This is a genomic window from Mesorhizobium sp. M0244 (genome assembly GCF_040321795.1).
In the GTDB taxonomy this organism is placed as follows: Bacteria; Pseudomonadota; Alphaproteobacteria; order Rhizobiales; family Rhizobiaceae; genus Mesorhizobium.
This window is the reverse complement of the sequence record NZ_JAMYSE010000012.1, coordinates 1-112,755: the sequence shown is the minus strand read 5'-3', so window position 1 is coordinate 112,755 and position 112,755 is coordinate 1. Positions and strand designations below refer to the sequence as shown.

Below are 112,755 nucleotides of genomic sequence, written 5' to 3'. Positions count from 1 at the left end.
GGGCGGCCTCGCGGGGGGGCCGCCGGGGGCGCGGGGGGGGGGGGGGCTGCCCCCCCCTCGGGGCGGGGCGGGGGGGGGTGGCCTTGGGGGGGGGGGGGCCACTTGCCGATCTGCGATTGTCCTGCCATCGAGCGAGACCAAGCGCTCCTACAGCAGCCCCGCCTGCTCGGCCTCTCGGCGCAAATTCTGCCTTGGCCTTGGGCCGATCTGCTGGATGACCAGCCCGGCGGCCAGCGAGCCGAGATCGCCGCACTGCTTCAGGCTGCGGCCTTGCGTGTAGCCGTAGAGGAAGCCAGCGGCGTAGAGGTCGCCGGCGCCGGTGGTGTCGACCAGCTCCCGGATCTTGGTCGCCTCGATGGTGACCGTCTCGTCGCCGCGCACGATCACCGAGCCCCTTTCCGAGCGGGTGACGGCGGCGATCTTGCAATCCTTGCGGATCCGGGCCAGCGCCTCGTCGAAGGACGCGGTCTGGTAGAGCGACTTGATCTCGTGGCTGTTGGCAAAGACGATGTCGACGGTGCCGGAGCGCATCAGGTCGAGGAACTCGTCGCGGTAGCGGTCGACGCAGAACGAATCCGACAATGTCATCGATACTTCGCGCCCCGCCGCATGGGCGAGCTTCGCCGTCTGCCGGATCGCCTCCTTGGCGCGCGGCGGGTCCCACAGATAACCCTCGAAATAGGTGACCGCCGCGCCCGAGGCCTTGTCGGCCTCGACGTCCTCCGGGCCGAGTTCGATGCAGGCGCCGAGATAGGTGTTCATCGAGCGCTCGCCGTCCGGCGTGACGAAGATCATCGAGCGCGCCGTCGGTGGTTCGCCGTCGAGCGGTTTTGTGTCGAAGGCGACGCCCTGCGCGTGGATGTCGTGCGCGTAAATCTCGCCGAGCGCGTCGTTGGAGACCTTGCCGAAGAAGGCGGCGCGACCGCCGAAGGAGGCGACGCCCGCCGCCGTGTTGCCGGCGCTGCCGCCCGAGGCTTCGATCGCCGGGCCCATGCGGCTGTAGAGCAGTTCGGCGCGCCTTGTGTCGATCAGGTTCATCGCGCCCTTGATGATGCCGTTGGTCTCCAGGAACGCCTCGTCGCACTGGGCGATGATGTCGACGATGGCATTTCCGATACAAAGCACGTCATAGTCCGGCATCAATTCATGTCTCCGCCAAAAACCCACCGGCTTTCTGCCACGCCGGGCGCGGGCGGGTCTAGCGGTTTGATGCGGCTTTGCCTAGACCGCGAGTTATAAATCCGGGCAGAACGCAGATGCTTCGCATTGTGCGGTTGCGCTTGCAGCCTGCGCTATCTCCGCCTATTCCGGGAGACATCAGCCACGGGCACGTTTGACATGGGATTGGAAACGCCGTGATCCTCGACGCTGCCCGCGCCGCCTTGAGCCGGCTGTTCTCGCCCGAATTCCGTTCCGTGTTCCTGAAGACGCTGGGGCTGACCTTGCTGGCGCTGGCGGCGCTGTGGTTCGGGATAAAGAGCCTGTTCGAATGGCTGGCCTGGCCGTGGATCGATGCATGGCTGCCCAGCCTGCCGTCGTGGGCCGGATGGCTGGGCGTCATTGTCGCCGGGATCGGCCTTGCGCTGGGCTTGGCGCTGCTCATCGCGCCGGTGACGGCGATCATCGCCGGCCTGTTCCTCGACGACGTCGCCGAGATGGTCGAGCGCACCGACTATCCCAACGATCCGCCCGGCCGCGCCGTGCCGGCGCTGCGCTCGCTGGTGCTGGCGATCCGGTTCTTCGGCGTCGTCATCCTCGGCAACATCCTGGCTCTGCTGCTTCTGCTGGTGCCAGGCATCAACATCGCCGCCTTCTTCATCGTCAACGGCTATCTGCTGGGGCGCGAGTTTTTCGAGTTCGCCGCCATGCGCTTTCGCCCGGAGGCCGAGGCCAAGGCGCTGCGCAGAAAGCACTCGGTCACCGTGTTCCTGGCCGGTCTGGTTGTCGCCGCTTTCCTCGCCGTGCCGCTGCTCAACCTTCTGACGCCGCTGTTCGCCGCCGCCATGATGGTGCATCTGCACAAGGCTATCTCGGCGCGGGAAGCGAGCTAGCGCAGCAGAAAGCCGCGCCCCAGTTCGTCGTCGTCCTCGACGATGAATTCGGCTCGCCCGCTATAAAAGGCGCGGCCGCCGACGCGGGCGATGATGGCGTCATGCGTCCCGGCTTTGGCCGTCCGCGCGACCGCGCCGGAAAAGCGCGAGCCGGCGATGCTCTCGAACAGCCGCGTCCGGCCAATCTCGATCTGGCCTTTGGCGTGCATTGCCGCCAGCCGCGCGGTAACGCCCGAGCCGGTCGGCGAGCGGTCGACCTCGGCCTCGGCGAAAACGCAGATGTTTTTGGTCGGCGTATCGGAGAACGCATCCTGTCCATCGGTCAGGATCGTGCCATAGAGGAAAGCAAGGTCGGCATGGTCGGGATGCGACAGCGGCAATTCCGCTTTCAGCTTCCCGGTCAGCGTCGTTGCCGCGTCGACGAAATCGCGCACGCGGTTCTTGCCGAACGCCAGCCCGAACTGGCGGCAATCGGCCAGCGCATAGAAGGCACCGCCATAGGCAACGTCGAAGCCGACCGCACCATAGCCCGGCAGCTCGATGTGCTGGTCGCCAGCAAACAGAAACGCCGGCACGCTTTCGAAGGACACCGCACCGGCCTTGCCGTCCTTTACCTCGACCGCAGCCGAGATCAGCCCGCATGGCGCCTCGATGTTGACCGTCGTTAGCGGCTCGCGTGCCGCAACCAGCCGCTCGTCGACGGCGTACCGGCCGAGCGCGACGATGGCGTGGCCGCACATCGTCGAATAGCCCTCATTGTGCATGAACAGCACCGCGAGGTCGGCGTCCGGCAGGTCGGGTTCCACCAGCAGCGCGCCATACATATCGTAATGGCCGCGCGGCTCGAACATCAGGATCTTTCTGAGGTGATCGAGATGGTCGCGCACATAGGCACGCTTTTCGAGGATCGTGCCCTTGGGAATATTGGGGTAGCCGCCGGTGACGATCCGCAGCGGCTCGCCGCCGGTGTGCATGTCGATGACGGTGAGCGTCATTCGCCGGGCTTGGCAAACAGGGCCTGCAGCTTGCCGAACGGCATGGCTGCGCGGGTGAAGCCGAAGGTGCCGTCCTGCTGGATCTCGCGCGCCGCGGTCTCCAGCATGCCGAAGGCGAAATTGGTGAGCCAAGGCCCAAGCGAGATGCGCTTTACCCCCGCCATGGCAAGATCGGCGATGGTGAAGCCGGGCCTGGCCATGACGTTGACCGGCTTGGTCAGCGCCGAGCAGACGGTTCGCACCATCTCGATGTCGCCGAGGCCCGGTGCATAGAGCACGTCGGCGCCGGCCTTCTCGAAGGCCTGCAGCCGCTTGATCGTGTCGTCGAGATCGGGCTTGCCCCACAGGAAATTCTCAGCCCGAGCGGTGAAGACGAAATCGCGCTTCAGTGCCCTGGCCGCTTCGGCCGCCGCCGCGACGCGCTCGACGGCATGCGAAAAATCGTAGATCGGCTTGTCGGGCTCGCCGGTATGGTCCTCGATCGAGCAGCCGGCGAGGCCCGCCGCCTCGGCGGCGAAGATGGTCTCGCCGGCACTTGTCGCGCTATCGCCCTTGCCCTTTTCGAGGTCGGCCGAAACCGGCAGTCCGGTCGCCGCCGACACTTCGCGGCAATGGTGGATCATTGCCTCGAACGTCACCGCGCCGTCCGGCAGGCCGCGCGAAAAGGCAAAGCCGGCGCTGGTCGTGGCCAGCGCCTTGAAGCCGAATGAGGCCAAGAGCTTGGTCGTGCCGACGTCCCAGGAATTGGCCATGACGAAGATCGATGCATGCAGGTCGCGAAAAATCTTTCCCTTATCCATGGATGCTCCCCTCCAGTGCGGACTATGAAGGAAATTCTAGCCCGGCGGCACGCGCCGGGCAAACAAATGCGGTTGGCTCAGAAGCGTTTGGCGTTCTCTCCTGCCAATCGGTCCAGCGCATCGGAATCCTTGACGTAGCGCGAAGCATTTTTGTCCCAATGGTAGGTGACGGAAATGTCGCGCGAAGACGCCTTTGGCGGCTGCTGGCCATCGCAGCTTTCATCGCCCGGCACCGTCGCGTCGGTCACCGTGACCTTGATGGCTGCATAGGGCTGGCCGTCGGCAATCGCCTGGAAGGCCGCATTCTGCGTCCTTCTGTTGGTGCAGAGGTTTTCGTCGAACGTATAGATCATGTCGATCAGCTCGAACCTGTCGTTGCGGACCATGACCAGCGGCGTGATCACATAGCCCTGGCTCGAATTGAAATGCGTGCTCGTATTGATGATGACGTCATCGCCGAGCCCGATCGATAGCCTGCCCGGATCGCGAAAATAGGTGCTGCGGTCGACGGCGACATTGACCGCGTCGAGCAACGCCGGCTTGCCGGCGATGTCGTAGAGTGCCAGCACGGCATAACCTTCGGCACTGTCAGGCGAGTCGCCGAGGTCGAACAGCATGGTCAGCCGGTCCTTGCCGCCGGCCTTGATGCCGAGCACGCCGGCGTTGGAAAGACCTGACGTCGCCGGCGGCGAGCCGCCGTAGTCCGGCCCAGCGATGTGGCGCATCTCGATCGGCATCGATCCCCGAAAAAAGCCGTCCTTGTCCGCGGCCAGATCGGGAATGACCATCCTGGCGAGATCGAGATAGGTGATATCGCCGTGGCGGGGGACGGCGCTGCCGAGCTCCGGGAAGCTGACGGCCTCAGCGCTGGCCGTCGTCCAGAGACAGGGCAGCAGCAGGCAGGCAAAGAGGAAACGAAGCCGGGGGAAGGTCATGCGCGCGCTCGTTATGTCGGGCGCGCACAAGCTAAATCATTTTGCGGCCAAGAGGAAACACCTGGCGTTGCGTCACTATGCTGGTTTGGCTTCGGTCGCCAGAGTCTGCTGGAACACCGGCACCAGCTGATCCATGGCGGCTGCGAGCCACGTGCCGAGTTCGTCGGGCAGAGTATCGTGGATCCAGACCAGGCGGCTCCGGCCCTCGCTCTCGGCGAAGACCTGCATAGAGGTATTATCGTGGGTGACCCCGTCGCCGAGCCATCCCCACACGATCCGCCGGTTCTGCTCGTCGCGGGCGATGAGCCGCTCTCGTACAACTTTGCCGTCGGCAAAAGTAAGAGCCCGCACGTCGCCCTCATCCACCCGGCAGTCGACGAAAACGCCTGGAGCTATCCGTTGGGCGCCGCCGGCGAAGTCGCCGACCGTCGCCCATACGCTTTCCGGTGAAGCATCTACGATGATTTCCCTGACTATCGAAGCCATTTTCGCTGTTCCTCTGTTAGCGGGTAGACCTGTCTGTCTGGTAGATGTATACAGACAGGTCTGCTATAGTCAAGGCATGTCCGCAGCCCGAACCAATGGTCGACCCGAAAGCCTTGCGCGCCGCCGCATCCTCGATACGGCGACCGCGCTGTTTTCTCTGGAGGGAGTCCGCGCAGTCGGCATCGACCGCATCATCGCCGAGGCCGGCGTTGCCAAAGCGACGTTCTATCACCACTTCGCGGCCAAGGACGATCTCGTCCGCGCCTATATCGAGGAGCTCAGCAAGGGAGGACGGGCCGCCATCGCGAGCCTTGGCCGACGGCCACCTCGCCAGATGATCCTTGCCATATTCGATCTCATCGCCGATGCGGCAGATCAGCCGGGCTACCGCGGCTGCCCGTTCCAGAATGCCGCTGCCGAATATCCCGATCCCAGCAGCTCGGTTCGCCAGGCGATCGATAAGCATCGTCACTGGAAGTGGGGCATCCTCAAGGACCTGCTGGTCACGGACGCAAATCCCGATCCGGACCGCACCGCAGACGCGCTAACAGTGGCGGCCGACGGCCTCCTTGTCGTCAGTCATCTCGACAGGCCGGCCAATCTGCGCACTCTCATACGCGACACGGTCGACCGAGTACTTGGGGCGCCGCGCCCGGTCTGAAATCGAGGGGGATTTGCGCGAGGCGACGAGAGCATTTGCTGGGACCGTCCCGTAAGGCGACACAGCGTTAAGGCACGTAGCCTCAACAAAGGCCCGATCAGTGGATCGGCACCAGCCCGGCCAATTCACGCATGTCGTCGAACAGGATGCCGCCGGCTTCGATCAGTCCGTCGCGGTCGGAAAGCGGGTCGCCGTGATAGGAATAGACGCGCATGCCGGCGGCGATGCCGGCCAAAGTCCCGGCGACGCTGTCCTCGATGACGATGCAGTCGGCAGGCGCGAAGCCCATCGTCGCTGCCGCATGCAGGAAGAGGTCGGGAAACGGCTTGCCATGGGAGACCATGGTCGAGCTGAACAGCGCGTGCTCAAACAGCGGCAGCAGCCCCGTCTGGCCAAGCGTGATGTGCATTTTCGATACCCGTGCCGACGAGGCGACGCAGGTGGCGATGCCGGCGGCGTGCACGGTTTCGATGAATTCGCGAACATAGGGGATGGCCTCGACGCCATGCGCGAACAGGTTCGGCAGGCCGGCGTTCCAGCGCTCGACGAAATCGGCGCCAAGACTGACGCCGGTCGCCTCGATTTCCTTCTGCACCGAGACCATGCTGCGGCCGGAAAAATTCTTGCGGCAATATTCGAAGCTGGCCGGAAAGCCGGCCGAGGTCAGCCATTCGGCGAGCCGCCGGTTGGCCAGGTTCTCGGTGTCGACCAGAACCCCGTCGCAATCGAAGATGACGAGCTTGGGTATTTTCATTAAGCGGTCCCGGTCGATCCGAAGCCGCCGGAGCCGCGCGCCGTGCCGCCGGCCAATGTGCGCTCCTCGACGGTCGCCTGCGTCACCGGGGCGAAGACGATCTGGGCGATCCGCATGCCGCGCGTCACCGCGAAATCCTCGTCGCCGAGATTGATCAGCAGCACCTTGACCTCGCCGCGATAATCGCTGTCGATGGTGCCCGGCGTGTTGAGGCAGGTGAGCCCGTGCTTGAAGGCGAGGCCGGAACGCGGCCGCACCTGGCCTTCCACGCCCTCCGGAATTTCCAGGATCAGCCCGGTAGGCACCAGCGCTCGCTTTCCCGGCAGGATCAAAAGCGGCCGGTCGTCCGGCACCGCGGCGCGCAGATCCATGCCGGCGGCGCCCGAGCTCTCATAGGCGGGGAGCGGCAATCCCTCGCCATGCGGCAGCCTGACGAAGCCGACGGCCGGACCGATGACGGAGGAGGGATAAAGTGCTGCGCGCATAAGGCTGATCCTATCGTCGCGAACGCCGATCCAGTCAACTCGGCGGCAATGCTATCAACGGCTTTCTTTCAGCACAGTTCCGCTTCAGCGCAGTTCCATCGGAACGACGGTGGTCTCCTTGATCTCCTCCATGACGAAGGAGGCCGAGACGTCCGACAGTGCCACCTTGGCGATCAGGCGCTGGTAGAGCCGGTCATAGGCCTTCACATCGGCGACGCGAGCGCGCAGCACATAGTCGAGGTCGCCGGACATGCGGTAGGCACCGGTGATCTCGGCAAAACCGGTGACCGCCGCGCGGAATCTTTGCAGCCAGTCGGGATCGTGGTTCGAGGTGCGGATCAGGATGAACACGGAAAGGCCGAGCCCGAGCTTGTCGGCATCGACCAGCGCCACCCGACCGGTGATGACGCCGTCTTCCTCCAGGCGCTTGACCCGACGCCAGCAGGCATTGCGCGACAGCGATATTCTTGCCGAGAGCTGGTCGACGGATAGCGTGCCGTCGCGTTGCAGCTCGGCCAGCAATCTTCGGTCTATTTCGTCGATATCCGGCATCCTGTGGGATGTTTGTCTCAAAATTTGGCCTGACACAAGGATAAATTGAGACGAATGAACCGAGCGCCCATGTCAGGATAGTCATTGTCGGCTCTTCATGCCGGCAGGAGGGATCGACATGACGGCACGGCTCGCAAGACTTTTCACCTCTCACCCGGCCACGGTCGGCGAGAGCTATTTCGGCCATATGGCTTTCGCGGCATGGTTCTCGTCGCGATTGTTCATGGCGGCTTTTGCCGCGCTCGTTCACGCTTTCTTGCCGTTCTTGTTCGCGTCTACGGCAAGCGGCATCATCCGCGAGCTCTACGAGCGGACGCACCACCGAGGACGTTAAGCCGTGGAGGTGCCGATCGCGGCAAGGCCGCGGGACAGCGCCGACCCCTCAACGGATCCCGGCAGCGCAATCCCGATCAAGCGCCGCCCGTCGTCGAAATGCTGAGCCAGGCTTGAAGCCGCGCCGCAATCCGCCATTTTGAGGAGCGCGGCGCGACAGCCCGGAGCACTCCCGATGGATATCGTCTTTTCCTCGACCACCAAACTGGCCTCCGCCATCCGCGACGGCAAGATTTCCGCGCTGGAAGCGATCGACGCGCATCTGGCGCAGGTCGACAGGCACAATGAGGCGGTCAACGCCGTCGTAACCCTCGACCGGGAAGGCGCGCGGCAACGCGCCGCAAAGGCCGACCAAGCGCGGACGCGCGGCGACGCACTCGGGCCGCTGCACGGCGTGCCGTTCACGCTGAAGGACATGCACGAGACCGCGGGCATGAAGACCACCGTCGGCTTCCCGCCCTTTGCCGACTATGTCGCGAGGCAAGACAGCCCGGTCGTTGCCCGGCTGAAAGCCGCAGGCGGCGTGCTGGTCGGCAAGACGAACGTGGCGACGATGCTGGGCGACTGGCAGTCGAACAATCCGCTGTTCGGCCGCACCGGCAATCCCTGGGATCTCCAGCGCACCGCCGGCGGCTCCAGCGGCGGTGCGGCGGCGGCGCTCACCACCGGTATGACGCCGTTTGAGGTCGGCACCGACATGCAGGATTCGATCCGGCTGCCTTCTGCCTTCTGCGGCGTCTATGGCCTCAAGCCGACCGAGCATCGCGTCTCGCTGGCCGGCGCGTTTCCCGATCCGGGCGGGGCATCGCGCAGCGTGCGGCTGATGTCCTGCCTCGGACCGCTGGCGCGCAGCGTCGAAGACCTGGCACTGATCTACGGCCTCATTGCCGGGCCGGATGGAAGCGACACCGACCTTGCGCCAGTACCGGTCGAAGACATGCCCGAGCTGGATCTCAAAAATTTGCGTATTGCCTTCGCGCCGTCCTTCCCAGGTTTTCCAGTGGCAGGCGAAATCAGTGCGGCGGTCGAAAGTCTGGCAAAGGAGCTTCAGTCGGCAGGCGCGATCGTCGAGGAGGCCAAATTGCCGAAGCTCGACCTGCACGACGATCTGGAGCAAGGCGGCGCGCTGATCGGCATGATGCTGGAGGCGGCGCAGCCCGAACCACCGGAGAAGCCGACGCCGGTCTCGCGCTGGTTCGAGGCGCTCGCCCGCCGCGACCGCTCCATCCTGGCATGGGATCGGTTCTTCGAAGACTGCGACGCCTTGCTGTGCCCCGTCGCCATTGTCACCGCCTTCCCGCATTGCGAGCCGGGAACGCCGATCGAGGTCGACGGCAAGAAGCAAAGCTACTGGATGCTGCCGGCCTATGGCGCGGTGTTCAACTATAGCGGCCATCCGGCATTGTCGCTGCCATGCGGGCAGGACAGCAATGGCCTGCCCATCGGCCTGCAACTGGTCGGCAAACGCTGGTCGGAGGCGCGGCTGCTCGGGATCGCCAGGGCAATCGAGCCGCTCACCGGCGGCTTTCGCAGGCCGCCCGGCTATTGAGAAAACCGCGTAAGGCCATAGGGCGCAAGCAGCGGATCGCGCTCGCCTTCGAGGATTTCACGGGCGGCGAACAGGCCGACTGCCGGCGCCAGCGTGATGCCGGAATGCATGACCGCGACGTAAACGCCGCTCCTGCCTTCCGCGCGCCCAATGATCGGAAAGCTGTCGATCGGCGTCGGCCGATAGCCGACGGTGTGGAAATCGAGTTCCAGCCCGTCCGCGCCGCGCAGCATGGTCTTCATCGCAGCAAACAGGTTGCGGGCGGTGGCTGCGGCATCCATGCCCGGATCGGCGCCGCCGAAATCCGAGCCGGCGATGATGCGTCCCTCCGCCGTCTGGCGCATGTGCAGGCGGTCGCCGATCACCAGGCCGTTGAGCAGCTTTTGGTACGGCCGCGAATGCACGATCAGGCCGGGTGGTGTCTCGATCGGCAGTTCTATCCCGGCTGTTGCCGCTATTGCCGGAGAGCCGGCTCCGGCCGCGATCACCACCTCGTCGGCGGCGATCCGCCCGCCGGATGTCTCGACGCCGGTTATCCAGCCGTTGGCCTGCACAAGCGCGGTCGCGGTAACTCCCATCAGCAGCCGCGCGCCGCGCCGTTCGGCCTCGGTCAGCAGTGCTTGCGTGGCAGCGACCGGCTCGGCGACACCTTCCTCGGCGACATAAAGGGCGAAATCGGGAAGCTCGGTCACATTGGGCTCGATGCGCGCTGCCCCGGCATGGTCGACACGCTCGATGCCGTAGCCCCATGAGGAGTGCTCGGCAGCATAGGTTTCAAGCTCGGCACGCTGCAGGTCCCAGCGGAGGCCACCGCACCATTGCAACGGGATGCCGGGCACCTCGTTCGCCAATCGCCTCCATTCGGCCATCGATCGGATGCGCAGCCGGAAGTACGGCTCTGGATTGCCCCAGCTGGCATTGATCCAGGCAAAGGAATTCGGCGTCGCGACGCCGCCGGCGCCGCTGTCGGCAATGACCGTCACCTTTGCCTCGGCCCTGGTCAGGTGCCAGGCGATGGAAGCGCCGACGATGCCGGTGCCGACGACGATCACTTCTTTCGCCGGTGTCATGCTTCACTCCTCGTTCCAACGCGACCACTCCGATGCCATTGCCGAGGGGTTCTGCCAAGAGAGCGCGGCATATATATGCTTCTTGATTTTAATACGTACGTACGTATTATGTTGCGATGGCTAGACATTCACTTCGCGAAAAACTCCTCGACGCTGGTTTCAAAACCATCTGGAATTCCGGCTACTCGTCCGCTGGCGTACGCGACATCGTCGCCGCGGCCGATGCCCGCCCGGGCTCCTTCACCAATCATTTTGCCTCCAAGGAGGCGTTCACCGGCGAGGTGCTGGACCGCTATTTCGCCTATGTGAGCGGTTTGGTGGAACAGGCCCTCGCCCGGGACGGCACGGCCCCGGTCGGGCGGTTGCGCCGCTATCTCGAAATCATCACTTCGAAACTGGAGGTACATGGCTGGGCACAGGGCTGCATGATCGGCAATCTCAGCCTTGAGACCGCGGCTCACAGTGAGGCGCTGAGGCTGCAACTCGTCGCCATCTTCGAACGCTGGCGTAAGCCCTTCGCCGAATGCATCGCCGAGGGCCAGGCGGCCGGCGAAATCACCAACGCGTTCGATGCCGAGGATCTCGCCGATTTCCTTTTGAGTTCCTGGCAAGGCGCAATGCTGCGCATGAAGGTGGAGCGCGGTCCCGAACCGCTCGAGCGTTTCAAGAACATCGTCTTCAAAACAGTCTTCGCAAAAAGGAGCTGATCCGATGAACCCGAAACTCGAAAAGCTGGAAGCCGCATAATGTTGCCGCGCTCGCAAGTCGCGGTACTCGATTCCACCATGTCCTATATCGAGGCAGGCGCGGCCGGTCCGACGGTGCTCTTCCTGCACGGCAACCCGACGTCGTCCTACATCTGGCGCGACATCATCCCGCATGTGGCGCCGTTCGGCCGCTGCATCGCGCCCGACCTGATCGGCTATGGCCAGTCCGGCAAGCCGGACATCGACTATCGCTTCTTCGACCACGTCCGTTACCTCGACGCTTTCATCGAGACGCTTGGCATCACCGACATGGTGGTCGTCGCGCAGGACTGGGGCACCGCACTCGCCTTCCATCTCGCGGCCCGGTGGCCGCAGCGGATTCTCGGCCTGGCCTTCATGGAATTCATCCGCCCCTTCGAGAGTTGGGACGATTTTCACCAGCGTCCGCAAGCGCGCGAATTGTTCAAGGCAATGCGCACGCCTGGCGTCGGTGAGAAGCTTGTTCTGGAAGATAACGTCTTCGTCGAAAAGGTGCTGCCGGCTGCTGTGCTGCGCACGATGAGCGATGGGGAAATGGCCGCCTACCGGGCGCCGTTCCCGACACCGCAATCGCGCAAGCCGATCCTGAGGCTGCCGCGGGACCTGCCGATAGAAGGCCAGCCCGCCGATGTCTCCGCCATCAGTGAGCACGACCATCGGGCGCTCCGGGCTTCCTCCTACCCAAAGCTGCTTTTCTGCGGCGATCCCGGCGCCCTCGTCTCGCCGCAGGCGGCACGGGAATTCGCAGCCGGGCTGAAGAACTGCCGCCTGATCGACCTCGGACCCGGTGCGCATTATCTGCAGGAGGACCATGCCGACAAGATCGGCGCCGCTATTGCCGAGTGGATTCCCGAGATAGCCACCGAGAGCTATGCCGCCGAACCGGCCTGACGCCGGAGTGTAAACCAGCAGCCGCGGCCGCCGGAGAGGTCGACAGCTTAGCTCTGCCGGTGCCGGGCGATGGAGGCGCCGATGATGCCGGCGTCGATGACGATGATGTTCTTGCTCACGGCAGTGCACCTTCAATCGCCAGGACTTTCTTGCCCTCATGCCATCGTGGTACATACTTGCCAAGAACGTTGCCGGGACCGCTCTCGAAGCGCGGTCGATGACGATCGCCTCACTGGAAACGTTCAGCTCAATCACATGAGGGTCATTTGCGCCGCTGGATAAAAGGGCTGGTTTTTGCTGCAGCCGGAGCCGCCATTGTCTATGCCGTCTTCTTCGGCCCGCTGCCGTTCGTTCGATCTTGGTGGCAGGACGACAACTGGCTGGATCCTTTGCATAAGCGCCATCGCATTGCTGACCGTTTGGTGCTGACCGCGGCGTTGGTTGGGAAATCGCGGGCAGAAGTTGTTGCCATGCTCGGCGAGCCGCCGAAGACGGACTATTTCGAGGACTGGAGTCTGGTTTATGTTCTTGGTTCGGAAAGGGGATTTTTTTCGATCGACTCTGAATGGCTGGTTATGCGCCTGGATGACGCTGGCTCGGTCACGCAGGCGGCTATCGTCAGAGACTGAACCTGCTGCCGGGATATCAGCGGTGTTTCCGTTCGACAGGCAGGGAAAGCGCTGCTAGAAGCCCGCGCCACAGACAGGATTCCTGAAATTGGCTGAAGACATCGAACAAGCGGTATCGCGCCGCCGCACTTTCGCGATCATCGCCCACCCCGACGCCGGCAAGACCACGCTGACCGAAAAGCTGCTTTTGTTCGGCGGCGCCATCCAGCTTGCCGGCGAGGTCAAGGCCAAGAAGGACCGCATCCAGACCCGGTCCGACTGGATGAAGATCGAACGCGAGCGCGGCATCTCGGTGGTCACCTCGGTGATGACCTTCGAATATGAGGACACTGTCTTCAACCTGCTCGACACGCCCGGCCACGAGGATTTCGCCGACGATACCTATCGCACGCTGTCGGCGGTCGACAGTGCGGTCATGGTCATCGATGCCGCCAAGGGTATCGAGCCGCGCACGCTGAAACTGTTCGAGGTATGCCGGCTGCGCGATATCCCGATCATCACCTTCGTCAACAAGATGGACCGCGAAAGCCGTGACCCGTTCGAGATCCTCGACGAGATCGAGCAGAAGCTGGCGCTGGACACGGCACCGATCACCTGGCCGATCGGCCGCGGCAAGACTTTTTCCGGCACCTACCATCTGGCGCTGAACGCGGTGCGCAAGGGCGACGCCGAGAAGGAGCGCACGCCGGTCAACGGCCCCGATTCCAACCGCGTCGCCGGCCTGCTGCCGGAGAACGAGCGGGAGGCCTTCATCGAGGAGCTGGAGCTGGCGCGCGAAGCCTGCCGCCCGCTCTACCTCGATGCCTTCCGCGAGGGCCATTTGACGCCGGTCTATTTCGGCTCGGCGCTGCGCAATTACGGCGTGCGCGATCTGATCGAGGCGCTCGGCGCCTATGGGCCGCCGCCGCGCGCGCAGGAGGCCGACAGCCGCAAGGTCGAGGCGACCGAGGACAAGATGACGTCCTTCGTCTTCAAGATCCAGGCCAATATGGACCCCAACCATCGCGACCGCATCGCCTTCGTCCGCGTCTGTTCTGGCAAGCTCGAGCGCGGCATGAAGGCCAAGCTGGTGCGCACGGGAAAGCCAATGAGCCTGTCGGCACCGCAATTCTTCTTCGCCCGCACCCGCGTCACCGCCGACGAGGCGTTTGCCGGCGACGTCGTCGGTATTCCCAACCACGGCACGCTGCGCATCGGCGACACGCTGACCGAAGGCGAGGAGATCCTGTTTCGCGGCGTGCCGAATTTCGCGCCAGAAATCCTGCGCCGCGTTCGCCTCGGCGATGCCATGAAAGCCAAGAAGCTCAAGGAGGCGCTGCACCAGATGGCCGAGGAAGGCGTCGTGCAATTGTTCTCGCCGGAGGACGGCTCGCCGGCCATCGTCGGCGTCGTCGGCGCCCTGCAGCTCGATGTCCTGAAAGAACGCCTGAACTTCGAATACACGCTGCCGGTCGATTTCGAGATGTCGCGTTTTTCCGTCTGCCGCTGGATATCGGCCGACGACAAGGCCGAACTCCAGCGCTTCATCGAGGCGCATCGCGGCGACATTGCCCGCGACCTCGACAACGATCCGGTGTTCCTCGCCCAGCACGCCTTCTCGCTAAACTACGAGGCCGAACGCTGGAAGGCGATCCGCTTCGCGGCGGTCAAGGATTACCAAGTCCGCGACAGAGCGGCTTGATGCGCCACCTTGCCTTCTCCCCTTGTGGGAGAAGGTGTCGCCGAAGGCGACGGATGAGGGGTGTTCCAGGAAACACCAACGCCTCGTTACGTCCAACACCCCTCAACCGTCTTGGCGCTCCGCGCCAATCCACTTTCTCCCACAGGGGGAGAAGGGGAAGAGCGCCATCGCTCACCCCCTGGCTGCCTCTTCGATCTTCGCGATATCGATCTTGCTCATCTGCATCATCGCCTGCATCACCCGGCCAGCCTTTTCCCTGTCGGGATCTTGCAGCAGCCTGGGCAGTTGCTCCGGCACGACCTGCCAGGAGAGGCCGAATTTGTCCTTCAGCCAGCTGCACTGGCTGGGCTCGCCGCCGCCCTCGATGAGCCTGTTCCAGAAATGGTCGACCTCTTCCTGCGTCTTGCAGTCGATGGAGAGCGACACTGCCTCGGTGAACTTGAATTGCGGCCCGCCGTTGAGCGCCTGGAACTGAACACCGTCGAGCTCGAACGAGACCACCAGCACCTTGCCCTCACGATCGCCGCTGCCCTTGGGCCAGCGCGTCACGCTCAGCACCTTCGAGTTCTTGAAGATGGAGACGTAGTGATTCATGGCCTCCTCGGCCTGGTCGTCGAACCACAGGAAGGTGGTGATCTTTTGCATTCTCTTGCTCCTCGGGCTGGTTTTGGCTTTGCTTTCACTCGTAAAACGGCCGGCTGGCGATCAATGCCCTGGTCCCCGCCGTTTGACCCAAGGACGCTCGAGCAAACCGCGATCCGACAGCACCTCTGACTTTTTTACTGGGTGGACCGGCTTGCCGCCTTTGGCCCGAGATCACGGCCGCTCGTTCCACCATGCAGCCAATATCTGGCGCAGCGTAAAATTGTGGCCAGACCAGAGCGTGGCGTCTATAAGGCCTGCGGCTCAATTCCGGTTTTCCGCGCCCCCGCTGGCGCGACGCAGACAGCAAGGACAGTTCAATGCCCGCCTACCGTTCCCGCACCACCACCCATGGCCGCAACATGGCCGGCGCACGCGGCCTGTGGCGCGCCACCGGGATGAAGGATTCGGATTTCGGCAAGCCGATCATCGCGGTGGTCAATTCCTTTACCCAATTCGTGCCCGGCCATGTCCATCTGAAGGATCTCGGCCAGCTGGTTGCCCGCGAGATCGAAAAGGCCGGCGGCGTCGCCAAGGAATTCAACACCATCGCCGTCGATGACGGCATCGCCATGGGCCATGACGGCATGCTCTATTCGCTGCCGTCGCGCGAATTGATCGCCGACTCGGTGGAATACATGGTCAACGCGCACTGCGCCGACGCCATGGTCTGCATCTCGAATTGCGACAAGATCACGCCGGGCATGCTAATGGCGTCGCTGCGCCTCGACATCCCCACCGTCTTCGTCTCCGGCGGCCCGATGGAGGCCGGTAAGGTGGTGCTCGCCGGCAAGACCCAGGCGCTTGACCTGGTCGACGCCATGGTTGCGGCCGCCGATGACAATATCTCCGACGAGGACGTCAAGATCATCGAGCGCTCGGCCTGTCCGACCTGCGGCTCCTGCTCCGGCATGTTCACCGCCAATTCGATGAACTGCCTGACCGAGGCGCTCGGCCTCTCGCTGCCCGGCAACGGCTCGACGCTGGCCACGCATGCCGACCGCAAGCGGCTGTTCGTCGAGGCCGGTCATCTGATCGTCGATCTCGCCCAGCGCTATTACGAGCAGGACGACGACACCGCGCTGCCGCGCAGCATCGCCTCGAAGGGCGCCTTCGAGAACGCAATGACGCTCGACATCGCCATGGGCGGCTCGACCAACACGGTGCTGCACATCCTCGCCGCAGCACACGAGGGCGAGGTCGACTTCACCATGGAGGACATCGACCGGCTGTCGCGGCGGGTTCCGGTGCTGTGCAAGGTGGCTCCGGCCAAGGCTGACGTCCACATGGAGGATGTCCATCGCGCCGGCGGCATCATGGCGATCCTCGGCCAGCTGGATAGCGCCGGGCTGATCAACCGCGACCTGCCGACGGTGCATACGGCAAGCCTCGGCGAAGCGCTCGACCATTGGGATATCTCGCGCACCACCAGCCAGAATGTCCGCGATTTCTTCCTGGCAGCACCCGGCGGCGTGCCAACGCAGGTCGCGTTCAGCCAAGACCGCCGCTGGGACGATCTCGATCTCGACCGCGAGAAAGGTGTTATCCGCTCGGCCGAACATCCTTTCTCCAGGGATGGCGGCCTTGCCGTGCTGAAAGGCAATCTCGCGCTCGACGGCTGCATCGTAAAGACCGCCGGCGTCGATGAATCGATCCTGAAATTCACCGGCCCGGCGAGGGTGTTCGAAAGCCAGGACGCCAGCGTCAAGGCGATCCTGTCGAACGAGATCAAGGCCGGCGATGTCGTCGTCATCCGCTATGAAGGGCCGCGCGGCGGCCCCGGCATGCAGGAAATGCTCTACCCGACCAGCTATCTCAAGTCGAAGGGACTCGGCAAAGCCTGCGCGCTGGTCACCGACGGCCGCTTTTCCGGCGGTACCTCCGGCCTGTCGATCGGCCATGCCTCTCCCGAGGCGGCGGAAGGCGGGCTGATCGGACTGGTGCATGAGGGCGACACGATCGAGATCGATATCCCGAACCGCACTATTAGGCTTGCTGTCGACGACGCGGAACTCGCCGCCCGCCGCGTGGCCATGGAGGCCAAGGGAACCGCTGCCTGGAAGCCCGAGGAAAAGCGCAAGCGCAAGGTGACGACAGCCTTGCGCGCCTATGCGGCAATGGCGACAAGTGCTGCCAAGGGGGCGGTGAGGTATGTGCCGGAATAGGTGTGATTCTTCAAAGGGATGACGGCAGATGGATTTCGACCTTGTGGTGCGTGGCGGCACGCTGCCCGACGGCAGGATTGCCGATATCGGCATCGTCGGCGAGACGATCGCGGCGATCGAGTCCGAACTCAACGTCACCGCCGGCACGGCGATCGACGCCCGTGGCAATCTGGTCTCGGCGCCCTTCGTCGATCCGCATTTCCATATGGACGCCACGCTTTCGCTCGGCATCCCGCGCATCAATGTCTCGGGCACGCTGCTGGAAGGCATTTCGCTGTGGGGCGAGCTGAAGCCGCTTCTGACCCACGAGGCGGTGCGCGACCGTGCGCTCGCCTATTGCGACTGGGCGGTGTCGATGGGCCTGCTCGCCATCCGCACCCATGTCGATGTCTGCGACGACCGCCTGCTGGCGGCGGAAGCGCTGCTCGACGTGAAGAAGACGGTTGCGCCGTATATCGACCTGCAATTGGTTGCCTTCCCGCAGGACGGGTTTTACCGCTCGCCGACGGCGCGCCAAAACACCATCCGCGCGCTCGACATGGGCGTCGATGTCGTCGGCGGTATTCCGCATTTCGAGCGCACAATGGCCGACGGCACGCGCTCTGTCACCGAGCTCTGCGAAATCGCGGCCAAGCGCGGCCTGATGGTCGACCTGCATTGCGACGAGACCGACGATCCGCTGTCGCGCCACATCGAGCAGCTTGCCTATGAGACGCAGCGCCTGGGATTGCAGGGCAGAGTGGCCGGCTCGCACCTGACCTCGATGCATTCGATGGATAATTACTACGTCTCGAAGCTGTTGCCGCTGATTGCCGAGGCCGGCGTTTCAGCGATCCCCAATCCGCTCATCAACATCATGCTGCAGGGCCGCCATGACACCTTCCCCAAGCGCCGCGGCCTGACGCGGGTCAAGGAGATGCTGGCGCAGGGCATCCGCGTCGGCTGGGGTCAGGATTGCGTGCTCGATCCCTGGTATTCGCTGGGCACGGCAGACATGCTCGACGTCGCCTTCATGGGCCTGCACGTCGCCCAGATGTCGAGCCCGGCCGAGATGGCGCGCTGTTTCGACATGGTCACCAACGTCAATGCCGCCATCATGGGCCTCGACCACCTTGGCCTGGCCGTCGGCAAGCGCGCCAGCCTGATCGTTCTCGATGCCGGCAGCCCGGTCGAGGCGCTGCGCCTGCGCCCCGAGCGTCTCTGCGTCATTGCCAGGGGCAAGGTGGTGGCCGAGCGCAGCCGGCAGGACACGCGGCTTTCGATCGCCGGAAGGCCGGGCACCGTGAACCGGCGCCACGCTTAGTCCAGCCGATTTCCGCCGCTGGTCTTACCGAATTCTCGATTTTCGCCTCGTCACGGCCGCTGCTAGCGACTACGACGCGGGTCACCGTATCCACGGCGAGGAACCGGTAACGGAATGGCGCAGCCCGCAGCCCAGAATTCGGCGATCAGGAACGTGCTGCTGGCCGGCATCCTGCTGATGCTCGCCGGCGATTTCCTGTTTGCGCTGAACGACGCGATGGGCAAGTGGCTGGTCGCCAGTTTTTCCGTCGGCCAGGTCGTGCTGATCCGCTCGATCGGCGCGTTTTTCATACTCGGGCCGATGATTGCACATCAGGGTGCGGCCAAGCTGTTTCGCATGGAGCGGCCGGAGCTGCAGCTGCTGCGCGTGGTGATGACGACGCTCGACACGGCGCTGTTCTATGCGGCAGTCGTCTATCTGCCGCTCGCCGATGTGATGAGCTTTTACATGGCCGGGCCGATCTACGTCGCGGCGCTGTCGCACTTTTTACTCGGCGAACGGGTCGGCTGGCGCCGCTGGGCGGCTATCCTGGTCGGTTTCTGCGGCGTGCTGATCATGCTGAGGCCGTCTTCGGCCGCGTTCTCGCTGTCGTCGATGTTCGCACTCGCCGGCAGCATTTCCTTTGCCTTCGCCATCATCCTCAACCGGCGGCTGCGCGGCACCAGCGACACGTCGCTGGTCACGTGGCAAACCATCGGCACGCTGCTGGTCGGCGCGGTGCTGACCATCGGCAGTTGGAAGGCGCCGTCCTCGCTCGATTTCGGCGCCATGCTGCTTCTCGGCATTGTCTCCTGCGGCGCGCATCTGATGATCACCAGGGCGTTGAAGCTTGCGCCTGCCTCGACCTTGGCGCCGCTGCATTACAGCCTGCTTTTGTGGGCAGTGGTCTTCGGCCTGGCCTTCTTCGGCGATGTGCCTGGGCCGCGCATCCTGGTCGGCTCGGCCATCGTCGTGCTGGCCGGCCTGTTCATCTTCCACCGCCAGAAGGTGGTCGACACCGTGCCGCCCGAAAACGTGCCGAAAGGTGTCAATTAATCCCGGCGCACCGCCGCGAGATGCCGCGAAAATTCCGGCGTCTCCATCAGCGCCTTGCAGCGCGCAAACCGGCCGTCGGCATAGGCGCGAAAGTCGTCCGCCGGATTTTTGTTGGCAAGCTGGATCAAGCCCCAGAGCGTCCACAGCAGATCGCACATCGCCTTGTAGATGACGATGCGGCCGCGCTCCGCCGGTGTCGGCTCACCGCCGAAATAGGCCAGCGTCATCTCCTCCTCCTGCGCGGTGTCGAATTGCCCTTCGACGCTGAGGTCGCCAAGGTCCCAGAGCGGATCGTTCATCCCGGAATATTCCCAATCGACGATCCACATCCTGTCGCCGGTATCGAGAAAGTTTTCGCAGAGGGGGTCGCAGTGGCAGGCGACGATCGGCAGAGGATGAGCGGTGAGTGCCGAGCGCACGCTTTCGGCCTCGCGGACCACGTCATGGTAGCCGGAAGGCAGCGCGACATCCTTGGTCGACAACACCTTCAGGTAGTCGTCGATCATGGCGAACAGCTCGAAGCGGAAGGGAAACACTGCGCCGGATGTGTGCAGTTTGCGAAAAGCCTTGCCGGCGCGTGCCGGGCTGCCGGAGCGGGTCTTGAACTTTTCCGGCGACATCGTCTTGGCGCCCGCAACGAACCGCGTCACCAGCACGCCGGTCCGGGCATCGACATGCAGCACTTCCGGACTGACGCCGGCCTTCGCCGCCTCCCGCGCCGCCACTGCCTCGTTGGCGCGGTTGATATATTCCTCGGTGCCCTTGCCGGGGATGCGCAGGCAGAAATCTCCCGCTCTGAAGACGAGATTGGTGAGGCCGCCAAGCCGTTCCAGCGGTCCCTCGTAGCCGGCCAGCACCGGAATGGCCGCAAGCGCCGCGCGTGCCTCGTCCACCATCACCTCTGCCTCCCTTTCACGGCTTTATTTATCGTGGAGACGGTTCCACAGTTTTCGCCGCTTGGCTATCATAGCGTGGCGTGCGATCCACTCCAGCGCGGCGCGTCCTTTCTGGATGCGCAAAGGACGCGGTAGCACATTGATTTTGCGGCGGACGGAACAGCAATGGCAAACAGCAAACATCAGAGCGCGCTCGCCGCAGCCTATGCGGCGAAGCGGCCGGAAGACGTCGCGGCGCTCTACGACAGTTGGGCCGGCACCTATGACGCCGACATGTCGGCGGCCGGCTATCGCCATCCGACCATCTGCCTTGCCTTGCTGGCCCGCCATTTGCCGCGCGGCGCCGCACCTCTCCTCGATGCCGGGGCAGGCACCGGGCTTATCGGCGAATGGCTTGCCATCACCGGTTATCCGCAGGTCGAGGCGCTCGACATCTCGGAAGGCATGCTGGCCCAGGCGGCGCGCAAGGGCGTCTATTCGGCGCTTCACTGCTTGGCGCTTGGCGGACCGCTGCCGTTCGTGGACGATGCCTATGCCGGGATCATCTCCGCCGGCGTCTTCACTTCGGGCCATGTCGGAGCCGAGGGGCTGGACGAGCTGATCCGCATCTGCCGGCCGGGTGGGGTGATCGTGCTGACGGTGAAGAACACGCTGTGGGATGCCGGGTTTGCCGCGCGGATCGCCGAGCTCGAGGTGCAAGGCATCGTCACCCGCGCCGAAGAAACGCCGCCCTATGTCTCCATGCCGGGCGAGTCGTATACCGTGCCGAGTCGGGGGCTGGTGCTCAGGGTGAGCTGAGGCGAAAACCGGAAGGCTCTACGCCTTCACCTTTGCCCCCGACGGGTCGTAAAGCGGCTCGAGATAGATCTTAGCCGGCGTCCGTTCCATTGCCACCACCAGCTCGTAGTCGCCGGAGGTGAGGAAATCATCGCTGACGCCGTCGGCATTGCGCACATAGCCATAGCCGATGTTCTTGCCCACTGTGTAGCCATAGCCGCCGCTCGTGAGATAACCGACCGCCTCGCCGTTGCGCAGGATGGTCTCACGCCCGAGCAGGACGACGTCCGGATCGTCGACCGTGAAGCCGGCAAAACGTTTCCTGGGCGCCGAACCATCGAGCTTTTCAAGCGCCCGCCGGCCGAGGAAATCGGTGTTTTTTCTGAGCTTCACCGCCCAGCCGAGGCCGGCCTCCTGCGGCGTGTCGTTGGGCGTGATGTCGGCGCCCCAGGCGCGGTAGCCCTTTTCCAGCCGCAGTGATTCCAGCGCCCGGTAGCCGACCGGGCGGATGTCGTAGGTCTCGCCCGCCGCCATCAGCGCATCGAAAACCTCGCCCGTCGCCGCGATCGGCGCATGCAATTCCCAGCCGAGCTCACCGACATAGGTGACGCGCAGTGCCCGCACGATGTGGCCGGCAATCGCGATCTCGCGAACATGGCCGAACGGGAAAGCTGTATTCGACACATCCGCGTCGGTCACATCGGACAGCACGTCGCGGGCGCGCGGCCCCATCAGCGACAATGTGCCAAAATCCTCGGTAACATCGGTCAGCTTCACGTCGAGCCGCTTGCCGATATGATCGGCAATCCAGGAGAAATCATGCGTGCGGAACCCGGTGCCGGTGACGATGTAGAATTTCTCCTCACCGAGCCGCGCCACGGTCAAATCGGCCTCGATGCCGCCGCGCGTGTTGAGGAGCTGCGTGTAGGTCAGCCGGCCGACCGGTTTGGCGACGTCATTGGCGCAGATCCAATCCAGCGCCTTCAGCGCGTCCACTCCCGTCATTTCGTATTTGGCGAAGGATGACTGGTCGAAGATGCCGATTTTTTCGCGCACGTGGCGGTGTTCGTCGCCGACCGGCGAAAACCAGTTCTGCCGGCCCATCGAATAGACGTCTTTCGGCTCGAACCCTTCCGGCGCGAACCAGTTCGGCCGCTCCCAGCCGAGCTTCGAGCCGAACACGGCGCGATGTTTTTTCAGCCGTTCATAGAGTGGAGAAACGATGCGCGGCCGGCCGCTGACATATTCCTCATGCGGAAAGCCGATCGTGTAGTGCTTGCCATAGGCTTCAAGCGTGCGGTCGCGGACCCATTGCCGGTCGCGGTGCAGATTGGAGAAGCGGCGGATGTCGACCACCCACAAATCGAGCGGCGCCTCGCCGTCGACCACCCATTGCGCCAGCACCCAGCCGGCGCCGCCGCCGGATGCAATGCCGAAGGCGTTGAAACCGGCGCCGACGAACATATTCGGGCATTCCGGCGCCACGCCGAGGATGAAATTGCCGTCCGGCGTGAAGCTCTCCGGCCCATTGATCATCTGCTTGACGCCGACATTGGCGAGCGCCGGGACACGCTCGATCGCCTGGCTCATATGCTGCTCGAAATGATCGTAATCATCGTCGAACAGCCGGAACTCCCAATCGTCCGGCACATCATCGCCGGGCAGACCGGTCGTCCAGGCCTGCGGGTTCGGCTCATAGCCTCCCATCACCAACCCGCCGACCTCCTCCTTGAAATAGGTGCGGCGGTCGGGGTCGCGGATCGTCGGCGCGTCACTCGCCAAGCCGTCGATCCTTTCGGTGATGATGTATTGGTGCTTCACGGGCTGCAGCGGCACGTTGATGCCGGCCAGCGCACCCACCTGCCGCGCCCATTGCCCGGCGCAGTTCACCACCTTGTCGCAGGCGATATCGCCCTTGTTGGTCCTTACCTTGACGATCCGGCCGTTCGTCATTTCGAAGCCGGTGACCCGCACCTCCTCGAACAATTTTGCGCCATGCATGCGCGCGCCCTTGGCCAGCGACTGGGTGATGTCGGAAGGGCTTGCCTGACCGTCGCTCGGCAGCCAGGAAGCGCCGACGAGGTCGCCGGTTTCCAGCAGCGGCCACATTTCCTTGACCTCGGCCGGCGACAGCAAATGCATATCCATGCCGAAGCTCTTTGCCGTCGTTGCCAGCCTCTTATACTCGGTCCAGCGGTCGGCATTGGTGGCGAGGCGCAGGCAGCCAGTCATCTTCCAGCCGGTGGCGAGGCCGGTTTCGGCTTCCAGCCCCTTGTAGAGATCGACCGAATATTTGAGCACCCGCGTGATCGACGCCGACGAGCGCAGCTGGCCAACCAGCCCGGCGGCATGCCAGGTCGAGCCCGAGGTCAGTTTGCCCTGTTCGAGCAGCACGATGTCGGCCTTGTGGTCGCGCGCCAGATGGTAGGCCGTCGAACAGCCGATGATGCCACCACCGATGACGACGATGCCGGCCTGCGCGGGCAAGGTCATGTTCGCATCCCGTATTTCGTCCTGTAATTTTCCAGGGCGGCTTCGAGCCGCTTCAGGTTTTCGTCGGCGTAGTCGGCGTAGTCGACGCCGGGCGCGTCGAGGTAAAGCTCGGAAACCATGCCCCACATCGCCTCGCGCAGCAGCGACGCGCATTGCATGGCGGCGTGCGATCGCCGTATCGCTTCGTCCGGCTCCTTCATGAAATAGGCGGTCAGGAAGGCGAAGGATTCCTCGTCGCTCATGCCGGCATTCGAGGCCGCACCGGCAAGGTCGAACATCGCCGTATTGAAGCCGGCATATTCGAAATCGATGAGCCACAGCCTGTGGCCGTCGTCGATTATGTTAGCCGGCAAGAGGTCATTATGGCCGAAGACGATCGGCAGCAGTTTTTGCGCGCGCTCGAGCTCGTCCGCCAGCGTCAAAAGGCGGGGCAATTCGCTTAGCTTGCGGCTGCCGCCTTCCTCCAGCGTGCGCGCATAGTCGCGGATGACGTGAAACACCCAGAACATGAAGCCGGCGCCGGAGACATGACTGGGCATCTCGCGGTGAAAGCCGCGCAGCAAGGCGGCAACGCGGCCGAGATCGGCGCGCACGTCTTGCGCAACATAGGCCTTGGCGCCGAGATACTCCGTCACCATGACGCCGGGTCCGGTGTGGTGGACGGCTGGAGCGAAGCCTGCCGCGTGCGCTGCCCGCGCGGTCATCATCTCGCGCTCGCGAAAGACATGGTGGAACGGATAGTCCTGGCCGAGCCGCACGACATGCCGTCCGGCCGCATCCTTGACCAGATAATTGGCGTTGCTCAGCCCGCCCGGCAACGGCGCAATGTCGATGTTGCCGGTCCAGCAAGGCAGCGCGCGGATGCGGTCTTCGACAGTCACGATCTCGTCCAACATTGGGTCAATTTTCCACGCATGTCATCGCTGGCCAGCGATGACAATCGGACGGAGGAATGGAGGCAACGCGAAGATCTCGTCGGTGCAGATTTCGGGATCGATATCCCGCACCGCACCGACGAGCCCCTTTGTGCCGGGTTCTTCGACCCCGGCATCCGCCCCCGCGGATCCTAAAATTTCGGTTCCCTTGCACCCGACAATTTCCCAGGCGTTCGGGCAGGTTCCCAGGCGTTCGGGCAGGCGATTTTTTGTCCGGCTCAGCCGTCGTCCTCCGTTCCGAGCCTGTCACAGCGATAATGTCGCGCCACGCTGGAGACGTTGTCAACGCGAAATTGTGGTGTTTTCTGCTTTTTTGCCCGAATTTTGCGAAATTTCTTGGAATTAGTGGCATTTATGCCGTAGAAACGGTCAATGATGCAACAATCCGACCGGATGGAACCCATGGTCCACTCGAAGCGGCATGGCGAAATCCTGCGCCTCCTCAAGGAGGAAGGCACCGTGACCATTGCCAGCCTGGCTGACCGGCTAGGCGTCTCGCTGGAGACAGTGCGCCGCGACGTCAAGCCACTGACCAGCGACGGTTCCATCCTCAAGATGCACGGTGCCGTCGGCCTGCCGTCGATTGCCGGCGAAGCGCCGTTCGAGCGGCGCATGCGCGAGAACGCGGATGCCAAGCGGGCAATTGCCCGCATGGTCGCCGCCACCATCCGCGACGGCGAATCGATCATGCTCGACACCGGCACCACCACCTCTTTCCTGGCCCGGGAACTGCTCGGCCACCGGCGGCTGACGGTCGTCACCAACTCTTCCGACATCGCCCGCACGCTGGCCACCGTCAACGGCAACAAGGTCTATATGGCCGGCGGCGAGCTGCGCAGCGATTCCGGTGCAGCTTTCGGCGTCTCGGCCATCGAATTCGTCAGCCGCTTCTCCGTCAGCCATGCGGTAATTTCGACCGGTGCCGTCGATGCCGTCACCGGCGTCATGGACTATGATCTGGAAGAGGCGGAGTTCGCCCGCATGGTGTTGTCGCGCGGCCAGCGTTCGCTTGTTATCACCGACCACAGCAAATTCGGCCGCCACGGCCTGGTTCAGGTCTGCGGCTTCGACGGCTTTTCCGAACTCGCCACCGACCGGCGGCCGCCGCACGACATCGCCGCCGCCCTCGCCGGGGCCGGCGCGCGGCTCAGCGTTGCCGATGGCGAAAGCGAGGGCTGAGCTCTATCGGGAGATCGGCACCAGCACCCACTTCCCAGCGCCGCCTCTGCCGTGTTTAGTCCGACCATGGCTTTCACCATCCGCCAATTGCAGTTCTTCATCGCCGTCGCCGAGCAAGGCACGGTGTCGGGCGCCGCCCAGAACCTGTCGATCTCGCAATCCTCGGTCACCGAGGCGATCAAGGAGCTGGAGCACGATCTCGGCGTCGAGCTGTTCGAGCGCCACCCGCGCGGCTTGAACATCACCCATAAGGGTCACCAGTTCCTGCGCCATGCGACGAAGATCCTTGCCGACGTTTCCGATGCACGCCGCGCCTTCTTCGGCGAACAGATCGCGGCAAGCGGCCGGCTGCAACTTGGCGTCACCTCGCTGGTCGCCGGCTATGTGCTGTCCGATCTTCTTGCCCGCTACCGCCGCGCTTTTCCGGGCGTCGAGGTCTCGGCAATCGAGGACAATGGCGACTATCTCGAGCATCTGCTGATCGGCGGCAAGCTCGACATTGCCGTCATGGTCACCTCGAACCTGCGCGACCGCACGGCGCTGCAGTCCGAAATCCTCGAAGTCTCGGCCTACCGGCTATGGCTGCCGCTCGGCCATCCCTTAGCCGGCGCCGACATCATCGGCATCGGCGACATCGCCTCGGAACCGCTGATCATGCTGACCGTCGACGAGATCGAGGAGAATACCGGAAAGCTGCTGACGGCGATTGGCGCCAAACCGCATGTCGCCTTCCGCACCCGCTCGGTCGAAGCGGTGCGCAGCCTCGTTGCCACCGGGGCCGGCGTGGCGCTGCTGCCCGACCTCGTCTACCGGCCGTGGTCGCTGGAAGGCGACCGCATCGAATCGCGCGATATTTCGGGGTCGTTGCCGGTCGTCCAGGTCGGCATGGTCTGGCGGCGCGGCTCCGGCCTGCCGCAGGCGGCGCGCGACTTCGTCGGGCTTGCCCAGTCGCAGCGCATGGTGCGCCAACGGCCCGAAAAGATCACCCGATAGCTATCGGAAAAATCGATATCGGCTTTCTGATAAATGAATTTGCGAAACCGGAAAATTCACAGCACTTTCCATCAGGGAACAAAGCTGCCGTTAGAGCGACGTGCGTCCAATTGGACGCACATAGTACGCTCTAAGACTTTTAGTTTTCGCATCGGGCTTTTCCGAAAATCGATTCCGATTTTCGGGCCGATGCGAGGAGCACGGCGCTTAGAGCCGCGCATCCAACGTTTTTGAACGGGCGCATGACCTTTCCGAAAACCGAAACCGATTTCGGGGTTACGCAAAAATGGGAGATCGACGATGAATTCATTGCTGAAATCATGCACTGCCTTGACGGTCGCGCTGACCTTCTCCGGCCAGGCCATCGCCCAGGTCAAGGAGCTCGGCAAGGGTGAAGGCGAGGTCAATATCGTCGCCTGGCCCGGCTATATCGAGCGCGGCGAAACCGACAAGGGCTACGACTGGGTCACCTCGTTCGAGAAGGAAACCGGCTGCAAGGTCAACGTCAAGACCGCCAACACCTCCGACGAGATGGTCTCGTTGATGAACGAAGGCGGTTTCGACCTTGTCACCGCCTCGGGCGACGCCTCGCTGCGCCTCGTCGCCGGCAAGCGCGTCCAGCCGATCAACACCGACCTCATCCCGAGCTGGAAGACGGTCGACGACCGGCTGAAGGATGCACCCTGGTTCACCGTCGGCGGCGTTCATTACGGCGTTCCCTACCAGTGGGGGCCGAACGTGCTGATGTACAACACCGAGGTGTTCAAGGAGGCGCCGAAGAGCTGGAACATCGTCTTCGAGGAAATGAACCTGCCCGACGGCAAGTCGAACAAGGGCCGCGTCCAGGCCTATGACGGGCCGATCCACATCGCCGACGCCGCCAATTACCTGATGTCCCACAAGCCGGAGCTCGGCATCAAGGATCCGTACGAGCTGACCGAGGACCAGTACAAGGCGGCGCTCGACCTGCTGCGCGTCCAGCGTACGCTGGTCGGACGCTATTGGCATGACGCCGCCATCCAGGTCGACGATTTCCAGAACGAAGGCGTCGTCGCCTCCGGTTCATGGCCCTATCAGGTCAACACGCTGATCGCCGCCAAGAAGCCGGTCGCCTCGACCATCCCCGAGGAGGGCGTCACCGGCTGGGCCGACACCACGATGATGGAAGCCGATGCGGCCCACCCGAACTGCGCCTACATGTGGATGGAGCATTCGCTGTCGCCGAAAGTGCAGGGCGACGTCTCCGCCTGGTTCGGCTCGCTGCCGGTGGTGCCCGCGGCCTGCAAGGGCAACGAACTGCTTGGCGAAGCGGGCTGCAAGACCAACGGCTACGACAATTTCGACAAGATCAAGTTCTGGAAGACGCCGGTCTCGAAATGCGCCACGCAGAACGACCAGTGCGTACCCTATTACCGCTGGGTGTCGGACTATATCGGGGTCATCGGCGGGCGGTGAGTTCCCTCACCCTTCCCCTTGTGGGGAGGGTCGACGCGTAGCGTCGGGGTGGGGGTTCGCCTCGACAAGTTCTTGCTTGTAAAATCACCCCCACCCGCGGCTGCGCCGCGACCTCCCCATCGAGGGGGAGGTGAAGTGCCGCGCCATCCGCTGCGTCCTTTGGGAGGCGGTGAGGGCGATCTCGATAAAGCTAACCGGCAACAGACTGACAGCCTATGACATCAGCCGTTTCGTTCCAAAAAGTCTCCCGCCATTTCGGCAACGTGCGTGCCGTCGACGCGGTCGATCTCGATATCGTGCCGGGCGAGTTCTTCGCCATGCTCGGGCCTTCCGGCTCGGGCAAGACGACCTGCCTGCGCCTCATCGCCGGCTTCGAGCAGCCGACGGCAGGCTCGATCTCGATCTTCGGCGAACGCGCCGAGGGCGTCCCGCCCTATCGCCGCAACGTCAACACCGTATTCCAGGACTATGCGCTGTTCCCGCATCTCAACGTGCTCGACAACGTCGCCTATGGGCTGATGGTCAAGGGCGTCCGCAGACCGGAGCGGCAGAAGGCGGCGGAAGAGGCGCTGTCGCTGGTGCGGCTTCCCGGCTACGGTGCCCGTCGTCCGGGCCAGCTTTCCGGCGGACAGCGCCAGCGCGTCGCGCTCGCCCGCGCGCTGGTCAACCAGCCCAAGGTGCTGCTGCTCGACGAGCCGCTCGGCGCGCTCGACCTCAAATTGCGCGAAAACATGCAGGAAGAGTTGAAGTCGCTGCAGAAGGCGCTCGGCATCACCTTCGTCTTCGTCACCCACGACCAGGGCGAGGCGCTGTCCATGGCCGACCGCGTCGCCGTCTTCAACGACGGCAAGATCATGCAGATCGGGACGCCGGAAGACATCTACCAGCGCCCGAAGACCCGCTTCGTCGCCGATTTCGTCGGCTCGTCCAACGTGCTGCCGCCGGATTTCGTCCAGCGTTATGCCGGCCAGCACCGCTGGGGCAGCCTGCGCCCTGAATCCATTCGCATCGGCCGGGCGGCCAAGGGCGACGGCGTTGCCGCCCGCCTGGTGTCGACCAATTATCTCGGCGCTACGACAAGGCTCGCGCTGGACGCTGAAGGGTTGCGACTGCATGCCATCGTGCCGGCGGGTGCTGCCTTGCCCCGGGAAGGCGAGGCGGTCGTGCTCACCTTCAACCGCGAGCATTTGCATCTGATGGACGAGTTGGGCTGATGGCGCTGAAGCTGGCTAATGGGCTGGAGGGGGGCGCGAAGGATCGCGGCCTCTCATATGCCCTCCGCCAAGACAGAGCAGTGTCGTGACCATCGCCGCGCTCAACTCCAATCACACGCCCGCCATCTTGCCGGGAAGCGGCGGCATGCGCGGCGCGCTGTCGGATATTTTTTGGCGCAAGCCGAAGCTGCTGCTGCTCCTGATGCTGCTGCCGCCGGTTCTGTGGCTCGGCATCGTCTATATCGGCTCGCTATTCGCGCTGTTGCTGCAGAGCTTCTTCTCGATCGACGAATTCTCCGGCTTGATCAACCGGGAGTTCACGCTGAAGACCTATGGCGACCTGTTGCAGGCCGCCAATCTCGACATCATCCTGCGCACTGTGACGATGGCGGCGCTGGTCACGCTCGCCTCGGCGATCATCGCCTTTCCCATCGCCTATTACGCGGCGCGCTATGCGCGCGGCCGCTGGAAGGCGCTGTTTTATCTCGGCGTCATGCTGCCGCTGTGGTCGAGCTACCTGGTCAAGATCTATGCCTGGAAGCTGATCCTCGCCAAGGAAGGCATCCTGACCTGGCTGCTCGCCAAGCTGCATCTTCTGTGGCTGCTCGAGGCCTGGCTGTCGCTGCCGGTCGTCGGCGGCAATTCGCTGTCGGTGTCGTCAACCGGCACCTTCATCGTCTTCGTCTATGTCTGGCTGCCCTTCATGATCCTGCCGGTGCAGGCAGCACTCGAGCGTGTGCCGGGCAACCTGGTCGAAGCCTCGTCCGATTTGGGAGCCTCGCCCGGCCAGACCTTCCGCAACGTGCTGTTTCCGCTGGCGCTGCCGGGCATCGTTGCCGGCTCGATCTTTACCTTCTCGCTGACGCTCGGCGACTACATCATCCCGCAGATCATCGGCACGTCGCGGCTGTTCATCGGCCAGGCCGTCTATTCGCAGCAAGGCACCGCCGGCAACATCCCGCTCGCCGCCGCCTTCACGGTGGTGCCCATCGTGATCATGGGCTTCTATCTCTGGGGCGCCAAGCGCATTGGGGCCTTCGATGCGCTCTGACCGCGGCCAGTCGGCTCCGCTCGGCCTGAAGATCGCCGCCACGGCTGGCCTGCTGTTCCTGCACCTGCCGATCCTGCTGATCTTCGTCTACGCCTTCACCACTGAGGAGAAGAGTTTCGTCTGGCCGCCGCCGGGCCTGACGACGCAATGGTTCGCCGTCACCTGGAACCGGCCCGACGTCTGGCAGGCGCTGTCGCTCTCGGTCCGGGTCGCCGCCATCTCGACTACTATCGCGCTGGTCCTCGGCACGCTCTGCGCCGCCGCCGTGTCCCGCACAAAATTCTTCGGCCGCGAAACCATCTCGCTACTGGTCATCCTGCCGATTGCGCTGCCCGGCATCATCACCAGCATTGCGCTGCGCTCGGCTTTCGCGCTCGCCGAGATCCCGTTCTCGTTCTGGACGATCGTGCTCGGCCACGCCACTTTCTGCGTGGTCGTCGTCTACAACAACGCCGTCGCCCGTTTCCGCCGCACTTCCGGCTCGATGATCGAGGCGTCGATGGATCTCGGCGCCGACGGTTTCCAGACCTTCCGGCACGTCGTGCTGCCCAACATCGCCACGGCGCTGCTGGCCGGCGGCATGCTTGCCTTCGCCCTGTCCTTCGATGAGGTTATCGTCACCACCTTCACCGCCGGCCAGCAGCAGACGGTGCCGATCTGGATGCTGGAGGAATTGATCCGCCCGCGTCAGCGTCCAGTCACCAATGTCGTGGCGATGGTCGTCGTGCTGGTGACGCTGCTTCCCATCCTCGCTGCCTATTATCTGACCCGCGACGGCGACCAGATCGCCGGTTCGGGCAAATGACCTCACACGTTCATAAGGGAGAGACTTCCATGGACACGCAGATGCTGATCGGCTCGAAGTTCGAAAGGGGCACCGAGACCGAGGAACCGATCCTCAATCCCAAGACCGGGGCGACCATTCTCAACCTGCCCGAAGCCAGCCCGGCGCAGATCGAGGCGGCGGTGCTTGCGGCCGAAAAAGCCTTCGTCACCTGGTCGCGCACCACGCCGGCGCAGCGCGCCGGCTATCTCCTGAAGATCGCCGATCGTATCGAGGCTGACGCGAAGGATTTCGCCGACCTCGAGGCGCTGAACTGCGGCAAGCCGATCAATGCCGTGCTCAATGACGAGACCCCGGCGATCGTCGACTGCTACCGCTTCTTTGCCGGAGCGGTCCGCTCGATGCCAGGTGTGGTCGCCGGCGAATATCTGCCCGGCCACACCTCGATGGTCCGGCGTGATGCCATCGGCATCGTCGCTTCCATCGCGCCGTGGAACTATCCGCTGATGATGATGGCGTGGAAGCTGGCGCCGGCCATCGCCGGCGGCAACACCGTCGTCTTCAAGCCGTCGGAGCAGACGCCGCTGACGGCGCTGAAGCTGGCTAAAATCCTTGCCGAGATCCTGCCGGAAGGCGTCGTCAATGTCGTGCTCGGCCGCGGCGACAGCGTCGGCAACACGCTGATAAACCATCCGAAGGTCAACATGATCTCGATCACCGGCGATGTCGCCACCGGCAAGAAGGTGCTGCAGGCCGCCGCCAAGTCGGTCAAGCGCACCCATCTCGAGCTCGGCGGCAAGGCGCCGGTCATCGTCTTCGACGACGCCGATCTCGGCGCGGTGGTCAACGGCCTGCGCGCCTTCGGCTACTACAATGCCGGCCAGGACTGCACCGCCGCCTGCCGCATCTATGCCGGCAAGAAGATCTACGACAAGCTCGTCGCCGACCTCTCCTCTGCCGTCTCGACCATCAAGTATAATCGTCCCGACGATACCGAGAACGAGATCGGGCCGCTGATCTCGCGCCGCCAGCGCGACCGCGTCTCGAGCTTCGTCGAGCGCGCCTCGGAGCTCAAGCACATCGAGATCACCACCGGTGGCAAGCCGGGCGAGGGCTCCGGCTTCTTCTATCAGCCGACCGTCGTCGCCGGTGCGCTGCAGGAAGACGAGATTGTGCGCCGCGAAGTGTTCGGTCCGGTGGTCTCGGTCACCCGCTTCTCCGAAGTCGACGAGGCCGTGAACTGGGCCAATGACAGCGACTACGGCCTGGCGTCATCGGTGTGGACCAAGGACGTTTCGCGCGCCATGGCGACGGCGGCCCGCCTGCAATATGGCTGCACCTGGATCAACACCCATTTCATGCTGACCAATGAGATGCCGCATGGCGGATTGAAACAGTCCGGCTACGGCAAGGACATGTCGCTCTACGCGCTGGAGGACTATACCGCCGTCCGCCACGTCATGGTTGCGCACGGGTAGGACCCGGACGCGGGAGAAGGCGGCCTGAAGGGCCGGAAGGGGCGGCGCGACTATTCTTGCGGCTCCTCCGCCTCCTCACCCGCCGCCGGCGCGATCAGAAGCACAGCGGCGCCGAGGATCGCGGCAATGAAAGAGCCGGCGAGGATGCCGACCTTGACCGCATCCTGCAGAGCGACGTCGCTGGCGAAGGCGAGCAGGCCGATGAACAGGCTCATGGTGAAGCCGATGCCGCAGAGCAGCGAAATGCCGATCATGTGCAGCCAGCCGGCATTGACCGGCAGATCGGCAAAGCCGAGCCGGATGGCGAGCGCGGAAGACCCGAACACGCCGACCAGCTTGCCGGCGACGAGACCCGCGGCGACGCCGAGCGTCAGCGGCTCGACCAGGGCGGCAGCGCTGAGACCGCTGAGCGAAACGCCGGCATTGGCAAAACCGAAGATCGGGATGACGAAAAAGGGTACGATTTTGTGCAGGCCGTGTTCGAGCCGGTGCAGCGGCGAATGGTCGAGATCGTGGCCGCTGCCCGGCGAGATCTTCAGCGGTATGGTGAGGGCCAGCGCGACGCCGGCGAGCGTGGCGTGGACCCCGGATTTCAGCACCAGCACCCACAGGACGACGCCGAGCACGATATAGGGCAGCAGCGTCAGCACCCGCATGCGGTTGAGCACCACCAGCAGCGCGATGACGGCGAAGGCGGCGCCGAGATAGGCGAGCGACAGCCCGCTGGTATAGAACACCGCGATGATGAGCACGGCGCCGAGATCGTCGATGATGGCGAGCGCGGTGAGGAATATCTTCAGCGAGCCCGGCACGCGGCTGCCGAGCAGCGACAGCACGCCGAGCGCAAAGGCGATATCGGTGGCGGTCGGGATCGCCCAGCCGGACAGAGCGGCCGGATTGTTGCGGTTGATGGCGACATAGACCAGTGCCGGAACCGCCATGCCGCCGGCGGCGGCGATGCCGGGCAGCACGCGGCGCGGCCAGGTGGAGAGCTGGCCGTCGAGCATCTCACGCTTGATCTCGAGGCCGACCAGCAGGAAGAACACCGCCATCAGGCCGTCATTGATCCAGTGCGAGACGCTGAGCGGTCCGAGATAGGCGTGAAGGGCGGAGAAATAAGCCTCGGCGAAAGGCGAATTGGCGACGATCAGGGCAAGTGCCGCTGCCGCCATCAGGATGAGGCCGCCGGCCGCCTCGCTGTCGAGGAATTCGCGAAGCATGGAGACCAGCCGCTTTTCGTCCTGCATGTTGTCTCCGTCCTGCGGCCGGCAGGGCCGGCGTCATTGCGCGATGATGCGCAAACACCGACAGCGGGGCAAGTCTGTTGTCGGACCCTTTAACGCGGCGCGCGCTTGGCGAGAATGCGTTGCAGCGTGCGGCGATGCATGTTCAGGCGGCGTGCGGTTTCCGAGACATTGCGGTCGCACATTTCGTAGACGCGCTGGATGTGCTCCCAGCGCACCCGGTCGGCCGACATCGGATTTTCGGGCGGCGCTGCGCGTTCGCCCGCCGTGCGGGTCAGGGCAGCAAAAATATCGTCGGCATCAGCCGGCTTCGACAGATAGTCGATGGCGCCGAGCTTTACCGCCGTCACCGCGGTGGCGATGTTGCCGTAGCCGGTGAGGATGATGGCGCGGGCGTCGTCGCGCTTCTCGCGAATGGCGGCAACGACGTCGAGGCCGTTGCCGTCGGTGAGCCGCATGTCGACCACCGCATAGGCCGGCGGATTGGCGCGCGCCTTGGCAACCGCCTCCTCGACACTCTCCGCCGTCTCGACCACAAAACCCCTGGTTTCCATGGCGCGGGCAAGCCGCGTCAGGAACGGCTTGTCGTCGTCGACGATCAGCAGCGAGGTGTCATCGCCTTCGACCATTGCGCCAATCGTTTCATCGCTACTCATCGTGCTGACAATCCTGCTGCCTGATTTTTACGCAGATATAGTTTCGCGACGCTATTGTCCAATTTACGCAGTATCGAACATGCTGGCCGAAGCCGATTCGGGGTTGAGAAAGACGCTGCGCGGCCACGATATCTGAACGATAGCCCCCTCGCCCGGCTCGCTCGAATTGCGAAAATCGAGCGTAGCGCCGGAGCGCTCGAGCAAGGTCTTGGCGATGAAAAGCCCGAGGCCGAGACCGCCGCCGGCTTCGGTGCCCTGGCGCGTCGACATATAGGGCTCGCCGATGCGGTCGATGATTTCCGGCGGAAAGCCCGGCCCGTCATCGATGATCGAGAAGCTTACAGCGGCCTCGCTCCAGCTCCAGCCCACCGTAACGCTCTTGCGGGCGAAGTCGACGGCGTTCTCGACCAGATTGCCGAGGCCGTAGATGACGCCGGGATTGCGCCGCCCCACCGGTTCGGGACCGATGCGCTGGCCAGGCCGAAGCTTGATCGAGATGCCGAAGTCGCGGTGCGGGGCCGTCACTTCCTCGACCAACGAGGTCAGCGGCAAGCGCGAGAGATGTGCCTCGCTCTCGGAGGACAGGCTGGTCAGGCGCTTCAGGATTTCACGGCAGCGTTCGCTCTGCGAGCGCAGCAGCTTCACGTCCTCGCCGTATTTGGGATCGGCGCCGAGCGCCTTCTCCATCTCCTTGGCGACAAGCGTGATGGTGGCGAGCGGCGTGCCGAGCTCGTGCGCGGCGGCCGCTGCGAGACCGTCGAGGGCCGAGAGATGCTGCTCGCGCTGCAGCACCAGTTCGGTGGCGGCGAGCGCGTTGGCGAGCAGGCGCGCTTCCTCGGCCACCCGGAAGGCATAGATCGCGGTGAAGGCAATGGAACAGAACACCGCCATCCACATGCCTGCGACATAGATGAACGGCATCGCCAGCGGCGCGTCCTCATGCCAGGGCAGCGGCAGGTGGTGGAAGACCAGCAGCGTCGCCGCCACCATGACAAGCGCGCCGAGGATGGCGGTCAGCCGCAGCGGCAGCGATGTCGCCGAGATGACGACGGGCACCGTCATCAGCAGTGAGAACGGATTGGTGAGGCCGCCGGTCATGTAGAGCAGGCCGGCAAGCTGCAGGCTGTCGAAGGTCAGGATGGCAAAGGCCGAGAACGGGGTAAGCCGATGCGCCGCCGGATAGCGGAAGGTCAGCAACAGGTTCATCCAGGCCGAACAGGCGATCAGCGCAAAACATATGCTGACCGGCAGCGGGAATTTTAGCCCATAGGCGACAACAAGGACGGTCAGGCTCTGGCCGACGATGGCAAGCCAGCGCAGCCTGATCAGCGTGTTGAGGCGCAGCCGCTGGCTTTGCTGGAAGTCGGGCGCGTGCAGAATGTTTATCATGGCCGGATTATAGAGCGGAAACCGCTGGAGGTCTTTTCCGAAAAACCGGGACCACTTTCCGCTGACGCGGACCTTCGGTTTGGGATCATGGTCTGGGAAGCATCAGGTACCACGTGGCTTGGCGCGGCTGGTGGCGGTGGCGAGAAGCGGGTTCTCCGGCCAGACATGCTTGGGATAACGGCCGCGCATGTCGGCCCGCACATCGGCCCAGGAGCCGCGCCAGAAGCCGGGCAGGTCGCGCGTCATCTGGATCGGCCGGTGCGCCGGCGACAGCAGTTCGAGCGTCAGCGGCACCTTGTCGTTGGCGATCGCGGGATGCCGGTCGAGGCCGAACAGCTCCTGGACGCGGATCGCCAGCACCGGCCATTCGCCGTCATAGATCGGCAACCGACTGCCCGACGGCGCGTCGAAATGGGTCGGCGCGAATGTGTCTATCTTGCGCTGCAATTCGTGCGGCACCAGCGTCATCAGGCCAGCTGAAAGCACGCCCGAGTCGATCCCCGCAAATGACGCCGCGCCGGAAAGGAACGGCAGGAGCCAGTCATCGAGGCGCTCGATGAGCGCGGCATCGGAGACATCGGGCCATGGCGCGCCGAGGCCGCGATGCAGCCAGCCGAGCCGCTGCCGCAATGTCTCCGCTTCCCTGCTCCACGGCAACAGCGACAACCCGTGTTCGCGCAAGGCGTCGAGAATGGCGCGATCCGCGTCGGCACCGCTCGGGGCCGGCAGCATGCGTTCGGACAGCGTGATGGCGCCAAGACGAACCGTTTCGCGCACCCGCACCGCACGCCTGTCGCGGTCGAAGCCTACGTCGCGGCGGGTCTCGATCTTTTCCGCGAGCGCGGATCGAATATCGGCCTCGTCGATTGCCGCCGCCGCGGTGATGCGGGCGTTCTGCGCCTTGCCCTGCAGGTCGGCGACGACGAGCCAGGTCTCGCCTGCCAGCGGATCGGCGGCGTCGAGCATGGCGCCCGAGCCATTGGCAAGCACGAAGCGGCCGCGCTCGCCGCGCGCCCTGGCAACGCGATCCGGCCAGGCATGGATGAGGAGAGCGCCGACGCTACCCTCCCCCTTGAGGGGGTCCGAAGGACGGACGAGACCCGTGGCTCGCGCCGGCACGTCGATCCGCGAAGCGGAGCGGCGTCGGGTCGGGTCGGGGACGCCATCGGCGACCCGTCTCCCTCGCGTCGGCTCGCTCGCCGACCCTCCACTCGAGGGAAAGGTTGAAGCCTGCTTTGCCAATCGCTCGGCAAGCTGCCGGGCGGCGGTGGCGCGCGGCGATCTTTCGGCGCGAAAGCGCATCAGCCGTCGTTCGAGGTCGGCGCCGTCGCCACCAAGGCCGCGCTCGGTCAATAGCACGGCGAGCATCGCCGCCTCGAGCGCCTGGCCGGTCCTTGTAGCCTCGGCGACCATGTGGGCGAGCCGCACCGGCAGAGCCAGCCTGCGCATCGCGGCACCTTGCTCCGTCAGGCGCCCTGCCGCATCGACGGCATCGAGCGCGCGCAGCAGCGCCCTTGCCTCGTTGAGCGCCGGGGCCGGCGGTGGGTCTAGGAAAGACAGGCTCGTCGGGTCGGCAACGCCGAAAGCCGCGCAATCGAGCGACAGGCCGGAAAGATCGGCTTCGAGGATTTCCGGCGGCGTGAAGGCTGGAAGTGCCGCCGTCTGCTCGGCTCGCCATAGCCGGATGGCGACACCCGGCTGCGTGCGCCCGGCACGGCCGGCGCGCTGGTCGGCGGAAGCGCGGGAAGCACGCACCGTCTCCAGCCGCGTCAGGCCGCTGGCCGGCTCGTAGCGCGGCAGCCGCGACAGGCCGGAATCGATGACGACGCGCACGCCGTCGATGGTGATGGAGGTTTCGGCGATCGACGTCGCCAGCACCACCTTGCGGCGGCCGGACGGCGCAGGCTTGATCGCCGCGTCCTGTGTCTTGTTGTCGAGCATGCCGTAGAGCGGCACGATGTCGGTGTCGGCACCGACCTTGCCGGCCAGCCGCTCGGCGGTGCGCTCGATCTCGCGCTGGCCGGGCAGGAAGGCAAGCACGCTGCCTTCCTCCCCGGCAAGCGCCGAGCGGATCGCCTTGGCCATGGCATCCTCGATGGCGATGCCGGCCTGCCGCTCGTCATAGCGAATGTCGACCGGGAAGGCCCGGCCTGCGCTCTCGATCACCGGCGCGCCGGAAAGCAATTTTGCGACGCGCGCGCCGTCGAGCGTCGCCGACATGACCAGCAGCCTGAGGTCGGGCCTCAGCGCACCCTGCACGTCGAGTGCCAGCGCCAGCCCGAAATCGCCATCGAGCGACCGCTCGTGGAACTCGTCGAACAGTACCGCCGAGACACCGGGCAGTTCGGGGTCGTCAAGGATCATGCGAGACAACACGCCTTCGGTGACGACGAGGACCCTGGTCTTGGCAGAAGCGCGGTTTTCCATGCGCATGGCATAGCCGACCGTTCCGCCCGGCTCCTCGCCGATGAGCTCGGCCATACGGCGGGCGGCAGCGCGAGCGGCGAGCCGGCGCGGCTCAAGCAGGATGATCTTTCCAGCGCCGAGCCATCCAGCGTCGAGCAGCGCCAGCGGAACCAGCGTCGTCTTGCCGGCGCCGGGCGGCGCCACCAGCACGGCGCTGTTGCCTTGGCCGAGCACTTCTTTGAGGGCCGGCAGGACAGTGGAGACCGGCAGGTCCGGCAAAGGTTTTGTGGTCATTGTCCTAGGATGTGTACCAGGTGGCAGCGATCGCATATCAGCGGTGCTGGTCGCCCCGCAACGTTGGCGCCAGCTCAAAGCCGGGTCCGCGAAAAAGGGTTCCAGCGCACCGTACCAAGCCGCACCTCCTCGCGCACCATCGTCAGCAGGCCGGAACCGCCGACCACGGCGAGCCCGACCAGCGACAGAAAATCGGGATATTCTCTGAAGAACACGGCGCCCAGGACCACCGCCCAGACGATCTGCGAATAATGCGTCGGCGCGATGCGGTTGGCCGGTGCGTATTTGACCGCCAGGAGATGCAGCAGCTGGCCGCCGGCGGTAAACGCGCCGGCCAGCACCAGCCAAGCCCATTGCCTTCCATCCGGCAGCGAGAACGCGGTAGCCGCCGCACCGACGCCGTTGAAGAGCAGGCCGTAGCCGATCAGCACGCCGAGCATCGTCGTGCGCTTCTCCTGCGCGGCGAGCGAACGCATCAGGATGACATTGGCGGCGGCCAGGAAGGCGATGATGAACGCAGCCAGATGACCGAGATGCAATTCGCGAAACCCCGGCCTGACAACCAGCATGACGCCGGCAAAGCCGGCGACCACCGCCAGCCACCGCCATGGGCCGACCTTCTCCTTGAGGACCAGCGTGGCCAGAATGGTGACGAACAGTGGCGCCAGGAAGATCAGCGCATAGACTTCCGCCAGCGGGATGGTGGTGAAGGCGTAGACGCTGAGCACGCCCGATGCGATGCCGGCCAAGGCGCGGGCCTGCACCGCCCAGGGCCGGTTGGTCCGCCAGAAATCACGCCAGCGCTCTCCAGTCGGCCTGGCAAAGAGCAGAAAGCAGCCGGCAAACAATGTCGAGAAGAAGCCGATCTCGAAGACGTTGAACTGCCCGCCCAGGCTTTTGACAACGGCGTCGCTGCACGAATAGCTTGCATATGCGATGAGGGCGAGCAGAATTCCGTTGGGCACGTTTTTCCATTTCCGGGAGAGATGAGAGTGAAGATATTGGCGCTTGGCGCGCATCCGGACGACATCGAGATCTTCATGTTCGGTACGATGGCCGCCTATGCCGCGCAAGGCGCAGAGCTCTTTTTTGCCATAGCCACCGACGGCGCCAGGGGCGGCTATGGCGATCCGGCTGCGCTGGCCCGCACGCGCCGCAAGGAGGCGACTGCGGCGGCCGGTCTGCTTGGCGTGACGCCGCGCTTCCTCGACTTTCCGGACGGCGCGCTGGTGGCGGATGCCGCGCTAATCGGGGCGCTGAAGGCACTGATCGGCGACATAGGGCCGGATCTGGCGATCACCCACGCGCCAAATGACTATCATGGCGACCACCGCACGCTGTCGGACGGCTTGCGCATCGCTGCGTCATTTTCGGTCCCGGTACTGCATGCCGACACGCTCGGCGGCACCGGGTTTTTGCCGACGCATTACGTCGACATCTCCCGGCATTTCGATCTCAAGGCGGAAGCGATCCGGGCGCACCAGTCGCAGGACCCCGAACGTTTCGTCGACACGGCACGCACACAGAACGCCTTTCGCGCGGGCCAGTGCAACGGTGCGTCCGGCGCCTTCGCCGAGGCCTTCCGCTTCGAGCCGGTTTTCCCCTTCGCCGACATCCGCGCCCTGCTGCCGCCGCCCCCGGTGATCCGTCCGGTGACGGTCAGCGACAAGATGGTCAAATGAGCCGGCACCCCGCGCGCCAAACAACCTGACAGAAGCCGCCTTTCCTGAACCAGCGCCCGGAGCCGACGCGCCATGCTGCGGTGCAGCGACGAATTCGCTTGCCTTGTTTAGTAAAAATTGCATCACTAAACAAATTACTAAACATCCGGCGCGTTGCCCCGCCGTTGTGTTTGGGCCCCCGAGGAGGGGTTAGCGGGCTCTTGAAACCGTCATCCGGACGCGTTTCGCAAATGGGAGGAAGGCATGAAATCGACCTTGAAACTGGCGTTGGGACTGGCCTCGACACTCTTTGCGTCGACAGCCGTTTCGAACGTCGCGCAGGCAGAAGATCTGACGCTTTGCTGGGCAGCCTGGGACCCGGCCAACGCGCTTGTGGAATTGTCCAAGGACTTCACCAAGGAGACCGGCATCGGCATGAAGTTCGAGTTCGTGCCGTGGACCAACTATGCCGACCGCTTTCTCAACGAGCTGAACTCGCACGGCAAGCTGTGCGACCTGATCATCGGCGACAGCCAGTGGATCGGCGGCGCTGCCGAGAACGGCCACTACGTCAAGCTGAACGACTTCTTCGACAAGGAGAAGATCAGCATGGACGATTTCGTGCCGGCGACCGTCGTCGGCTACTCGGAATGGCCGAAGAATTCGCCGAATTACTGGGCGCTGCCGGCCATGGGCGACGTCGTCGGCTGGACCTATCGCAAGGACTGGTTCTCCAAGCCTGAGCTACAGAAGGAATTCAAAGAGAAATACGGTTGGGATCTCGGCCCTCCGACGACCTTCGACCAGCTGAAGCAGATTGCCGAATTCTTCCAGAAGCGCGAGATCGACGGCAAGACCGTCTATGGCGCCTCGATCTATACCGAGCGGGGCTCCGAAGGCATCACCATGGGCGCCATGGACGTGCTCTACAGCTTCGGCTTCCAGTACGAGAACCCGAAAAAGCCCTACGAGATGGAAGGCTTCGTCAACTCCGAGAAATCGGTGAAGGGGCTGGAGTTCTACAAGGCGCTCTATGATTGCTGCACCCCTCCGGGCGCTTCGAACAGCTACATGGGTGAAGGCGTCGATGCCTTCAAATCCGGCCAGGTGGCGATGCATATGAACTTCGCCTTCACCTGGCCAGGCTTGCAGAAGGACGAGAATGTCGGCGGCGACAAGATCGGCTACTTCGTCAATCCCAAGGGTCCGGACGGCGACCAGTTCGCCCAGCTCGGCGGCCAGGGCATCTCGGTGGTCTCCTATTCCGACAAGCAGGAAGCCGCGCTCAAATACATCAAATGGTTCGCCAACAAGGACGTGCAGTCCAAATGGTGGTCGCTCGGCGGCTATTCCTGCCTGAATGCAGTCGTCAAGGACCCGGGCTTCCCGGCCAGCCAGCCCTACGCGCAGACCTTCCTCGACTCTATGGCCATCGTGAAGGACTTCTGGGCCGAGCCAAGCTATGCCCCGCTGTTGCAGGCATCGCAGAAGCGCTTCCACGACTATGTCGTTGCCGGCCAGGGCTCGGCCAAGGACGCGCTCGACGGCCTGGTCAAGGACTGGACCGAGGTGTTCCAGGACGACGGCAAAATGTAACCGGCTCCTCCCGAGCCCATGACCGAACCGTCCCGTGCCGCCCTTGGCACGGGACACAGTTCAGATAAATTCCATTGTCGAGACGATCGAAGTGACCGAAGCAGGACTGACCATGCTCAATCGGACTGCGGACAGCGTTGCCCGGGCTACGCCCGAGCCGTTGGCCCGCAAGGTCCGGGGCATCAGCGACAAGGGCCTCGCCTGGCTGTTCATCTCGCCGACGATCCTGTTGCTTTTAGCCATCAACATCTTCCCGCTGTTCTGGGCAATCTATCTGTCCTTCACCAATTTTCGCGCCAATCGTCCCAATGAGGTGGTGAAGAACCTCGGGCTGGCCAACTACAAGCGCATCCTCGCCGACCAGGATATCTGGATCGCCATGCAGACGACGGCGCATTTCGTGTTCTGGACCATCCTGCTGCAGACGCTGATCGGCTTTACGCTGGCCTGGCTGATCGACCGCAAGTTCCGCGGCCACGCGTTCTGGACGACCATCATCTTGGTGCCGATGATGCTATCGCCGGCGGTGGTCGGCAATTTCTGGCGCTTTCTCTACGAGCCGCAGATCGGGCTGTTCGCCTATGCCGTCTCGTTCGTCACCGGCATTCCGGCAACCGAGATCAGCATGCTCTCCAACGTGTCGCTCGCGCCATGGTCGATCATCATCGTCGATACCTGGATGTGGACGCCTTACGTGATGCTGATCTGCCTCGCCGGCCTGCGCTCGATCCCCGAATACATCTATGAGGCGGCCGAGGTCGACCGCGCCTCCAATTGGCGGCAGTTCTGGTCGATCACCCTGCCGATGGCGCTGCCCTTCATCATGCTGGCGGTGCTGTTTCGCGGCATCGAGAACTTCAAGATGTTTGACATGGTCAATCTGCTCACCGGCGGCGGGCCGGGATCGACCACCGAAGTGGCCTCGATCACGCTGAAGCGGCAGGCCTTCGAAAGCTGGCGGACGGGCTATTCCTCGGCCTTCGCTATCATCCTGTTCGTCGCGGTGTTCGGCCTTGCCAACATCTACGTCAAAGCGCTCAACAAGGTGAAGCAGAGATGAGCCTGACGTCAGCCCATTCTGTCGTAGCACCCTCGGCCACGTCGAAGCGCGTCGCCGGCACGATCATCGTGCTTTATGCGCTGATCTCGATCGTGCCCCTGCTGTGGATCTTCGCCACCAGCTTCAAGACGCCACCGGATTCGATCGCCTATCCACCAAAGATCCTGTTCCAGCCTAGCCTCGAAGGCTACTGCAACCTGTTCACGACGCGGACCAGGCAAACGCCGGAATACATCAACTCGCTGGGGCCGGCGACGGGCCTGTGCGACGAGACGGTGCGCAAGCGCAACATGGTGATCGCCGGCCCGTCGAACTTCATGCCGCGCTTCCTCAATTCGCTGATCATCGCCTTCGGCTCAACCTTCTGCGCGGTGTTCCTCGGCACGCTGTCGGCCTATGGTTTTTCGCGCTTCAAGGTGCCGCTTGCCGACGACCTTTTGTTCTTCATCCTGTCGACGCGCATGATGCCGCCGATCGCGGTCGCAATCCCGATCTACCTGATGTATCGCGAGCTTGGCCTGTCGGACACGGCGCTCGGCATGATCCTGCTCTATACGGCGGTCAACGTGTCGCTGGCAGTCTGGCTGTTGAAAGGCTTCATCGACGAGATCCCGCGCGAATATGAAGAGGCGGCGATGATCGACGGCTACACCAGGCTGCAGGCGTTCTGGCGCACCGTGCTGCCGCAGGCGACCACCGGCATTGCCGCGACCGCCATCTTCTGCCTGATCTTTGCCTGGAACGAATATGCCTTCGCCGCGCTGCTGACCTCGGGCACGGCGCAGACCGCGCCACCCTTCATCCCGACCATCATCGGCGAAGGCGGCCAGGACTGGCCGGCGGTCGCGGCCGGCACGACGATCTTCCTGGTGCCGATCCTGGTCTTCACCATCCTGCTTCGCAAGCAATTGCTGCGCGGCATCACCTTCGGCGCGGTACGCAAATGAGCCTGACCGCAAAACGCAAATCGCGCTGGCCTGTCTGGGCCAGGCGCGGGCTGATGGAAAACGTGGCCACGGCGATCATCGCCATCGGCTTCCTGATGCTGTTCCAACCCTTCGCGCTGGCGCTTTACACCTATTCCTTCATCACCATGCTGGCCGGCACGGCGATGTTCATCATCGTCTCGAAATTTCCGGAGTAGACGATGGCCGAGATCAGGGTTGAACATCTGAGGAAGGCATTCGGCGATTTCGTCGCCGTGCAGGATTCCAACTTCGTCGTCGAGGACGGCGAGTTCTTCGTAATGCTGGGCCCATCGGGCTGCGGCAAGACGACGACGTTGCGCATGATCGCCGGGCTCGAACTGCCGACCGGCGGCAAGATCCTGCTTGGCGGCGAAGACGTCACTATGCGGCGCGCCCGCGAGCGCGACATCGCCTTCGTATTCCAGCTGTTTGCGCTCTATCCGCACATGAATGTGAGGAAGAACATCGGTTTTCCGCTGCTGGCGCAAGGCATGCCGCGCGCCGAAATCCGGACCCGGGTGGGAGAGACGGCGAAGCTTTTGCGGATTGACCATCTGCTCAACAAATCCGTCTCCGGCCTTGCCGGCGGCGATCGCCAGCGCGTGGCACTCGGCCGCGCCATCGTGCGGCGGCCAAAATGCTTCCTGATGGACGAGCCGCTCGGCACGCTCGACACCGAATTCCGCGACCTGATGGTCCATGAGCTGCGCGAGCTGCACAACCGCATCCACGCGACCACCGTCTATGTCACGCATGACCAAATGGAAGCGATGTCGATGGCCGACAAGATCGCGGTGATGAACCATGGCGTCATCGAGCAGTTCGGCACGCCGCGTGAGATCTACGACCGGCCGGCAACGATGTTCGTCGCCGACTTCATCGGCTCGCCGCCGATGAATTTCCTCGGCTTCGGCGGCGGGCTTTCAAAGGGCGCCAAGGAGATCGTGGTGCAGGGCGCCAAGGTGGCTGTGCCGGAGGTGCGCGAGGATATCGCTCCGGCCGAGATGGCGCTTGGCATCCGGCCGGAGCACATCCGCTTCGATGATACTTCGAAGCTGCGTGGCGCCATTTATGGCACGGAATATCTCGGCACCACGCAGATCGTGGCGGTGGAGACGGCGGACGGCATCATCAAGGCCAGGGTGCCAGCCGAAATCCGGCTTAATCCGGGCGATCATGTCGGCTTGGCGCTGAGCAGCGCGCGGCTGTCGCTGTTCGAACAAGGATCCGGCCGTGCGGTGCGCACCGAAATCCATGACGCGGCCTCTCAGGGAAGAGCGCATCATGGCTGACGTTCACATCAAAGGCGTGACCAAGGCTTTTGGCGAGCATATCGCCGTCGACAATCTCGACCTGCATATTGCCGACGGGGAATTCGTCGTGCTGCTCGGGCCGACCGGCGCCGGCAAGACGACGACGCTCAGGCTGATCGCCGGGCTGGAGCGGCCGGAGGCGGGCTCGATCCATATTGCCGGGCACGACACGACGACGCTGTCGCCGGCCGAGCGCGACACCGCTTTCGTCTTCCAGCAATATTCGCTCTATCCGCATCTGTCGGTCTACGACAATCTCGCCTTTCCGCTGCGCTCGCCGGCGCGGAAAATGCCGGAGGACCAGATCCGCCGCCGCGTCGAGGACGTGGCCAAGATGGTGCGTATCCACCACAAGCTCTCCAATCGCTCGACCAAACTCTCCGGCGGCGAGATGCAGCGCGTCGCCATCGGCCGCGCGCTGGTGCGCAAACCTTCGATCTACCTAATGGACGAGCCGCTGTCGTCGCTCGACGCCAAGCTGCGTGCCGATCTCAGGCTCGAGCTGAAGCGCATCCAGGCCGAGCTCGGCGCCACAATGCTTTACGTCACGCACGACCAGATCGAAGCGATGACCATGGCCGACCGCATCGGCATCCTCGCCGACGGCGTGCTGGTGCAGATCGGTTCGCCGCGCACGATCTATTCTGAGCCGGCAAACCTTCATGTCGCTGCCAGGCTCGGCCAGCCGGCAATCAATTTGTTGCCGGTCGGGCTGCTGCCGGATGCGGGCGCGCCGGCGGGAACGGAGACCATCGGAGCGCGCACCGAACATCTCTCGATCGCGAAGGCCGCGAACGGCCATGCCGACGGTGTCGTCGACTGGGTCGAGCATCTCGGCGACCAGAACCATCTGCACGTGACGGTGGGGACCAGGAAGCTGGTGACGCTGACCGACCCCGACACCGATCTGGCGCAGGGCGACAAGATCATGATCCGCTATCGCTCGCCGCTGTATTTCGGCGCCGACGGGCGAAGGCTGACGTGAGCGGTTTTTCCTAGCATGCTTGCAATTCTGACTGACGATTTCGGGCACAGAACTGGACGAATTCGATGAAGCATTTTTTCAATCGCAGGGACACGATCGTCACCGAAGCCCTGGACGGTTTTCTCGGCACGATCGGCGCCGGTGATCTCGCTCGCCTCGACGGCTATCCCGAGATCAAAGTCGTTCTCCGTGCGGACTGGGACAAGAGCAGAGTGAGCATCGTCTCCGGCGGCGGGACCGGGCACGAACCCGCCCATGCCGGCTTTGTCGGCATGGGCATGCTGACGGCGGCGGTATTAGGCGAGATCTTTGCTTCGCCGAGCGTGGAAGCGGTGTTGGCGGCGATCCGCGCCGTGACCGGTCCCGCCGGGTGCCTGCTGATCGTCAAGAACTACACGGGCGATCGCCTCAACTTCGGGCTGGCCGCCGAGAAGGCGCGCGCCGAAGGCTTTCGCGTCGAGATGGTGATTGTCGCCGACGACATCGCCCTCCCGGACATTGCCCAGCCGCGCGGCGTTGCCGGCACCTTGCTCGTGCACAAGATCGCCGGCCATCTGTCGGAAGCAGGCATTGATCTGGCGGCGGTCGCAGCGGCGGCGCGGGCCGCGGCGGCGGATATCGTTTCCCTCGGCATATCGCTGTCATCCTGCTCGATCCCCGGTCAGAGCCATGAAGAAAGATTTGGCGCCGACGACGCCGAACTCGGCCTCGGCATTCATGGCGAACCGGGCGTTGAGCGGATTGCGGTGCAAAGTGCCGAAAGACTGGTCGCGATCATGTCGGAGCGCCTTGCCGCGCGGCTCGATCCCGCCAGCGACTACGCCTTGCTGATCAACAATCTCGGTTCGGTGCCACCGCTGGAAATGTTGCTTGTCGCCAATGCGGTGTTGGCTTCACCGCTGGCACGAAAGGTGACGCTGACGATCGGGCCCGGGCAGCTTATGACGGCGCTCAACATGAACGGTTTTTCCCTGTCGCTGATCCGGCTCGATGCGCCGCGCGAAGCGGCGTTGCGAGCGCCGGTCGGGCCTCACGCCTGGATGCCGGCAAGAGCCGTTCGCCCAGTGAGCATCGTCCCGGTGGCCAAAGCCGCCGGCCCGGGCAACGCGTCGAAAGCCAGCCAGGATGCGCGCAGCGAGCGGCTGATCATCGCGATCTGCGAACGGCTGATCTCGCTTGAAGGCACGTTGAACGGACTGGACGCCAAGGCGGGAGACGGCGACACTGGATCGACGGTGGCGGCCGGTGCGCGCAGCGTGCTTAGCCGCCTTGAGACACTGCCGCTCGCCGACCCTGCCGCAACCCTCGCCACCGTGGGCGACATCCTGAGCGCCAGCATGGGCGGCTCCAGCGGCGTGCTGCTGTCGATCTTCTTCACCGCCGCCGCGCAGGCGTTGGCGTCCGGCGCGACTCTTACCAAGGCGTTGCTCGCCGGCCTCGATCGGATGTCCTTCTATGGCGGAGCGAGGGTCGGCGATCGCACGATGATCGATGCCCTGGAACCCGCTTTGAAGGCGCTGGATAGCGGCAGTCTGGAGGACGCGGCGGTCGCGGCGCGAAGCGGCGCCGAGGCCACCGCTGCCATGCGCAAGGCCAAGGCTGGGCGGTCCGTCTATATCGGCAGTCATCTCGACGGCGTGGTCGACCCCGGCGCCTTTGCCGTCGCCGAGGTCTTCACTGCCCTCGCCGCGTTGCTAGAAACCGCCTGACGGAGCGGAGGATGCTTCAATTGCCGGATACGCAATTTTCTCGTACTGCCGTCAGCGCAGGGGCCAGGAGCATGGGTGACATGGCGGCAGCGGATCTTTCCAGGCTGATCAAGGCGGCGGCAAACACGATCGCCGCCCATGCCGAAGAGCTGACCAGGCTCGACCAGGCGATCGGCGACGGCGACCATGGGCTCAACATGAAACGCGGCTTCGAGGCAGTGCGGGCCGAGGCCGACGCGTTCGCGGCAAAGCCGTTGCCCGAGGCGCTGAAGGCGATCGGCACCAAACTGGTGATGACGGTCGGCGGAGCTTCCGGGCCCTTGTTCGGCACGCTGTTCATGGCGCTCGGCAAGGAGATTTCCGCCGTGCCGAATCGCGCCAATCTGGCCGCAGCCTTCGGCAAGGCAATCGAAGCGGTGGCCGCCAGAGGCAAGTCGCAGGCCGGGCAAAAGACCATGCTCGACGTGCTGCAGCCGGTGCATGAAGCCCTGCTGCGGGGAAAGACAGCAGGGGAAATCGTCGATATTGCTGACAATGCAGCCGAGGCGACCGTGCCGATGAAGGCCTTGCGCGGACGCGCCTCCTTCCTTGGCGACCGTTCGATCGGCCATATGGATGCCGGAGCACGCTCGACCGCACTTCTGGTGCGGGCCGTCGCCGAAGCAATCGAGGGGCGCGCATGAGCAATGTCGGCATCGTCATCGTATCGCATTCGCCGCTGGTCGCCGAAGGCACCGCAGACATGGTGCGGCAGATGGTCGGCGACGAAGTGCCGCTTGCATGGTGCGGCGGAAACGGCCATGGCGGGCTGGGAACCAATGTCGAGGCGATCATAGGCGCCATCGACAAGGCCTGGTCGGAGGCGGGTGTCGCAATCCTCGTCGACCTCGGCGGCGCCGAGACCAATAGCGAGATGGCGGTCGAAATGATCGGCGAACCACGCGCCCAGAAGATCATCGTCTGCAATGCGCCGATCGTCGAAGGCGCGGTGATGGCGGCGACCGAGGCTTCCGGCGGCGCCTCGCTCAGGGAAGTGGTGGCGACGGCGCACGAATTGTCGCCGTCGTGAACGAACGGGAATTTTGACAGCATGTCCGCAGCAGCCGAAGCCAGCGTCCTGATCACCCATGAGGTTGGACTGCATGCGCGCCCCTCGGTGAAATTCACCAAGCTTGCCAAGACGTTTTCGGCCGAGGTCGAAGTGGCGGTCGCCGCCAACGGGCCGTGGTTCGACGCCAAGAGCATCGTCAAGGTGATGGCAGCGAAGGCGCCGAAAGGTACTGTCCTGCATATCAGGGCCAAGGGCGACGGCGCCGGCGAGGCGGTCGGCGCGCTGGTCGAGCTGGTGCGGCGCGATTTCGACGAAGGCAAGGACCATGCCCGAACCGCTTAGGCTGCAGGGCATTTCGGCATCGGCCGGCTATGCCGAGGGGCCGCTGTTCGACCTGGATCAGGCTGCTGTGCGTTATGTCCGCAAGGCGAGTGCCGCGGACGAGAAGGCGGCGCTTGAGACCGCCATCGGCATTGCCGCAGGCCGGCTCGCCGCATTGATCGAAACCAGTGACGGCGAGGCGTCCGAGATCCTCGAATTCCAGCTCGCCATGCTGGAGGACGACGCGCTGACCGGTCCGGCCTTTTCGCACATTGCCGAGAGCACAGCCGCTGATAGGGCCTGGCGGCAAGCACTCGACGCCGAGATAGCCGGCTACGAAACATCCGATGAGGACTATTTCCGGGCTCGCGCCGCCGACATGCGCGATATACGCGACCAGGTGCTGCGCGCGCTGACCGGGGGCGGCGACATTGCCGCCCCGGCGGGTGCAATCTTCTACGGCGAGGATATCGCACCGACGCGCTTCCTCGAAACCGACTGGAGTGCCGGCGGCGGCATAGCGCTTAAAGCCGGAAGTGTCGCAAGCCATGTCGCCATGCTGGCGCGATCGCGCGGCGTACCCATGGTAGTGGGTCTTGGGCCGGCCGGGTTCGGTGCTTCGCCGGCTCACCTTGCCGAAATCGCGCTGCTCGACGCTGAGCATGGCGGCATTGTGTTGGCGCCGTCGAAAGCGGAGATCGATGCATTCCGGCGATCATCGTCGTCGTTCGCGGCGCATCGCGACAAAGCGGCAGCCTATCTGACGCGGCCGGCAGCAACGAAGACCGGCGTAGCGGTCCGGGTGCAGGTCAACATCGCCGATCCATCCGATGTCGACAGCATTGATGTCGCGACTTGCGACGGTGTCGGGCTGATGCGGACCGAATTCCTGTTCGGCAAGACGCTGCCGGACGAGGAGACGCAATATCGCGCCTACCGCAAGGTGCTGGAATGGGCAGGCGACAGACCCGTGACCATCCGCACAGTCGATGCGGGCGGCGACAAGCCTGTGCCGGGCCTCACCGTCGAGGAAACCAATCCCTTCCTCGGCCTGCGAGGGATCAGGCTGTCGCTGGCGCGTCCGGAGGTCTTTCGCGTGCAGATCCGCGCCTTGCTACGCGCCGCCGTGCACGGCAATCTGAAGGTGATGTTCCCGATGATCGCCGTCCCGGAAGAGTATGAGCGCGCCGCGACGCTGTTCGCGGAAGAGCAGGCCGGCCTTTCCGCACGCGGTATCGAGCAAAGGATGCCGCCGCTTGGTATCATGGTCGAGGTGCCTTCGGTGGCTATTGCGCCGGAGGCATTCGCCAGGGCCGCTTTCTTCTCGATCGGATCGAACGATTTGACCCAATATGTGATGGCCGCCGCTCGTGACAATGCGTCGGTCGCGCATCTGAATTCCGTCAGGCACCGTGCCGTTCTCCGGCTGATCGCCTCGGTTGCCGGCTTCGGCCGCGAGCACAAGATCCCGGTCAGCCTGTGTGGCGATGCCGGCGGCGACCCAGCCTCGATCCCGGCGCTGCTCGAAGCCGGCCTGCGTGATCTCTCCGTCGCTCCCGCCCAACTCGCCATGGCCAAGGCGGCCATCGCGGACATGTCGATCTAGGCGCCGGCATGGCAGACAAGGCGTCTCAATCCGGCCCCGAAGAGGCGATCCGCGCCTACAAGACAATCCTGTCGCAGGTGATCGACCAGCGCCCGTCCGGCATGCGCCAGCGCCTCGCCGACGCGCTGGGCAAGCATCGCAGTTTCGTCACGCAGATTTCCAGCCCGGCCTATTCGACGCCGATCCCGTCGAAGCATTTGCCGGCTATCTTCTCTGTCTGCCATTTCAGCCCGGCCGAACGCGATCATTTTCTTGCCGCCTACCATCTGGCGCATCCGGGAAGGATGTCGGTGGCGTCAGGCATGCGCAAGACACGGCATGTCTCGCTAATCGTTCCCGATTTCGGCGACGACAAGCAGAACGCGGCGCTCGACCGGGCGGTCAATGATTTCATCCAGAAGATCACCAGCATTGCCGGCAGGGGCAGCTGACGCTGGGCTATTTCGGGAGGACAGCCATGAAGAAATTTCTGAATTCGGTCGATACGGTGCTGACCGAGAGCCTCGACGGCTTCGTTGCCGCGCATGCCGATATCCTGGCGCTTGGCGACGAACACAAATTCGTCCGCCGCAAGCTGCTCAAGTCGGGCAAGGTGGCGCTGATCTCCGGCGGCGGCTCGGGTCACGAGCCGCTGCATGGCGGGTTCGTCGGACATGGCATGCTGGATGCCGCCTGCCCCGGCCAGGTGTTCACCTCGCCGACGCCGGACCAGATGATGGCGGCGGCTGAAGTCGTCAACACGGGCGCCGGCTGCCTGTTCATCGTCAAGAACTACGAGGGCGACGTGATGAATTTCGACATGGCCGCTGAAATCTCGGAGGGCGTCATGCAAATCGTGACCAATGACGATGTCGCGGTCGAAAACTCGTCCTACACCACCGGCCGGCGCGGCGTCGCCGGCACGCTGGTGGTGGAAAAGATTGTCGGCGCCGCGGCCGAGCAAGGCATGGCACTGGAGCCGTTGAAGGCGCTCGGCGAGCGCGTCAACGGCGCGACGCGCTCGATGGGCGTGGCGCTGACCAGCTGCACCGTGCCGGCGGCGGGCAAGCCGACCTTCGACATCGGCGACGGCGAGATGGAGTTCGGCGTCGGCATCCATGGCGAACCGGGAAGGCGGCGCGACACGTTGAAGAGCGCTGACGCCATCGCCGAGGAGATCTGCACCGCGATCCTCGGCGATCTGGGCGACAGCGCCAGGGGTCAGGCACTGCTCTTCGTCAACGGCTTCGGCGGCACGCCGCTGATGGAGCTCTATCTGATGTACAACAGCGCCCGCAAAATCTTCGAGAAGCACGGCGTGACGGTGGCCCGTTCGCTGGTCGGCTCCTATGTCACTTCACTCGACATGGCCGGCTGTTCGATCACGCTGAGCATGCTCGACGATGAGGCCGCTGCATTGTGGGATGCACCAGTGCATACGGCCGCGCTGCGTTGGGGTATGTAGCGCCATGGCGGGGATATCTCAGAAATAGTCGGTGACAAGATCGACATCGGCAACGCCGCGCATCGTCAGACAGTTGCCCTCCTCACCCAAGGTAAGATAAGGAATCGGCGGGGTTTGGGGAGTTGCGCATGCGTTACAATTGGGATCGGGCGCCGACGGGGTTCGAGCGTCATGGGAAGATGTTTGCAGCCGCCTTGCTGATCGCCGGCGGTGTCGGACTTATGCTCGCTGCGCTGCCGCTTTAGGCGGGCAACTCGGGTACAGGACTGTTCAGCGCGCCGTTTTCAACGCGTCCGCCCGGTCACGGCGATGAAACGGCGGTCACGCCCTTCAAATCCCTGGCTGAAGCGCTGCACGAGCACGACAAGCACGCCTGGTTTGCCGTCAGGGGTGAAGGCGTAGGATTCCGACAGGCTGTAGGACGTCGGGCAATTCCTCGGACCGGGTACGGCCTTGTCCTCGTGCAGCACCTTGATCGGCTTACCGTCCTGATCCTGCAGCGTCAGGCGGAAACCGAGCGCCTTGCCGGTCGTCTCGCCTTGCTGCGCCCCGTCGAAACTCGCTGAACAATCCGCCGTGCTGTCGGCAAGGATCTGGTCGAGCTGGAAGGTCGAGATGCCAAGCTCGTCATGGGTCGGCGAAAGCCATTTCTGCGAGACCTGCTCGAGACGCGCAATGTCGTTGTAGTCGACCATGTCGTCTGGAAAGGTGAACTTGTCGAAGGCAGTCCGCTCGCCGCGCGGCGCTATGGCATATTTGGCCAGCAAGGGCGCCGCCTGCTCGGCGGCCTGTGCCCTCGCCTGCGCAAGCGTCAGCGTCGCATCCTCCATCTCGTCGACGATGAGGATCGGCTTGCCGCCGACGAACTCATCGGTGCGGGTGTCGATGATTTCGATCTCCGACCAGCCCGAATCCGAAGCACCGGCGTCGAGCGTGCCGTATTGCTCGAAGGCGAAATAGTTGCCGTCGGGCGAAAAGCCGATGATGCGCCGTGCCGCCGCATCGCCGGCCTGAGCAGCTGAAGCAATCATCAGGGCCAGCGTCGCAACGACAGCAAATCCAAGCTCGTATCGCAGTTTCATCGCGCCCTGCCCCCAATGTCGAAAATTCGGCCGATATCAGCCCGTAGACCACGAGGACCCCTGCACTTGCCGTCAAACTAGAACGACGGCAAACGAAAAGCACAAATACATGGTTACAGAAAGCAGCATACGCTATTTCAACGGCAGCAAACATTTCTGGGGAGGAAGCTGGATGGCGTCACGCTACCACGAGGTCTATGACGGCTGGAAACGCGACCCGGAAAAATTCTGGGCCGATACAGCGAGCGCAATCGACTGGTTCTCGCCCTTTGAGACCGTTTTCGATGCCAATGCCGGCGTCTATGGCCGGTGGTTCAATGGTGCCTCATGCAACACCTGCTTCAATGCCGTCGACCGCCATGTGGCGGGCGGCCGTGCCGACCAGATGGCGTTGATACATGACAGCGCGATTTCCGGGACCATCAGGAAATTCACCTATGCCGAGTTGAAGCGCGAGGTGGTTGCGCTTACCTCGGTGCTCAAGAATCGCGGCATTCAAAAGGGCGATCGCGTCATCATCTACATGCCGATGGTGCCGGAAGCAGCCTTCGCGATGCTCGCCTGCGCTCGCATCGGCGCCGTGCATTCGGTGGTCTTCGGCGGCTTTGCGTCGCATGAGCTCGCCACCCGCATCGACGATGCCAAGCCGAAGCTGATCATCTCCGCGTCCTGCGGCCTGGAGCCAGGGCGCGTCGTTGCCTATAAGCCGCTGCTCGACAAGGCGATCGAGATGTCGCGGCACAAGCCCGAAACCTGCCTCATCCTGCAACGCGACCAGCTGCGCTGCGAGCTCAGGGAAAATCACGATATCGACTATGCCGACGCCGTGGCGCGCGAGCGGGCCGCCGGCGCCAATGTCGACTGTGTTCCGGTGCTTGCCACCGATCCGCTTTACATCATCTACACGTCGGGCACGACCGGCCAGCCGAAGGGCATCGTGCGCGACAATGGCGGCCATATGGTCGCGCTGAAATGGTCGATGGAAAACGAGTTCGGCGTCAAGCCGGGCGAAGTGTTCTGGGCGGCTTCCGATGTCGGCTGGGTGGTCGGCCATTCCTACATCGTCTACGGCCCGCTGCTGCATGGCTGCACGACCATCCTGTTCGAGGGCAAGCCGGTCGGCACGCCCGATGCCGGCACCTATTGGCGGGTGATCGCCGAGCACGCTGTCGTAGCGCTGTTCACCGCGCCAACCGCCTTCCGCGCCATCAAGGGACAAGACCCAAGGGGCGAATTCCTCCCGAAATACGACCTGTCGAGGTTCCGCACTTTGTTCCTTGCCGGCGAGCGCGCCGATCCGGAAACCATCAAATGGGCGGAGCAGAAGCTGAACGTGCCGGTAGTCGATCATTGGTGGCAGACCGAGACCGGCTCGCCGATGACCATCAACCCCGCCGGACTGGGCCTGCTGCCGGTCAAATACGGCTCGCCCGGCGTGCCGATGCCCGGCTACGACATCCGCGTGCTCGACGATGAAGGCCATGAGGTGAAGCGCGGCGCGCTCGGCAATGTCGTGGTCAGATTGCCGTTGCCCCCCGGCTGCCTGCCGACGCTGTGGAACGCCGACGAGCGGTTTCGCCAAGCCTATCTCGAGGAATTCCCCGGCTTCTACAAGACCGCGGATGCCGGCATGATGGACGAGGACGGCTATCTCTATGTCATGGCTCGCACCGACGACATCATCAATGTCGCCGGCCACCGGCTATCGACCGGCGCCATGGAGGAGGTTCTGGCCGCGCATCCCGACGTCGCCGAATGCGCCGTCGTCGGCATTGCCGATGCTATGAAAGGCCAGGTTCCGCTCGGCTTCGTCGTGCTGAATGCCGGCGTCGACCGCGACGCCGGCATGATCGAAAACGAGGTGGTCGCCTTGGTGCGCGAACGGATCGGTCCGGTCGCCGCCTTCAAGACGGTGGTGACGATCAATCGCCTGCCGAAGACACGCTCCGGCAAGATCCTGCGCGGCACCATGCAGAAGATCGCCGACAAGGAGGAATGGACCATGCCGGCAACGATCGACGATCCGGCCATCCTCGACGAGATCACCGCCGCACTGAAGGGCCGCGGTATCGGCCTGTAAGGACTCAAACCCGACGGCGCAAATCATCCGCGGCCGGACGTTTCCGGTCGCGTCGCGCTGCATCCCGTCGGCATCCGAAGCTCCGGTATGGAACGACCGGTGCCAGACGTGGTATCCACGCGCTGCGTCGCCATGTTGTTTCGAGATCGAGGCGCATTCATAGCCATACGAGACGCCATTCGTGACCCTGTTCCAGCCATCGAGAAAGCCCCGGACCGCGGCGCGCCAGCGGCTCGAGATCGATATCCGGGACACAGTCGTCTATGCGATCGGCGACGTGCATGGCTGCTATAAGGAGCTTCGCTCCCTGGAGCAGAAGATCCGGCTCGATTCTGCGTCTTTCGAAGGGCGCAAGCTGATCATCATGCTCGGCGACTACGTCGATCGTGGGCCTCAGTCGGCGCGTGTGCTCGATCATCTGCTGGCGCCGCCACTCCAAGGCTTCCAGCGCATCTGCCTTGCCGGTAACCACGAAGTCGTGATGCTGAACTACCTCGACGGGATCCTTTCGAGAGAGTCGTGGCTGGCGATAGGCGGCCTGCAAACGCTGTTTTCCTACGGCGTCGACCCGTCGCGCATGGCCGATCTCTACGGTTCAAGCGAGGAGGTCGACAAGCGCATTCGGGAAATCATTCCAGCCGACCACATCAGCTTCATGCGCGCGCTGCCGGTCATGGTCTGTTCGGCGAAATTCGTGTTCGTTCATGCCGGCATCAGGCCCGGCATCGACCTCGCCGCGCAAGACGAGGACGACCTGCTGAATATCCGTTCGGACTTCTTCGAAGCCGCGCATCTTCTCGACCGCTATGTGGTGCACGGGCATACGCCGGTCGAGGTTCCGAAGCTCGAGGGACGCCGGCTTGGCATAGACACCGGCGCCTTCCAAAGCGGCCGGCTGACCGCCGTCAGGATCGCCGACAAACGCGCCAGACTGATATTTTCCTAGAGCGCGATATCGTCGCTCAGGCAGCCGCCTTTGTGCGCGCTGCCGATTTTTCCAGGTAATAGCTCGAATATCTGTCGAAGAATTTTTCGGAGCCGCCGATCGAGCCATACTTGGCCAGTTTCTTCAGTTCAACCTTGTTCAGGACCGCACCAATGATCTTCTTGGCGATATAGGGCTCCGAGCTCAGCACCGACTGCACCATTGCACGCGGCGTGCGTCCCCACTCGGTGACCAGCACGAAGCCGTCGACAAGCGGAGCGAAGGCTTTGGCGTCGACGACGGGCCCGAGCGGCGGCAGATCGACGATGATGTATTCGAAGGTTTCCTTGGCGTTGTCGATGAAGCGCCGCATGCCGGCCGAAGACAGAAGCTCGCTGGTATGCGAAAAATGGCCACGCAGGACGGCCGGGATGATCGCCAGCTTGGTCTGCCGGTCGATCTTGCCGACCGACTGCCAGGTCCGCCCGCTCACCACCGCTTCCATCAGGCCCTGCTCGGCCTCCATGCCAAGGCTGCGGCTGAGGCCGGGGTTGCGCAGGTCGCCGTCGATCAGCAGCGTTTTCGATCCGTTGGCGGCCAGCAGCCCGGCAAGATTGGCCGCCACCGTCGACTTCCCTTCGCCGGGAAGCACCGAGACCACGCCAATGACCCGGCTGCCCTGGCCTTCCATCACCACGTCGAAGGCGATCTTGGCGTTGCGCAGCGTCTCGGAGAACATCGATGCCGGTGCATCGACGGTGACCCGCATGCGCGCACGTTTTTCGGCTGCCGACAATGTTTTGGAGGACTGGGATTTGGACGACTTGGCGATCTTGGATTCGGCGACCTTGACGTCGGGCTGACCGCCGTCGCGCTGGTCGTCCTTGCCAGCCTTGCCGATGACCGGCAGGTAGCCGAGGAATTTGAGGCCGACGCGATCGCGCACATCCTCGCCGGTCCTGAAGAACCGTTCCCTGAATTCATTCAGGCCCCCAACCCCGGCCCCCATCATTATGCCAAGCGCCAGCGAAAGCCCCAGCACGATGGCCGTCCGCGGTGTCGCGGCCGACTGTGGCATCGTCGCGTCGGAGATGACCCGGATCTTGCCGACCGGGAAGGATTGCTGCTGTGCGGCCTCCTCATAGCGGTTCAGGAATGTCTGATAGAGCGTCGAGAGCGCCGTCGCCTTCTGGTCCAGTTCACGCAGCTTGACCTGCGACTGGTTGTCGATGGAGCTCTTGCCTGCCGCCAAGGCGACATTTGCGCGGAGCGCGGTCTCGCGCGCCAGAGCGACCTCGTATTCGTTGCGGTAGCTTTCGGTCAGTTGCTTCAGCTCGCCGAAAATCTGCGCCGATATGTCGGCCTTCTCTTTGGCAAGCGCGACGGCCTGCGGATGTTGCGGGCCGAAATTGGCTTCGACGTCCTGCTGCCGCTTGGCGACAGTGAGATAGCGGTTTTTCAGCGTCGTGATGACGGAACTGCTCGGCTGGTCGTTCGATATCGCGGCGTCCTTGAACGCGTTGTCCGAGCCGCTTTCGACGATCGACTTGTACTGCTGATAGCGGGCGCCGGCACGTGCGGTATCGGCCTGCGCGACGATCAGCTGAGTGTTGAGATCGGACAATTGCTTGTCGCTGATCAGCTGGCCGTCATTGACGGCCAATCCATGTTCGGCCCTGAACTTTTCGACCGCCAGTGCGGCCGCCTGCGAGCTCTCACGAAGCTCGGTCAGCCGGCCTTGCAGCCAGACCGCCGCCCGCTCGGTCGCATCGAAGCTGGCATCGAGCTGATCGGCGAGATAGGCGTCGGCGTAGGCCTTGGTGATGGCGGTCGCAAGAGCCGGATCCGTCGCCTGAAAGGAGATGCTGATGACAAAGCTTCGGCCGATCCGCTCGGCATCGAGTTGGTTTTGCAGTTTGAAGATTGCGTAGTCGCGGGGCGACGACGATGCGGTGATCGCGTCACGCGTCGCAGCATCAAGCTGACTGACATCGGTTGTGGTCGCGGCGCGCTTGGGGCGGACAGACTGGATGATACCACGCACAAAATTTGCGGCCTTCGACAGGGCCGATGTCGGAGGGTTCATGAAAGCGTCGTTCTGATCGAGCTTCAGCTTGTCGACGACCACCCCCGCCAGCCTGGCCGACTGTAGAATTTCGATCTGGCTCAGAACGGCGGAGTCGGTCTGCATGCTGACCGACGCCGCCGAAATGTCGTCGACGACCTTGTTCAACCCTTCGTCGATCAGCACGCTGCTCGTCGCCACGTAGGTAGGAGGCGTGGTCTGCAAATAGAGCACGCCGAGAAAGAGACCGATGACGGCGCAGGCGGCAACCACTTTCGCCTGCCGTGCGGCCATGCCAAGCAGGCGCTCGATGTCGATGAAGTCTTCGGCGTTTGCCGCACTCGAAGTCGGCAATGGCGTCCTCTTGTCGACAGGAAAATTGGCATAGTTCATCTTCGGTCCAATTCTAGTTTGCAGGCGCTACCGCCTCGAAGATCGGGACAAAGGGTGCAAACCTTGCGCCGGACAGTGCGCGATGCGCGTGGCCCAACGGCCTGTCCTGCCACATCGGCCGCACCCAATGCCTCGAAAAAATGGACATTATGCGGCTTCTTCCCGACGCTCATGCGACCGGACGAATTCCTGCAGCATCTCGAAGATCGGGCCCTTCATGTCCTCCCGCGCCAGCGCGAAAGCGACATTGGCGTGGATGAAGCCCTCCTTCGAACCGCAGTCGAACATGCGGCCGTTGAAAGGCTGGGCGAAGAAGGCCTGCGTCTGTGCGAGGCGCACCATTGCGTCGGTCAGCTGGATCTCGTTGCCGGCGCCGCGTTGCTGGCTGCCCAGCAGCGAGAATATCTCGGGCTGCAGGATGTAGCGGCCGTTGATGTAGAAGTTCGACGGCGCGTTGGCCGGAGCCGGCTTTTCGACCATGGCCGTCACCTCGAAGCCCGTGCCGACATCCGCGCCGCGCCCGACAATGCCGTATTTGCTGGTCTCGGTCGGATCGCAACGCTCGACGGCGATGACGTTTGCGCCAGTCTGTGCATAAAGATCGGCGACTTCGGCGAGACAGCCGCGCGCTCCAAAGGACACCATGTCCGGCAAAAGTAATGCGAAGGGCTCGTCGCCGATGACTTCGCGCGCACACCACACGGCATGGCCGAGGCCTTGCGGCGACTGCTGGCGGATGAAACTCGTTGCGCCGGCGACAGGAAGCAGGCTCTCGAGTGATTCGAGCTGCGCCTTCTTGCCGCTCTGCTCCAGGGTTCCGATCAGTTCAGGGTGTAGGTCGAAATAGTCCTCGATCACCGCCTTGTTACGGCCGGTGACGAAGACGATGTGCTCGATGCCTGCCTCGAACGCCTCATCCACCGCATATTGCACGACAGGCCTGTCGACCACCGGCAGCATTTCCTTCGGCATGGATTTGGTCGCCGGCAGGAACCGCGTTCCAAGCCCCGCCACCGGTATGACTGCCTTCCTGACTTTTTTCATTGCATGTTCCTTCTGAGGAGATCGATTTCAACCTGTCGCAGGCGGCGAAAACTGTCTTCATTCGCCTGCAGCCCTTCACCTCCCCGCCACTACGGCAAACTGTGCCGCTACCCTTCGTAGCCGGACGGCGATCGGCATGCTCATATGCCGAACCGCCGCCGGATCGCTGAGCGCCGTCCATATCGCCTTGAGCGGGGACCGCGCCTTGATGTGCTGGACCAGCGACAGGAATGATGCCGCCCGGCGCAGGCTGCGAGCGCGCCTGGCAAACGCCGCCGCGGCCGCAGCATCCATGGAATGGGTTCTGGCGAAGATGGCGTCGGCCCTGCGCATCGCCTCGACATGATGAAGCTCGAGCACCCGGGAAATGGAACCGGAGCGGATGTGGTAGACATAGCCTGTCGTCGGCTCGACCACGCATTTGCCGCCTTCGGCCAGAGCATTGGCCAGCAGGATATAGTCTTCGCCGATGATCAGGCTTTCATCGTAACGCAGCCCGTTTTCGTTCAGGAATCGGCGCTGGAAGATCGGCTTGAGATAGCCGAGATTGAATCTCGATTCGAAGACTACGTTGCCGGCGATGTAATCCGCCAGCGAGATTTCACCGAGCCCTTCCAGATAGTCGGCCGGGAACATCGTCTCTTCGGCAACGCCGTCCTCGCGAACGACCTGCAGATTATCGACCGCGATCTCGGCGCCTGCTTTCTCAGCGCGTTCAATCATCGTGCAGATTCGCCCAGGATAGACCGCGTCGTCGGAATCGAGGACCGCGACCCACCTGCCGCGGGCAAGCTCAAGGCCGGCATTCCTGGCGCCGCCAGGGCCGCGGTTTTGCGCAAGGGCGACAACGCGTACGAGGTCTTCGGGATAGGATCTCGCCAGATCGAGCGTCCGGTCGCCCGACCTGTCGTCGACGACGATAACCTCGACGCTGACATTGCGCTGGGCGACGGCGCTGGCGATCGCGCGATCGATTGTCGCCTCGGCATTGTAGGCGGCAATGACGAAGCTCACATCAGGCTGCACGCTTGCCCCCTTGCTGCGGCGAAGACAGGCCGTATTGGCGGATTTCACGAACTCCGACGAGGCCGCTGACGACGCCGACATGCATAATGCCGCGAAGCACGCTGCGGTTCCGGCGCACGGGATCGATGGCGACCGGAATTGCCGACAAGAAACTGTAGGCGGCCTTTGCCGCGGCAAGGCCGACCTGCTTGAGCCGGGCAAGGCCGCGTGCGTTGCGCCCCAGGAGATGACCGTGCGTCTGCCCGACGCGGAACCGGCGGCGGCCGAGCCAGTCGAATGCCGCCCTGGCAGGCGGCACCACTTCGTCGACCCAAGCCTCGGGCGAAAAGGCGATGCGGCCGCCGGCCTTGACCATATGGTCGAAGAATTCGGTGTCTTCGCCGCCGGTCTGGCCACGTGCCAGGCTGAAGCGCCGGCCGCGCAGGCTGTCGGCGCCCATCCCGAGCAGGACGTTGCAGGTGTAGCCGGTGCGGATCTCGCCGCTCACCCAGACCGGCAAGGTCGAGTGGAAATCGCCTCTGCGCATCCAGTCGGGCGCATCCGGCCGGTAACGGGCCCGCACCGGCCCGAGCACGACCGCAGCACCAGTTGCTTCCGCCGTCGCCACCAGTTCGGCAAGCCAGCCGGCGGTGGCCGTCTCGTCGTCGTCGATGAAAGCAACCAAATCCGATGCGCTGGCATCGAGGCAAGCGTTGCGGGCGATCGAGATGTTGCGGGCCGGGGCGTGTCGGTAGGTGACTGGCAGTTTCAACTCCCCAGCCAGGGTCGTCACCAGCGGTTCGGCCGTCGGCGTATCGTCGTTGTCGGCAATGATGATACCGACGTCGAATCCCGCAGGCATATCCATGGCCGCTATGGAGCGAAGCGTGTCGGCAAGCTCCGGCCGGCGAAATGTGCAGACGCAGATATCGATGTTTCGATTTTTCTTGACCGGGTCCATCACGCTACCCCGCGCTGCGGTCGCGGTGCGAGCAGTTGCAGCCAGAAACCGACCGACCAGCCGAAATGCATGACCATCGCCGAGATCCCGGCAAGCGCAATGTCGGGTTTTCGCTGGCTGACGGCGGTCCAGAGGCCGTAGAAGAGGCAGACCGACGCCCACAGCAGAAGCGGCACGGCCGCCAGCCAGTGGACGAAGGAGAAGGCGGCGAGAAGAACCACGGGAAACACTAGAAGCGGCACCATCTGCCGGATCTTCGGGATCATGCGGTGCTTGAGAACGTTCTTTGCCCGACCACGGCCATAGCCAAGATATTGGAAATAGAGGCCCTTCAGCGAGGAGCGCGGATAGTAGACCATTTGCGTCTTGCCGGTCAGCCGAATGCGGTAGCCGGCCTGGCGGAGCCGATAGTCGAGTTCGGCATCCTCATTGTGGCTGAACGTCTCGTCATAGCCGCCGACCGCCGTGAAGGCCGATATCCGCATCAGTGCATGATGGCCATGATCGACCCATTCCCCCGCCGAAAGGTGCCGGTGCTTGGAGCCGCCGGTGCCGAGCCTGGAGTTCTGCGCCGCTGCCGCCGCTTTCTGCACCATGCCGCTGCCGCTGGTCAGCATCGAGACGACGACCGAATCCGCGCCGGTGGCCTGCGCTTCTTCGACCAGCCGGTCGCAATAGTCCGTGGGATAGCCGCCATGCGCATCGATGCGAATGAGATAGTCGACGCCATCCCCGAATCTGGCGACGGCGAGATTGATCGCCGCGCTCTGCAAGCGCTTTTCATTGTGAAGCAGGATCACCTGCTGATCTTTTGCGGCGATGTCTGCGACGATCGTCCTGGTGCCGTCCGTGCTGCCGCCATCGGCAACGATGATCGCGGCGCCCAGTCTCTCGGCCGCAGGCCGAAGCTGCTGAAGCAACGCGCCGATATGGGCCGCTTCGTTCAGGCACGGAACGATGATCATACAGGATGGAAGGGTCTCGGTTTGCGTCATCGGCAGTCCTTCTATGCCAATGCTTCGGCAGCATATGGACCGGGTGCCGCGGCCAGGCCGCGGAGCTTTTCGACGAACGCCCGGCAATCGGCGCGATCGTGGTTCCAGGTGCGCGGATTGCGGGCGAGAACGCGCGCCCTCAATGTTTCGAACCGATGCTGCTGCATCGTGCCGACGGCAGCTTCGAGCGCCTCGGGCGTGGCTTCGGCCAAAAGAACGCCGATGCCTTGCCGGTCGAGGAACCGGCCGGTTTCGGTGTTGTCCATCGAAATCGGAACGGCTCCGAAGCGGCAGCCCTCATATAGCCGGTTGGGCAGCAGCCATTCGGAGTTCAGGCCTTGCTCAAAAAAGTCGATGGCCCAGGAAAAGTGAACCTGGCGGTAGATCGCCGCCATATCCTCGGGATTGCGGTAGGGCCCGCCAAACGAGAGCCAGGGTTCGGACTCGACGAAACCGTGGAAATCGGGAAATTCGGACAGGGCCGGCCGGCCCCTGAGGACGATTTCGAAGCGGCCGTCGAGACGGCGCGAAAATGCGGCCAGAAGCTCCAGGGATCGGCGGCAGCGGAGCGCCCCGAACCAGCCGATCCGCCAAGGCGGCGCAACGGGATTCTCCGCCGTCATGCGGTCATCCAGCGAAGCCGCGGCTGGCTCGAAATACTTGTTTTCGAGCAGCTCGACCGGCGCGGCAATCTGCCCGAACGGCTTGAAATAGTTGGCGATGAAAGCCGGCGAGCTGGTCACCAGAAGCTTCACATCTCTGGCCAGGAAGCGTTCCGCACCGCGCATCGCCCAGCCCAGCGGGTCATCGCGAAGCAGCAGGCGATGGATGTCGAGGCACTCGTAGACGATCGGCACCGTAGCCTGGAAAGCCGACGTGGCGCGCCGGGCAAGCGCCAGCATTTCCAGGTTGCGCGCGATAATGAGGTCCGGCCGTTGCATCGAGCCCAGCTTCGAGCCAGTCGAGACTGCTGCCTTCACGACCGCCGCCAGGCGCTGGCCGAACCGGCCATCACGCGTCGGGCCGAGATCGATCGGCCGCAAGCCCTCCACCTCAGCGACCGGGCTCGCGGTTCGACGAAAGCCCGCCAGCGTAACCTGGGCGCCGCCTGCCTTGAGCATTATGATCCGCCGGCGCACTGCCGGGTCGGAGACGTCGTGTACCAAGTACAAGACATGCAGCATGAAAACTCGACCGCTGTTGGCCCGCCCGTGACAATGCTAGTACAGCTCTTGCTGCATCGCAACATTTTTGGTTGCAGCGTAGCAAAGATCCACATTTTTTGTTGCGCTGCAAAATCGATAGGTTAATCTCGCTCTGCTTGGGCCGCATGGACCGCGCGTTGCCTACCAATGGGCTGCGCGTCAATAATCATGACGCGAGGACCATCCTTGGCGTGCAGCATTTTCGGCCAATCCGCCCGCAATCCGCCCCCTTTGGCACCCGTCGATGGAATCACGGGACCTACTCACGAAATGAGGTCATTCCATGAAGATCGCGGTTGAAAACACTGTCTGCCTGAATACCGGGGATGCAGCGATTCTCCTGGCGATCCGCCATGTTTTCAAGACGATCGTGCAAGACGATATCCAGTTCTACGTCTTCGACAGCCAGCCGGAGGTGGCGGCAAGGCTCTACACGAAGAAAGAGTATCCTGATCTCGAATTCCACAAGCTGCTGTCGGAATCGCTGTTCCGCTACAAATACGGCAGCGGGCTGAAGAACCTGTTCAAGCCGATCTACAATCGGCTCGTACTCAATGCCCTGCGCCGGTTCGGCACCGGCGGCGTTCTCCGGAGTTTTTTCAGCTCAAGCAATCGCCGTGGTCTCGAGATCTACAAAGACGCCGACCTCGTGGTCACGACAGGCGGAACCTATCTCGTCGAGACCTACAATCTGGAGCGGCGGCTCAATCAATTCCGGATCGACGCGATTCTGGGCAAGGACCCGGTCTTCTTCACGCAATCGCTTGGCCCGTTCAACAAAAGTTACAATCGCCAGGAGTTGAGCCCGATCTTCGACCGGAGCCCGCTCATCCTGCTGCGCGACGAGCGTTCGAGAGGTCACATTGTGGACATGGTGAAAGACCCCGGCAAATGCCACGTCGTGGCCGACGCCGTCTTTGCCCTGGCCGATACCGACAGGATCGGAAATTTTCTGGCCTCCGGCCAGTCGGCGGCGGTCACCGGCCGCGTCGCCATTTCCGTCCGTCACTGGAACTATGTCAGCGACGGCGAGGGCGGTATGCGCCGCTATATCGACTCAATCCGCGAGATCGCGACTATCCTCGTCAGGGACCACGCCAAGGAGGTCACCTTCGTCTCCACCTGCCAGGGAGTGCCGGAATACGCCCACGACGATTCCAAGACGGCGCGAGCGATCGTTGCCGAGCTCGATCCGGAGATCGCCAAGCACGTCAGCGTGGACGCTTCGTTCCACACGCCGGAGCAACTGATGGCGCTGGTGAAAGGCTTCGACTTCGTCGTCGCAACGCGCATGCACATGATGATCATGTCGCTCTGCGTCGGCACGCCGGTGTTGCCGATCGCCTATGAATTCAAGACCAAGGAACTCGCCAAGCGGATCGGCGTCGCCGACCTGCTGCTCGATATCGACACGGTGACGCCTGAGGAAGCGAGCGAGAAGCTCGGCAGACTTACCGCGAATCTCGACCTCTATCGCAGGACGAGCCTTCAGGCAGTGCTTGAGGAGCATGCGTCGGCGATGTCGGCAGGTGAGCTTTTGAGACCGGTGCTCGCTCGCCTAGCGGGCGTTGCGCATGGCGCTGGAAAGCGTGGTGAACAGGGCGCTGCGCGACTGGCGAAGGGCAAGCATGAGGATCAGGCCGATCGAATAGTTGAGGGCAACCGCCAAGACCACCGCGAGCAGGTCTGACTGGCCGGTCAGCGATGCCGGCAGCCACCGGTACACGGACCAGGCAAGCAGCGACGACACGATGAAAAGCCCCTGCATGATCAGGAAGTCGGCTGCGGTCACCGGGCCGACCCGGTGGACCAGGACGGCAAGCACCGGGACGCGCAGCACGTAGCCGCTGATTGCATAGGCCGCCGCAACGCCGACGGCGCCCCAGTGCAATCCGATGATGAAGGCGGCGACCGTCGTCAGCGACGAGTAGATGCCCCAGTGGAACATGGTCTTCGTCTTGCCCTGGCAGATAAAGATCCATCCGGTGGTGCTTGAGACGGACTGGATCAGGCTGGCGATGCCCAGCCAGGCGAAAATCGGCGCCACCGCTGTCCAGCGCTCGCCGAAGAGAAGCCCCACCACCTGGTCCGACGTCAGTGTCAGCGCCGCGATGCCGGGCATGGTGACGGCCGCCAGCATCCAGTTGGTTCGCACATAGATGTCGCGAAACCGCGCCTTGTCCTCATGGATGCGGCTCAGCAGCGGCACCATCACGCGTGTCAGCGGCTGGTTGATGTTCTGCAGCGGGAACAGCAGGAGCTTGTAAGCGCGGTCATAATAACCGAGCTCGATCGGGCCCGAATATTTTCCGATCAGGATGTTGTCGAGATTGCGCGAGAAGAAGTTGGCCAGGTTGAAGCCGGTCAGATTGGCGCCGAAGGACAATATGTCGGTATCGACCTTCAGGTCCGGCCGCGACGGCGTCCAGCGCGCCACCTGCCATGCCGCCGCCAGCGCGACAACGGCAGAAACCGCCGGGCCGATGACCAGCGACCAATAGCCCAGCCCCGCATAGGCTGCGACTGCGGTAGTCGCAAGTCCGGCTGCGGCGGTAATCACGTCGTTCAGCGCGAGCTGGCCAAAGCGCAAATGACGGTTCATCAACGCCAGCGGCACCGCGGCGAGGCTACCAAGAAGCAGCGGCAAGGCAGAGCCGATGGTAATCCCGACCATACGTTGATCGCCATAGAAGGCAGCGATGGCGGGCGCCAGGCATGCCACCACCACGGCACTGCCCAGCCCAACCAACGCACTGATCCAGAATACCTGGTTGAGCTGCTCTGCGCTGATATCCTTGCGCTGGACCACAGCCTGCTGGAGGCCAAGGTTCTGAAGCAGCCCGACAAAGGCCACGATCGGCCCGACGGAAGCCACCAGACCGAAATCCTCGGGGACGAGCAGACGGGCAAGCACGATCACCGAGAGAAACTGGATCGCCATCTTGAAGCCTTGCGCGCCGATCGTCACCACGCCGCCGCGCAGGGCGACGCGACCGAACTGGGGGGGCGGGTTGGCGTTCATGCAGGGTGCCTGGCTTCGGCCAGCTGCGTGACGATCTGCGCAAAACGTTCGTTAAGCGCGTCCGCGTTGAAATCCTGCTCGATCTTGCGGCGCGCCGCACGTGCGATGCGCTCGCATTTCTCCGGGTTCTCGGCCACCCAGACAAGCTTGCGGGCCAACGCCGCAACGTCTCGCTCCGGTGCGAGGAAGCCTGTCTCCTGATCCTCGATCAGCTCGGGGATGCCCGAGTGATAGGTGCTGACCACGATCAGCCCGGCGGCCATAGCTTCCATCAGCGCCACCGGAATACCCTCGAGATCGCCGTCCTGCGCAGCAACGCTGGGCAGCAGGAATACATGGGCATCGCGCAGGCGCTGCTTGACCTCGGCGTGCGGGCGCGGCCCGAGGAAAGTCACCCGGTCGGCAATGCCGAGATTTAAGGCGAGCTTCTTCAACTCCTCCAGCAATTCGCCGCCGCCAATCACCGTATAGACCCAGTCGCGCCGCGGCAGGTTGGCGAGCGCGCGAAGGGCGAATTCGATGCCCTTCTTTTCGGTCAGCCGACAGACGGAGATGAAGGACAGCCCGTCCCGGTCCCAGGAGCGCCAGTGGTAGTCGATCTCACCCGGCCGCACGCCCATATGGTGGACCCTAACCTGCGCGGGCGGCGCGCCGACCCCGATCAGGGCGTCACGGAAAAACGCATTCACCGGCAGCTGGAGAACGCCCTTTTCGAAGACGACCTTGTAGCGCGTGAGCGTGTTGTCATGCAGCGGTTCGCCGACATCGCGGCCGTGGAATATGGTCACCAGCGGAGCTGAAATCCTGCCTCGTTTCATGGCGCGGGCGACGCGCATGCCATTATTGCCGAAATGCGCGATGATCACGTCGGCGTTCTGCAATTTGCGCGCGAAGGCGATGTCGATGGCGGTCGAGAGTTTATCCCAGAACCTGCCGGACCATCTCCTGAGCGTCGGGCGAAAGCGCCCTAGTCCGCCCCACCAGCAGACGACCTTCCCAGGCAGCGCCTGCCAGCGGTGATCGTCGATGTTGCGATCCTTGCCGAAGGACGTCTCGTTGCAGACGACGCCCACTTGCATCCCGCGCTCGAGGCACCCGGCTATCTGGTCGAGGACGAAGGTCTCCGACAATGACGGAAACTTATCAACTACGAAGCAAATCTTCATCGAGGGGACGATCTTTCGTGGCCGGTCAGAGATCTGCTCGCGCGGATAGAGATTGAAGCCCGTCGCCGTCGTGCGAGGCGCTTCAAGCGTCTGCTGTTGTGCGTGTCGTTGTCCCAAAGCCGCTCGCACCCCTGGGTCAGGCGCAAAGGCAGGCATTTGGGCGACATGCATGCTCTTGGGCGAAATGCATCAGGCGGCATGCTCCAGCGCGCCTTGCCTGGCGTTGTCGAGAACGCCGAGGAAGGTCGCGAACTGAATGTCGGGGTTCATCTGCGGCCGCTCCGAAAACAGCTGCGCCGCCGCCGACAGCCGGTCGTACTCGGCCTTGTCGCTCCATAGCCGCCTGACCGCGGCGACCCAGTCGTCGAGCGGTGCGTCATAATCGAGGACCACGCCGCCGGCGCCAATCGCTTCCGGCAGGCCGCCGCGCCGGGACCCGACGACCGGAATGCCGCTGCAATGGGCCTCGGATGCCACCCGCCCCCAGGCCTCTTCCCATTTGCTGGGCGCCAGCAGGATTTTGGTGCGGCCATAGACCGTCTTCATATCGCTGGTGCGGCTTTCCAGCCTGACGTTGCGCAGCGGCGCGATAACCTGTTCGATCTGCGCCCGGTGGTCGTCGTCGAGCTTCCAGCTTTCGACGAACAGGAACGGAATTTCGGGGCATTGGCCGGCGATGCGCACGGCGAGTTCGAACCCTTTTTCATTGTAAGGATTGATCAGTGTGACGAATTCACCGGTCGTCGGCGTGCTGTAGAGCCCGGGATTGATGGTCGGCGGGATTACGGTCGAATCGATGCCGAACTTTTCCTTATAGGTGCGCGCGGTGAATTCGGAGTTGGCGATATAGAGCGCAGAATGCAATTCGCGCAGGTCACCGGCCAATTCGTGGAATTCGACATTCCGCAGGTAGACCACCAGCGGCACGCCGAGCGCCTGCAGCGCTTTTCCGATCGGCACCGATTTGTGGCACTGCACGACAGCGACATCGGGATCGAGCCGTTCGACCGCGAAGCGCGCCGCCTCCCAGGGAAACCATGCCCGCACGACCGGATAGCCGGGATAGCTGTCGATGACCGCACGCTGGCGAAGCAGCTTCATCTTGGCGCGCGCCTTGAAACCGAACATGCCATCACCGAACAGCGCCGCCAGAACGGAGGCGTCATGACCGTGCTCGCGCAGCTGCTCGACCAGATGGTGCGTGCTCGACTGAACGCCACCGCTGAACTGCGGCGTGTAGCCGTTGCCGCCTGCAAACAGAACTTTCATGGACCTGGCTCCTTGCTGGACCGCCCTATCGTCACGCCGCCATTCTGCCGATGCTGTGGTATTCGATGCCGTGGCGGGCGATGACCTTGGGGTCGTAGATGTTGCGGCCGTCGAAGATGACGGGCGTGGTCAGCGCGTCCTTCAACGCATCGAAGGACGGCGCGCTGAAGCTCTTCCACTCGGTCACGATCAAGAGCGCGTCGGCTCCTCGTACCGCAGCCTCCTTGGTCCCGCACAGCTGCAGGTCGTCGCGCAACCCGTAGATCGCTTGGCATTCCTGCATCGCCTCCGGATCGTAGGCCTGCACATTGGCACCGGCGGCCCAGAGCGCTTCCATCAGCGTACGGGCCGGGGCCTCGCGCATGTCGTCGGTATTGGGCTTGAAGGCCAGGCCCCACAGCGCAAAGGTCTTGCCCCTGAGATTGCCCTTGAAATAGCGATCCACCTTCTCGAACAGGACCGACTTCTGCTGGTTGTTGCGCTCCTCGACAGCGCGCAGCAGCTTGGCGTCGAATTTGACGGCTTCGGCGGCCCTGATCAGGGCGCGCACGTCCTTCGGGAAGCACGAGCCGCCATAGCCGAGGCCCGGATAGATGAAGTGGTAGCCGATGCGCGGGTCGCTGCCGATGCCCTTGCGGACCTCCTCGATGTCGGCGCCCAGCTGCTCGGCCAGATTGGCCATTTCGTTCATGAAGCTGATCTTGGTCGCCAGCATGCAATTGGCCGCGTATTTGGTGAACTCGGCACTGCGCACGTCCATCACGATCATCTTTTCGTGGTTGCGGTTGAACGGGGCGTAGAGCTCGCGCATCACCGCCTCGGTGTCCTCGTTGCTGGTGCCGACGATGATGCGGTCGGGCTTCATGCAGTCGCTCACAGCGGACCCTTCCTTGAGGAATTCCGGATTGGAGGCGACGTCGAAAGCCAGATCCTCGCGCCCGCGCGCCTTCAGCGTCTCGGCGATCCTGGCCTTTATCCTTTCGCAGGTGCCGACCGGCACGGTCGACTTGCCGACGACGATCTTGGGCGCGTCCATCTCACGACCGATGGCCTCGGCGACGGCCAGCACATATTTGAGGTCAGCCGAACCATCCTCGCCAGGAGGCGTGCCAACGGCGATCATCTGGATCTGGCCATGCCTGATCGCCGCGGCGGCGTCGGTGGTGAACGTGATGCGGCCGGCGGCATGGTTCTCCTTGACCATGTTTTCGAGCCCGGGCTCGAAGATCGGGATATGGCCCTGGTTGAGCCGCTCGACCTTTTTCGCATCGATATCGACGCAGACCACCTGATGGCCGACTTCGGCAAGCACCGCCGCCTGTACAAGACCGACATAGCCAATTCCAAAGACAGTCAAATTCATTCGATTTCATTCCTGTTCAAAGCTTCGGACCGCCTTCGGCTCGGCCGGTTCAGATGCGTTTTTAGTTCGTCTTGCATGCCAGCGATTCCGGGAACTGGCAGGGCTGGCCAAGTGCGGTGAATGCGACGCGGTCCACCTGCATGGTGAGCTTGCGGCCCGGATCCGAGAACGGCCCCATCCAGCCCTTCAGCGTATCGGTGCCCCACAGGCTGAAATAGATTCTTTGCGAATGAGTGGGCAGCTTCGCGGGATCGGTGATCTCGTGGACAAGCTTGCCGTTGACGTACCAGCGCAGCCGGTCCTTTTCCCAAACGAAGGCGTAGTCGTTGAAGGCCTTGTCGGTGCCGCCGGCGACGTCGACCAGCTTCTCGTTCTTGCCCTTGCCGGCTATGTAGGCGTTGACCTGGACCTTGGACGTGTCCTTGGTCAGCACCTCGAAGTCGATCTCATCATGCGGCTGTTTGTCGGCATCGCCGACGAAGCTGAAGAATGCCGCGTTGACGCCTGAGCCCGTGTCGGTCTTCATCCGCGCCTCGTAGGTGCCGTAGCCGAAGCGCTGCTTGGTCTGGATCTCGGCGCAGGCGAATTCGCGATCCTTCAGCTTGCGCTTCTCGAAACCGAGCGTCAGCATGCCGTCGGAAAGCCCGATCAGGCTCTTGGACCAGGTGCAGTTCTGATGCTTGCCATTCGTCCAGCCGTCGGAAATATACCAGCGCGCGCGACTGATGCTGGTGAAATCATCGACAAAAGACGGCGCGGTCGGGAGATCCTGGGAACGGGCGGGCGCCAAGCCCACAACCAGGCTGCCGAGAACGACCAGCAGAAACGCCCTGTCTGGACAGAGCCGCCGCAGTTTGCCTCGCATCTGGCGTGTGAACGAGGTGCCGCTGGTTGGCGGGGTGGACGTGCTTTTAGGATCTGCGTTCATATCAAACTCACCTTTGTGCTGTGCACCCCCAAAGCGATCGTTCGAACCATTGCGAAACAAGCTGATCTTGACCTCTGTCGCCCCTAAGCTCCTTGTCGCGTGCCCAAAACCATTGCGTATGGCGCCGACCCAGGATGTTCGCTCAACCTGTGCCGGGACCGGCGGGTTTGGCAAAATCGATCCTTATGTTTGGACCGTTCTGCCGATTCTCATCGAAGATTGCATCCAGCGAATGACGGAGCTCGTTCATCATCTGCTTCTGGCGCGAGAGCGCCGCGATGCGCCGCTCGCAATTCAGGATCGACTTGGTCAGTTCGCCGACTTCGGAGGACCTGCGGGAGGAGACCGCTCCGTTCTCCATTGCCTCGACCAGGAAGGCGGCATTCGTGGCCGTTGTCCTGTAGCGGTTCTCTAGTCCGCTCTTCTCCGCCTCGACCTCGGCGGCGATCTGGTCGAGCAGCTTTGCCAGACGATCAAGGCGCGAGGTGTCGGTCTGCCTGTCGCGCGCCGGATCTCTCGATTTGAAGCCGAAGATCGAGGCCATGCAGTCAGCGCCCCTTCATCGTCGAGCTGGTGACCGGCCTTGGCGCCCGTCCACGTTCAAAAGACATTTCTTGCATCGTCCAGCTCCTCTGACAGGGGATGTGTCTGGCCCGTTCGGTTCGCCGTCCAAAATTGCTGCACCGCAACATAGATTGCCATTCCCCGAGCGCATAGGCAACCACCTAGATCGTAAACTCATAAATCTCGTCGAAATGGGGCGAGCCGACCGAAGGGTAAGGGCATGACTACCGGGATCGCCACGTTGACGAGCCTAGCGTTCGCTGGCCGTGCTGCTTCCGGCCATGAGGAAGCGCAGCGGCGGCACATGCTGACGCTTCGCGGCTAGGCCGGCGCGGCGAAACAGCGCATCCAGCTTGTCGGCGGCAACGCCGCGGACGACGGCCATGAGGTTGGACGGACCGGCCAAGGCGTAGGCCGCAGCCGGTGCCAGCCCGCGCTCGGCCTTCACATCGAGGAATTTCCGCAACCGGTATTTGTCGCGTATGTGCCGCTCGTGCCGTTTCAGCGCAGCCTTCGATCCCTCCGGCAAACTGTCGATCGCAAGTAGTGCCAGATCCGCATCGGCCAAATGCTTCAGGTCCTGGGTCTTGTGCCGTCCACTCAGCGAATCGGCGCGCACGATCGCGCCGTAGCCACAGGATTTGATGACCTTGAAGCGCGCGCCATGCGCAACCGCACGCGCGTAGAGTTCGTAGTCTTCACCCAGGCGCAGCTTCTCGTCGTAGCGCAGCCCATGCCGATCGAGGAAGGCGCGGCTGATCACGGGTTTGAGGAAGCCCAGTTCCCCTCGTTGCACACGGCGCCTGGAGATGTTGGCGTCGATGAAACCTTCGAAATCGAGGAATTCCGGCTCGGGCGAAAACGGTGGAGCGACGATTTTCGAGACGTCGGTTGCCGCGTCATCCCTGACAAGCATGATGTTGTCTGCCGCGAAATCCCAATCGGTGCTGGCGAACAGTCTGTGAAACCTGCCTTCGAAAAAGAAATCATCAGCGTCCAGAATGCTGATGAACGGCGACCTGGAGCCGGCTATCGCGGCGTTGCGGGCAAAGGAGGGGCCGCGATTGACGTCGAAGCGGATGACCGAAAGGCGGCCCGTGCCGTCGTCGGCTGCGTGGGCGACTTTCGCGGTATCGTCGGTGGACGCGTCGTCGACGACGACGACTTCCGCAACCTCCGGCTCGCGCAATGCCGATGCAATGGCAGCCGGGATTGTCCGCGCCGCATTGCGGGCGGCGATGATCACGCAGACCTGGGATGATGTCATGGACATGCCTCTCGATTGCAGAAGTCGTTGCGGATTTCTTCGCCCTCCCCGCTCAATGCCTCACCACCCGTCTGACATGCATCGGCCAAATGCCTATGCTGCAAGTGCGAAGCAAGCATCGCCAAAATCATCGGCGCCGTCCAGTTTTTCATTTGCTGGGTGTCATGGCGCGGTTGGGCAGGCGGCGAGCCTCAATCGGGATGGCTCCCGAAATGCGCCGCTTGGCAGAGCCGTTCCTACACGCTCCATCAGAGCGCTCGACCGGCCGAAACCAGTTGCTGATCCTCGCGACTGGACGGCGGCGACGGAGAGCGAGCGCGTCGAGGCCCGGAGTATCAAGGAATTGAAAGAACAGGGATGCCGACGCCGGTGTTGTTGAGGCGAGCAGTTCGTCAGAGGGCTGGCCAGCGTAACCGCAGGTCACATCGACATCGCTGACCGCGGCCAAGGCCCGAAATCAGTGAAGGCCTCTCCTGGCGCTGAATTTCTCGCCTTCGGCCGCTTCGTTCGAACTCAGCTTTCGTTCTGCGTCGCGAATTTTGTCGGCCGGGGTCGGGGCATTTCTTGCGACCATGGCAAAGACCAGCAGAAAATAACCGAGTTGGATGACTATGGCGCAGCCGATGACGCGAAAAAGCGTCGTGCCGAGCGAGGCGCCGCCCAAATAGGACCAGACGACCACGATCGCCAGTGCAAAAACCATGCCGATAATGAACTTTGGCAGTGACATACCCGATAGCCCGTCAACCGGCTCGGGAAAAATTGTCGATAAGCCCACCCCGAGCACCTCCCTTAAACTCTGCGAGCTTATTAAGGTTGCCCGCTTGTGGCCGGTTGCTTCCGACCTTGCCCAATCTGTCCATACTCCGACAGAAACAATTTGCAACTCTATTAAGGTGTGCAATAGGCGGCAAGGGCAGCCACGAATAATTTTAAGCGAATCCTCGGGATCGACTCCGCCATGGTGCAATGCACACGTAGCTGTCACCAATGATTGCCGGATATGGACTCGCTCCAGTAAGATTAATAGTATTATCTAGTATTTTACCATAATGTCAGGCCATATCGGGCGATTCTAAATGACGTCAAAGCTCGATAACAGGGTCTCAAGAGCGAATCGCCTAAAAGGCGCCTCAAAAATGGACTAGTTTTTTCAAAGTTGCCCATCGTCGGTCTCTTTTGTGACATAAAGGCGAAATTTTGTGCAGGATGCGTTTATTATTTAGTCAGTTCATGACGCGACTATTACAGCCGGCTGGGAAATTGTGTGTTGCGCTGCAACATTTTTTTGGTATCGTGCGGTAAACCATCCGTTCAACGTATGGAGTTTACGCATGAGGGACGTAGCCAAGCCGGCCGACGCGGATTTTTCGCAGGCTGGCATCGATTTTCCGCCACCGATCGGCGGCCTGCTCAAACGCAGCTTCGATATTGCCGGTTCACTGATCGGCCTGGTTGCTCTCAGCCCGCTGTTCGTGATGATAGCGCTGCTTGTCAGGTTTTCCGATGGCGGGCCGATTTTCTATGGTCATAGCCGGATCGGCCGCGGAGGACGGATTTTCCCGTGCCTCAAGTTCCGCACCATGGTTCCGGACGGCGAGCGGGTGCTTGCTGCCTATCTTGCCGCGAATCCGGAGGCCAACGCCGAATGGATGGCGACCCGCAAGTTGAAGAACGATCCGCGGATCACGCGCGTCGGAGCGGTGCTGAGGAAGCTCAGCCTCGATGAGTTGCCGCAGATCATCAACATCCTGCAGGGAGATATGAGCCTGGTCGGGCCTCGTCCCGTGGTGCGTGATGAACTGGAGATCTATGGCAGTTCGGCCGTCTATTACCTGAAATCGCGCCCCGGCCTGACCGGACTCTGGCAGGTCAGCGGACGCAACGATGTTTCCTACGACAGCCGCGTCGCGTTCGATCGGCACTATGTCGAGAACTGGTCGATGTTCGAAGACATTCGCATCATCATCAAGACAGTACCTGCGGTCTGGATGTCGCGAGGCTGCTACTGACGGCCGCATGCCGGCCATGGATCGAGGAGCGACTGTCCAGAATTCAGGCCCCGAACTCGGGTTTCAAGCATCGGCAGCTCATCGGGCGGGGCAAATCGGATCGGAACCGTTCATTGAAAGCAGACACCTTCGAAATCTCTCGCACCAGCTTTCTCACCAGACGCACGCGCCGCGTGCGGCTTCTAGCGACGTGCTTCGCGCTGTCGCTGGCCCTGCCCCAGTTTGCCGCCGCCGACGACTATCGGCTTGGCTCACAGGACAAGCTGACCATCCGCGTGGCGGAATGGCAGACCGTCGAAGGCACGTTCCGTGACTGGTCGGCCATCAATGGAGAATACACGGTCGGGCCGGCAGGAACCTTGTCGGTGCCCTTCGTCGGCGAGATGCCCGCATCCGGCAAGACGACTTCGGAGATCGCGGCATCGCTCGGCGAGGCGCTGCAGCGCAAGCTCGCTCTGGCCGACAGGCCGGAGGCTTCCGTCGAAATGGCGCAGTACCGGCCGTTCTACATTTCCGGCGAGGTGCAATCGCCCGGCCAGTATCCTTGCGTGCCTGGGCTGACCGTGCTGAAGGCGATGAGCATTGCCGGCGGAGCCCGGCGGAACCCGGATAGCGGCCAGCGCTTCGACCGCGACCTGATCAATGCCAAGGGCGATTTCGATGTGCTTCAGGACCAGCAGGTCCGGCTGATCGTCAGGCGCGCGCGCATCGAAGCGGAACTGGCGGACAAACCGGCATTCGACGTGCCGAAGGAAGTTGCCGACGATCCGAAGCTGCCGGGCATCGTTGCCGACGAGATGGCAATCCTGGCGGCCGACCAGAAAAAGCTCAAGCTGCGCCTGCAGGCGCTCGATGATTTGAAGACGCTGCTGCAGAGCGAGATCGATTCGCTGCAGAAAAAGATCGTCAACCAGCAGAAGCAGGTCGATCTGGCGAAGGAACAGCTCAACGGCATCGGCTCGCTGGCGCAAAAGGGCCTGGTCGTCAACACGCGGGTTTTGAACTCGCAGCAAACGATCGCCGACCTCGAAGGCCAGATCCTGGATTACGACACGGCTATCCTCACGGCCAAGCAGTCGATCAGCAAGGCTACCCAGGACGCCATCGACCTGGAGAACACCCAGAATGCCGGCCTCGCGACCGACCGGCAACAGACAGAGGCCGATCTCAACCAAACGACGCTAAAGCTGAATATGGAAAAGGGCTTGATGTCCGAAGCCCTGTCGGGCAACCCCATGCCGCAACTCTATGGCAACAACGAACCACCCGCCATGTCGTTTTCCCTGGTGCGGGTGGTCGACGGCAAGACCAGCGAAATCACCGCCGGCGAAGACACGCCGGTGCTGCCAGGGGACGTAATCAAGGTCAAACCGGCGCCTTTGGCCATTCAGTAGCTTTCTTCCACGGAGTGAAGCACCCACCTCGCAGACAGCGGTCTGCGGGGTTTTGGGCTTGGTCTTTATGGATCAGAAAACAAGACAGCCTTCGGGCAACGAACAGCTCGGATCGGCTCTAGCTTCGCACGGCGTCCGGCTCCTCGAGATGGTTTACCGCGGCCCACCGGGAACGGGCGACGGCCGGCACCTTAACCAGCTTGAAGTAGCTGTAATACAGCAGGAACGATCCCATGATGTAGGGATTGAGGGTCTCGACCTCGACGAAGGACCGTATGAATAGAAGCACCATCACGCCGGCGAGAATCACCGACTCGGCTTGCCATGTCCTGAATATCAGCGCCGAGACGTGACCCCAGAGCGTACGCAGGATGATCAGCGAAAGCAGTGTCGCACCGACGAAGCCGAGTTCCACCAAGGTCTCGATGTAGGTGTTGTGGAAGTGGAAGCCGCTTCGTGCGGCGATATAGAATTCGTTCCATAGGCGCTCGGCTTCGGAGAAACCCTGCACCCAATAGGCTGCGTAGCCGACACCGAGGATGGGCGATTGCTGCGCGGCGTTCCAGCCCTGCTGCCAGAGGTAGGTCCGTCCGGTGAGCGTCGAATCCTTGCCGAAGAGGCCAAGGACGAAATCCATGAGCCCGAGATTCAGGGCAATCACAGTGCAGGCGACCAGCCCGCCCGCACCGATCACGAAAATCACCCGCCGGTGGCGAAGCGAAAGCAGCTTGCCGATGGAAAGCAGGGCGACCAGAGCTAGGACTGCCGGGGTCGATGCCATTGACGTGGCCGAATGCGACACGACCAGCAAATAGCCCGAGAGAAGGACGATCGGTACGATCAATAAAAAGCTTATGCGGCCGCGCCTGAGAAAAGCCAGGTGGACAACGCAGAAGTAGATGCCAAGCGATGCGACAAAGCCGATCTGGTTCTTGGAGCTGAATGCACCGACGAAATTATATGTCCCGTCGAGAACGTCGTAGGAATAACTCGCGACCTTGAGCGAGTAGAGCAGGACGACAAAGATCCCAATCAGGGCGCCTATGGTCAAGGTCCGGACGCTGACGGTGCGCGCGGCAATGTAGGCGCAGGCGATATGGGAGCAATATTGGATGGCCGTCCTTGCCGTGGTGCCGGGAGCTGCCGACCAGAACACCGAGAAGCAGACATAGGTCGCAAACGCCAGTGGAAGCCAGGCGCTGGAAGCGTGCCTTAATATCTTCCGGTAGTCGACCAGGATGAGCGGCAGCCAGACCGCATAATAGGCCAGGATCATGGTCTGGCCGAAAATGGTCGAGTAGGAGAACGCCCAGATCGAGACGGCAACGGCAAAGCTGCCATAGGCTGTATTCTTGTTCGGATCGATCAACAGAGATTTTGGGATCTTCATCTCGGTAGCGGTTTTCCGTCCTTGCAGTTCCACGCAGTCGTGGACGCGTCATACGCGAGCGATTATTGTGCAGCGCAATATAACCCAACTCTCGCCATTTGTCACCCAAAGACGGCGTCGACCGCGTGCCATGCCGGCCGGCTGACAGGTGGCGCCCAGGGCTTGCCAACAGCGGACGGAAAGAGAAATAATTTGCAGACGCTGGTCACACAGGCGGAGGGGACACAGATGGACAAACCTCGAATCTTCCTGGGTTCGTCAGGAAAGCAGAAGAAACTGCTGCAGGCGCTGACTCGCGGCCTCGAAGACATCGCGAACGTGGAGCCCTGGACGACGTCCTTCAATCCCGGGACAACCACCCTGGAGCGCCTCCTCGAGCTTACGCGTGAAGTCGACTTCGCCGCTTTTGTGTTCGCTCAGGACGACTGGACCAGTGCGAGCCAGCCGGCTTCGCCTGCTGCGGCGTCAGCTCAAGCTTCACCGCGAGACAATGTGGTCTTCGAAGCCGGCCTTTTTGGCGGAGTTCTCGGAATGCGCCGGACGTTTATCCTCCATGCCAATGGCTCCAAGCTTCCAAGCGATCTGCTCGGCCTCACCTCTGTACGGTACGGCGAAGCGACGACCGGCGCGGAGATGAGAGCGGTCAACCAAAAGCTGCGGAAAGCCATCGGGAACGAGCGTCGCGTCGCCCGCATCGAGGGCCTTTGGTGGCAGTTTTCCCTGACGGAGCGCAGCGTGAGGGAGCCTTCCGCCGTGAGCCTCTTGCGGATTTCGCGAGACCGCGATGGTGCGCTGGAGCTAGCCGGCCGCTCATGGCAAGAGAATGGCAGCCTATCGGCCAGATACTGGAGCGAAGCGGTGAAGGAGAGAAAGGAGCCTCCCGGCATCTTCTACTTTTGGAATGGAGAACGGCCCTTGGACGCGAACGCATCGCAGTTGTTCGGGACAGGAGAGATCCGGCTGGAGTCCGCTGATCGCGCGTCCGGGTACTTCACCACGCGAGCGGACACGCCGCCAAAACTGAACGCGCGGACCTCCGGTGTTTACTTGCGCGCCGATCCGGAGGATCTGAGCATCCTGGACGGGCGCGACAATCAGCGGCGCGTGGAGTTGATCGCGGAGCGGCTGAGCCATTGGAAATCGATCAAGAACGTCTGAACCCGGTGGGCATGGAAGTCGCTCCGACCCGTCCGGTGCTTGACCCTGCGACGCCTTTAAGCCGCCCTCCTGGCCCACTATGAACCCGCTCGGAGGCTCCAGATCTCGACTTGCACTTGTCCGCCGTTGACTTCACATTCCCGCCGATGGCGACCGGCCAACGCCTACCGGATAAGCCAGCAAGGAAAGACCACATGCCGATGAGTTTCGTGGGACGATTTGCCGGACGATCTGCTGTTATTACCGGCGGCGCCTCAGGCATCGGCCTAGCCATCGCGCAAAGGATCGTTGACGAAGGCGGGCGTGTTTCGGTCTGGGATCGCGATGCCGCCCAGATCGAGCAGGCCAAGGCCATTCTTCCAGGTTTGCACAGCGTGACCCTCGACGTCGCCGACCCCGTAGCGGTCGAAGCCGCCGCCGGAGAGACGATCGAAGTGCTTGGCGCGGTCGATATCCTTGTCACCAGTGCTGCCATCACGGGGCCGAACATGACGACCTGGGAGTATTCCGTGGAGGATTGGCGCCGGGTCATCGACATCAACATCAACGGCGTCTTCTTCTGCAACAGGGCGCTGGTCCCGCATATGCTCGAACGCAATTACGGCAGGATCGTCAACATCGCCTCGATTGCCGGCAAGGAAGGTAACCCGAACGCCTCGGCCTATAGTACCTCCAAGGCGGCGGTGATCGGCATGACTAAATCGCTCGGCAAGGAACTGGCCAAGACCAAGGTGACGGTGAACTGCGTCACGCCGGCAGCCGTGCGCACCGCGATCTTCCAGCAGATGAGCCAGCAGCACATCGACTTCATGCTATCGAAAATACCAATGGCGCGGTTCGGCGAGGTCGAGGAGGTGGCGGCGCTGATTTGCTGGATCGCGTCCGAGGAATGCTCGTTCACGACGGCTGCCGTCTTCGACGTCTCCGGCGGCCGGGCGACCTACTGAGGCGAGCGGCAAGGCAAGCCGCTCCCGGGCGCGAAGCCTCAGTCGTGAAGCTCACGCGAGATCGGCGGGCCGATCGAAAAATCGCTGAATGTGACCTCGAAGCCCTCCCGCTGCGGCGAGCAGCACATCATGCCGACATCGACCGTTTTCGATGGCGGGAAATAGGCAAGCCGCACCAGCTTCCACTGCTTGTCGGACGCGTCCAGATACTGGACGCGGATCGTCTCGGCGTGACGGGTCAAGCGGATCCTGACGCCGTCCGGATCGGCGGGAATGTTGGCCAGCGACCAGTCGGAGGCATCGTTGGTGACGACGACGGAAAAATACATCAGCCCGTCGGTGTATTCGATGCCGGCCTTGATCCAGTGCGTTTCGCTCAATCGCACCATCAACCCGGCCTGATCGTAGAGCACTTCATAGCGCCCGTTGACGGTGACTTCGGCGCTGAAATCGCCCTCGACCTCACGATAGAGGAAATGGCCGTTGTCGCGCCAGAAGCCGTAGAACGTCTCGCGCCAGAAGTCGGTCTCCTTGCGGGTCCGCACATGCACTGTACTGTCGCCGAATTCGTGGTGCGGCGGCGGATTGAGCCAGGTCAGGTCCGTATTCTCAGATGTCATCGACTTGCTCGCCTGCCTGGCTGATCCCGGGTGAGTGCCGCCTTGATTAGCCGGCAAACGTGTAAGCGGTCTTCACCGTGGTGTAGAATTCCGCGGCGTAGCGGCCCTGCTCGCGCGGGCCGTAGCTCGATCCCTTGCGCCCGCCGAAAGGCACGTGGAAGTCGACGCCCGCCGTCGGCAGGTTGACCATGACCATGCCGGCTTCCGAATTGCGCTTAAAATGCGTGGCATGCTTGAGGCTGGATGTGCAGATGCCCGACGTCAGCCCGAACGGCGTGTCGTTGGCCACCGCCAGCGCCTCGTCATAGTCTTTGACGCGGATGACGTTGGCGACCGGTCCGAAGATCTCTTCGCGTGAAATGCGCATGGCGTTGGTGGTTTCGGTGAACAGCGCCGGTTGCAGATAGAAGCCGCGGGTTTCGCGATCGAGCCGCTCGCCGCCGAAGGCCAGATCGGCACCTTCCTGGCGGCCGATGGCGATATAATCTTCATCCTGCTTCAACTGACTCTGATCGACAACCGGCCCGATCTGGGTCTTCGCGTCGAGAGCATCGCCGACGACCAGCTTGGCCAGGCGATCCTTGAGCGCCTCGACGAAGCGGTCATGGATGCCGTCCGTGACCACCAGGCGGGACGACGCCGTGCAGCGCTGGCCGGTCGAGAAGTAGGCACCGTTGATGGCGCAATCGACGGCGACGGCAAGGTCGGCATCGTCGAGCACAACAAACGGGTTCTTGCCGCCCATTTCGAGCTGAAACTTGCGCATGTGCTCGACGCTGGCGGCAGCGACGCGCTTGCCGGTGCCGACCGAGCCGGTGAAGGTGATGGCGTTGAGGTCAGGGCTGTCGAGCATGGCCTGGCCGACCACCGAACCTTTGCCCATGACCAGGTTGAGCACGCCCTTAGGCAGGCCGGCGCGGTGCAGGATGTCGACAATGGTCCAGGCGCTCTCCGGAACGAGTTCCGCCGGCTTGAAGACGATGGTGTTGCCGTAGGCCAGCGCCGGGGCAATTTTCCAGGCCGGGATGGCGATCGGGAAATTCCATGGCGTGATGATGCCGACCACACCGACCGCTTCGCGGGTGATCTCGACGCCGACGCCGGGCCGCACGCTCGGAACCAGTTCGCCCGAAAGGCGCAGCGCCTCGCCGGCAAAGAAGTCGAATATCTGGGCTGCCCGGACGGTCTCCCCGATGCCCTCGACCAGCGTCTTGCCTTCCTCGCGCGCCAACGCCCGGCCGATTTCATCCTTCCGCGCGGTGATCTCGTCCGACGCCTTCCTCAGCACAGCATGGCGTGCCAGCAGGCCCGATCGAGACCACGCCGGAAATGCCGCTTTCGCCGCGGCGATGGCCTGCCGGGCCTGCTCGGCGCCCCCCGACGCATATTCGCCGACAACGTCGTCGAGATTGGACGGGTTGATGTTGCGGGAGCCGGCATCGCCCACCCACTCGCCATCGATGAGGTTCTTTCGAAACGGGATCATGTCGCTGTCTTCCTTGTCGTCCTTCGATCGCCGTCTATCTGGACCACCGACCGCCACACCGCAAGGCCAAAGGCGGGCAAACTTCTCCTCCTCGACAGGCATGTGATAGGTGTCGAGGCGGGTGAGGATGATTCTAATGTGCTGCGACGCGGATCGCACGGGAGGAAAAGTATCATGTCGGACAGCGCCTTGCCGCTGGTGATCAGCGCACCGGAGCCACGCACACTCGACCTGATCTTCACGCCGGCTGCGCTGGCGAAATTTCGATCGAAATACCGCATCGTCGAAACATCGTCCGAAGGTGTCACAGCCTTGCCGGCTGATGTGCTTGCCGAGACCCGCTACATCGTCGGCCAGCCGCCGATCACGCCGGAGACGCTGGAGAAAATGAAGGCGCTGCGCTGCGTCTTCAATGTCGAGAGCAACCTCATCAACAACATGCCGTATGAGACGCTGTTTTCGCGCGGCATCCATGTCGTCACCACCGGCCTGGTGTTTGCCGAGCCGGTGGCCGAGCTCGGCCTTGCCATGGCGCTCAACCTCGCCCGCGACCTCGTCGACGCCGACCTCGCTTTCCGTCAGGGCAAGGAGCTGTGGGGCGGCGACGGCAACCGGACGGCGCGGCTTCTTTCCGGCGCGGATGTCGGCATTATCGGCTTCGGCGATCTTGGCCGTGCGCTCAACCGGCTGCTGTCGGGCTTTCGCACGCAGACGAAAGTCTTCGATCCGTGGCTGCCGCCGTCGATCCTGATCGACAACGGCGTCGAGCCGGCCTCGCTCGACGACGTTCTGTCGAACAGCGATTTCGTCTTCGTCGTCGCTTCGGTGACCAGCGAAAACCAGGGTTTCCTCGGCGCCGAGGCGTTCGCGAAGATGCGCAAGGGAGCCGCTTTCATCCTGCTCAGCCGGGCCGGCGTCGTCGATTTTCCGGCGCTGATGAATGCGGTCCGCAGCGGCCATATCGTCGCCGCCAGCGATGTCTTCCCGGAGGAGCCGCTGGCCCGGGACCACCCGGTCCGCACATTGCCGGGGTTCCTGCGCTCCGCCCACCGGGCCGGCGCGCTCGACATCGCCTTCAAGCGCATGGGCGACATGGTGCTGGAGGACATGGACCTGATCGATCGCGGCCTGCCGCCGATGCGTTCGAAACGGGCCGAGCGTGAGACCGTTTCGCGGATGCGTTCAAAGCCGGTCGACAAGAATTAAGCCGTCTGTCCCGATGGTCGCACATGCTCAGACCGTGAAGGACCAAAACAAACAGGCCAGTGTCGCTGCGGCGAAGACGACGAAGAACAGGCTTCTCAACAGGATGTTGCGCCGCAGCTCGTTGATGAAGAGATGGCATCCGACGACGGCTGCGACAAACAGGAAGCGCCAGTTCAGCAGTGCCGAGAGCACATCGCGTTGACCGAAAGCAAATCTGGCGGCGAGACATCCAATGATGACCGCGAACAACACGATCACCGCCCAGAAGATCGCATCGGCGGCATGCGTCAGGACGATGCCGGCAAGCCTGATCGGCAGAACCATCATCAGCAGTGCGCTGAAAAAGTAGACCGCCGCGAGCGGAATGAACGTCCCCGCATCGACGACGTCGCTCAGGCGCTTGGCGCCGATCGCGCCATAGGGATAGCCATGCCTGGCCACGACCAGGCTGAGCGCCATCAGCATGGCCGTCAGCACGGCGACCAGCGCGAATGAGGTCAGGGCTTTGCTCATGAGGCTCCCGTTCCGAACGAATCGAAGTCAGGACGTTGGTAGCCCATGGTTTGTAAATTGCTAGTAAGCATCATGCAGCGGCGCGGCAGAGTTCCTCGGCGCATTCACTCCGCAGCTTGAAGACGCCGGCCGTCGATGATGGTCTTGATCTCGGCGCGGCAGGAGCCGCAATTGGTGCCGGCGTGAAGGACGGTGCCGATTGCCGCGACGCTGGTGCAGCCGCCGCGCACCGCTTCCGCGATCTGATTGGCGCCGACCCCGAAACAGGCGCAGACGATGGCGCCGCGGTCAACGCTGTTGCCGCCCGGCCGTCCGGCGACAATCGCCAGCCGCGCCTGCCGATCGGCGTGGTCCGTGCCGAGCTGCTCCACTGCCCAGCCGCGCGACACCGCCACCGGGGTGGGCGCAAGATAGAGCGCGCCGACCAGCCGACTGCCCGCGAAACGGGCGAAGCGATGGTGCCCGCCGGCGATGTCGTGATAGGCGAGCGTTTCCCCTTCCGGGCCGAACAGCGCGGCGGCAAACCCGGTCCAGTCGCGGCCGGACTGCAGCGCAATTTCGAGGCGCCAGCCGGCGGGGCAGCGGGCGAGGCTCCAATACTCGGCGTCGATGGAGGCGGGCCGTTCGGCAAGCACGGCGAAACCGAAGGCCGTGGCGGCGAACCGCTCGATCCGGCCAGCAATATTCTTGGAGGCCGGCTGGCCTGAAATCGCATCGGTGATGGGCGCGACCAGTGCATCGATACGCGCACGGGCGGAAAATTGGTCCGTCCAGTGCATCGGCACGAACACAGAGCCTTGGCGTTGGCGCACTGTCACCAGCGCGCGGACCAGCACCTCGCCATAAACCGACGATACGCGGACGATGTCGGCATCACCGATGCCGAAGTGCTGCGCATCCGCCGGGTGAATTTCGACGAAAGGCTCGGCCATATGCTGCGACAGGCGCGGGCTCTTGCCGGTCCGCGTCATGGTGTGCCAGTGGTCGCGCACGCGCCCGGTGTTGAGCACCAGGGGATAGTCCGGGCTGGTGCGGGTTTGTGCGGTTGGGCGGATGGCAATGAAGCGTGCCTTGCGGTCGGGCGTGTAGTAGCCGCCGTTGGCGAAGAAGCGAACGGGCTGGCATCCGGTCGTACCGACCCCCTCTGGCCTGCCGGCCATCTCCCCCTCGAGGGGGGAGATCGGCAGCGTCTGCGATCCGCTCATTCCTGCAACGTCTGAGTTTGGCGAAGGCAGAGGCGGTAGCTGATCTCCCCCCTTGAGGGGGAGATGGCCGGCAGGCCAGAGGGGGTCGGCACGACTGGACTCCACCTCGTTGAGGCGGCTCTGAGAGGTCGAGACTTCACCACCGACCCCACCCCGTCCCGCTTGTTTCGCTTCGCTCAACGCGCGCGCCGACCCTCCCCTCAAGGGGGAGGGTGAGGCCGGCGCTGGCCACTGGAACGGAGCAAGCACTTCATAGGCATTTCCGTCGACACCTGCATAGGTGCCGATATCGAAGTCGCGGGCGCCGCCATTCTCGAATGTCGAGAGCGCGGCGTGTTCGGCGAAGATATCGGCCGGCGACGTATGCGAAAACGCCTCGCCGAACCCCATCCGCCTCGCCACTTCGCCGATGATCCACCAGTCGGGCTTCGCCTCGCCGGGCGTCGCCAAAAAAGCCCGCTGGCGCGAGATGCGGCGCTCCGAATTGGTGACGGTGCCGTCCTTCTCGCCCCATGCCGCCGCCGGCAGCCGGACATGAGCGTGGCGTACCGTGTCGGTCTCGCCCAGCACGTCCGAGACAACGACGAACGGGCAGGCCTTGATCGCCGCTTCGACGGCATAGGCATCCGGCATCGAATCGACCGGATTGGTGGCCATGATCCACAGCGCCTTGATGCGTCCGTCGGCCACCGCTTGGAACATCTCGACCGCTTTCAGGCCGGGTTTTTCGGCGACGGTTGGGGCGTTCCAGAAGCGCTGCACGCGGTCGCGGTGCTCGGAGTTTTCGATCTCCATATGGGCGGCCAGCATGTTGGCCATGCCGCCGACCTCGCGGCCGCCCATGGCGTTTGGCTGGCCGGTCACCGAAAACGGCCCGGCGCCGGGCTGGCCGATGCGGCCGGTAGCAAGATGGCAGTTGATGATGGCGTTGACCTTGTCGGTGCCCGAAGACGACTGGTTCACGCCCTGGCTGTAGACGGTGACCGTCTTCGCCGTCGCGGCAAACAGGCTGTAGAAGCGGGCCAGTTCATCCTCACCAAGGCCGGTGGCCGCGGCGATGCCGGCAAGGTCGAGCGCCGAGGCGGCGAAAAGAGCTTGCCCGAAGCCGGTCGTGTGCGCCGTGATATAGGTGCGGTCCAGTGCGTTGTGCTGGCCGAGGTAGGCGAGCAGCCCTGTGAACAAAGCAACGTCGCCATCGGGCGCGATCGCCAGATGCATGTCGGCGATATCTGATGTCATGGTGCGGCGTGGGTCGATCAGCACCACCTTCATCTCGGGCCGCTTTTCCCGGGCAGCGGCAATGCGCTGGTAGAGCACCGGATGGCACCAGGCGAGATTGGAGCCGACCAGCACGATCAGGTCGGCAAGCTCCAGATCCTCGTAACTGCCCGGTACCGTGTCGGAGCCGAAGGCGCGGCGGTGGCCGGCGACCGACGAGGCCATGCACAGGCGCGAATTGGTGTCGATATTGCCCGAGCCGACAAACCCCTTCATCAGCTTGTTGGCGACGTAATAGTCCTCGGTCAGCAACTGGCCGGAGACGTAGAAGGCGACCGCATCGGGGCCGTGCTCGGCGATGGTTTGCGAGAAGGTCGACGCGACCAGGTCGAGCGCCTCGTCCCAGTCGGTGCGGCGACCGTGGGTTTCCGGATGGAGCAGCCTGCCGTCGAGGTCGATGGTCTCGGCCAGCGCCGAACCCTTCGAGCAGAGCCGGCCGAAATTGGCCGGATGGTCCGGGTCGCCGCGAACGGTTATCTCGCCGTCCGCAGCGACCTTCGCCAGCACGCCGCAGCCCACCCCGCAATAGGGGCAGGTGGTCCTCACCTCGCGCGCTTCATCAATCTCCATGGTTTCACGCCGCGCGGCTGGCCAGCGCTTCCAGCGCAATGAACAGACGCTCGCCGTCGATCCGCACCGGAATGGTGCGCACCGCACCTTCGTCGGCGCCGAGCGCTTTGCCGGTTTCGAGCGAGATGACCCAATTGTGCAAGGGACAGGTCACTGCCGCGCCATGGACGATGCCCTGGCTGAGTGGCCCACCCTTGTGCGGGCAATGGTCGTCGATGGCGAAGATCTGATCGTCGGCCGTGCGGAAAACGGCGATCTTGCCTTCCGGCGTGGCAACGCAGCGCGCACCGCGACGCGGAATGTCCGAGAGCGTGCCGATTGATACCCAGTTCATGTGGCCATTCCTCATTTGCGCGTGTTCTTGTCCGAAAACCGGTTTCCACTTTTCGGGAACACGCGCCTACTCCGCCGCCTGCGCAAAGCCGACCGAAGCCATCGGCCGGAATTCATGCTTGTCCTTGCCGGAAGCACGTTCCGACCACGGGTCGACCTGGGCGAATTTCTGCGAAAAGACGAAGCGGTCGAAATAGGCCTTGCGCTTCTCGCCATCGTCCATGATCTGGCGCTTGACCTCGGCGATGCCGACGCGCTTGGCCCATTTGTAGATACGCTCGAGATAGCGGCCCTGCTCGCGATACATCTGCGTCAGTGCCACGATATGCTCCAGCGCCTCGTCTTCGGTCTTGACCAGCCCGAGCACCTCGGTGCCCTTGATGTCGAGACCGGCGGCGCCGGCGAAATGGATCTCGTAGCCGCTATCGACGCAGATGACGCCGACATCCTTGCAGGTCGCCTCGGCGCAGTTGCGCGGGCAGCCCGACACCGCCATCTTGACCTTGGCCGGGGTCCACGAGCCCCACATGAATTTCTCGATGCGGATGCCCAAGCCGGTCGAATCCTGCGTGCCGAAGCGGCACCAGTCCGAGCCGACGCAGGTTTTTACCGTGCGCAGCCCCTTGCCATAGGCATGGCCGGAGACGAAGCCGGCCTGACCGAGGTCGGCCCACACTGCCGGCAGGTCTTCCTTGCGGATGCCGAGCATGTCGATGCGCTGACCGCCGGTGACCTTGACCATCGGGATATCGAACTTGTCGACAACATCGGCGATGGCGCGCAATTCGGCGGCATTGGTGACGCCGCCCCACATGCGCGGCACCACCGAATAGGTGCCGTTCTTCTGGATGTTGGCGTGGACGCGCTCGTTGATGAAGCGGGACTGGTAGTCGTCGGCGTATTCGTCGGGCCAGTCGCAGACGAGATAATAGTTGAGCGCCGGCCGGCATTTGGCGCAGCCGCAGGAGGTCTTCCATTCCAGCTCCTGCATGACGGCCGGAATGGTCTTCAGGCTCTTGGCCTTGATCAGCCGGCGGACCTCGTCATGGCCAAGCGTGGTGCAGCCGCACATCGGCTGGACCGCCGCCGGGTTGTACTTGTCGCCGATGGTCAGCACCATCAGCTTTTCGACCAGACCGGTGCAGGAACCGCAGGACGCCGACGCCTTGGTGTGGGCGCGCACGTCGTCGAGCGAGGTCAGGCCCTTGGCCGTGATCGCGCCGGTGATCTTTCCCTTGCATACGCCGTTGCAACCGCAGATTTCCGCATCATCCGGCAAGGCTGCAACGGCCGCCATAGGGTCCAGGGGGGCGCCTCCCTGGTAGGACTGGCCGAAGATGAGCGTGTCGCGCATTTCAGATATGTCAGTCTGCTTCTTTTTGAGGTCGTTGAACCAGGCGCCGTCCGCCGTCTCGCCATAGAGCACGGTGCCGATGATGCGGTCATCCCTAAGCACCAGGCGCTTGTAGACGCCGGCAGCGGCATCGCGCAGCACGATCTCCTGGCGGTCCTCGCCCTCGGCGAAGTCGCCGAGCGAGAACAGGTCGATGCCGGTGACCTTGAGCTTGGTCGGCGTGTCCGAATGGACGAAGGCGGCAGCCTCGTCGCCGGCCAGCTGGCTGGCGGCGACGCGTGCCATTTCGTAGAGGGGCGCTACCAGCCCATAGACCTGGCCGTTGACCTCGGCGCATTCGCCGATTGCGTAGATGTCGGGGTCGTTGCTGCGCATGCCGGCGTCGACGACGATGCCGCGATTGACGGCAATGCCGGCTTCTTTTGCCAGGGCCGCGTTCGGCCTGATGCCCACCGCCATGACGACGAGCGTTGCGGGAATGACAGTGCCGTCGGCAAGTTCCACCCGCTCGACCTTGCCGTTGCCGGTGATCGTCTGGGTGTTGGCCTTGGTGATGACCTTGATGCCGCGCTGCTCGACGGCACGCTGCAGGAGATAGCCGGCGGCCGGATCGAGCTGACGCTCCATCAGCGTCGGCATGACATGGAGCACGGTGACGTCCATGCCTTGCGAATTCAAGCCCGCGGCCGCCTCGAGCCCGAGCAGGCCGCCGCCGATGACCACGGCCTTGGCCCGCGACTGGGCGGCAAGCAGCATGGCCTGGACGTCGTCGAGATCGCGATAAGTGAGCACGCCCGGCAGATCGTGGCCGGGCACCGGAATGATGAACGGCACCGAGCCGGTGGCGATGACGAGCTTGTCATAAGGCTCGGTGACGCCGTGGTCGGAGGTGACGGTCTTTGCCGTCCGGTCGATGGCGACGATCTTGTGGCCCTTGTAAAGCGTAATGCCATTGGCGATGTACCAGCCGTCGCCATGGATGATGATTTCCTCATAGGCCTTCTCGCCGGATAGAACCGGCGACAGCATGATGCGGTCGTAATTGACCCGCGGCTCGGCGTTGAAGATGGTGACCTGGTAGTGGTCCGGCGCCTGTTCGAAGAGGTGCTCCAGCATCCGCCCAGGGGCCATGCCGTTGCCGATGATGACGAGTTTCTCGGTCATGTCCTGATCCACTCCGGTCTCACTCAGCCGCGTAGGAAAGGCCTGAAGCTTCGGCAGACGCCGTGCGCTCCATCCGCCGGATGGAAAAATGCATCCAGGCAAAGCAGGTGGCGACGATGACGAAGAGCAGCATGAAGCAGCTCGACCAGACGCCGGTGAGGTCGTTGAGCGCGCCGAAGGCGATTGGCAGGATAAAGCCGCCGAGCCCGCCAATCATGCCGACAACGCCGCCGACCGCGCCGACACTCTGCGGATAGTAAGCCGGGATGTGCTTGTAGACGGCGGCCTTGCCAAGGCTCATGAAGAAGCCGAGCACACAGGCAACGGCTATGAAGGCGAGCGGGCCGATCTCGAAATGGAAGGTGATCGGCCCGCTGATACCGCGCACGACGTAGTCTGCCGAGGGGAGAGACAGAACGAGAGTCGCGACGGCACTGACAGCGAAGGTCCAGTAGAGCACGGTGCGGGCGCCGATCCGGTCGGAAAGCACGCCGCCATAGGCGCGGAAAATACTTGCCGGAATTGAATAGGCCGCGCCGATCATGCCGGCGGTCGCAAGCCCGAAGCCGTAGACGCCGATCAGGTAGCGGGGCAGCCACAGCGACAGCGCCACGAATGCACCGAAGGCGAAGAAATAATAGAAGGCAAAACGCCAGACCTGCAGGTTCTTGAGCGGCGCGAATTCCTGCAAGAAGCTTCTCGCGGGTGCAGCCTTGCCGTCGCGGCGCTCGCGGATGACCGGATCGTCGCCGGTCGTGAACCAGAAGACGGCGGCCATGACGACGAGTGCTGCCGCCCAGATCAGCGCGACCGACTGCCAGCCCCAGGAGAGAAGCACGAACGGTGCCAGGAACTTGGTGACCGCGGCGCCGACATTGCCGACACCGAAAATGCCAAGCGCCGTACCCTGCTTGCCGGCCGGGAAGAAGCGCGAGACATAGGCGACACCGACGGCGAAGGAACCGCCGGCGAGCCCAACGCCTAGCGCAGCGACCAGCATCTGCCCGTAGGTGTGCGCAAAAGCGAGCAGGAAGGTCGCGACCGCGGCCGCAAGCATGGTCGCGGTGTATACCAGCCGTCCGCCAAAACGGTCGGTCCAGACACCGAGCACCATACGCACGAGCGAGCCGGTGAGGATCGGCGTGCCGACGAGCAGGCCGAACTCCGTCTCGTTCAGCCCCAGCTCCTGCTTTATGCGCACGCCGATGATTGAAAAGATCGTCCACACCGCGAAGCAGACGGTGAAGGCGATGGTGGACATCACAAGCGCCTGCCGGGGAGCACTGTCCTGGCTGGGCGCGGCTGGGAGATTTGCGGTCATTTTCTGGCTCCGGTTTGCGGCGTGGGAGGCACCGCCCTTGTCTGTTCGTTCGCGACTGTCAGCGGCGCGGCATCGGCGAACTGGTTGAAACCGATCTTTGCGCGGTCACTTCGAGACCCTTGCCGTCAGTCTTGGCGCCAGCGGGAAAGAGAGGAGGAGCGCGGCGGTGAACAGCGCCGCCGTCAGCGCGCTGCTGGCCAGAAAATCGCGGCGTGTGAAATCCGCGAGGACGCGCCAGTTCCGATCCGTTTCGTCATCGTCGTCTCCGGTTGGGCGCCGCTTGGGACCAGCGCCGTCGATTGCGTCAAAACAAAAAAGCCGCCGGCCAAGTCTTCGCGTCCGGGGTTCCGGGAGCGCGTGTGGACCTGAGCGGCAGCTTTGCCTGGGGCGCCCGCCATTGGACGCCATGTCACTTGGCCCTTGCGGACCTACATTCTGAAAAGCAGGAAGCGTGCCAATTCGACAGCGCTCTGAATTATCGAATGAAATCAATGTGAACCGCAGTCGCGCGACTTTTGACCAAGCCCGGCAGCGGATCAAAGATTAGTCAGAATGCCTTGCACAGCAGCATAATATTTGTGCAATGCGGTAGACTGCCAATTGCCGATGCAGATTGCCAATTGCCGATGATGACGAGTTTTCCGGTTATGGCCTTACTCCGCAGCTTCGACGAAGCGGTGGCGTTCGTAGAGGAACTTCAGCACCGCCTCGCGGCAACGCAGGAAGGTGCGGTCGGAGGAAAGCTCGATGCGCCGGCGCGGCCGGGCGAGCGGCACGGCAAGCACCTCGCCGATGGTCGCTGCCGGACCGTTGGTCATCATGACGATGCGGTCGGAGAGCAGCACCGCCTCATCGACATCATGGGTGATCATGATCGTCGTCGAGCCAAGCCTGGAATGGATGTCCATCACCGCATCCTGCAGATGCGCACGGGTCAGCGCGTCGAGCGCGCCGAACGGCTCGTCGAGCAAAAGAATCTTCGGCTCCATGGCGAGCGCGCGCGCAATGCCGACACGCTGCTTCATGCCGCCGGAAATCTCGGCCGGGCGCTTGTCCCTGGCATGCGCCATCTGCACGAGGTCGAGATTGCGCATGATCCAGTCATGCCGCTCGGCACGGCTCTTTGTGCCGCCGAAGACCTTGGATACCGCGAGGTTGATGTTCTCGTAGACGGTGAGCCAGGGCAGCAGCGAGTGATTCTGGAAGACCACGGCGCGTTCGGGACCGGGGCTGTCGACTTCCTTGTCCTCGAGCAGGACGGCGCCGGCCGAGACCTTGGTCAGCCCGGCGATCAGATTGAGCAAGGTCGACTTGCCGCAGCCGGAATGGCCGATGATCGAGACGAATTCGCCCTTGTCGATGGTGAGGCGGATGTTCTTCAGGACGTCGCTGACATGGCTGCCACGGGCGAACGATTTGTCGATATGGTCGAGCTTCAGGTAGGCCGTCATGACGCTTTCCTCACTTTGCCGTTGTGCCACGGGTGACGAAGGCGCCGACTGCCGCGACCAGGCGGTCGAGGCAAAAGCCGGTGACGCCGATATAGGCGAGCGCGACGATGATGTCGGGCAGCCGCGACGAGTTCCACGCGTCCCATATGAAGAAGCCGATGCCGACGCCGCCGGTCAGCATTTCGGCGGCGACGATGGCGAGCCACGACAGGCCGATGCCGATCCGCAAGCCGGTGAAGATGTAAGGCGCGGCTGCCGGCACCATGATCTTTACGAAAAATTCGAACTGGTTCAGCCGGAGAATGCGGGCGACGTTGCGATAATCCTCGGGGATGTTGCGGACACCGACGGCGGTGTTGATGATCACCGGCCAGATCGAGGTGATGAAGATGACGAAGATCGCCGATGGGCTGGAATCGCGGAACGCGGCCAGCGACAGCGGCAGCCAGGCGAGCGGCGGCACGGTGCGCAGGATCTGGAACACCGGATCGAGGCCGCGCATGGCCCAGATCGACTGGCCGACCAGCGCGCCGAGCGCGACGCCGACGATTGCCGCCAGACCGAAGCCGATGGCAACGCGCTGCAGCGAGATCAGCACCCGCCAGGCGAGCCCGATATCCTGCGGGCCATTGTCGAAAAATGGGTGCGCGATCAGGTCATAGGCCTCGTTCCATACCTGGCTTGGGGGCGGCAGGCTGGCGGTCGGCGACGAACAGGCGACCTGCCAGACGACGAGCATGATGGCGATAACGATGACCGGTGGCACCAGCGTGCTGGCCAGCTTGCCGGCGATCGCGGCCGGGTGGAAGCGACGCCGCGCCTTGGCGGTGAAGGCGAGGATTTCGGCGGGCTTCGCCGGCGCGGGGAACGGCTTCACCTTGCGGTCCTCGATGGCTTGGATAGACATTTCTCGAAAACTCCTTGGCGGCACGTGCACAACCGGCGGCGTTGCCAACGCCTGTCGCGCATCTATGTCGGGCTCAGGCCGACGCCTTGATCTTCAGGCTGTCGAGATAGGCGGACGGGTTCTCCGGATCGAAGACCTTGCCGTCGAAGAAGGTCTCGGTGCCGCGCGATGACGAGGCCGGGATATCGGCCGCAGCGACGCCAAGATCCTTGGCCGCCTCGCGCCACAGATCCTCGCGATTGACCTGGGCGACCAGCGCCTTGATGTCGGTGGTCGGCGCGAACTTGCCCCAGCGGATGTTTTCGGCGAGGAACCAGCTGTCGTGGCTCTTGAAGGGATAGGACACGCCGCCCTTCCAGAACTTCATGTAGAGATCGGTGCCGGTGGCGACGCGGCCATTGCCGTAATTGATGTCGCCCTTGAGGCGGCCGATGATGTCGACTGCCGGCACGTTCATCCATTGCCGCTTGCCGATGATGGCGGCCATCTCGTCCTTGTTTTCCATGGCCTCGCACCATTGCTGGGCCTCCATGACGGCCATCAGGATCGCCTTGGTCGCGTTCGGGTATTTGTCGATGAAGGCGGCGCGCAGGCCGAGCGCCTTTTCCGGATGACCCTTCCACAGTTCGCCGGTGGTAGCGGCGGTGAAGCCGACGCCCTGATGGACGAGCTGCTCGTTCCACGGCTCGCCAACGCAGAACACATCCATGTTGCCGACCTTCATATTGGCGACCATCTGCGGCGGCGGCACGACGATGGTCGAGACGTCCTTGTCGGGATCGATGCCGCCGGCGGCCAGCCAGTAGCGCAGCCAAAGATCGTGCGTGCCGCCCGGGAAGGTCATGGCGGCCTTCACCTCCTTGCCTGCGGCCTTCTTGGCAGCGAAGGCGTCCTTCAACTTGGAGGCGTCGAGGTCGACGCCGGTGCCGGCATATTCCTGGGCGACGGAAATGCCCTGGCAGTCGTAGTTGAGCCGCGCCACGATCGCCATCGGCAGCGGCTGCTTGTTTTGCGTCACCTTGCCAGTGTGCATCAGATAAGGCATCGGGGTCAGGATATGGGCGCCGTCAATGCCGTTGGCCTCGCCGCCGAGCACCAGATTGTCGCGCGTCGCGCCCCACGAGGCCTGCTTGAGCACCTCGACGTCAGGCATGCCGAATTTCTCGAACAGGCCTTTTTCCTTGGCAATCATCAGCGGTGCTGCATCGGTCAGCGCAATGAAGCCGAGCTTGGCGCCGGTCACCTCGGGAGCAGTCGTGGCGGCATAAGCGCCCGAGGGTAAGAGCTTGCGCGCCGCCACGAACAGCCCCGCCGTCAGCGCGCTGCTGGCGAGGAAATCGCGACGCGTCATGTCCTTGAGTGTCGTTCCAGTTCCGATCCGTTTCGTCATCGTCGTCTCCGGTTGGGCACTGCTTGGGATCAGCGCCGTCGATTGCGTGTTCGGTCAAAACAAAAAGCCGCCGGCCAGGCCGCGCGCGTCCGTCCATCCGGGATCGCGTGTTGACCTGAGCGGCAGCTTTGCCTGTAGCGCCCGCCATTGGACGCCTATTCCGTGACCCGAGAAGAGTCTGCCTATTGCAAAGCAGGAACCGTGCCAATTTCTGAATGGATGACAAACATCAATGAGATCAACGACATGCCACAATCGTCGGCGCGCCGGCCCGCTGGGCGAGCAAGCCAAAGATTGTTCATTAGCGCAGTTGCACGCACATTTTTTGTGCAGTGCACAAGAATGGCGCGGAAATAATCAGGCTTCGGCGCGCGCCAATTTCTGGCCGGCAATGTAGGCGTCGATCTCGTCGGGATCGAAGATCTGGCCATCGAAGAAACCGTCGGGTCCGAGCACCAGGCTTGCCCCCGCCGAACCGACCGGAGTCGCGGCCTTCAGCGCGCCCTCGACCTTGGCATTGGCACCGGGAAGCGCCACGCCAAGCGGCTTCAACGCCGAGCGGTAGAGATCGGGGCGGTAGCAGTCGCGGGCAATAGCGAGGTTTTCCGGCGTGTGCGCGACATGCCCCCAGCGCACCATCTGCGTATAGAACCACAGCGCATGACTCTTCCACGGGAAGTTCGCCGCCTTGTTGAAGGGCAGAAAGAAGTCGCCGACGCTCAGTTCGGCGCCGCCGCCGAGCGCAAGATGTCCGCTGAGGATCGGCATCTGCAGCGCCGGCGCAAGCCCGAGGAAGGCCGGCTGCGCCATCAAGGCCGCGAGTTCGCCGCGGTTTGCCGGATCCTGGCACCAGCGCGCCGCGTGATGAAGCGCGCGTAGCAGGGCCGAAAGTGCGTCCGGCTGTTTTTCCGCCCACGCCTTGCGCACGCCGACGACTTTCTCCGGGCTGGTCTTCCAGATGGCCGCCTTGACCGTGGCGATGTGGCCGGTGCCGGCGACGACGGAGGCGCTGTTCCAGGGTTCGCCGACGCAGTAGCCGTCGATCCTGCCGGCGGCGAGCGCGTCCGCCATAAAGGGCGGCGGCACGATGACGATTTCGATTTCACGCGACGGGTCGATGCCGCAGGCCGCGAGCCAGTAGCGCAGTTCGTAATTGTGCCCGGAATGCGGATGGACGACGGCGAAGCGCAGCGGATCGCGGCCGGCGTTCGCCCGTTCGCGGATCAATGCTCCCAAAGCCTTGCCGGCCCGCGCCGGATCAAGGTCGGGTCGGGCGCCGTGCGCGGCCATGCCCACCCAGACCGCGTTCGAAACCGTCACACAGTTGCCGCCGAGGCCAAGCGAGAACGGCACGACCGTATCGGAGGCGAGCGGCGTCAGCCCCAGATTGCAGGCGATCGGCATCGGTCCCAGCATATGCGCCAGATCGAAATGGCCGATGGCGATGCGGTCGCGGATGTTGGCCCAGGACGTTTCCCGGTTGAGGGTGAGGTCGATGCCTTCGCGCAGGGCGAAGCCGATTTCCTTCGCCGCGACGAGGACCGCGCTGTCGAAGAGCGGCATGAAGCCAGCATTGATCCGGTGCTCGGCGGCCATCGTCAACTCTCCTCGGGATCCAGAAGGCCTGCCGCCGTCACCAGGCTCTGGGCGATCTCGGCGATCTTGCGGTTCTGGTTCATGGCGGTCTTGCGCAGCAGCGTATAGGCCGCGTCCTCCGACAAGCCGCGCGACTTCATCAGGATGCCCTTGGCGCGATCGATCACCTTGCGGCTCTCCAACTCGCTGCGGGCCTCTTCCAGTTCGCGCGCCATGCGCGAGAACGCGTTGAAGCGACTGATCGCCATGTCGAGGATCGGCTTGACCCGCTCCTGACGCAGGCCGTCGACGACATAGGCCGACACTCCGGCTTCCACCGCGGCTTCGATCGAAGCCTGGTCCGAGCGGTCGACGAACATGGCGATCGGCCGCTTCACCACGCGCGACAGCTGGAACATGTTTTCGAGCATATCGCGGTTGGGATTTTCGAGATCGATGACGATCACGTCGGGTTCGATCTCGGCGATCCGTCGCGCTATGCCGGCGACGTCATGGATGACCGTGACCTGCTGATGCCCAGCCTCCCGCAGTCCTGCTTCGATTATGGAAGCGCGGATGTGGTTTTCATCGATCACCAGGACAGTGAGGGATTTGCGGATCATGCCGCATTTTGCGCAGGCGACGCGATTGTGCAATGCGGCATGGCGAGATTCACGGAAACAAAGCCGGCGTCCACGCGCCGCCCGAGGAATTGGAAGCGACGGCCGCCGCGACGAACTTGACGCCGCGGGCGCCGTCGATGACGTCGGGCACTTGGGCAGCACGTGCCGGATCGATCGCGACGCCCGAGCGGTGGGCGCGAATGATGTCGGCGGCGTCGCAATAGAGATTGGCGAAGGCCTCGATATAGCCTTCCGGGTGGGCTGCCGGCATGCGCGACACGCGCCGGCTTTTCCGTGGATGCGCCATGGCCGCCGCGCACCAGCGTGCGCGTTTCCTCGCCATAGGGTGAAAAGCGCAACTCTTCCGGCCGCGTGCCGGACCATTCGAGCCCGGCCTTGTCGCCATAGATGCGGACGGAGAGATCGTTGTAGTGGCCGGGCGAGGTTTGGCTTGCCAGGATCGTGCCGCGCGCGCCGCCCGACCAGCGGACAAGCACATGGGCGTTGTCATCGAGCCGGCGTCCGGGCACGGCGGTGAAGAGATCGGCCGAAACTTCCTCGGCCTGGCATCCCGAGATAAAGCTCGCCAGGTTGAACGCGTGCACGCCGATATCGGCGAGCACAGCCGACTGCCCGGCGCGTGCCGGATCGGTGCGCCATTCGGCCTGCTTCTGCCCTTCCGCGTCGATCGGCAAGGTCAGCCAGTCCTGGATATAGGTGGCATGCACGGAGACGATCCGCCCGAGTTCGCCGGCCGCCACCATCTCGCGCGCCTGCCGAACCATGGCGTAGCCGGTGTTGTTGAGCGTGACGATGAATTTGCGGTTTTTGGCGCGCGCCAGGCTCACCAGCGCCTCGGCGTCGGCCAGCGTCGTCGACAGCGGCTTGTCGCAGATGACGTCGATGCCGGCGTCGAGGAAGGCGGTCGCGATCGGCGCGTGCAGATGATTTGGCGTGACGATGACGACGGCTTCGATGCCGTCGGGACGGGCGCCTTCCGCGCGCGCCATCTCCCGGTAGTCGGCATAGCTGCGCTCAGGCGCAATGCCGATCTCGGCAGCGGACGCGGCCGCGTTTTCGGGATCCGAGGACAGCGCGCCGGCAACCAGCGCGATCTGGTCGTCGAGGCGCATGGCCAGCCGGTGCACGGCACCGATGAAAGCGTTGCGGCCGCCACCCACCATGCCGACCCGCAAGCGTTGGCGTGTCGACCCGTCGGCAATTGCGTAGACCATGAGTTGAGAACTCCCTCCCGTGGAAACGGTCTTTTTTGCGGGGTGCGCCGGCCCATAGGAACCCGTCACCGTTTTCGAACATTATTTCCAATTTTCGTTTTGTAAAACGATCATGCCGGGCTAGCGTGAAAACGATTTGAACTGGAGGAGGTTCGGATGACGAAGCAGCGCATGGTCGCAATCGCCTTCCCGTTCGTACCATGAGCGGAGCACGCAGCTCACCGGGTCGTGCTGAGATCGTCGGCCGCAACGAGACCATGGCGAAGAAACAGGGCCGCTCGCTTGCCGCGCTCGGCTACACCAAGCCGCAGACCTATGAGGAATTGCGTGCCGTGCTTTCGGCCGGCACGGTGCATTTCCCGAAGCGCCTGCGCCAGGTCGCCATCTTCCTGTGGCAGCATCCGAGCGACGTCGCGCTCGGCACGATCGTTCAGGTCGCCGAGCAGGCCGGTGTGCAGCCTTCGACCTTGGTGCGTTTCGCGCAGATCTTCGGCTATGCCGGCTTCTCCGACCTCCAGGGCCTGTTCAAGGACCATGTCAAAGCATCCTGGCCCGAGGGACGGGCGCGCGACGGGCAGGAGCGGGCAGCGGCTGAGCCCAACGCCAATCTGCATTTTCTCAACGGCATGGTCGGCGCCTCGCAGGCCTCGCTCGGCCGCATCGACGATGGCTTCGACGTCGAGAGTTTCGAAAAGATGGTCGACCTTTTGGCTTCGGCCGACCTGATCTATGTGATCGGCAGCAAGCGGGCCTTCCCCGTCACCACCTATCTGTCGCTCACTTTGTCGCAGCAGGGCGTGCGCAATGTGCTGGTCGACAATGTCGGCTCGACCGCCTTGGACCAGGTCGGCTGCATCGGCGAGCGCGATGCTGTGCTGGCGGTGTCGTTCAGCCCCTACAACTCGATCACCCCCGATCTTGTCGCCGTGGCCCATGAGCGGAAGGCGGGCATCGTCACCATCACCGACAGCACGTTCAGCCCGCTGGTCGAGCTGTCGGACACCTGGCTGGAGGTGGTTGAGTCAGATTTTGCCGGCTTCCGCTCGCTTGCCGCGTCGCTGGCGGTCGGCATGGCGCTCGTCCACGGCGTCGTCGCGCGCCGCACGGGCGATTGACTATCGGGAATTGGCATTTCATATTCGGAAAAATAGAAACTTTGTTCCGGGAGGAGGAATGGAGATTCGGCTCGACGGCAAGGTGGTGCTGGTCACCGGCGCGACGCAAGGCATCGGCCGGGCGATCGCCGAGACGCTTGCGCGTTCCGGTGCCGGCGGCCTGCTGGTCACCGGCCGCGAGCCGGTGCGCGGCAACGAAGTGGCGGCGTCGCTCTCCGGCATGGGCACGCCGGCGGCCTTCATCGCCGCCGATCTGGCCGACGCCACGGCGCCGGCGCGACTGGTCGAAGAATGCGTCAGCCGTTTCGGCCGCATCGACGCGCTGGTCAATGCCGCCGGCCTGACGGACCGGGCCTCGTTCCTCGACGCAAGCCTCGACGACTGGGCGGCTCTCTTTGCGGTCAACGCCCGCGCCCCGTTCTTCCTGATGCAGGCGGCAATCGCGCAGATGCGCAAGCAAGGTGAGGGCGGCGCCATCGTCAACATCCTGTCGATCAACGCGCATTGCGGCTCGCCCGAACTCGCCGTCTATTCCGCCACCAAGGGCGCGCTGGCGACACTGACCCGCAACGCCGCCAACGCACACCGCTTCGACCGCATCCGTGTCAACGGCATCAATGTCGGCTGGACCGACACGCCGGCCGAACGCGTCATGCAGGCTGCGACGCTGGGGCACGGTCCAGGCTGGATCGACGCGGCCAACGCCTCGCAGCCTTTCGGCCGGCTGTTGGCGGCGGAAGAAGTGGCGAACGTTGCCGTGTTCCTGCTCTCCGACGCCTCGGGGCCGATGACCGGCGCGCTGATCGACCAGGAGCAGTGGGTCGTCGGGGCGAACCGGTGAAGGCTGGTTCCGCATCGCACGAGACGCTCGGCCCGGCACTGCTTAGCCGGCTCCCTTCCGCCGTCCAAAAACCGTCCTACGACCGGACAGCACTCACCCCAGGCATGGCGCATATCGGCGTCGGCGCCTTCCATCGCTGCCATCAGGCCGAATACACCGACGATCTCTTGTCGCACCGTTTCGATCGCTGGGGCGTGGTCGGTCTCAACATCCGCCCGCCAAACCTGTCGGAGACGCTGGGCCGGCAAGGCGGGCTCTATACGCGCCTGATCCGCGAGGACGACAAGGTCGAAGCGCGCGTCATCGGCAGCATCGTCTCGGTCGTCGACAGCCAGGAAAGTTCGGCCCCCGCGCTCGACGTACTGGCCTCCGCCGGCATCGACATGGTCACCCTGACGGTCACCGAGAAAGGCTATTGCCACATTCCCTCCAATGGCGAGCTGGATGTGGCTCACCCGGACATCGTCCACGACCTCGTCAATCGGCAAACGCCGCGCAGCGTGCCGGGCATTCTGGCGCGGGCGCTCGAACTGCGCATGGCCTCGCATGGACGGCCGGTGACGCTGCTCTCCTGCGACAACATCCCGACCAACGGCGTCATCCTGGCGAACGTCGTGCAGGCTATCGCAGCACGGCGCGGCGATGGCCTGGCGGACTGGATCGCCGCCAACGTCGCCTTCCCGTCGGCCATGGTCGACCGCATCGCGCCCGCGACGTCTGAAGCCGACATCGAGACGGTCGAGCAGCGTTTCGGCTACCGCGATGCCGCCGTCGTGGTCGGCGAGCCGTTCCGGCAATGGGTGATCGAGCAAAAGTTCGCCGGCAGGGTGCCGCGCTGGGATCTGGTCGGCGCAAGCTTCGTCGACGACGTCACGCCCTTCGAGCATCTCAAGATGCGGGTGCTCAACGGCGCCCAGACGACGCTTGCTACTCTCGGCGTGCTGGCCGGCCACGAGCACACGTCGGACGCCATCGCCGATCCGTTGCTCGGGACTTTCGTTCGCCGCATGCTGGTGGAGGAGACGCTGCCGACCCTGGCGCCGGTGCCCGGTGTGTCGCCACAGGCCTATGTCGAGCAGAGCCTCGGCCGGCTCAGAAATACGGCAATCCGTCATCGCAATCACCAGATCGCCACCGATGGCTCGCAGAAGATCGTGCAGCGCCTGCTCAACCCGATCCGCGAGCGTTTGCGGCGGGGTGAAAGCATCGCCCTATTGTCGATTCCGGTCGCCGGCTGGATGGCCTATCTGATTAAGGCCTCGGCGAGGTTCGGCAGAAGCTGGGAAGTATCGGACCCTTACGCCGATAAGGTCGCTCAAATTGCCGACGCGGTCGGCGCCGATGCAAAAGCCCTAGCGGACGGCATTCTCGCCATCGACACCATCTTCGACCCCGGCCTCGCCGCGAACGAGAATTTCCGCACAACCATTGTCACCGCGCTCGACGGCCTGCTGTCGAACGACCCGATGGGCTTTGTCGGCCATGCCTGCGCATTGCCGGCGTCCGCGCGGTTGAAGCAGCCGGCACAATCGGCATAGTGGGAGAAGGGAGGCAGGATGAAGCTAGGACTGCTCACCGCACCGTTTGCGGACACCGCCCTCGGCGAGATTGCCGACTGGGCAAGCTCGGCCGGTTTCGAGGCGCTGGAGATCGCCTGCTGGCCGAAATTCTCGGGCGCCGCCCGGCGCTATGCCGGCACCAGCCATATCGACGCCGCTTCGACTTCGGCCTCGCAGGCCAGGGAAATCGCGGCAGGACTGGCGGAGAAGAACCTGTCGATCTCCGGCCTCGGCTACTACCCCAATCCGCTGCATCCCGACGCCGGGCACCGCAACACCGTCATCGATCATTTGAAGAATGTGATCGTGCTGGCGAGCCATATGGGCGTGCCGGTGGTCAACACTTTCTGCGGCGGCGATGCTTCAAAAACCATCGACGCCAACTGGGAAGAGGCGCTCAAAGTGTGGCCCGCCATCATCGCCCACGCGCGCGACAACGGCGTCAAGCTGGCCTTCGAGAACTGCCCGATGATCTTCAGCTACGACGAGTGGCCGGGCGGGCACAACATCGCCTATTCGCCCTATATCTGGCGCCGCATCCTCGAGGCCTGGGGCGGCGATGTCGGCATGAATTTCGACCCCTCGCATCTGGTCTGGCAGATGATCGACCAGGCGCGCTTCATCCGTGAATTCGGCCCGCATATGCTGCATGCGCATGCCAAGGACCTGATGATCGACCGCGACGGCCTTTATGAGCGCGGCATCCTTTCGGCCGGCATAGGCTGGCAGGTGCCGCGTATGCCGGGGCTCGGCGATATCGATTGGAATATCATCTTTTCCGGGCTCTACCGGGCCGGATATGACGGGCCTGTCATCATCGAGCATGAGGACCGGCGCTTTGAAGGGAGCGACGACAACGTCAAGCGAGGCTTTCTGCTGGCCCGCGACGTGCTGCGCCCCTTTGTGAAATGACGCCCCTTCTGATGACCAGAAACGATTTTCGAACTGAACCTAAAGTCAATGTGGAGGAAGACTTACATGCGTAACAAGAAATATCTGGCAATGGTTCCGGTGCTTGCCGGCGCGGCTTTCATGGCCGCGGTGGGCGTCTCGTCCGCCGAAGGCAAATACACGATCGGCATTTCCAACACCGTGCAAGGCAATGGTTGGCGCGAAGAGATGATCTGCGCGATCAAGGCACAGGCGCTTGCCTCCGGCGAGGTGACCAAGCTGAACATCGCCCATCGCAACACCGACGCGGCAGGCCAGCTCGAGGACATCCGCAACCTGATCAGCGCCAAGGTCAACGCCATCGTCGTCAACCCGGCCGATCCGGCCGGCATCAAGGCGGCCCTGGAGGAGGCCACCAAGGCCGGCATCGTCGTCGTCGCCGTCGATCAGGCGGTCACCGAGCCGTCGGCCTACATCATCTCCAACAACCAGGAGCAATACGCCTATCTCGGCGCCAAGTGGCTGTTCGGACAGATGGGCGGCAAGGGCGATGTCGTCTATATGCGCGGCGCTGCCGGCGCCTCCGCCGACAGCGACCGCGACAAGGGTTTTAAGAAGGCGCTGGCCGAATTTCCGGATGTGAAGGTCGTGCACGAGGTCTTCACCGGCTGGCAGCAGGACCAGGGCAAGCAGCAGATCCTCGACTTCATCGCCACCGGAACGCCGTTCAACGGCATCTGGACCTCCGGCATCGACAATGTGATCGTCGATGCGCTGGTCGAGTCGCAGACGCCGCTGGTGCCGGTGGTCGGTGCCGACAATGCCGGCTTCGTCGGCCAGCTGAACTCGGTCAAGGGCCTTGTCGGTGCAGCCGTGACTAACCCGGGCTCGATCGGCGGCGCCGGCGTGACGCTCGCTCTGCAGATCCTCGACGGCAAGAAGCCGGCGGAGCAGACCGTGCTGGTCGAGCCGCAGCTCTGGGAAAATGCCACCGAAGAGGGCAAGGCCAAGCTCAAGGGAGCCGCCGATCCGTCGCTCAGCCCGGAATGGCCGGTCTCGATCTCGATCCCGGAATGGACCACCTACAGCAAGGACCAGATCGTCGCCTGCAAGGGTCCGGGCGAATAATCGGGCTTTCGCTGCAGACCATGACCGTTTCCCACTTGTGCGGAGACGGCCAAATTGTCGAAGTCGGCGCCGCCCCTCATCGCCCTGCCGGGCACTTCTCCCCGTATAGTGACGGGGAGAAGGGGGCTGGCCGCAACTTCGGCGCCCTTCCTGCGACGGTGACGATTGGCGAAACCGGCGATCACAGCCCCCCTCTCCCCGTCTCTATGCGGGGAGAGGAGCCGGCAGGCAGGTGAGGGGCGGCGCCAGCGCGGAATGATTTGAGCCACATGAATCGAGAACCACGCAGTTTGACCACCAATCCCCTCCTGGACGCCACCGGCGTCGTGAAGAATTACGGCGCCGTGGCGGCGCTGCGCAATGCCTCGCTGTCGGTCCTGCCCGGCGAGGTTCACGCGCTGATGGGCGCCAATGGCGCCGGCAAGTCGACGCTGGTCAAGATCCTGACCGGCGCCATCCGCGCCGATGCCGGCCGTATCCTGATCCGCGGCGAGATGCGCGACGTGCGCTCGCCCGCCGATGCGCGCCGCGCCGGGCTGCTTCCCGTCTATCAGGAGCCGTCGCTCATCCCCGATCTCGACGTTGCCTCCAACCTTCGCCTGACCGGCACGCCGGTCGAGCCGTTCCGGGCCTGGGTGCGCGAGCTAGGCATTCCCGACCTCGACATACGCGACACCGCGCGCGACATCCCGCTTGCCGTGCTGCGGGTGCTCGATCTGGCGCGCGCACTTGCCGTCGAGCCCGACGTGCTGCTGCTCGACGAGATGACCGCTGCTTTGCCGGCTAACCTTGCCGAACGCGTGCTCGAGGTCGTCCGCCGCCAAGGCGACAGCGGCCGCTCGGTGATCTTCATTTCGCACCGCTTTGTGGAAATATCGGCGCTGTGCGACCGCGCCACGGTGCTGCGCGACGGCGAGACTGTCGGCGTCGTCGATATCGTGCCGGGCGTCGAGGAGCAGATCGTCGAGCTGATGCTCGGCGCCAGGATCGAGAAGAGCCGCGTGGCCGCGCGCCAGGCGAACCAGGCCGCTTCGCCGGCAGCGAGCCGGCCGCGCCTTGGCGTCCGCAACCTTCGTGTCGGCACCAAGCTCAACGACGTGTCGTTCGATCTCAGGAATGGCGAGGTCGCGGGCGTGGTCGCGCTGGAGGGCCAAGGCCAGGACGAGCTTTTCGCAGCACTTGCCGGCTCCATCCGCCCCTCCGGCGGGACGATCGAGGTGGACGGGCAGCCAGTCAAGTTCGCGCATCCGGCGGATGCCATCGGCGCCGGCCTCGCCTATGTGCCCGGCGACCGGGCCGAGGCGTTGGCGATGCAGCGCTCGGTGCGCGAAAACATCGCGCTGCCCTTCAGCGCCGCCTTGCGCAATTGGGGGCCAATCAACATGCGGCAGGAGCGCTCCAGGGTGGTCAAGGCGATCGAGCGGCTGCAGATCGATACGCGCGCCCAGCGGGAGGTGCAGCGGCTGTCCGGCGGCAACCAGCAGAAGGTGACGATCGCCCGCTGGATCGCCGCCGAAGCACGAACCATCCTGTGCTTCGATCCGACGCGCGGCATCGATGTCGGCACCAAGCAGGAGATCTACAAGCTGCTGCGCGAGCTCGCCGACCAGGGCAAGTCGGTGCTGTTCTACACATCCGAGCTCGAAGAAGTGCAGCGCGTCTGCGACCGCGTCATCGTCATTTTTGGCGGACGCGTCGTCGATGTCTTCGCAGCCGAGCTCGCCGACGAGCCGGCGCTGATGCGCGCCGCCTATGGCCTGCCGCGCGACGCCAAGCAGGATGTCGGCATCCTCGCCGGCCCAAGCCCGGCGGTGACGCCTTGATCCGCTTCATCCGCCGCCAAGGCTGGGTCGCCAGCCTGCTCGCCCTGTTCGTCTTGCTGTTCGTGATCACCAAAATCATTCAGCCGGGCTATGGCAGCGGCGATTTCGGCTCGCTGGTGCGTGCGGTGTTGCCTTACGCCTTCGCCGTGGCCGCCCAGACCGTCGTCGTCATCGCCGGCGGCATCGACCTTTCGGTCGGCGCCATGATGGCGCTGACCAGCGTCACCGCCGCTTCGATGATGGACGGCGCCAGCGAGGAATATGCGCTGTTCGTCGTGCCGTTCGTGCTGGCCATGGGGCTGGTGCTGGGCGCCGTCAACGGCATGCTGATCGTCGTCACCCGGGTGCCCGACATCGTCGTCACGCTGGCCACCCTCTTCGTCCTGCAGGGTGCTGCCTTGCTCGTCCTCCAGGCACCGGGCGGCGCTGTCGCCGAATGGCTACGGGCGGCCATCGTCGGCACGGTCCCGATTCCGGGATTGCCTGAGATCTCTGCCTGGATACCGAAAGCGCTGGTCCTCCTTGTCGTTTGCCTGTGCATCATCTGGATACCGCTCAGGCGCTCGAAGCTCGGCCTGTCCATCTATGCCATCGGCAGCAGCGAACTCGCGGCTTTTCGCAGCGGCGTAGCCGTCGCGCGCACCAGGATCATCGCCTACGCCCTGTCGGGGCTTTTCGCCGCCATGGGCGGGCTGGCACTGACCATGAGCACCGGCATAGGCGCTCCCATCCCCGGTCCCTATCTGCTCGCCAGCGTCGCGGCGGTGGTGCTCGGCGGCGTCGCCCTCGGCGGCGGCAAGGGCGGAATGCTCGGCCCGATCGTTGCCGTCTTCGTGCTGCGCCTGGTGCGCACCGACCTGACGCTCATGGCAATCGACCCCAACGTCACCGCGATCGTCGAGGGCGCCATCATGGTCGCCGTCGTCATGTTCGGAGCCTTCATCATCATGCGGAGCCGCGCATCATGAGCAGCAGTGCAACGATGACCCCGCAAGTTTCCTTCGGCCGCCGCGTCAAGCGCTTCATGGGCGACCGGCCGCTGATCCCGCTGATCATCCTGTTGATTTTGCTGGTCGTGGTTCTGCAAATCCTGCGCCCCGGCATCGTCAACGAGCGCTGGCTCGCCAACACCGTCAAGTTTGCCATACCGCTGGCGATCCTTGCCGGCTGCCAGACCATGACGATGCTGACTGGCGGCATCGATCTTTCCGTCGGAACCGTGGCGACGATGAGCGCCTTCATCATGGCGACGCAGGTCGTCAATCATGACCCGGCGGTGGCTATTCTGATCGCGCTGGTGCCGGCGGTGCTGATCGGTTTCGTCAACGGCATCGGCGTCGGCGTCTTTCGCGTGCACCCGCTGATCATGACGCTCGGCACCAGCCTGATCGGCACCGGCTGCCTGCAGGTCTATCAGCGCACCGTGATCGCCTCCGGCGCCAAGATCCCGCCCTTCCTGGCCTGGCTCGGCACCGGCCTGACCTATGGCGTGCCCAATGCGCTGCTGCTGTTCGTGCCGGTGGCGGCGCTGATCGTCTTCACCTTGAGCCGGACCGGCTTTGGCCGCCTTCTCTATGCCGTCGGCGACAACGAACGGGCAACGCGCCTGTCCGGCGTCCGCTACTGGCAGGTGATCACCGCGCTCTACGTCATTTCGAGCGTGCTCGCCGGGATCACCGGGCTGCTTTACATCGGCTTGATCAAGGCGCCGTCGCTGTCGCTCGCCGAACCGCTGGTGCTGCCTTCGGTGGCCGCCGCCGTCGTCGGCGGAACCTCGATCTTCGGCGGCCGCGGCGGCTATACCGGCACCATCATCGGGGCGCTGATCCTCACGGTACTGACAACGCTGCTGACCATCCTGCAGATGCCTGAGGGGGCAAGGCGGATACTGTTTGGGCTGATCGTGCTGTTCGTTACGGCGGCGTATCTGCGGATTGTGGAGGAGAGGTAGGGGGAAGGCAGGCGGGAACGGCGGCTTTGATCCCCAAGCAGACACAGATCGGATGTGAGGAATGCGCCATATCCGGACCTTGCCAGTGATGCCGTGAATGTTAAGTCTCGGCTCCGATGCGGACGTTCCGCCCGAGTTCGAAGACTGACCGCGACCGTTCTGCGGCCTTCGCATCGATAGGGCCAATGAGCGGCGTCCCACATCCCACTCCTTGCGCCCATTGGGAGGGGTCGTTGTGGACCAAGCCCTACTACCCGGGCTTGTGACAAAGCCGATCCAGCGCGTCTCGAAGTGCAGTGGCGGCATCGCCACGCTCGTCAGGGGACATCAGCTCCGGTTCAAGTTCCAACCTGAAGTGCGGCAGCTCGGTTCGAACAGCACGACGAGCGGCCGCCAGATTGGCCTTCAGATCGATGACGCGGTAGGTGGCGACGGGATAGGCGATCCCCTTGACCTGGACGTGCCCCAGTTCCTCACAGTCGATTGAGTCCTTCACTTGCGCAAACGTCTCGTAGGAAATGAGGATGGCCCCCGGCGGCGCCTCCTGCTCCAGGCGCGAGGCGAGATTCACGGCGCCGCCGATTATCGTGTAGTCCATCCGGTCCTCGCTGCCGAAGTTACCGACGGTGCAGTAGTCGGTATGGATGCCGATGCGACAGCGCAGCGGTGTTTCGATCCCCATGTCCCGCCAGACTTCGGCAAGCTCGCTAATCCGCTTTTGCATTGCAAGTGCCATCTGCGCGCAAGCCAGCGCGTCCTCCTTGACGCCACGAGTCTCGGGATCGCCGAAAAACATCAGGATCGCGTCGCCGATATATTTGTCGATCGTCGCGCCGTGATCCGAAGCAATTTTCGACATTTCCGTCAGATAGTGATTGAGGAGTTGGGTGAGATCCTCGGATTCCATTTTGTCGGTGGTCTCGGTAAAGCCGGCGATATCGGAGAAGCATATTGTCAGTTTCTTCCGCTGGCTGGCGATCCTGACCTCCTGGCGGCCGGTGAATATCGAGCGATACACTTGGGGCGCCAGATACTTCGCCAGCTTGCTGGAAAGCGCCTCCAGAACCACGGACTTCTCGGCGAGGTTCTCCTCCCTTTGCTTCAGCTCAGTGATGTCCGAATAGACGGCGACCATGCCGCCGGCGCTGATCCGCCGCTCGCTGATCATGACCCATCGCCCGTCGCCTCGCCGCTGCACCCAAGGTTCGCCAGGGTTGCGGTGCCGCGAGAGGCGCTCGGCGACCCACTCCTCGACCCGCCCGTCGGCGTCCCTGATGTAGCCGCGCTCAGCGGATCGGCGAATGATTTGCTCGAATGTCGTGCCGGGCGTCAGTTCGGTCTCCAGACCGGTGTAGAGCAATTCGCGGTAGCGGCTGTTGCTGAGGACGAGCCGGTCCTCCCCGTCGTACAGAGCGAATCCTTCGGAGATGCTTTCGATGGCATCGATGAGCCGCTGACGAGCTTCCGCAACGTCGCGCAGGTTCTTTTCCTCGACCTCGACAGCAGTATCCCGGAAGAGTCTCAGCGCTTCGGCCATGCGCCCGATTTCGTCGCTGCCCGCGGCTGGCAGCGGCGCACGAAGGTTGCCCCCCGCAATCGCGAGCATGCCCTGGCTCACGGCCCCCAGTCGGGCGAGGAGGCTGCGGTCGACATAGAGCCAGACAACCAGAACCGAACTCAGGAGGCTGAGGAAGGCGGAGCCGAGCACAACCGCGGTGCCGTAGCGCTGGACGAGCGCGGCTTCGCGACCGGACGCAGCGATCTCCTGGTCTGCCGTGGCGACCAGGCGATCGACGCCAGCGGTGAGATTGCGCGACAGTCGATTGTTCTCGGCCAGAAGCCTTTCGCCCTGTGCCAGGACAGCAAACTCGTCCTCCCGCGCCTTGGGGATGCTGTCCTCGCCGTCGGTCAAACCCTTGAACTCGTCGACACGCTGCCGGAAGCGGGTCCGCAGCTTTTCGTCGATCTCCGTGGAAACCTTTTCAAGAGCAGTGAGCGAACGGCGCAGCGGAAAAAGGATCAACGCCAGGTCGCCCGGCGTCGGCGCGTTCGCGACCTTCACCAGCGCGTCGTTGACCGCCGAGATCTCCAGCTGCGCCTTCTGCTGGGGGATGTAGGCCGCAATCGCTTGGACCAGGTCGGCCATCGCCGCTGCGCGTCGATCGGGCGACAGCGACGTGTCGGCCGCGACCGCCCGCCATTGCGGGAGCCTGGAATCCATCACTAGGATGCTGGTGGCGACAAGGCGCTGGCTTCCGGTCGTCGTCGCGGCGAGGCGATTCAGGAGCTCCTCCTTGCGGGCGACCACGTCGAGCCGGGCGACAACAAGAGAGTCGAGCTCCTTCAGGTTGCGCCTCAGAACAATCGCGGCTTCCTCGATCTCGGCCAAAGGCACTGTGCCCAACGTGGCATCCCGGAGGTCCGTGCGCAGGGCCTCGAGGCGGGACATCTCGAGCGCGACGGCAGCCGAGACCTCGCTGTGCTGAGCCCTGCTTGTCGCTGCCAGCACCGATGGCGCGGCAGCAGCGACCCGTTCGGCCTGGCGGGACAGCTGAAGGGAGGCGAGCGCCGACGGCACTCGATCCGTGGTAATTCGGTCGACGACGTCGCCAACCTGGAGGAAGGCATAAAGCGCCGCAGCGGTTGCCAGCACCGCAAGGGCGCTAATCCCGAAAAAGGCGAGCAACAGCCGGCCGCGTATGCCGAGGCGTTCAAGCATCTCGGCGAGTCGGAACAGTCCGGCCACACTGGTCTGCATCAGACTAGACATCTCAGCCGGCACGCCGGCGATCAGCGAACCCTATTCAACCGGCACGTACTCTCCGCCGCGCCAGACGTACCAAACCCAGCTCTGCTTCGTGAGGTCGCCCTTGTCGTCGAAATCGACCCGGCCGGTGACGGTGTCGAATTCCTGTTCGTGCAGTGCCGCAATGACGGCCTTCGGCTCCAGCGAACCTGCCTTCGAGACTGCCTGGGCCCAAACCTGGACCGCGCAGTAGCTCAACAGCGTGTAGCCCGCGGGTTCGAAATTCTCCGCACGGAACTGCTCAACGACCGCGGCCGCTTCGGGGCTTCGCCTCGGGTCCGCCGGGAACGTGAAGAGGGTCCCCTCCGCCGCGGGGCCGGCGATCAGGGCAAATTCCTCAGTCGCCAAAGCATCTCCGGATATGAGCTGAACCGTGTAGCCACTGTCGTGTGCAGCGCGAGCAATCAGCGCAACCTCGGCATGATACCCACCCACATATAAGGCGGAGACGCCGGCGGTTTGCAACGCAGCGACCTCGGCCGAATAGTCGTCCTTCCCGGGAATGTATGCGTCGTAAACGGCCGTAGTCACGCCCCGCTTGTTCAGCTGCTTCCTGGTCTCGTCGGCGAGACCCTTCCCATAGGTCGAGTTGTCGTGGAGGATCGCAATCTTCTTGTTGCCCCAGCGATCGGCAAGGTAGTTGCCGGCGATGAAACCTTGCGCGTCGTCGCGGCCAATGGTGCGAAAGACATTGGCACGGCCCTGTTCGGTCAGCTGCGGATTGGTCGAGCCTGGGGATATCTCAACGACGCCCGCCTCCTCGTACACTTTTGATGCGGGGATCGAGGCCCCGGAGCAATAATGCCCGACGACGAGCACGACCCCGTCAGCCACCAGCTTCTTGGCGGCCGCCACAGCTTGCTCGGGATCGCAGAAGTCGTCGACCGAGATGAGCCTCACCTTCTGGCCGAGCACGCCGCCCGCCGTGTTGACGTCGGCCACTGCCATCTCCGCGCCGCGCTGTCCCTGCTCGCCGATCCAGGCGAGCCGTCCCGTCATCGCAGACGAGACACCGATCAGCACCTCCGCCCGCGCGGAGCTGAACGCGGCCGCGAGAACTAAGATCGCTATGGCGATGATGCGGTGCATGTGTGCACCCCCTTAACTGTAGCTTACGCCAATCCCGTCAGAGCCGACAGCCCCTTCGGCAAGCGCGGCTGTCTCGGGCTGCTATTGCAGCGCAGACCCAATTTGGCGAAGCAATCATACACTGGAATGGCGTGTCATAACTTCGTTCGCTGAGGTCGGAATCGCGCGCCAATCCGGACGTTACCACTGACCGGAGTGAGCGTCGTGATTGGGTCGATTGTGTTGAAGAAGTCGGTGATTAAGCCAGGCGTTCTTTTCGCCGCGACGAGTTGCGATTGGGTCGAGGCGGCCTCCTTGCCCTAAGTGGCTGGGATTGGTGTCCGGATAGTGCAGATCTTGGCCAATTTCCTGAGGTTCTGGGCGAT

Annotated in this window: 98 protein-coding genes and 2 pseudogenes; 50 read left to right on the top strand and 50 right to left on the bottom strand. The window is 63.6% G+C overall.

Annotated elements, in window-relative coordinates:
* Nucleotides 1-147: 147 nt before the first annotated feature.
* Nucleotides 148-1,140: an adenosine kinase gene (locus NKJ08_RS11775; protein WP_352781818.1), complete on the bottom strand. Its 993-nt coding sequence runs from the start codon at nt 1,138-1,140 to the stop codon at nt 148-150.
* Between the two features lie 215 nt (nt 1,141-1,355).
* On the opposite strand from NKJ08_RS11775, the gene NKJ08_RS11770 reads away from it, so the two are divergent.
* On the top strand, nt 1,356-2,051 hold the full coding sequence (locus NKJ08_RS11770; protein ID WP_352522631.1) for a sulfate transporter family protein: 696 nt from the start codon (nt 1,356-1,358) through the stop codon (nt 2,049-2,051).
* Here the strand turns inward: NKJ08_RS11770 and NKJ08_RS11765 are convergent.
* From NKJ08_RS11765 to NKJ08_RS11750, 4 genes are all read right to left on the bottom strand, one after another.
* Nucleotides 2,048-3,046 (bottom strand): proline racemase family protein, encoded by a 999-nt coding sequence (locus tag NKJ08_RS11765; protein WP_352522630.1) that lies wholly within the window; start codon nt 3,044-3,046, stop codon nt 2,048-2,050. The two genes, NKJ08_RS11770 and NKJ08_RS11765, sit on opposite strands and share 4 nt — an antisense overlap.
* Nucleotides 3,043-3,846 carry an isocitrate lyase/PEP mutase family protein gene (locus NKJ08_RS11760; protein ID WP_352522629.1) on the bottom strand — a complete coding sequence of 268 codons (804 nt, stop codon included), beginning with the start codon at nt 3,844-3,846 and terminating at the stop codon, nt 3,043-3,045. Before NKJ08_RS11760 ends, NKJ08_RS11765 begins: the two co-directional genes overlap by 4 nt.
* 77 nt (nt 3,847-3,923) lie before the next feature.
* Entirely contained in the window at nt 3,924-4,781 is an 858-nt protein-coding gene (locus NKJ08_RS11755; RefSeq protein ID WP_352522628.1) for a hypothetical protein, read from the bottom strand.
* 75 nt (nt 4,782-4,856) lie between these two features.
* Entirely contained in the window at nt 4,857-5,267 is a 411-nt protein-coding gene (locus tag NKJ08_RS11750) for an SRPBCC family protein (protein WP_352781817.1), read from the bottom strand.
* A 76-nt stretch (nt 5,268-5,343) separates the two neighbouring features.
* Between NKJ08_RS11750 and NKJ08_RS11745 the strand changes: the two genes are divergently transcribed.
* The gene (locus NKJ08_RS11745; protein WP_352781816.1) at nt 5,344-5,928 is read left to right on the top strand and encodes a TetR/AcrR family transcriptional regulator; all 585 of its coding nucleotides are present in this window, start codon (nt 5,344-5,346) and stop codon (nt 5,926-5,928) included.
* Between the two features lie 97 nt (nt 5,929-6,025).
* Here the strand turns inward: NKJ08_RS11745 and NKJ08_RS11740 are convergent, their stop codons facing one another.
* The 3 genes from NKJ08_RS11740 to NKJ08_RS11730 all read right to left on the bottom strand — a co-directional run bounded on the left by NKJ08_RS11740 (nt 6,026) and on the right by NKJ08_RS11730 (nt 7,719).
* The gene (locus NKJ08_RS11740) at nt 6,026-6,682 is read right to left on the bottom strand and encodes an HAD family hydrolase (protein ID WP_352781815.1); all 657 of its coding nucleotides are present in this window, start codon (nt 6,680-6,682) and stop codon (nt 6,026-6,028) included.
* Nucleotides 6,682-7,167 (bottom strand): dUTP diphosphatase, encoded by a 486-nt coding sequence (gene dut, locus NKJ08_RS11735; RefSeq protein WP_352781814.1) that lies wholly within the window; start codon nt 7,165-7,167, stop codon nt 6,682-6,684. Before dut ends, NKJ08_RS11740 begins: the two co-directional genes overlap by 1 nt.
* Before the next feature lie 84 nt (nt 7,168-7,251).
* Entirely contained in the window at nt 7,252-7,719 is a 468-nt protein-coding gene (locus NKJ08_RS11730) for an Lrp/AsnC family transcriptional regulator (protein WP_352781813.1), read from the bottom strand.
* A gap of 118 nt (nt 7,720-7,837) precedes the next feature.
* Between NKJ08_RS11730 and NKJ08_RS11725 the strand changes: the two genes are divergently transcribed.
* Nucleotides 7,838-8,053, top strand: a complete 216-nt coding sequence (locus NKJ08_RS11725; RefSeq protein WP_352781812.1) for a DUF6356 family protein — start codon at nt 7,838-7,840, stop codon at nt 8,051-8,053.
* Between the two features lie 174 nt (nt 8,054-8,227).
* Nucleotides 8,228-9,601: an amidase gene (locus NKJ08_RS11720; protein ID WP_352781811.1), complete on the top strand. Its 1,374-nt coding sequence runs from the start codon at nt 8,228-8,230 to the stop codon at nt 9,599-9,601.
* Here NKJ08_RS11720 and NKJ08_RS11715 read toward each other — a convergent pair.
* Entirely contained in the window at nt 9,595-10,671 is a 1,077-nt protein-coding gene (locus NKJ08_RS11715; protein ID WP_352781810.1) for an NAD(P)/FAD-dependent oxidoreductase, read from the bottom strand. The genes NKJ08_RS11720 and NKJ08_RS11715 overlap by 7 nt on opposite strands.
* A gap of 116 nt (nt 10,672-10,787) precedes the next feature.
* Here NKJ08_RS11715 and NKJ08_RS11710 point away from each other — a divergent pair, with 116 nt between their 5' ends.
* The 4 genes from NKJ08_RS11710 to NKJ08_RS11695 all read left to right on the top strand — a co-directional run bounded on the left by NKJ08_RS11710 (nt 10,788) and on the right by NKJ08_RS11695 (nt 14,618).
* A complete protein-coding gene (locus NKJ08_RS11710; protein WP_352781809.1) occupies nt 10,788-11,378 on the top strand; it encodes a TetR/AcrR family transcriptional regulator in 591 nt (196 codons plus the stop codon).
* Between the two features lie 39 nt (nt 11,379-11,417).
* A complete protein-coding gene (locus NKJ08_RS11705) occupies nt 11,418-12,308 on the top strand; it encodes a haloalkane dehalogenase (RefSeq protein ID WP_352781808.1) in 891 nt (296 codons plus the stop codon).
* Nucleotides 12,309-12,574: 266 nt separating this feature from the next.
* Entirely contained in the window at nt 12,575-12,937 is a 363-nt protein-coding gene (locus NKJ08_RS11700) for a hypothetical protein (protein WP_352522617.1), read from the top strand.
* A gap of 88 nt (nt 12,938-13,025) precedes the next feature.
* The gene (locus NKJ08_RS11695) at nt 13,026-14,618 is read left to right on the top strand and encodes a peptide chain release factor 3 (RefSeq protein ID WP_352781807.1); all 1,593 of its coding nucleotides are present in this window, start codon (nt 13,026-13,028) and stop codon (nt 14,616-14,618) included.
* A 171-nt stretch (nt 14,619-14,789) separates the two neighbouring features.
* Here NKJ08_RS11695 and NKJ08_RS11690 read toward each other — a convergent pair whose 3' ends face one another.
* Nucleotides 14,790-15,263 carry a VOC family protein gene (locus tag NKJ08_RS11690; RefSeq protein ID WP_352522615.1) on the bottom strand — a complete coding sequence of 158 codons (474 nt, stop codon included), beginning with the start codon at nt 15,261-15,263 and terminating at the stop codon, nt 14,790-14,792.
* A 317-nt stretch (nt 15,264-15,580) separates the two neighbouring features.
* On the opposite strand from NKJ08_RS11690, the gene ilvD reads away from it, so the two are divergent.
* From ilvD to NKJ08_RS11675, 3 genes are all read left to right on the top strand, one after another.
* Nucleotides 15,581-17,425, top strand: a complete 1,845-nt coding sequence (gene ilvD / locus NKJ08_RS11685) for a dihydroxy-acid dehydratase (RefSeq protein ID WP_352781806.1) — start codon at nt 15,581-15,583, stop codon at nt 17,423-17,425.
* Nucleotides 17,426-17,453: 28 nt separating this feature from the next.
* Nucleotides 17,454-18,728, top strand: coding sequence for an amidohydrolase family protein (locus NKJ08_RS11680; protein WP_352781805.1), 1,275 nt, complete (start codon nt 17,454-17,456; stop codon nt 18,726-18,728).
* Nucleotides 18,729-18,842: 114 nt separating this feature from the next.
* Entirely contained in the window at nt 18,843-19,763 is a 921-nt protein-coding gene (locus tag NKJ08_RS11675; protein WP_352522612.1) for a DMT family transporter, read from the top strand.
* On the opposite strand, the gene NKJ08_RS11670 is transcribed toward NKJ08_RS11675, so the two are convergent.
* Nucleotides 19,760-20,662 carry a phosphotransferase gene (locus NKJ08_RS11670; protein WP_352522611.1) on the bottom strand — a complete coding sequence of 301 codons (903 nt, stop codon included), beginning with the start codon at nt 20,660-20,662 and terminating at the stop codon, nt 19,760-19,762. The genes NKJ08_RS11675 and NKJ08_RS11670 overlap by 4 nt on opposite strands.
* A gap of 162 nt (nt 20,663-20,824) precedes the next feature.
* On the opposite strand from NKJ08_RS11670, the gene NKJ08_RS11665 reads away from it, so the two are divergent.
* Nucleotides 20,825-21,457, top strand: coding sequence for a class I SAM-dependent DNA methyltransferase (locus NKJ08_RS11665; protein ID WP_352522610.1), 633 nt, complete (start codon nt 20,825-20,827; stop codon nt 21,455-21,457).
* 18 nt (nt 21,458-21,475) lie between these two features.
* Here NKJ08_RS11665 and NKJ08_RS11660 read toward each other — a convergent pair whose 3' ends face one another.
* Nucleotides 21,476-23,929 carry a GcvT family protein gene (locus tag NKJ08_RS11660; RefSeq protein WP_352781804.1) on the bottom strand — a complete coding sequence of 818 codons (2,454 nt, stop codon included), beginning with the start codon at nt 23,927-23,929 and terminating at the stop codon, nt 21,476-21,478.
* On the bottom strand, nt 23,926-24,810 hold the full coding sequence (locus NKJ08_RS11655; RefSeq protein ID WP_352781823.1) for a phosphotransferase: 885 nt from the start codon (nt 24,808-24,810) through the stop codon (nt 23,926-23,928). Before NKJ08_RS11655 ends, NKJ08_RS11660 begins: the two co-directional genes overlap by 4 nt.
* A 456-nt stretch (nt 24,811-25,266) precedes the next feature.
* Here NKJ08_RS11655 and NKJ08_RS11650 point away from each other — a divergent pair, with 456 nt between their 5' ends.
* From NKJ08_RS11650 to NKJ08_RS11620, 7 genes are all read left to right on the top strand, one after another.
* Nucleotides 25,267-26,043, top strand: coding sequence for a DeoR/GlpR family DNA-binding transcription regulator (locus tag NKJ08_RS11650; RefSeq protein WP_352522608.1), 777 nt, complete (start codon nt 25,267-25,269; stop codon nt 26,041-26,043).
* A gap of 66 nt (nt 26,044-26,109) precedes the next feature.
* Nucleotides 26,110-27,036, top strand: coding sequence for a LysR family transcriptional regulator (locus NKJ08_RS11645; protein WP_352781803.1), 927 nt, complete (start codon nt 26,110-26,112; stop codon nt 27,034-27,036).
* Between the two features lie 300 nt (nt 27,037-27,336).
* Nucleotides 27,337-28,491, top strand: coding sequence for an ABC transporter substrate-binding protein (locus NKJ08_RS11640; protein ID WP_352781802.1), 1,155 nt, complete (start codon nt 27,337-27,339; stop codon nt 28,489-28,491).
* A gap of 215 nt (nt 28,492-28,706) precedes the next feature.
* On the top strand, nt 28,707-29,705 hold the full coding sequence (locus tag NKJ08_RS11635; RefSeq protein ID WP_352522605.1) for an ABC transporter ATP-binding protein: 999 nt from the start codon (nt 28,707-28,709) through the stop codon (nt 29,703-29,705).
* Between the two features lie 145 nt (nt 29,706-29,850).
* Entirely contained in the window at nt 29,851-30,756 is a 906-nt protein-coding gene (locus tag NKJ08_RS11630; RefSeq protein ID WP_352776391.1) for an ABC transporter permease, read from the top strand.
* Nucleotides 30,746-31,561: an ABC transporter permease gene (locus tag NKJ08_RS11625; RefSeq protein WP_352781801.1), complete on the top strand. Its 816-nt coding sequence runs from the start codon at nt 30,746-30,748 to the stop codon at nt 31,559-31,561. The genes NKJ08_RS11630 and NKJ08_RS11625 overlap by 11 nt, the downstream gene beginning before the upstream one ends.
* A 29-nt stretch (nt 31,562-31,590) precedes the next feature.
* Entirely contained in the window at nt 31,591-33,018 is a 1,428-nt protein-coding gene (locus tag NKJ08_RS11620) for a gamma-aminobutyraldehyde dehydrogenase (RefSeq protein ID WP_352522603.1), read from the top strand.
* 50 nt (nt 33,019-33,068) lie between these two features.
* On the opposite strand, the gene nhaA is transcribed toward NKJ08_RS11620, so the two are convergent.
* The 5 genes from nhaA to NKJ08_RS11595 all read right to left on the bottom strand — a co-directional run bounded on the left by nhaA (nt 33,069) and on the right by NKJ08_RS11595 (nt 39,972).
* Entirely contained in the window at nt 33,069-34,265 is a 1,197-nt protein-coding gene (gene nhaA / locus NKJ08_RS11615) for a Na+/H+ antiporter NhaA (RefSeq protein WP_352781800.1), read from the bottom strand.
* 89 nt (nt 34,266-34,354) lie between these two features.
* Entirely contained in the window at nt 34,355-34,918 is a 564-nt protein-coding gene (locus NKJ08_RS11610) for an ActR/PrrA/RegA family redox response regulator transcription factor (protein ID WP_352781799.1), read from the bottom strand.
* Nucleotides 34,919-34,981: 63 nt separating this feature from the next.
* Entirely contained in the window at nt 34,982-36,307 is a 1,326-nt protein-coding gene (locus NKJ08_RS11605; protein WP_352522600.1) for an ActS/PrrB/RegB family redox-sensitive histidine kinase, read from the bottom strand.
* 102 nt (nt 36,308-36,409) lie between these two features.
* On the bottom strand, nt 36,410-39,007 hold the full coding sequence (hrpB, locus tag NKJ08_RS11600; protein WP_352781798.1) for an ATP-dependent helicase HrpB: 2,598 nt from the start codon (nt 39,005-39,007) through the stop codon (nt 36,410-36,412).
* A gap of 74 nt (nt 39,008-39,081) precedes the next feature.
* Nucleotides 39,082-39,972: a DMT family transporter gene (locus tag NKJ08_RS11595; protein ID WP_352522598.1), complete on the bottom strand. Its 891-nt coding sequence runs from the start codon at nt 39,970-39,972 to the stop codon at nt 39,082-39,084.
* A gap of 27 nt (nt 39,973-39,999) precedes the next feature.
* Here NKJ08_RS11595 and NKJ08_RS11590 point away from each other — a divergent pair, with 27 nt between their 5' ends.
* The 14 genes from NKJ08_RS11590 (at nt 40,000) to dhaK (ending at nt 52,721) form a co-directional block, all read left to right on the top strand.
* A complete protein-coding gene (locus NKJ08_RS11590) occupies nt 40,000-40,689 on the top strand; it encodes a PIG-L deacetylase family protein (RefSeq protein WP_352781797.1) in 690 nt (229 codons plus the stop codon).
* Between the two features lie 243 nt (nt 40,690-40,932).
* Nucleotides 40,933-42,264, top strand: a complete 1,332-nt coding sequence (locus NKJ08_RS11585) for an ABC transporter substrate-binding protein (RefSeq protein ID WP_352781796.1) — start codon at nt 40,933-40,935, stop codon at nt 42,262-42,264.
* A 112-nt stretch (nt 42,265-42,376) separates the two neighbouring features.
* Entirely contained in the window at nt 42,377-43,324 is a 948-nt protein-coding gene (locus NKJ08_RS11580; protein ID WP_031211681.1) for a carbohydrate ABC transporter permease, read from the top strand.
* Nucleotides 43,321-44,271, top strand: a complete 951-nt coding sequence (locus NKJ08_RS11575; protein ID WP_352522595.1) for a carbohydrate ABC transporter permease — start codon at nt 43,321-43,323, stop codon at nt 44,269-44,271. Before NKJ08_RS11580 ends, NKJ08_RS11575 begins: the two co-directional genes overlap by 4 nt.
* Nucleotides 44,268-44,468 carry a hypothetical protein gene (locus NKJ08_RS11570; RefSeq protein ID WP_352522594.1) on the top strand — a complete coding sequence of 67 codons (201 nt, stop codon included), beginning with the start codon at nt 44,268-44,270 and terminating at the stop codon, nt 44,466-44,468. The genes NKJ08_RS11575 and NKJ08_RS11570 overlap by 4 nt, the downstream gene beginning before the upstream one ends.
* Nucleotides 44,469-44,471: 3 nt before the next feature.
* Nucleotides 44,472-45,584 carry an ABC transporter ATP-binding protein gene (locus NKJ08_RS11565; RefSeq protein WP_352781795.1) on the top strand — a complete coding sequence of 371 codons (1,113 nt, stop codon included), beginning with the start codon at nt 44,472-44,474 and terminating at the stop codon, nt 45,582-45,584.
* Nucleotides 45,577-46,590, top strand: coding sequence for an ABC transporter ATP-binding protein (locus tag NKJ08_RS11560; RefSeq protein ID WP_352781794.1), 1,014 nt, complete (start codon nt 45,577-45,579; stop codon nt 46,588-46,590). The genes NKJ08_RS11565 and NKJ08_RS11560 overlap by 8 nt, the downstream gene beginning before the upstream one ends.
* A 65-nt stretch (nt 46,591-46,655) precedes the next feature.
* Nucleotides 46,656-48,299 carry a dihydroxyacetone kinase subunit DhaK gene (locus NKJ08_RS11555; RefSeq protein ID WP_352781793.1) on the top strand — a complete coding sequence of 548 codons (1,644 nt, stop codon included), beginning with the start codon at nt 46,656-46,658 and terminating at the stop codon, nt 48,297-48,299.
* Nucleotides 48,300-48,379: 80 nt separating this feature from the next.
* Nucleotides 48,380-48,982, top strand: a complete 603-nt coding sequence (dhaL, locus tag NKJ08_RS11550; RefSeq protein ID WP_352522590.1) for a dihydroxyacetone kinase subunit DhaL — start codon at nt 48,380-48,382, stop codon at nt 48,980-48,982.
* Entirely contained in the window at nt 48,979-49,368 is a 390-nt protein-coding gene (gene dhaM / locus NKJ08_RS11545; protein ID WP_352522589.1) for a dihydroxyacetone kinase phosphoryl donor subunit DhaM, read from the top strand. Before dhaL ends, dhaM begins: the two co-directional genes overlap by 4 nt.
* 21 nt (nt 49,369-49,389) lie before the next feature.
* Complete coding sequence (locus NKJ08_RS11540; RefSeq protein WP_352522588.1) at nt 49,390-49,692, top strand: HPr family phosphocarrier protein; 303 nt, start codon at nt 49,390-49,392, stop codon at nt 49,690-49,692.
* On the top strand, nt 49,676-51,277 hold the full coding sequence (ptsP, locus tag NKJ08_RS11535) for a phosphoenolpyruvate--protein phosphotransferase (protein ID WP_352522587.1): 1,602 nt from the start codon (nt 49,676-49,678) through the stop codon (nt 51,275-51,277). The genes NKJ08_RS11540 and ptsP overlap by 17 nt, the downstream gene beginning before the upstream one ends.
* 8 nt (nt 51,278-51,285) lie before the next feature.
* Nucleotides 51,286-51,708, top strand: a complete 423-nt coding sequence (locus tag NKJ08_RS11530; protein ID WP_352522586.1) for a hypothetical protein — start codon at nt 51,286-51,288, stop codon at nt 51,706-51,708.
* Between the two features lie 26 nt (nt 51,709-51,734).
* Nucleotides 51,735-52,721, top strand: a complete 987-nt coding sequence (gene dhaK / locus NKJ08_RS11525; RefSeq protein WP_352522585.1) for a dihydroxyacetone kinase subunit DhaK — start codon at nt 51,735-51,737, stop codon at nt 52,719-52,721.
* Between the two features lie 284 nt (nt 52,722-53,005).
* On the opposite strand, the gene NKJ08_RS11520 is transcribed toward dhaK, so the two are convergent.
* Entirely contained in the window at nt 53,006-53,803 is a 798-nt protein-coding gene (locus NKJ08_RS11520; protein ID WP_352522584.1) for a DUF2259 domain-containing protein, read from the bottom strand.
* A 172-nt stretch (nt 53,804-53,975) separates the two neighbouring features.
* Here NKJ08_RS11520 and NKJ08_RS11515 point away from each other — a divergent pair, with 172 nt between their 5' ends.
* Both NKJ08_RS11515 and NKJ08_RS11510 read left to right on the top strand, forming a co-directional pair.
* Nucleotides 53,976-55,883 carry a propionyl-CoA synthetase gene (locus NKJ08_RS11515; protein ID WP_352781792.1) on the top strand — a complete coding sequence of 636 codons (1,908 nt, stop codon included), beginning with the start codon at nt 53,976-53,978 and terminating at the stop codon, nt 55,881-55,883.
* A 181-nt stretch (nt 55,884-56,064) separates the two neighbouring features.
* Nucleotides 56,065-56,829: a metallophosphoesterase family protein gene (locus tag NKJ08_RS11510; protein WP_352522582.1), complete on the top strand. Its 765-nt coding sequence runs from the start codon at nt 56,065-56,067 to the stop codon at nt 56,827-56,829.
* A gap of 16 nt (nt 56,830-56,845) precedes the next feature.
* On the opposite strand, the gene NKJ08_RS11505 is transcribed toward NKJ08_RS11510, so the two are convergent.
* The 6 genes from NKJ08_RS11505 to NKJ08_RS11480 form a co-directional block, all read right to left on the bottom strand.
* Nucleotides 56,846-59,266, bottom strand: a complete 2,421-nt coding sequence (locus tag NKJ08_RS11505) for a polysaccharide biosynthesis tyrosine autokinase (protein ID WP_352781791.1) — start codon at nt 59,264-59,266, stop codon at nt 56,846-56,848.
* Between the two features lie 147 nt (nt 59,267-59,413).
* Entirely contained in the window at nt 59,414-60,310 is an 897-nt protein-coding gene (locus NKJ08_RS11500) for a UTP--glucose-1-phosphate uridylyltransferase (protein ID WP_352522580.1), read from the bottom strand.
* A gap of 75 nt (nt 60,311-60,385) precedes the next feature.
* The gene (locus NKJ08_RS11495) at nt 60,386-61,336 is read right to left on the bottom strand and encodes a glycosyltransferase family 2 protein (RefSeq protein ID WP_352522579.1); all 951 of its coding nucleotides are present in this window, start codon (nt 61,334-61,336) and stop codon (nt 60,386-60,388) included.
* Complete coding sequence (locus tag NKJ08_RS11490; RefSeq protein ID WP_352522578.1) at nt 61,326-62,276, bottom strand: glycosyltransferase family 2 protein; 951 nt, start codon at nt 62,274-62,276, stop codon at nt 61,326-61,328. The genes NKJ08_RS11495 and NKJ08_RS11490 overlap by 11 nt, the downstream gene beginning before the upstream one ends.
* The gene (locus NKJ08_RS11485; RefSeq protein ID WP_352776294.1) at nt 62,276-63,271 is read right to left on the bottom strand and encodes a glycosyltransferase family 2 protein; all 996 of its coding nucleotides are present in this window, start codon (nt 63,269-63,271) and stop codon (nt 62,276-62,278) included. The genes NKJ08_RS11490 and NKJ08_RS11485 overlap by 1 nt, the downstream gene beginning before the upstream one ends.
* Nucleotides 63,272-63,282: 11 nt before the next feature.
* Nucleotides 63,283-64,455, bottom strand: a complete 1,173-nt coding sequence (locus NKJ08_RS11480) for a glycosyltransferase family protein (protein WP_352522576.1) — start codon at nt 64,453-64,455, stop codon at nt 63,283-63,285.
* 304 nt (nt 64,456-64,759) lie between these two features.
* On the opposite strand from NKJ08_RS11480, the pseudogene NKJ08_RS11475 reads away from it, so the two are divergent.
* Nucleotides 64,760-65,812: pseudogene (locus tag NKJ08_RS11475) on the top strand (polysaccharide pyruvyl transferase family protein); the annotation flags it as partial.
* Nucleotides 65,813-66,034: 222 nt separating this feature from the next.
* Here NKJ08_RS11475 and NKJ08_RS11470 read toward each other — a convergent pair.
* From NKJ08_RS11470 to NKJ08_RS11435, 8 genes are all read right to left on the bottom strand, one after another.
* A complete protein-coding gene (locus NKJ08_RS11470; RefSeq protein WP_352781790.1) occupies nt 66,035-67,498 on the bottom strand; it encodes a lipopolysaccharide biosynthesis protein in 1,464 nt (487 codons plus the stop codon).
* Nucleotides 67,495-68,664, bottom strand: coding sequence for a glycosyltransferase (locus NKJ08_RS11465; RefSeq protein WP_352781822.1), 1,170 nt, complete (start codon nt 68,662-68,664; stop codon nt 67,495-67,497). The genes NKJ08_RS11470 and NKJ08_RS11465 overlap by 4 nt, the downstream gene beginning before the upstream one ends.
* Nucleotides 68,665-68,853: 189 nt before the next feature.
* Nucleotides 68,854-69,933: a glycosyltransferase gene (locus NKJ08_RS11460; protein WP_352522574.1), complete on the bottom strand. Its 1,080-nt coding sequence runs from the start codon at nt 69,931-69,933 to the stop codon at nt 68,854-68,856.
* Nucleotides 69,934-69,964: 31 nt separating this feature from the next.
* On the bottom strand, nt 69,965-71,296 hold the full coding sequence (locus NKJ08_RS11455; protein WP_352781789.1) for a UDP-glucose dehydrogenase family protein: 1,332 nt from the start codon (nt 71,294-71,296) through the stop codon (nt 69,965-69,967).
* Between the two features lie 61 nt (nt 71,297-71,357).
* Nucleotides 71,358-72,224: an endo-1,3-1,4-beta-glycanase ExoK gene (gene exoK, locus NKJ08_RS11450; protein ID WP_352781788.1), complete on the bottom strand. Its 867-nt coding sequence runs from the start codon at nt 72,222-72,224 to the stop codon at nt 71,358-71,360.
* 142 nt (nt 72,225-72,366) lie between these two features.
* Nucleotides 72,367-72,768: a hypothetical protein gene (locus NKJ08_RS11445; protein WP_352781787.1), complete on the bottom strand. Its 402-nt coding sequence runs from the start codon at nt 72,766-72,768 to the stop codon at nt 72,367-72,369.
* 270 nt (nt 72,769-73,038) lie between these two features.
* On the bottom strand, nt 73,039-74,061 hold the full coding sequence (locus NKJ08_RS11440; protein ID WP_352522570.1) for a glycosyltransferase family 2 protein: 1,023 nt from the start codon (nt 74,059-74,061) through the stop codon (nt 73,039-73,041).
* Nucleotides 74,062-74,512: 451 nt separating this feature from the next.
* Nucleotides 74,513-75,043 carry an exopolysaccharide production repressor protein gene (locus tag NKJ08_RS11435; RefSeq protein WP_352781786.1) on the bottom strand — a complete coding sequence of 177 codons (531 nt, stop codon included), beginning with the start codon at nt 75,041-75,043 and terminating at the stop codon, nt 74,513-74,515.
* 346 nt (nt 75,044-75,389) lie between these two features.
* On the opposite strand from NKJ08_RS11435, the gene NKJ08_RS11430 reads away from it, so the two are divergent.
* Together NKJ08_RS11430 and NKJ08_RS11425 are read left to right on the top strand one after the other, a co-directional pair.
* Nucleotides 75,390-76,067 (top strand): sugar transferase, encoded by a 678-nt coding sequence (locus tag NKJ08_RS11430; RefSeq protein WP_352522568.1) that lies wholly within the window; start codon nt 75,390-75,392, stop codon nt 76,065-76,067.
* Nucleotides 76,068-76,180: 113 nt separating this feature from the next.
* Complete coding sequence (locus NKJ08_RS11425; RefSeq protein WP_502895987.1) at nt 76,181-77,461, top strand: polysaccharide biosynthesis/export family protein; 1,281 nt, start codon at nt 76,181-76,183, stop codon at nt 77,459-77,461.
* Nucleotides 77,462-77,579: 118 nt separating this feature from the next.
* Here the strand turns inward: NKJ08_RS11425 and NKJ08_RS11420 are convergent, their stop codons facing one another.
* Nucleotides 77,580-78,851: an O-antigen ligase family protein gene (locus NKJ08_RS11420; protein WP_352781785.1), complete on the bottom strand. Its 1,272-nt coding sequence runs from the start codon at nt 78,849-78,851 to the stop codon at nt 77,580-77,582.
* Between the two features lie 192 nt (nt 78,852-79,043).
* Here NKJ08_RS11420 and NKJ08_RS11415 point away from each other — a divergent pair, with 192 nt between their 5' ends.
* Together NKJ08_RS11415 and NKJ08_RS11410 are read left to right on the top strand one after the other, a co-directional pair.
* Entirely contained in the window at nt 79,044-80,009 is a 966-nt protein-coding gene (locus NKJ08_RS11415) for a TIR domain-containing protein (RefSeq protein WP_352781784.1), read from the top strand.
* A gap of 194 nt (nt 80,010-80,203) precedes the next feature.
* Nucleotides 80,204-80,956, top strand: a complete 753-nt coding sequence (locus NKJ08_RS11410) for an SDR family NAD(P)-dependent oxidoreductase (RefSeq protein WP_352781783.1) — start codon at nt 80,204-80,206, stop codon at nt 80,954-80,956.
* Between the two features lie 38 nt (nt 80,957-80,994).
* Here the strand turns inward: NKJ08_RS11410 and NKJ08_RS11405 are convergent, their stop codons facing one another.
* Together NKJ08_RS11405 and NKJ08_RS11400 are read right to left on the bottom strand one after the other, a co-directional pair.
* Nucleotides 80,995-81,576 carry a DUF1349 domain-containing protein gene (locus tag NKJ08_RS11405; RefSeq protein ID WP_352781782.1) on the bottom strand — a complete coding sequence of 194 codons (582 nt, stop codon included), beginning with the start codon at nt 81,574-81,576 and terminating at the stop codon, nt 80,995-80,997.
* A gap of 46 nt (nt 81,577-81,622) precedes the next feature.
* Complete coding sequence (locus NKJ08_RS11400; protein WP_352781821.1) at nt 81,623-83,059, bottom strand: aldehyde dehydrogenase family protein; 1,437 nt, start codon at nt 83,057-83,059, stop codon at nt 81,623-81,625.
* Between the two features lie 177 nt (nt 83,060-83,236).
* Between NKJ08_RS11400 and NKJ08_RS11395 the strand changes: the two genes are divergently transcribed.
* Nucleotides 83,237-84,268, top strand: a complete 1,032-nt coding sequence (locus tag NKJ08_RS11395) for a hydroxyacid dehydrogenase (protein WP_352781781.1) — start codon at nt 83,237-83,239, stop codon at nt 84,266-84,268.
* A gap of 27 nt (nt 84,269-84,295) precedes the next feature.
* Here the strand turns inward: NKJ08_RS11395 and NKJ08_RS11390 are convergent, their stop codons facing one another.
* The 5 genes from NKJ08_RS11390 to NKJ08_RS11370 form a co-directional block, all read right to left on the bottom strand.
* Entirely contained in the window at nt 84,296-84,781 is a 486-nt protein-coding gene (locus tag NKJ08_RS11390) for a hypothetical protein (protein WP_352522562.1), read from the bottom strand.
* Nucleotides 84,782-84,885: 104 nt separating this feature from the next.
* The gene (locus NKJ08_RS11385) at nt 84,886-87,834 is read right to left on the bottom strand and encodes a nitrate reductase (protein WP_352781780.1); all 2,949 of its coding nucleotides are present in this window, start codon (nt 87,832-87,834) and stop codon (nt 84,886-84,888) included.
* A gap of 4 nt (nt 87,835-87,838) precedes the next feature.
* Complete coding sequence (gene nirD / locus NKJ08_RS11380) at nt 87,839-88,168, bottom strand: nitrite reductase small subunit NirD (protein WP_352781779.1); 330 nt, start codon at nt 88,166-88,168, stop codon at nt 87,839-87,841.
* A 66-nt stretch (nt 88,169-88,234) separates the two neighbouring features.
* Entirely contained in the window at nt 88,235-90,685 is a 2,451-nt protein-coding gene (gene nirB, locus NKJ08_RS11375; RefSeq protein ID WP_352781778.1) for a nitrite reductase large subunit NirB, read from the bottom strand.
* A gap of 19 nt (nt 90,686-90,704) precedes the next feature.
* Complete coding sequence (locus NKJ08_RS11370; protein WP_352522558.1) at nt 90,705-92,006, bottom strand: MFS transporter; 1,302 nt, start codon at nt 92,004-92,006, stop codon at nt 90,705-90,707.
* An 84-nt stretch (nt 92,007-92,090) separates the two neighbouring features.
* Between NKJ08_RS11370 and NKJ08_RS11365 the strand changes: the two genes are divergently transcribed.
* The gene (locus NKJ08_RS11365) at nt 92,091-92,375 is read left to right on the top strand and encodes a hypothetical protein (protein ID WP_352781777.1); all 285 of its coding nucleotides are present in this window, start codon (nt 92,091-92,093) and stop codon (nt 92,373-92,375) included.
* Nucleotides 92,376-92,659: 284 nt separating this feature from the next.
* Here NKJ08_RS11365 and NKJ08_RS11360 read toward each other — a convergent pair whose 3' ends face one another.
* The 6 genes and pseudogenes from NKJ08_RS11360 to NKJ08_RS11335 all read right to left on the bottom strand — a co-directional run bounded on the left by NKJ08_RS11360 (nt 92,660) and on the right by NKJ08_RS11335 (nt 99,187).
* The gene (locus NKJ08_RS11360; RefSeq protein WP_352781776.1) at nt 92,660-93,457 is read right to left on the bottom strand and encodes an ABC transporter ATP-binding protein; all 798 of its coding nucleotides are present in this window, start codon (nt 93,455-93,457) and stop codon (nt 92,660-92,662) included.
* A gap of 10 nt (nt 93,458-93,467) precedes the next feature.
* A complete protein-coding gene (gene ntrB, locus NKJ08_RS11355; protein WP_352781775.1) occupies nt 93,468-94,364 on the bottom strand; it encodes a nitrate ABC transporter permease in 897 nt (298 codons plus the stop codon).
* Nucleotides 94,365-94,437: 73 nt separating this feature from the next.
* Nucleotides 94,438-95,754: a CmpA/NrtA family ABC transporter substrate-binding protein gene (locus tag NKJ08_RS11350; RefSeq protein ID WP_352781774.1), complete on the bottom strand. Its 1,317-nt coding sequence runs from the start codon at nt 95,752-95,754 to the stop codon at nt 94,438-94,440.
* Between the two features lie 357 nt (nt 95,755-96,111).
* Complete coding sequence (locus NKJ08_RS11345) at nt 96,112-97,350, bottom strand: CmpA/NrtA family ABC transporter substrate-binding protein (protein ID WP_352781773.1); 1,239 nt, start codon at nt 97,348-97,350, stop codon at nt 96,112-96,114.
* Nucleotides 97,351-97,352: 2 nt separating this feature from the next.
* Complete coding sequence (locus tag NKJ08_RS11340; protein WP_023676288.1) at nt 97,353-97,952, bottom strand: ANTAR domain-containing response regulator; 600 nt, start codon at nt 97,950-97,952, stop codon at nt 97,353-97,355.
* A 49-nt stretch (nt 97,953-98,001) separates the two neighbouring features.
* Nucleotides 98,002-99,187 (bottom strand): annotated as a pseudogene (locus NKJ08_RS11335) (Gfo/Idh/MocA family protein).
* Nucleotides 99,188-99,387: 200 nt separating this feature from the next.
* Between NKJ08_RS11335 and NKJ08_RS11330 the strand changes: the two are divergent.
* The 8 genes from NKJ08_RS11330 (at nt 99,388) to NKJ08_RS11295 (ending at nt 108,495) form a co-directional block, all read left to right on the top strand.
* Entirely contained in the window at nt 99,388-100,302 is a 915-nt protein-coding gene (locus NKJ08_RS11330) for a MurR/RpiR family transcriptional regulator (protein ID WP_352781772.1), read from the top strand.
* A 58-nt stretch (nt 100,303-100,360) separates the two neighbouring features.
* On the top strand, nt 100,361-101,143 hold the full coding sequence (locus NKJ08_RS11325; RefSeq protein WP_352781771.1) for an SDR family oxidoreductase: 783 nt from the start codon (nt 100,361-100,363) through the stop codon (nt 101,141-101,143).
* The gene (locus tag NKJ08_RS11320) at nt 101,140-102,681 is read left to right on the top strand and encodes a mannitol dehydrogenase family protein (protein ID WP_352781770.1); all 1,542 of its coding nucleotides are present in this window, start codon (nt 101,140-101,142) and stop codon (nt 102,679-102,681) included. Before NKJ08_RS11325 ends, NKJ08_RS11320 begins: the two co-directional genes overlap by 4 nt.
* Before the next feature lie 18 nt (nt 102,682-102,699).
* Nucleotides 102,700-103,614, top strand: coding sequence for a sugar phosphate isomerase/epimerase family protein (locus NKJ08_RS11315; protein ID WP_352781769.1), 915 nt, complete (start codon nt 102,700-102,702; stop codon nt 103,612-103,614).
* Between the two features lie 48 nt (nt 103,615-103,662).
* Nucleotides 103,663-104,721, top strand: coding sequence for an ABC transporter substrate-binding protein (locus tag NKJ08_RS11310; protein ID WP_352522547.1), 1,059 nt, complete (start codon nt 103,663-103,665; stop codon nt 104,719-104,721).
* 290 nt (nt 104,722-105,011) lie between these two features.
* Nucleotides 105,012-106,544: a sugar ABC transporter ATP-binding protein gene (locus NKJ08_RS11305; RefSeq protein ID WP_352781820.1), complete on the top strand. Its 1,533-nt coding sequence runs from the start codon at nt 105,012-105,014 to the stop codon at nt 106,542-106,544.
* Entirely contained in the window at nt 106,541-107,512 is a 972-nt protein-coding gene (locus tag NKJ08_RS11300) for an ABC transporter permease (protein WP_352781768.1), read from the top strand. The genes NKJ08_RS11305 and NKJ08_RS11300 overlap by 4 nt, the downstream gene beginning before the upstream one ends.
* Complete coding sequence (locus tag NKJ08_RS11295; protein WP_352781767.1) at nt 107,509-108,495, top strand: ABC transporter permease; 987 nt, start codon at nt 107,509-107,511, stop codon at nt 108,493-108,495. The genes NKJ08_RS11300 and NKJ08_RS11295 overlap by 4 nt, the downstream gene beginning before the upstream one ends.
* Nucleotides 108,496-108,745: 250 nt before the next feature.
* On the opposite strand, the gene NKJ08_RS11290 is transcribed toward NKJ08_RS11295, so the two are convergent.
* The 3 genes from NKJ08_RS11290 to NKJ08_RS11280 form a co-directional block, all read right to left on the bottom strand.
* Entirely contained in the window at nt 108,746-111,214 is a 2,469-nt protein-coding gene (locus NKJ08_RS11290) for an adenylate/guanylate cyclase domain-containing protein (protein WP_352781819.1), read from the bottom strand.
* 81 nt (nt 111,215-111,295) lie between these two features.
* Nucleotides 111,296-112,390, bottom strand: coding sequence for a branched-chain amino acid ABC transporter substrate-binding protein (locus NKJ08_RS11285; RefSeq protein ID WP_352781766.1), 1,095 nt, complete (start codon nt 112,388-112,390; stop codon nt 111,296-111,298).
* A gap of 180 nt (nt 112,391-112,570) precedes the next feature.
* Nucleotides 112,571-112,755 (bottom strand): hypothetical protein (locus tag NKJ08_RS11280; RefSeq protein WP_352781765.1); only part of this gene is annotated, 185 nt, incomplete at its 5' end.

Coding starts and splice junctions, on each gene's coding strand:
- NKJ08_RS11775 (WP_352781818.1), bottom strand. CDS start 1,140: ATGCCGGACTATGACGTGCTTTGTATCGGAAATGCCATCGTCGACATC.
- NKJ08_RS11765 (WP_352522630.1), bottom strand. CDS start 3,046: ATGACGCTCACCGTCATCGACATGCACACCGGCGGCGAGCCGCTGCGG.
- NKJ08_RS11760 (WP_352522629.1), bottom strand. CDS start 3,846: ATGGATAAGGGAAAGATTTTTCGCGACCTGCATGCATCGATCTTCGTC.
- NKJ08_RS11755 (WP_352522628.1), bottom strand. CDS start 4,781: ATGACCTTCCCCCGGCTTCGTTTCCTCTTTGCCTGCCTGCTGCTGCCC.
- NKJ08_RS11750 (WP_352781817.1), bottom strand. CDS start 5,267: ATGGCTTCGATAGTCAGGGAAATCATCGTAGATGCTTCACCGGAAAGC.
- NKJ08_RS11745 (WP_352781816.1), top strand. CDS start 5,344: ATGTCCGCAGCCCGAACCAATGGTCGACCCGAAAGCCTTGCGCGCCGC.
- NKJ08_RS11740 (WP_352781815.1), bottom strand. CDS start 6,682: ATGAAAATACCCAAGCTCGTCATCTTCGATTGCGACGGGGTTCTGGTC.
- dut (WP_352781814.1), bottom strand. CDS start 7,167: ATGCGCGCAGCACTTTATCCCTCCTCCGTCATCGGTCCGGCCGTCGGC.
- NKJ08_RS11730 (WP_352781813.1), bottom strand. CDS start 7,719: ATGCCGGATATCGACGAAATAGACCGAAGATTGCTGGCCGAGCTGCAA.
- NKJ08_RS11725 (WP_352781812.1), top strand. CDS start 7,838: ATGACGGCACGGCTCGCAAGACTTTTCACCTCTCACCCGGCCACGGTC.
- NKJ08_RS11720 (WP_352781811.1), top strand. CDS start 8,228: ATGGATATCGTCTTTTCCTCGACCACCAAACTGGCCTCCGCCATCCGC.
- NKJ08_RS11715 (WP_352781810.1), bottom strand. CDS start 10,671: ATGACACCGGCGAAAGAAGTGATCGTCGTCGGCACCGGCATCGTCGGC.
- NKJ08_RS11710 (WP_352781809.1), top strand. CDS start 10,788: ATGGCTAGACATTCACTTCGCGAAAAACTCCTCGACGCTGGTTTCAAA.
- NKJ08_RS11705 (WP_352781808.1), top strand. CDS start 11,418: ATGTTGCCGCGCTCGCAAGTCGCGGTACTCGATTCCACCATGTCCTAT.
- NKJ08_RS11690 (WP_352522615.1), bottom strand. CDS start 15,263: ATGCAAAAGATCACCACCTTCCTGTGGTTCGACGACCAGGCCGAGGAG.
- ilvD (WP_352781806.1), top strand. CDS start 15,581: ATGCCCGCCTACCGTTCCCGCACCACCACCCATGGCCGCAACATGGCC.
- NKJ08_RS11680 (WP_352781805.1), top strand. CDS start 17,454: ATGGATTTCGACCTTGTGGTGCGTGGCGGCACGCTGCCCGACGGCAGG.
- NKJ08_RS11675 (WP_352522612.1), top strand. CDS start 18,843: ATGGCGCAGCCCGCAGCCCAGAATTCGGCGATCAGGAACGTGCTGCTG.
- NKJ08_RS11665 (WP_352522610.1), top strand. CDS start 20,825: ATGGCAAACAGCAAACATCAGAGCGCGCTCGCCGCAGCCTATGCGGCG.
- NKJ08_RS11660 (WP_352781804.1), bottom strand. CDS start 23,929: ATGACCTTGCCCGCGCAGGCCGGCATCGTCGTCATCGGTGGTGGCATC.
- NKJ08_RS11650 (WP_352522608.1), top strand. CDS start 25,267: ATGGTCCACTCGAAGCGGCATGGCGAAATCCTGCGCCTCCTCAAGGAG.
- NKJ08_RS11645 (WP_352781803.1), top strand. CDS start 26,110: ATGGCTTTCACCATCCGCCAATTGCAGTTCTTCATCGCCGTCGCCGAG.
- NKJ08_RS11640 (WP_352781802.1), top strand. CDS start 27,337: ATGAATTCATTGCTGAAATCATGCACTGCCTTGACGGTCGCGCTGACC.
- NKJ08_RS11635 (WP_352522605.1), top strand. CDS start 28,707: ATGACATCAGCCGTTTCGTTCCAAAAAGTCTCCCGCCATTTCGGCAAC.
- NKJ08_RS11630 (WP_352776391.1), top strand. CDS start 29,851: ATGCGCGGCGCGCTGTCGGATATTTTTTGGCGCAAGCCGAAGCTGCTG.
- NKJ08_RS11625 (WP_352781801.1), top strand. CDS start 30,746: ATGCGCTCTGACCGCGGCCAGTCGGCTCCGCTCGGCCTGAAGATCGCC.
- NKJ08_RS11620 (WP_352522603.1), top strand. CDS start 31,591: ATGGACACGCAGATGCTGATCGGCTCGAAGTTCGAAAGGGGCACCGAG.
- nhaA (WP_352781800.1), bottom strand. CDS start 34,265: ATGCAGGACGAAAAGCGGCTGGTCTCCATGCTTCGCGAATTCCTCGAC.
- NKJ08_RS11610 (WP_352781799.1), bottom strand. CDS start 34,918: ATGAGTAGCGATGAAACGATTGGCGCAATGGTCGAAGGCGATGACACC.
- NKJ08_RS11605 (WP_352522600.1), bottom strand. CDS start 36,307: ATGATAAACATTCTGCACGCGCCCGACTTCCAGCAAAGCCAGCGGCTG.
- hrpB (WP_352781798.1), bottom strand. CDS start 39,007: ATGACCACAAAACCTTTGCCGGACCTGCCGGTCTCCACTGTCCTGCCG.
- NKJ08_RS11585 (WP_352781796.1), top strand. CDS start 40,933: ATGAAATCGACCTTGAAACTGGCGTTGGGACTGGCCTCGACACTCTTT.
- NKJ08_RS11580 (WP_031211681.1), top strand. CDS start 42,377: ATGCTCAATCGGACTGCGGACAGCGTTGCCCGGGCTACGCCCGAGCCG.
- NKJ08_RS11575 (WP_352522595.1), top strand. CDS start 43,321: ATGAGCCTGACGTCAGCCCATTCTGTCGTAGCACCCTCGGCCACGTCG.
- NKJ08_RS11570 (WP_352522594.1), top strand. CDS start 44,268: ATGAGCCTGACCGCAAAACGCAAATCGCGCTGGCCTGTCTGGGCCAGG.
- NKJ08_RS11565 (WP_352781795.1), top strand. CDS start 44,472: ATGGCCGAGATCAGGGTTGAACATCTGAGGAAGGCATTCGGCGATTTC.
- NKJ08_RS11560 (WP_352781794.1), top strand. CDS start 45,577: ATGGCTGACGTTCACATCAAAGGCGTGACCAAGGCTTTTGGCGAGCAT.
- NKJ08_RS11555 (WP_352781793.1), top strand. CDS start 46,656: ATGAAGCATTTTTTCAATCGCAGGGACACGATCGTCACCGAAGCCCTG.
- dhaL (WP_352522590.1), top strand. CDS start 48,380: ATGGCGGCAGCGGATCTTTCCAGGCTGATCAAGGCGGCGGCAAACACG.
- dhaM (WP_352522589.1), top strand. CDS start 48,979: ATGAGCAATGTCGGCATCGTCATCGTATCGCATTCGCCGCTGGTCGCC.
- NKJ08_RS11540 (WP_352522588.1), top strand. CDS start 49,390: ATGTCCGCAGCAGCCGAAGCCAGCGTCCTGATCACCCATGAGGTTGGA.
- ptsP (WP_352522587.1), top strand. CDS start 49,676: ATGCCCGAACCGCTTAGGCTGCAGGGCATTTCGGCATCGGCCGGCTAT.
- NKJ08_RS11530 (WP_352522586.1), top strand. CDS start 51,286: ATGGCAGACAAGGCGTCTCAATCCGGCCCCGAAGAGGCGATCCGCGCC.
- dhaK (WP_352522585.1), top strand. CDS start 51,735: ATGAAGAAATTTCTGAATTCGGTCGATACGGTGCTGACCGAGAGCCTC.
- NKJ08_RS11520 (WP_352522584.1), bottom strand. CDS start 53,803: ATGAAACTGCGATACGAGCTTGGATTTGCTGTCGTTGCGACGCTGGCC.
- NKJ08_RS11515 (WP_352781792.1), top strand. CDS start 53,976: ATGGCGTCACGCTACCACGAGGTCTATGACGGCTGGAAACGCGACCCG.
- NKJ08_RS11505 (WP_352781791.1), bottom strand. CDS start 59,266: ATGAACTATGCCAATTTTCCTGTCGACAAGAGGACGCCATTGCCGACT.
- NKJ08_RS11500 (WP_352522580.1), bottom strand. CDS start 60,310: ATGAAAAAAGTCAGGAAGGCAGTCATACCGGTGGCGGGGCTTGGAACG.
- NKJ08_RS11490 (WP_352522578.1), bottom strand. CDS start 62,276: ATGGACCCGGTCAAGAAAAATCGAAACATCGATATCTGCGTCTGCACA.
- NKJ08_RS11485 (WP_352776294.1), bottom strand. CDS start 63,271: ATGACGCAAACCGAGACCCTTCCATCCTGTATGATCATCGTTCCGTGC.
- NKJ08_RS11480 (WP_352522576.1), bottom strand. CDS start 64,455: ATGCTGCATGTCTTGTACTTGGTACACGACGTCTCCGACCCGGCAGTG.
- NKJ08_RS11470 (WP_352781790.1), bottom strand. CDS start 67,498: ATGAACGCCAACCCGCCCCCCCAGTTCGGTCGCGTCGCCCTGCGCGGC.
- NKJ08_RS11465 (WP_352781822.1), bottom strand. CDS start 68,664: ATGAAGATTTGCTTCGTAGTTGATAAGTTTCCGTCATTGTCGGAGACC.
- NKJ08_RS11460 (WP_352522574.1), bottom strand. CDS start 69,933: ATGAAAGTTCTGTTTGCAGGCGGCAACGGCTACACGCCGCAGTTCAGC.
- NKJ08_RS11455 (WP_352781789.1), bottom strand. CDS start 71,296: ATGAATTTGACTGTCTTTGGAATTGGCTATGTCGGTCTTGTACAGGCG.
- exoK (WP_352781788.1), bottom strand. CDS start 72,224: ATGAACGCAGATCCTAAAAGCACGTCCACCCCGCCAACCAGCGGCACC.
- NKJ08_RS11445 (WP_352781787.1), bottom strand. CDS start 72,768: ATGGCCTCGATCTTCGGCTTCAAATCGAGAGATCCGGCGCGCGACAGG.
- NKJ08_RS11440 (WP_352522570.1), bottom strand. CDS start 74,061: ATGTCCATGACATCATCCCAGGTCTGCGTGATCATCGCCGCCCGCAAT.
- NKJ08_RS11430 (WP_352522568.1), top strand. CDS start 75,390: ATGAGGGACGTAGCCAAGCCGGCCGACGCGGATTTTTCGCAGGCTGGC.
- NKJ08_RS11420 (WP_352781785.1), bottom strand. CDS start 78,851: ATGAAGATCCCAAAATCTCTGTTGATCGATCCGAACAAGAATACAGCC.
- NKJ08_RS11410 (WP_352781783.1), top strand. CDS start 80,204: ATGCCGATGAGTTTCGTGGGACGATTTGCCGGACGATCTGCTGTTATT.
- NKJ08_RS11405 (WP_352781782.1), bottom strand. CDS start 81,576: ATGACATCTGAGAATACGGACCTGACCTGGCTCAATCCGCCGCCGCAC.
- NKJ08_RS11395 (WP_352781781.1), top strand. CDS start 83,237: ATGTCGGACAGCGCCTTGCCGCTGGTGATCAGCGCACCGGAGCCACGC.
- NKJ08_RS11390 (WP_352522562.1), bottom strand. CDS start 84,781: ATGAGCAAAGCCCTGACCTCATTCGCGCTGGTCGCCGTGCTGACGGCC.
- NKJ08_RS11385 (WP_352781780.1), bottom strand. CDS start 87,834: ATGGAGATTGATGAAGCGCGCGAGGTGAGGACCACCTGCCCCTATTGC.
- nirD (WP_352781779.1), bottom strand. CDS start 88,168: ATGAACTGGGTATCAATCGGCACGCTCTCGGACATTCCGCGTCGCGGT.
- nirB (WP_352781778.1), bottom strand. CDS start 90,685: ATGACCGAGAAACTCGTCATCATCGGCAACGGCATGGCCCCTGGGCGG.
- NKJ08_RS11370 (WP_352522558.1), bottom strand. CDS start 92,006: ATGACCGCAAATCTCCCAGCCGCGCCCAGCCAGGACAGTGCTCCCCGG.
- NKJ08_RS11360 (WP_352781776.1), bottom strand. CDS start 93,457: ATGACGGCCTACCTGAAGCTCGACCATATCGACAAATCGTTCGCCCGT.
- ntrB (WP_352781775.1), bottom strand. CDS start 94,364: ATGTCTATCCAAGCCATCGAGGACCGCAAGGTGAAGCCGTTCCCCGCG.
- NKJ08_RS11350 (WP_352781774.1), bottom strand. CDS start 95,754: ATGACGAAACGGATCGGAACTGGAACGACACTCAAGGACATGACGCGT.
- NKJ08_RS11345 (WP_352781773.1), bottom strand. CDS start 97,350: ATGGCCGCCGAGCACCGGATCAATGCTGGCTTCATGCCGCTCTTCGAC.
- NKJ08_RS11340 (WP_023676288.1), bottom strand. CDS start 97,952: ATGATCCGCAAATCCCTCACTGTCCTGGTGATCGATGAAAACCACATC.
- NKJ08_RS11330 (WP_352781772.1), top strand. CDS start 99,388: ATGAGCGGAGCACGCAGCTCACCGGGTCGTGCTGAGATCGTCGGCCGC.
- NKJ08_RS11325 (WP_352781771.1), top strand. CDS start 100,361: ATGGAGATTCGGCTCGACGGCAAGGTGGTGCTGGTCACCGGCGCGACG.
- NKJ08_RS11315 (WP_352781769.1), top strand. CDS start 102,700: ATGAAGCTAGGACTGCTCACCGCACCGTTTGCGGACACCGCCCTCGGC.
- NKJ08_RS11310 (WP_352522547.1), top strand. CDS start 103,663: ATGTGGAGGAAGACTTACATGCGTAACAAGAAATATCTGGCAATGGTT.
- NKJ08_RS11295 (WP_352781767.1), top strand. CDS start 107,509: ATGAGCAGCAGTGCAACGATGACCCCGCAAGTTTCCTTCGGCCGCCGC.
- NKJ08_RS11290 (WP_352781819.1), bottom strand. CDS start 111,214: ATGCTTGAACGCCTCGGCATACGCGGCCGGCTGTTGCTCGCCTTTTTC.
- NKJ08_RS11285 (WP_352781766.1), bottom strand. CDS start 112,390: ATGCACCGCATCATCGCCATAGCGATCTTAGTTCTCGCGGCCGCGTTC.